Source organism: Paenibacillus sp. FSL M7-0802, from assembly GCF_038004945.1.
In the GTDB taxonomy this organism is placed as follows: Bacteria; Bacillota; Bacilli; order Paenibacillales; family Paenibacillaceae; genus Paenibacillus; species Paenibacillus polymyxa_B.
Genome location: NZ_JBBOSD010000001.1, coordinates 5,734,289 through 5,849,631, shown reverse-complemented (window position 1 = coordinate 5,849,631; position 115,343 = coordinate 5,734,289). Strand labels below are relative to the sequence as shown.

Below are 115,343 nucleotides of genomic sequence, written 5' to 3'. Positions count from 1 at the left end.
CCTGCTCTTAGTAAAGGAGCCTTGCCAAGGTCAAATGGCCTTATGAATTCATTTGCTGCTTCTGAGGCTTTTTCTTCGCCGGTTTCCATGTACATGATACTAAATTCCACCTCATCATGGACCTTCTGCACCGGTTCACCATCTACCATATGGAAGGAGGTCCGGAAAGCCTCATGCCTTTTTACCAGCTGATCTAAGGCTTTCTCAAAACGTTCTATATCAATACTGCCTTCTAACAACATAAACTCTGGCATATTGTATGCCACCCTTGCTCCTTCAAGCTGATTTAATATATACAGCCTTCTTTGGGAAGACGACATAGGATAGTATTCCATTTCTCCAGTGGGCTGGATAGATTGATAAATACTCTCTTGGGCTTCCTGGATGTACTTGGCAATTTCTGCAATTGTCGGCAGCTTGAATATCTCCTTAAGAGATATATTTACATTGAACTCTTTGTGAATTTTGGCTGCAAAGTTTATTGCTTTTAATGAGTGCCCCCCAAGCACAAAGAAATTATCATTTCTCCCTATTTTCTCAACCCCCAGGATATCCTGCCACAATTGTACAAGCTTCTCTTCCACTTCACCTGAAGGTGCTTCATACTCTACTCCAGTATTTAAATGAGCAGCAGGGTGGGGCAAGTTCTTCCGGTCTATCTTACCATTGGCTGTCAAAGGCATTTCATCCAGCTGCATGAAGTATGCCGGGATCATATACTCGGGCAATTCTTTTGAAAGGCATTCCCTTAGTTCAGTTATTGTCAGTTCATTTTCCCCAACGAAATATGCACACAGATCCTTGTTCTTCTGTTGGTCTTCCTTTACAATAACCACAGCTTCTTTTATTGAAGCATGTCTTAATAGCTGAGCCTCTATTTCTCCAAGTTCTATTCTAAATCCCCTTATCTTTACCTGGTGGTCCATCCTGCCTAAAAATTCTATATTCCCGTCAGGCAGCCATCTTGCCAAGTCCCCAGTACGATACATTCTTTCTCCCTTTATAAACGGGTTAGATACAAATCTTTCTGCAGTAAGCCCCGTCTTGTTTAAATAGCCTTTGGCAAGACCATCCCCAGATATATATAATTCCCCAGCGATACCTATAGGATTTACTTCTAATTTCTTACCAAGTATGCATGCTCTGGTGTTTGGCAAAGGACGGCCTATGGGGATATTATCCAATCTACTAAGCCCCGCCGCAGTAATCAAATATTCCGTAGAATCCACACAGCATTCGGTAGGACCATAAACATTTGTGATGCAAGGTTGCACATCCTCAAATCTGCTTAGGAAGTCTTTTACTGCATCAAATGGAAGAACATCTCCGCCTATAATAAAATGTCTCACTTTTAGGTTATTATCTATAGGAGGAGAATTTAACATCATATTTACGTGTATGGGCGTTCCATCCGAAATATCAATCCTATTTTCACTATAGAAGTCCAGCAGCTTTTTACCGTCTTTCCTTGCTTCCTCCGGTACAATGTACAATGCATGCCCCATTAGCAGTGCTGCGAAAATCTGCTGCACCGAAGCATCAAAAACATAAGGGGCAATGAGGCAAACATTCAACGGTGATTCATATTTGCTATATATTCTCTGGAACAGACCCTCTACCAGGTTTAATACACTCTTATTATCAATGCAAACACCTTTAGGGTTTCCCGTTGAGCCAGAGGTATAGATGATGTACGCTGTATCACCAGGCTTATTTATACATTTTATATTCACATCGTTTATAAAATTATAATCATAATCAGATAAATCAATAATCTCACCATCGAAATCATCACGATCCATAAGATGATTTTGGGTGAGTAAAATTTTGGCCTTGCTGTCCTCCATCATATACCTTTTTCTTTCCAATGGATAATTAGGATCTACAGGAAGGTACGCCCCCCCAGCCTTGATTACTGACATTATACCTATAACCATTTCAGGCGAGCGGTCCACCATTATGCCTACAATATCATCAGGCTTTACTCCCTTTTCTCTTAATGCCCTGGCCAATTGGTTTGCCTTTTGATTCAGTTCTCGGTAGGTTAATTGTTTACCTTCAAAAACCACTGCAATATGATCAGGAGTCTTTTTCACTTGCTCCTCAAACATTTGGTGTATGGTTTTATCCAGGGGATATTCGAGAGCAGTATCGTTAAAGCTGTATAATACTTGCTGTTTTTCTTCCTGTGATAACATTTCGATTTCATAAAGCCTTTTTTCGGGGTATGCTGCAATTTCTTCCAGCAAATTGATGTAATGAGCCCCAAGTCTTTCAACTGTTTCTTTCTTAAACAGTCTTGTACAGTATTCGAGTTCAAAGGCTATACCATCCTCAGTCTCAAATGCATTTAAGGTGATGTCAAATTTTGATATTCTGCCTTCTATCCCTTTGTTGTACGGCTTGAAGCTTAGATCAGACGTTATGAGCTCTGCTTTTCCAACATTGTATATGGCAAACATGGTATCAAAGAGGGGATTCCTGCTCATATCCCTCCTTATGTCCAGCTTATCCACTAATTCTTCAAACTGATAGTCCTGATTGTCGTATGCTTTCAAAGCATTTTCTTTAACTTCTTTCAAGAATTCAATAAAAGTCTTTTCTCCTTGCGGGTGGTTTCTCATGGCCAGAGTGTTTACAAACATACCTATGATGTCTTGAAGGTCAGCATGAGGCCTTCCAGCTATAGGACTTCCCACAATAATATCTTCCTGTCCAGTGTATCTAGATAACAGCACATTGTATGCAGCAAGAAGCGTCATATATAATGTAGCTCCATTGTCTGATCCAAGCTTGTTAAGTCTAACCGCAAGCTCGCTATCAGCTTCAAAGCTGATGTAGTCTCCTTCAAAGCTTTGTACTGCGGGTCTTGGGTAGTCGGTGGATAAATCCAGCACAGGGATCTCTCCCTGAAAGGTCTGGAGCCAGAATTCCTCCTGCTTACTTATGGCAGCTCCTGCAAACAATTCCCTCTGCCAAACTGAGTAGTCCTTGTACTGTATACGCAGTGGAGGAAGTATTTTCCCTTCATATAAGCTTATAAACTCTCTTACCAGTATGTCGTTGGACACTCCATCCGATATGATATGATGCATGTCAAACACCATAATATGTCTGGCTTCTCCAATCTTTACAAGTCCAACTCTTAATAGTGGAGCCTTTCCAAGGTCAAAGGGCCTTATGAATTTCTCCACTATTTCGGGAACCTTCTCTTCACTGGTTTCCAGGTACATGATACTTAGGTCCGCCTTGTCATGGACTTTCTGAGACAGCTCTTCCTCGATCATATGGAAGGAGGTTCGAAAGCTCTCATGCCTTTCTATCAGACTATGAAAAGCCTGCTCAAAACGTGCTTTATCAACAGTACCTTCCAGCAATATTATGCCAGGTATATTGTAGGCGATTCCAGCTCCTTCAAGCTGGTTTAATATATATAGTCTTTTCTGGGCGGATGACATGGGATAATATTCCATATCCCCAGCACGTTGAATGGACTGATATAGGCTCTCCTTTGAGTCTTCAATGTAGCTGGCAATTTCTAAGATGGTTGGTGTCTTGAATATTTCCTTAAGAGGTATGTCTACATTGAACTCTTTGTGAATTCTTGCTACAAGGCTTGTTGCCTTTAACGAGTGTCCTCCGAGCATAAAGAAGTTATCATTTCTTCCTACCTTCTCTATTCCAAGGATGTCCTGCCACAGCAGCGCAAGCCTTTCCTCCACTTCACCTGAAGGCGCTGCATACTCTGTTCCTGTATTTATTCTTCCATCAGGCAGCGGCAGCGCCTTTCTGTCCAATTTTCCATTTATGGTTAACGGTACTTTTGCTATCCTCATAAAATAGGATGGAATCATATAATCGGGCAGCTCTTTAGATATAAGCTCCCTTATTTCGGTCACTGTCACTTCTCGGTCAGACACTATATAAGCGCAAAGATACCTGCCTACACTTGAATCCTCCCGGTCAATGACCACCGCCTCATTTATATCAGCATGCTTCAAAAGGGCTGCTTCTATTTCCTCAAGCTCGATTCTATACCCTCTTATTTTAACCTGGTGGTCTTTTCTGCCGGCAAATGCAATATTCCCGTCAGGAAGCCACTTTGCAAGATCTCCTGTTTTATACATCAGTTCTCCAGGCATAAATGGGTTCGGTACAAACTTTTCCCTGGTAAGTTCCGGTTTTTTCAAGTATCCTCTCGCCAATCCTGCCCCGGAAACACAGAGTTCACCCTCAACACCTATGGGCTTAAGATTATTGTTTTCATCAACTATAAACACCCGGGTATTGGTAATAGGTTTACCAATAGGTACCGACTTATCGGCCGTCTCACAATCATCTGCTTTCCATACCGTTGCACATACGGTTGTCTCAGTAGGTCCATAAGCATTTATATATGAAATCCTGTTGCTCCATTTCTTTAAAAGTTCGGGAGTGGAAGCCGAACCTGCTGCAATTACCTTCTTTAAGGAAGTTACTTTTTCCGGGTCCAGATTTGCCAGATACGGAGGTGGTAAAGTAGCAATAGTTATCTCATTTTCATTTAGGTATTCTTCAAATCTTCGATAGTCATTGATAATATCGCTTGAAGATATATATAGTGTTGCTCCTGCCAATAGTCCCATAAATATTTCCCAAACTGCAGCGTCGAATGAAATTGATGCAAATTGAATAATCCTATCGCTTTCACTTACATTTAAGCGGGTCTTGAAAAACGCCTCCAGATTTGCTACCCCTTTATGTTCTACCATAACCCCTTTAGGTTTTCCTGTAGACCCAGATGTATAAATGATATATGCCAAATTTTGCGGTGAACATACCACTTCCAGGTTCATAGGGTTTCCGGCATAAAGGCTTTCATCTTCTATGTCTATATACTTCCCGTAAAACTCCACTTTCTCCAGGAATTGCTTTTGGGAAATCAGCACCCCTATCTCGCTGTCCTCGAGTAAATATTCGATTCTTGCCTTAGGGTAGTCAGGATCTATAGGCATATATGCCCCTCCGGCTTTAAGTATGCCAAATATACCTATGACCATCTCCAGTGAGCGTTCTACCATAATACCCACTATGCTGTCTGGTTTAACTCCCTTATCCCTCAACACTCTTGCAAGCTGATTTGACTTCTCATTGAGTTCCCTATAGGTTAGCTGCTTACCCTCAAACACCACTGCCGCATTGTCAGGTGTCTTCACCGCTTGTTCCTCAAATAGTTGGTGAATGGTCTTTTCCCTGTGGTATTCCTCCGTTGTATTATTGAAGCAGTGTACTATTTCTTTCTTTTCCACTTCGGTGAGTATATCAATATTCCTAATATGCATATCGGGATTATCGGTTACAATTTCTATTACCGACTGAAAATGTCCCTTGATTTTTTCTATGAAATTACCATCATATACCAGTGAGTTGTAACTGAATTTAATAGATAATTCCTTACCGCCATCAACGAGTATCCCAAAATCATAATTCGTCTGCTCGAATATTTCCATTCCAACTACATTTAAAATGCCATTACTGGATGAAGCATTAACCGCTTCATCCATAGGGTAATTTTCAAAAGCCATGACATGATGTATCAAGGCATCTTTCAAGCATGTTTTTGACTGCACATCCGCCAGAGGATAGAAACTGTACCGGTCAGATTCAAGCACCGATTGCTGCATCTCTTTGATCAGTTCGGTAAAAGTTTTATCCTCATCACAACTCACCCTTACTGCAACGGTATTTATAAATAAACCCACCATGCTCTCAATTCCCTGTATTTCATGAGGCCTTCCCGATACCACCTCACCAAACACCACATCATCGGTATTGTTATACCGCTGTAATAATATCCCCCATATGGTCTTTATAATGGTACTCATGGTTGTATTGTTTTTGGCTGCAAACTTCTCAAGATCGCTAGTTATTTGTTCAGATATTTTAAACTCCGTTTCTTCAATCCTGAAATCATCACTTGCAGACCTGCCGTTTTGGGGAAGGACTGTCTGATGCTCGTAACCTTTAAGATAGGTTTCCCAGTAATCTGCGGCCTCGTTCTGATTTCTGCCTTCCAACCATTTGATATAGCGGCTGTAAGGATATACCTTTCCTGACTCCGGCTCCCGGCTATTCATCAGGGCTTCATAGTTTTCCATAAATTCTCTAAATATATTTGCGAGACTCCACCCATCAATAATGATGTGATGAAAGCTCCATACCATGTTATAAGATTGGTAGCCTGTTTTAATTACACTTAATCTTGTTAAAATATCCCTTGATAAGTCAAAGCCCTTTTTTCTGTCTTTAACCCTGTATTCTTCTATATACCTATCCCTTAGTTCTTCGGCAAGGGAGGTAATATCCTCATAGCTGACAGACAGCTTTCTTTCCTTCATGACTACTTGTAAGGGCTTGGCTACATTTTCATACAAAAAAATTGTTCTCAAAGCGTCATACTTTTCAATAATGATATTAACGCTCTTTTCAACACAATCAATGTCCAGGATGCCTTTTATAGAAAGTGATATCTGCTCAAAGTAGGCGTCTGAATTTTTATCCATCATATAGTGGTACAATATCCCTTGCTGCATAGGAGTGAGCCGGTACATATCTTTTATGTTTTGTTTCTTCAAATCACTCATAAGTACTCCTCCTTAAATACAAACTCTTTTTATTCGAAGTTATTCAATACGTCTTCAAACTCATCCATATTCAGATCGTCTACTGTAAAATCACTGAGTGTAGCTTCTGAATAGTCCATTTCTGCACAATGGGTTATTATGTTTACTAAATGCTTTTTAAAACTCACCGCTACCCCTTCAATAGTACTCTTCTCATACTCGCCCTGGTTGTAGCTAAAGTTTAATTCCAGCTTCCCGCCTTCTACAGTTCCGCCGTTAATATCAATACAATACTCACTTTTATAGTTTGGTCCTGTAGACTCTCCGGCAGGAATATCAGACACTCCAAATAAATTGTCTACATTATCCTGGTTGAATTGACCGAGGTAATTGAAGCTTATTTCAGGGTTTAGATTAAAGTTTAAATCGGCTTTGTTTTCCGGCAAGGTAAGATATTTTAGTATGCCGTAACCTATCCCTTTGTTAGGTATCTGCCTGATGTTTTCTTTTACCGATTTGATCATGCGGGAAATATCGAGTTGTCCGCTGACATCTAACACCACGGGATACTGGGTGGTGAACCATCCCACGGTCCTGCTTATGTCAATGTCTTTAATGATTTCCTCCCTGCCGTGCCCCTCCAGACTGATCAGAACCTTATCATTTCCGGTCCATTCCCTCACTGCTAATCCCAAGGCGGTAAGCAATATGTCGTTTACTTCTGTGTTATAAGCATGGTTTACCCGCTTTAGCATCTTCTCAGTCTCTTCAATACTCAGCTCGATCTTGACGCTATTGTTATTCATATACCTTCTTTCTTCAATCTCTCGGTCTTTTGGAAGCGGTATTGTTTCAGTTTTTTCCAAATTGGTCCAGTAATTTATTTCTTTTAATAGTTCAGGGCTATTGGCATACTCATCAAGCCTCTGTGCCCAATCTTTGAAAGAGTCGGTCTTGTTGCTGAATTTTATTTCATCATTGTTTAGCGCCTGTCTGTATCCTATGTCCAAATCTTCCAGTATGATTCTCCACGATACCCCATCAACTACAAGGTGGTGAATAGCTATTAGCAGGTGGTCCCCTTCTTTAGTCTTAAACAGACCAACCTTAACTAAAGGACCGTTATACAAGTCCATGCTCCTCTGAATCCTCGACGCTTCCAGCTCTATTTTTTCCCGGTAATTATAGCTGTCCCTAAGGTCTACAATTTCCAATGAAAAATGTTCACCTTCAAGGTTTTTGTTGTATTGGAGTATATTTTGATCCTCTATTTTTACCACTGTTCTAAAAATATCGTGGTGCTCTACAAGCTTTGACAATACTTTTCGAATAATAGCTTCTTCAAATCCGTTACGCCCATATATCATTATTTCCTGATTAAAATGATGGATATCCTTGCTGTCTTGTTTATACAACCATCTTTGTATAGGTGTTATCGGTACTATGCCTTCTACCGGGCCTTGATGAATTCTTCGGCTTGTAGATTGTATATATTCGACGAGTTCCTCAATTACAGGATGTTTGAATAAGTCCCGCATTTCAAGCTTTAGCCCATGGACGTTAAGACGCGACATTACCTGTATGGCTTTTATTGAGTCTCCTCCAAGGCTGAAGAAATTATCTTTTACCCCGATGTTTTCAGTTTTTAGTACGTCTTCCCATACTTTGGCCAGTATTTCTTCTCTTTCGTTTCTAGGAACTACATGCTCTACTCCGGTATTAATATTCCCCTGTGGTTCAGGCAATGCTTTCCGATCAATTTTACCGTTGGCATTAAATGGCAGCTGTTCCAGCTGCATGAAATATGCTGGTACCATGTAGTCAGGTAGTTCGTTTAAGAGATGCTCCCTTAGCTCGGAAATGGTCAATTCATTTTCCCCTACAATATATGCACACAGGTACTTCTTCCCTTGCTGCTCTTCCTTTGCAATAACCACTGCTTCCTTAATAGCAGTGTGCTTCACCAGATGTGCTTCAATTTCTCCAAGCTCTATTCTAAAGCCTCTTATCTTTACCTGGTGGTCGATCCTGCCCATGAATTCGATGTTCCCATCAGGAAGCCGCCTTACTAAGTCCCCTGTGCGGTACACTTTTTCGCCGGGAATAAACGGGTTAGGTACAAATTTTTCTGCTGTCAGTTCAGGTCTATTCAAATAGCCCCTTGCAAGACCGCTTCCACCTATCACAAGTTCACCGGCCACTCCTACAGGAGTTAATTGGTTGTGCTTGTCCAGTATATAAAGGTATACATTCTGTAAAGCTTTCCCTATAGGTACTGTTATAAGTTCTTCTGCTATTTTCTTTGTTATACTGTAACCCGCTGCATATATCGTGGACTCTGTAGGCCCATAGATATTTTCCAGAGATGTGTTCTCTGAGACATCGAAAAGCTCATGGACAAGCTTTTTGGGCAGCGCTTCTCCAGCAGCAAAAATATACCTGAGAGTTGATGGCAGTTTTATACCATTATCTTTTAAAGTATGTACCATTATATTCAGCATTGATGGTACAAAGTTTACATGGGTTATCTTATGCTTGTTTATTACCTCTACTAACTCCATAGCTTCCTTTTCCACACCTTGGCGTGATATTACAAGCTTTCCTCCGTTGAGGAACCAGCCAAATATCTCAGCTACGGATACGTCAAAGGTATAAGTTGTTTTAAATAGAAAAGCGTCTTCCGCTTTAAGCGGATACATGGCCTGGAGGGCTGTAATTATGTTTACAACGCTAGTATGCTCAATCATTCCACCTTTGGGCTTCCCTGTCGAACCTGATGTATAAATGACGTACGCAAGGTCCGAGGGTTTGTTTACATTTTCAAGCTTTGAGTTCTCTTCATTTAAATATTCTTCCTCCAGATATATAATATCCGCATCAATCTGCTTATTTTCCATAAAGGTCCTGGAGGTCAAAAGGATCTGGGAACCACTATCGTCCAACAAATACTTTATCCTTGTATCAGGATAATTAGGATCTATCGGCAGATACGCCCCTCCAGCTTTCAATATGGCAAATATCCCCACAATCATCTCAAATGAACGTTCGGCCATAATTCCTACAATACGGTCAGGCTTTACCCCTTTGTTCCTCAATACTCTGGCCAAATGATTTGCCTTTCCGTTCAATTCCCTGTAAGTCAAGTGCTTGTCTTCATATACCACAGCTATGTTGTCAGGTGTCCTTTCCACCTGCTCAGCAAACAGCTCATGTATGGTTTTGTCCTGCGGATAGTCTTTCTTAGTATCATTAAAGTCTATCAGCAACTGCTTTCTTTCTTCATGACTTAATATAATAAGCTTGTCAACTGACCCTTTGGGGTTATGGATAAACATATTTAAAATATTAATAAAATAGTCTATACACTCTTCTGCCTGTTTTCTTTCCAATACTTTGTCCGAGTAGATCAAGCTTATATTAAGATCATCGAATGTATTACTTACTGTAAAGTCAAGACTTGTATTGGTTGCTTCATATTCATCAACTGAAATTCTATCTTTAACATCACCGATTTCTTTGTTTATTATCTCGTTATATATATGAAAATCCACATAATTGAATATGGTATCAAATAAAGGATTTTCCTCTTTGTTTTCTTTTCCGCCCAGGATATTTATGATCTCAAATAAAGGCAGTCTTCCATAAAGCTTTAAGTTTATTAATTTCTTTTCTGCAACTTTTATCAATTCCTCCCATATATCGATTTTATCAAAACACATTTTGACGGGAACCGTATTTAAGAAGCACCCCAGCATCTTATCTCCATCTTCGCATACAGGTCTGTTATTTTCTACCAAACCTACGACAAAGTCATCCTCGTATGAAAGCATATTGAGCATATAAGTGTATGCAGCAAAGCAAAGTGTCTTTAAGCTTACATCATATCTTCTGGCAGTACTTCTTAAATCACCTAAAAATTCCTGACTTAAATGGCGTGTTACATGGTCTACTTTATAAGATTTTTTTGTTTTTCCATGAATATTTGCAGGCATATTCAACCTTTTATATTCACTTAATTCCTCTCTCCAATAATTAATTACTTCCTGGTTGTCCTTAATTGTCATTTGGTCTGCTATATAATCTTTATAGCTGCATTTAAGCCGTGTTGGTATATAATCTTTTTCTTGCTTAAGCTTAGAGTATAGGTTTGAAACTTCCGTAATCAATGAAGCAACACTCCAGCCATCCAGGATAGCATGGTGGAATATCAGAACCAGACAAATATGGTTTGCGTCAAGTTTGAATATTCTTATCCTCCAAAGGGGCTTTGATATATCAAACGGATTCGCTCTGTCATTTTCCAAATATTTGTTTATATACTCAACCTGCCCTGTCCTGCTAAAATTCATGATATCTATCTGCTCAATATCAAGACTACTGCCCTTGTAAACAATTTGCACAGGAGTTTCAAAATCCTCTAAATTAAAAACCGTCCTTAAAATATCATGTTTTGACGTCATTAGAAGCATCGCTTCTTTAAATGCTGGGAAATCAAAGTCTTTGTCATTCAGATGAAATGCAAATTGGTCATGATAAACTGCATTTTCATAGTCTTTTTTGGAATGATAAATCATACCCAGCTCTATGTGACTCATCGGATATATATCTTCCATGTCCGAAGGTAACTTTTCTGAGAGAGTTTCATTCATCAATATTCGCTGTTTAAATAACTCCAGTTCTTCCCTTGCTTTACCCATCTTACTGTTAAAAGCTTCCGTATCTTTTACTTTTAAGAATGCAGACAATCTCTCAATATCAGGATTCATGTATATATCCCTGATTTGGATGTTTATATCCAACTTTTTGCATATTGTGCTGACTAATGATATTGCACGTATAGAATCTCCGCCTATTTTAAAGAAGTTGTCCCTTATTCCTACCTGTTTTGCTCCAAGCACTTCCTGCCATATTTCAACCAGTTTCTCTTCCACTTCATTCCGCGGCGCTACATATTCTGTTCCCGTACTCATACTTCCGTCAGGCTCGGGCAATGCTTTCCTGTCTATTTTTCCATTAGGGGTCAATGGCAGCTTTTCCATCTGCATAAAGTAAGAAGGGATCATGTAGTCCGGGAGCTCTTTTGACAAGTGTTCCCTCATCCCCTGTACGGTTATTTCTTGATCCGGTACGACGTACGCACAAAGATACTTATTTCCGTCAGCTCCTTCTTTGTCCAATACCACTGCTTCTTTTATTGTTTCATGCTTTAATAACCGGTTCTCTATTTCACCCAGTTCTATCCTGTAGCCTCTTATCTTTACCTGATGGTCGATCCTGCCCAGGTATTCTAGGTTGCCGTCAGGCAGCCACCTTGCCAGGTCACCTGTCCTGTACATCCTTTCACCCGGTGCGAATGGGTTTGCTGCGAATTTTTCTTCTGTAAGTTCCGGTCTGTTCAAGTACCCTCTTGCCAGTCCATCCCCTGCTATACATAGTTCTCCCGCTACTCCTATCGGCTGCAGGCCCTTTTCCTTACTCACAACATATAACTTAATGTTATCTATGGGCTTTCCTATTGGTACAAGCTCCAATTCTTCTTCCGTGGAGCAGCCAAAGTAGGATACATCTACTGTTGCTTCTGTTGGTCCGTACAGGTTATGCAGGCTTGTTCCTTTTTCTTTGTACAGCAGCTTGTTGAACTTTTCTACTTGCTTCAGGTTCAGTGCTTCTCCACTGGCAAATACCTGCTTTAAGCTTGCTATTTCCTCTATTATCCCCTTTTCCTCTACATACTCTAAAAATACACTCAACATGGATGGTACAAAGTGCATTGTGGTAACTTTATTTTTTTCGATTGCCTTCACGATTTCTTCCGGATTTTTTTCTCCTCCCGGTATCAGCAGGCAGACTTTGGCCCCAGTAAAGCTCCACCACAATAATTCCCATACCGATACGTCAAAGGTATAGGGAGTTTTCTGCAGGATCACATCACCTTCAGCTATCGGGTATTGCTTCTGCATCCAGTTGATCCGGTTGATTACGGAGTAGTTCTCTATCATTACCCCTTTGGGTTTGCCGGTAGAACCGGATGTATATATTACATAAGCCAAGTTTTCAGGTTTACTAATTAACTTTGGATTTGATACATCCCCAGTAAATAGTTCCTGATTTTCTATGCTAATAAATTCAGCATTTCTGTAACTACCTTTAGCATTTATAAATTTATCCTGTATCAGAATAATTTGGCTGCCACTGTCATCAAGCATAAACTGGATCCTGTCTTCAGGGTATTCAGGAGCTATGGGTAAATAAGCCCCCCCAGCTTTTAGGACAGCCATGATCCCTATGATCATTTCCGGGGAACGTTCTACCATAATTCCCACTACACTATCAGGTTTTATTCCCTTTTCTCTTAATTTTCTGGCCAGTTGGTTTGCCTTTTCGTTTAGCTCCCTATAAGTCAGCTGTTTATCTTCAAACACTACAGCAATATTATTGGGTGTCCGTTCCACCTGTTCCTCAAAAATCTGATGGATGGTCTTTTCCCGAGGGTATCCTGCTTTTGTATTATTAAATTCATATAATATTTGATGTTTTTCGTCTTGTGACAGCATATCAATTTCTAATAGCCTTTTTTCAGGAAAGGCTGCTGCCTCTTCCAATACATTAAGGTAATGGGCAATAAGCCTTATAACTGACTCTTTCTTAAACAACCTGGTAGCATACTCCAATTCAAATGCAATACCGTCCTCTGTTTCCTCAGCGTTTAAAGTCAAGTCAAACTTGGATATTCTTACTTCACTGTCATAGGGCATAAACCTTAGCCCATCCATCTTCACTTCTGATGCCTCGATATTTTGCAGTACAAACATAGTATCGAAAAGTGGATTTCTGCCCAGATCCCTTTCCAGGTTAAGCTTATCTACCAGTTCTTCAAATTGGTAATCTTGGTTTTCGTAAGCCCTTAAGGAGTTTTCTCTTACTTCATTAAGGAAGTCCACAAAAGTCTTTCCACCTTGAGGGTGATTCCTCATGGCTAGCGTGTTTACAAACATACCAATAACGTCCTGAAGATCAGTATGCGGCCTTCCTGCAACGGGACTTCCAACTATAATATCTTCCTGTCCGGTGTACTTGGATAAAAGGACATTGTATGAAGCTAAAAGTACCATGTAGAGCGTGGCACCATTATTCACTGCAAGTTTGTTCAGTTTAACAGCAAGCTCCTTGCCTGCTTTGAAACTGATCACATCTCCCTCAAAACTCTGTATAGCTGGCCTAGGGTAGTCTAGCGGCATATTAAGCAAAGGAATTTCTCCTTTGAATACTTGGAGCCAGTATTCTTCCTGCTTACTAATTGTCCCATCAGCAAACAGCCTGTTCTGCCATACGGAAAAATCCTTGTACTGAATCTTAAGTTCCGGAAGTTCCTTACCTTCATACAGGCTCATAAATTCTCTTACCAGTATGTCGTCAGACACCCCGTCAGATATAATATGGTGCTTATCAGACATCATAATATATCTGTCTTCTCCAACTTTTATAAGCCCAACCCTAAGTAAAGGAGCCTCATCAAGGTCAAAGGTCCTAATAAATTCACTGGCTATTTTCGCAGCTCTTTCCTCATCGGTTTCCATATACATAACACTAAAATCCACATTGCTATGGACCTTTTGTACCGGTTTACCATCTATCATATGGAATGAGGTACGGAAAGACTCATGTCTGTCAACAAGCTCCCTAAAAGCCTGTTCAAAGCGCAGTTTATCGAGTTTGCCTTCAATTAGCATAATACCAGGCATGTTGTATGCCATCCCAACTGCGTCAAGCTGGTTTAGAATATACAGCCTTTTCTGGGCGGATGAAATTGGATAGTACTCCATCTCCCCAGCCGGCCCAATAGAATGAAATACACTCTCCTTTGCAATCTTGATGCACTCGGCAACTTCAGACATATTTGGGCTCTTAAATATTTCTTTAAGCGGTATGTTTACATTGAACTCTTTGTGAATCCTGGCAATAAGATTTGCTGCCCTTAAGGAATGTCCCCCCAGCTCAAAGAAATTGTCGTTTCTTCCCACTTTCTCTATACTAAGGATATCCTGCCACAACCCCGCAAGTTTCTCCTCCACTTCACCCAAGGGTGCGACATACTCTATTCCAGCATCGATATTGCCGTCAGGTTCGGGCAATGCCTTCCTATCTATTTTGCCATTGGGAGTCAGCGGCAGCTTTTTTAACTGCATAAAATAGGATGGTATCATATAGTCTGGAAGGTCCTTTAAGAGATGTCCCCTTAGTTCTGCTATTGTTAATTCATTTTCCCCTGCCACATAGGCACACAGATACTTGTTTCCCTTCTGATCTTCCCTTGCAATAACCACTGCTTCCTTTATTGAAACGTGCTTTAGCAGTTGTGCTTCTATTTCCCCCAGCTCTATTCTAAATCCCCTTATCTTTACCTGATGATCTACTCTTCCTAAAAATTCCATATTCCCATCAGACAGCCATCTGGCCAGATCCCCTGTACGATACATCCTTTCCCCTGATATAAACGGGTTAGGTACAAATTTTTCAGCTGTCAGTTCGGGCCGGTTTAGATATCCCCTTGCAAGCCCTTCTCCCCCTATGCACAACTCACCCAAAACCCCTGTAGGCTGAGGTCTCAAGTGTTTGTCAACAACGTAGTATTTTATATTTTGCATTGGCTTTCCGATAGGTACACTCCCGGATTCCAAATAGCTTCCCAGTCTCTTTTCGTAATAACTGGAATCTATGGTGGACTCAGTAACCCCATAGCTATTAACAACCCGCAGTTTCTCTCCATACCAGGATTGTAATCTTTCATAATCTTCCACAGAGAGAGTATCTGATCCAAGTATAAGCAACTTGAGGCTATCAATAATCAAAGCATTATCATGGATATAATCCATAAGAGGAATAATCAGTGCCGGTGTGGATTCAAAGATGGTTATTTTATGGGTTTTAATAAGTGAATATAATCGTGCAGGATCGTATCTCTCCTCGGATGAACAAATAACCATTTGGCCTCCGTTGAGCAGCGTTCTCGAAACATCTCCCACAAATACATCAAAAGAAAAACTTGCGATTTGCAACAGCTTTACATCCATATCCGCAAGCCTATATTCCTTTTTCCATGCGTAAGATATGTTGACAAGACTTCTATGCTCTATCATGATCCCCTTTGGCTTTCCTGTGGTTCCTGATGTATAAATGACATATGCTAAATTACAAGATTTATTAATGACAGGAAGATTTTCTGTTCTCCCGTTGTAATTCACACAGTCATCAAAGCTTATAATATCAAGATCAAATTTAATTTTTTCTTTATGATGTTCTTGCGTAAGAATAATTCCAGCCAAGCTGTCATCGATCATATATCTGATTCGTTCTTCAGGATATTCGGTGTCTATGGGTAAATACGCGCCTCCTGCTTTAAATACAGCAATTACACCTATTATCATTTCTATGGACCGGTCTACCATTATAGCTACTACACTGTCAGGTTTTAATCCCTTGTCCCTTAAGATCCAAGCCAGTTGATTGGCCTTTTCATTAAGTTCTCCGTAAGTCAAGTATTTATCTTCAAATACTACTGCTATGTTATCAGGCGTCTTTTCCACTTGTTCTTCAAATAGCTCTTGTATGGTCTTATCCTTAGGATATTCTACTTTTGTATCATTGAAGCCATAGATTATTTGCTGTTTTTCCTCCTGGGACAACATATTTATTTCCGACAACCTTTTAAACGGATTTGCGGTTATCTCTTCCAACACGTTAAGGTAATGAGCCGCCAACCTTTTTATAGTCTCTTTTTTGAAAAGCCGAGTACAATATTCAAAGCTAAAAGCCATACCATCTTCACGCTCTATTGCATCAATGGATAGGTCAAATTTTGATATTCTATACTCTAGCCCGTTATTAAAAGGTCTGAAGCTTATACCAGGTACTGCAAATTCTACCTTAGAGGCATTTTGCATGGTAAACATAGTATCAAACAGTGGGTTTCTGCTCATGTCCCTCTTCAAGTTAAGCTTCTCAACCAGTTCTTCAAATTGGTAATCCTGATTGTCATAAGCCCTTAGAGCGTTTTCTCTTACTTCATTCAAGAATTCTACAAAGGTACTATCTCCCTTGGGGTAATTTCTCATAGCCAAGGTATTTACAAACATACCAAGGATATCCTGCAGGTCTGAATGTGGCCTTCCGGCTATAGGGCTTCCAACGATTATGTCTTCCTGTCCGGTGTGCTTAGACAGCAATATGTTGTATGCCGCGAGCAGTGTCATGTAAAGCGTAGCCCCATTATCCCTTGCAAGCTTGTTTAATTTATTCGTAAGCTCACTGCCTGCTTCAAAGCTAAAAAAATCCCCTTCAAAGCTTTGTATTACAGGCCTTGGATAGTCTAGCGGCATATTCAGTACAGGTATTTCTCCCTGGAATGCTTGGAGCCAGTATTCCTCCTGGCTGCTAATTCCGCCCTCATCAAACAGTTTATTCTGCCATACAGCGTAGTCCTTGTACTGTATCCGAAGTGCTGGAGGGTTGTTTCCTTCATAAAGATCCATAAACTCACGAATCAGTATGTCCATGGAGACACCATCGGATATAATGTGATGCATATCAAACATCATAAGATGCCTGTCTTCTCCCGTTTTTACAAGCTCTACCCTTAGCAGAGGAGCCTTGCCAAGATCAAAAGGTCTGGCAAATTCCCCAGCATACTCTGCGGCTTTTTCTTCGTTAGTTTCAAAGTACATCACGCTGAATTCCACATGGTCATGAACCTTCTGGACCGGGTTACCATCGATCATGTGGAACGATGTTCTAAGAGTCTCATGCCTTTTTACCAACTGCCTGAAGACTTCCTGGAAACGCGCTGTATCAATGCTTCCTTCCAGCAGCATAATACCAGGCATGTTGTATGCTGTCCCTGCCCCTTCAAGCTGGTTTAGTATATACAGCCTTCTTTGTGCAGATGACATAGGGTAGTATTCCATTTCTCCTGCCGGTTGGATTGACTGATATAGGCTCTCCTTTGAGTCTTTAATATATCTGGCAATTTCTAAGATGGTTGGTGTCTTGAATATTTCCTTAAGAGGTATGTCTATATTGAACTCTTTGTGAATTCTTGCTACAAGGCTTGTTGCCTTTAACGAGTGTCCCCCAAGCATAAAAAAGTTATCATTTCTTCCTACCTTCTCTATTCCAAGGATATCCCGCCACAACAGCGCAAGTTTCTCCTCTATTTCTCCCGAAGGTACTACGTATTCTACGCCGGTATTAACATTGCTATCGAGCACAGGCAATGCTTTCCTGTCTATTTTTCCATTAGGGGTCAATGGCAGCTTTTCCATCCGCACAAAGTAGGAAGGGATCATGTAGTCCGGGAGCTCTTTTGACAAGTGTTCCCTCATCCCCTGTACGGTTATTTCTTGATCCGGTACGACGTATCCACAAAGATACTTATTTCCGTCAGCTCCTTCTTTGTCCAATACCACCGCTTCTTTTATTGCTTCATGCTTTAATAACCGGTTCTCTATTTCACCCAGTTCTATCCTGTAGCCTCTTATCTTTACCTGATGGTCGATCCTGCCCAGATATTCTAGGTTGCCGTCAGGCAGCCACCTTGCCAGGTCACCTGTCCTGTACATCCTTTCACCCGGTGCGAATGGGTTTGCTGCGAATTTTTCTTCTGTAAGTTCCGGTCTGTTCAAGTACCCTCTTGCCAGTCCATCCCCTGCTATGCATAGTTCTCCCGCTACTCCTATCGGCTGCAGGCCCTTTTCCTTACTGACAACATACAACTTAATGTTATCTATGGGCTTTCCTATAGGTACAAGCTCCAATTCTTCTTCCGTAGAGCAGCCAAAGTAGGATACATCTACTGTTGCTTCTGTTGGTCCGTACAGGTTATGCAGGCTTGTTCCTTTTTCTTTGTACAGCAGCTTGTTGAACTTTTCTACTTGCTTCAGGTTCAGTGCTTCTCCACTGGCAAATACCTGCTTTAAGCTTGCTATTTCCTCTATTATCCCCTTTTCCTCTACATACTCTAAAAATACACTCAACATGGATGGTACAAAGTGCATTGTGGTAACTTTATTTTTTTCGATTGCCTTCACGATTTCTTCCGGATTTTTTTCTCCTCCCGGTATCAGCAGGCAGACTTTGGCCCCAGTAAAGCTCCACCACAATAATTCCCATACCGATACGTCAAAGGTATAGGGAGTTTTCTGCAGGATCACATCACCTTCAGCTATCGGGTATTGCTTCTGCATCCAGTTGATCCGGTTGATTACGGAGTAGTTCTCTATCATTACCCCTTTGGGTTTGCCGGTAGAACCGGATGTATATATTACATAAGCCAAGTTTTCAGGTTTACTAATTAACTTTGGATTTGATACATCCCCAGTAAATAGTTCCTGATTTTCTATGCTAATAAATTCAGCATTTCTGTAACTACCTTTAGCATTTATAAATTTATCCTGTATCAGAATAATTTGGCTGCCACTGTCATCAAGCATAAACTGGATCCTGTCTTCAGGGTATTCAGGAGCTATGGGTAAATAAGCCCCCCCAGCTTTTAGGACAGCCATGATCCCTATGATCATTTCCGGGGAACGTTCTACCATAATTCCCACTACACTATCAGGTTTTATTCCCTTTTCTCTTAATTTTCTGGCCAGTTGGTTTGCCTTTTCGTTTACTTCCTTATAAGTCAGCTGTTTATCTTCAAACACTACAGCAATATTATTGGGTGTCTTTTCTACCTGCTCTTCAAACAGTTGATGTATAGTCTTATCCTTAGGATACCGGACCTTTGTATCGTTAAAGTCATATAGTATTTTCTGCTTTTCTTCCTGTGAAAGCATATCAATTTCTGACAACCTTTTTCCAGGATAAACCGTTATCTCTTCCAGAACATTAAGGTAATGGGCTGCAAACCTTTCTACAGTCTCTTTCTTGAACAGCCTTGTGGCATATTCCAAATCAAATGCAATACCTTCCTGGGTTTCCCGAGCATTTAATGTCAAGTCAAATTTGGATATTCTAAATTCATTTGTATAGGGTATAAACTTAAGCCTATCTATCTTCAATTCTGATGAGCCGGTATTTTGCAATACAAACATAGTATCAAAAAGAGGATTCCTGCTCATATCCCTCTTTACATTAAGCTTTTCCACCAGTTCTTCAAACTGGTAGTCCTGATTTTCATAAGCCCTTATAGAGTTTTCCCTTACTTCCTTTAGAAACTCAGCAAAGGTCTTTTCTCCCTGGGGATAGTTCCTCATGGCTAAAGTATTTACAAACATACCTATTATGTCTTGTAAATCTGTATGAGGTCTTCCAGCTATAGGGCTTCCCACTATAATATCTTCCTGCCCCGTATACTTAGACAGCAGTATGTTGTATGAAGCAAGCAATGTCATGTAAAGAGTAGCCCCATTATCCCTTGCAAGCTTAATAAGTTTTCCCGTAAGCTCACTGCCTGCTTCAAAACGGATAAAACCTCCGTCAAAGCTTTGAACCGCAGGCCTTTGGTAATCTACTGGCATATTCAGCACAGGAATTTCTCCATTAAATTCCTGGAGCCAGTATTCCTCCTGCTTCTTTATTTTGTCCCCAGCAAATAGTTCCTTCTGCCAAACAGAATAGTCCTTGTACTGTATACGGAGGGAAGAAGGGTTATTTCCTCCATACATATCCATGAACTCATGTACCAGTATATCCATGGACGTACCGTCAGATATGATATGGTGCATGTCAAACATCATGACATGCTTGTCTTTTCCCGTTTTCACAAGGCCTACTCTTAGCAGCGGAGCAATTCCAAGATCAAACGGCTTTATAAATTCTTTTACGATTTCCCCCACTTTTTCTTCGTCAGATTCTAGATACACTACACTAAAACCCACAGGATCATTGATCTTCTGGACGGGTTCACCCTCTATGAAATGGAAAGATGTTCGAAGGGTCTCATGCCTATTTATAAGCTGTTGGAAGGTCTTCTGAAAAAGCTCCAGATCAATACTGCCTTCAACCAGCAAGCTGCCTGGCATATTGTATGCTGTCCCTGCTCCTTCAAACTGATTTAATATATACAGCCTTCTTTGGGCTGATGACATAGGGTAGTATTCCATCTCTTTAGCAGTTTGGATGGATTGATATATACTCTCCTTTGCTTCCTTCATATACCTTGCTATTTCCGCTATAATTGGAGCCTTAAATATTTCCTTAAGAGGCATGTCTATATTGAACTCTTTGTGAATTCTCGCTACAAGGCTTGTAGCCTTTAAAGAGTGTCCACCTAACATAAAGAAGTTGTCATTTCTTCCTATCTTCTTAATTCCAAGGATGTCTTGCCAAATCAGTGCAAGCTTCTCTTCAAATTCGCCTATAGGCGCTTCATACTCTATTCCCGTATTTATATTACCTTCGGGTTCAGGCAATGCCTTCCTGTCTATCTTGCCATTAGCTGTCAATGGCATTTTTTCAAGCTGCACAAAGTATGATGGTACCATGTATTCGGGCAGTTCTTTTAAGAGATGCTCCCTTAGTTCTGATATTGTCAGCTCATTTTCTCCCGCTATATATGCACACAGGTATTTACTGCCCTGATGGTCTTCCTTTGCAATCACCAAAGATTCCTCAATTGAAGGATGCTTTAGCAGTTGTGCTTCTATTTCACCAAGCTCTATCCTAAAGCCTCTTATCTTTACCTGGTGGTCTATTCTACCCAGGTATTCCATTTCTCCATCAGATAATAACCGGACCAGGTCTCCAGATCTATATAACCTCTCTTCCGGCTTGTACGGATTTTGAACGAACTTTTCCTTTGTAAGCTCCGGTCTTCCAAGATATCCTCTGCAAACTCCGTCTCCTCCTACACAAAGCTCTCCGGCTACTCCAATGGGAACAACTTTCATGTTCTTATCCATTACATATGTTGTAAGGGTTGGTATAGGACTTCCTATGCTGCTCACATTAGATCTAATTTCTTCCTCTTCTATCTCTTTATATGTGACATGCACTGTTGTCTCGGTTATTCCATACATATTGATGAGTCTAGTCTGCGGGTACTTCTTTCTCCATTCCTTCAACAATGCAGGCTTTAATGCTTCCCCTCCGAATATGACATATCTTATCTTAAGTTCTTTTTCTTCATATGATACTTCTTCATTGGCTATATTATAGAAGGCTGAAGGTGTCTGATTTAATACGGTCACCTTCTCATTCCTTAGAAGTCTCAGATACTCTACATTGCTGCGTGCTGTCATTTTAGGAACTACCACCAATCTGCCCCCATATAACAACGCCCCGTACATCTCCCATACGGAAAAATCGAAACTCATAGAATGAAACATAGTCCATACATCATTTTCGTTAAAATCAAACTGCATTTTACTGTTAAATAACAGCCTTACTATGTTTCTATGCTCTATCATTGCCCCTTTGGGTTTACCTGTAGAGCCTGAGGTATATATTAAGTAAGCTAGATCGGAAGGTTTATTTACCTCCGATAAGTTATATTGTTCATCTGAATATTCCTGCTCATCTTCTAAATTTATTACTGTACCTATTGATGTATATTTGTCTATAAAATGTGATTGGGTCAACAGGATCACTGCCCGGCTGTCTTCCAGCATATGACTTATTCTTTCCTCAGGATAATCTGGATCTATGGGAAGATATGCCCCTCCTGCTTTTAATACCCCTAGGATTGCTACTATCATCTCAAGTGAGCGTTCTGCCAGAATACCTACGATACTGTCCGGTTTGACTCCTTTAGCCCTTAATACATGGGCCAACCCATTTGATTTTTTATTGAGTTCACTAAATGTAAGCTTTTTACCCTCAAATACCACAGCTACATGATCAGGGTTCTTCTCTGCCTGCTCTTCAAAAAGCTGATGGATAGTCTTGTTTTTAGGATACTGTGCCTCTGTAGCGTTAAAGGTATATAGGATTTGCTGTTTTTCTTCCTGTAACAGTACATCAATTTCCCACAACCTTTTTTCAGGGCATGCCGTTATCTCTTCAAGAACGGTAATGTAATGGGTTCCAAACCTTTTTATTGTCTCCTTCTTAAACAGCCTGGTACAATATTCAAGGTTAAATGTTATACCTTCTTGACCCTCTACCACTTCAAGCATAAGGTCAAATTTTGCCTTTCTGCCTTCCAGCCAGTTGTTGTATTGTTTGAAGTTTATACCCGATGCTGCAAATTCTGTCTTGTTTGAAGTGCGCAGTGCAAACATAGTGTCAAAAAGAGGATTCCTGCTCATGTCCCTCATGAGATTAAGTTTTTCTACAAGTTCTTCAAACTGGTAGTTCTGATTTTCAAAAGCCAAAAACGCATTTTCCCTTACTTCCTGCAAGAATTGGACGAAGGTCTTTTCTCCCTCAGGATAGTTCCTTATGGCCAAGGTATTTATAAACATACCAATGATACCCTGCAGGTCAGCATGGGGCCTTCCGGCTACAGGACTTCCAACTATGATGTCTTCCTGTCCAGTGTATCTGGACAGGAGTACGTTATATGCAGCCATCAGTACCATGTATAAGGTAGCTCCATTATCTGTTGCAAGCTTATTTAGTTTGACTGAAAGTTCAGGGTTTATTTCAAAGCTTACAGCATCTCCTTCAAAACTTTGTACCGCCGGTCTTGGATAGTCAGTAGGCATATCCAGTACCGGTATATCACCCTTAAATGTCTGGAGCCAGTATTCTTCCTGCTTCTTTATTGAGTCTCCGGCAAACATCTCCTTCTGCCATACAGAAAAATCCTTGTACTGTATCCGTAGTGGCAAAAGGGTCTTCCCTTGGTACAAATCCAAAAACTCACTCATAAGTATATTGACTGATATACCATCTGATACTATGTGGTGCATGTCAAACATCATAACACGCCTGTCTTCGTTCGTTTTTACAAGTCCTACTCTCAGTAATGGAACTTGGCTAAGATCAAAGGGCGTTATGAATTCTTTGACTATTTCTGCTGCTTTTTCTTCATCCAGTTCCAGGTACGTAATACTGAAATCCACGTAATCATGAACCTTTTGTACTGGTTCACCCTCAACCATATGAAATGATGTGCGCAGAGCCTCATGTCTTTTTACTAGCTCCTTGAATGCCTGTTCGAAGCGTACTGCATCAATGTTTCCTTCCAGCAGTACGACGCCTGGCATGTTATATGCAGTACCTGCTCCTTCAAGCTCGTTTAGTATATACAGCCTTTTCTGGGCAGATGACATAGGGTAAAATTCCTGCTCTCTGGCAGAAGGTATTCCAGAAAAGGCATTTGGCGTATATTTTGAAACATCTTTTCCTTTTTCTTTTAGCATCGTCTCAAATAGCTTTCTTTTTTCTGGAGAAAGAGATTCTATTCTTTTCATCAAATTATCCATAACTTCGTCCCTCTTCTCTATTTCATCTCTTTTAATTCCTATTTATAGATTTTCAATCATGCTTAAAATTTCTTCGATTTCCACTGTATCGTTAAGTCTATTTTTAATACTTTTTGCTATTGCCGAAATTGTAGGACCCATAAACACTTCTTTTAATGCAAATTCTATGTCAAATTCTTTATGAACCCTTGATACAAGATTGGTTGCCTTTAATGAGTCTCCTCCTAATTCAAAGAAGTTATCATTTACTCCAATCTTCTGGACTCCAAGGATTTGGCTCCATATCAGTACAAGCTTCTCCTCAATTTCACCGAATGGTGCAGCATAGTCTACCCCTGTATTAATATTTCCATCAGGGGCAGGCAGGGCATTTCTATCTACCTTGCCATTCGCTGATAAAGGCAGTTTTTCCAACTGTACAAAATATGAAGGGATCATGTAGTCTGGCAGATCTTTGGAGAGATACTCCCTTAATTCCGGTATTGTCAATTCACTTTCTCCAACTATATATGCACAGATGTACTTGTTCCCTTGGGGGTCTTCCCTTGTTGCTGCCACAACTTCTTTTATTGAAGAATGTTTTAGAAGCTGAGCTTCTATTTCTCCAAGCTCTATTCGGTATCCGCGGATCTTAACCTGATGGTCTATTCTGCCCAGGAATTCGATATTCCCGTCAGGCAGCCATCTTCCCAGGTCTCCTGTTTTGTACAGCCTTATCCCCTTTTCTTCTCTGAAAGGATCTTCAAGGAATACATGGGCTGTTTTTTCAGGGTCATTTAAATAACCCCTTCCTACACCTGTTCCAGAGACGCAGATCTCTCCTTTTACTCCGATAGGGCACAGGTTCATGTTTTTATCTGTTATATATAGATTCATATTTTGTATAGGCTTGCCTACAGGAATGTTCTCTCCTTCATGAGCAGCTTCCATAGTATATAGAGTAATATCGTCCGCTGCCTCTGCAGGTCCGTAGGCATTAACTACTTTAGTATTTGGACATAGGTCAAACCATTTCCTTACTATGCCGGATTTTACGGTTTCTCCCGTTATCAGCAAGTAATGAAGTTTTTCCGGTTTATTCCCTGTATTTTCCACATACTCAAGCATTAAAGCAAGGTATGAAGGTACCACCTCAAGGACCGTTATGCCATCTTCTATGATCCGATTCGTAAACCTTGCAACATCCTTTACTATTTCATCTGGATAGATGATAATTTGAGCTCCTATGGTTAGGGCTGCAAAGAACTGCCATACAGATACATCAAAGTATTGAGGCGAGTTCTGGGATATTATGCTGTTGTTAGTTATACAAAGTTCCTTTATTTCCGCATGGATGTGGTTTATCATGCCAAGATGCTCTATCATAGCTCCCTTTGGTACACCAGTTGAACCAGATGTATATATAACATAGGCCAAACTATTTATGTCTATATCTAGATCTAGGTTTTCGCCACTTTCAGCCTCAATCTCTTTTTCACACTGGTCAAGGTATATAATTCGGCCTTTATAGTTCTCACTAAGCTGCTGGGTCACATAATCTGATAAGGTCAACACATAGGCAGCTTTAGATTCCTTAAATATATCAAGCACCCTTTGTGTAGGGTATTTTGGATTTACAGGTATGTAAGCCCCCCCTGCTTTCCATATACCAAGTACCGATTCTACAAATAAGGGTCCCCTCTCCAGCATGACAACTACGGCTTCTTCTCTACCAGTGCCAGCCTTTAGCATGTACCTTGCTATCCTGTTTGCCCTTTGGTTGATCTGGCCATATGTAAATCTACGGCCTTCATACGCTACTGCTATATTGTCTGGACGTACTTTCGTCTGCTGCTCAAACAGGTGGTGTACCGTCAGGTGATGTTCAAATTCAACCTTCGTATCGTTAAAGCCGTATATTATTCGCTCCTTTTCTTCTTGGGATAACATATTGATTTCTGATAGTTTTTTTTCAGGGTTTGAGGTTATCTCTTCAAGGATATTAAAGTAATGCTGAACAAGCCTTTCTACCGTCTCCTTCTTAAACAGACGTGTAGCATATTCCATCCATAATATTATATTATGACCATCTGGTATCAACTGGAATGTTAGGTCAAATTTTGATGTTTTACTTTCAACCGGATATTTGGAATACTTTAATTCACCACGATGTTCCATAATATGCTCATCAGAAGGAACAATATTAAACATAACAGTAAATAAAGGATTTCTGCTTGAATCTCTCTTTACGTTAAGTTTTGTCACAAACTGATCAAACCTGTATTCCTGATTTTCATATGCTTCTAAGGAGCTTTCTTTTACTTCTTCCAAGAACTCAGTAAAGGCCTTATTTCCCTCTGGGAAATTCCTTAATGCCAGGGTATTTATAAACATCCCCAGTATTCTTTCAGTATCAAAATGAGTTCTTGCCGCTATAGGAGTACCAATAATTATGTCTTCCTGTCCTGAGTATTTATACATTAGTGTATTTAATGCCGCAAGAAGTATCATATACACGGTGGCTCCTGTTTGGGAGGAAAGTACATTTAATTTATCCATCAAATGACTGTCTAAATCAAATAGCAACCTATTTCCTTCAAAGCTTTGAAGGACAGGCCTAGGATAATCTGTAGGCATATCAAGGATAGGAATTTCACCCTTGAACCTATTAAGCCAGTATTCTTCCTGCTTTTTGTAAACCTCAGTGCTAAACAAGCCATTCTGCCACTGGGCAAAATCCTTATATTGCACCTCCATTGCCGGAAGGCTTTCACCACTTAATATAGAAACTATTTCATCAAAAGTCCTGATTATTGAAGTTCCATCCGAGACTATATGATGTACATCAAGCAAAAGTATTTGCCTGCTAGCATGGATTTCTATAAGACCTACTCTTATTAAGGGTGCTTTGCTTAAATCGAACGGTCTTACAAATTCATCGATTATTTTCTCTACTCCGTCTTCCTCAGACTCAAAATATTCTATAGTAAAATCAACTTCATCTTGTATCCTTTGCACAAGCTCCCCATCAATCATCTCAAAGGATGTCCTAAATGCTTCATGCCTTTGTATCAATGTTTTTAATGCTTCCCCAAGGGCAACCCTTTCAATCCCACCTTCAAATAAAATTCCCACAGGTATGTTATACCCAATGTTGTTACCCTCAAGATTATTAATGATATACATCATCTTTTGTGCAGATGAGGTTTCATAGTACTCTTTTTCAGAAACTTTAGGTATTCTTCCAAGCTCAGCCTTACCCATATTTAGGGAATCCTGTTCTGAAATCTTTCCCGATTCGTATAGCTTTGATATCATTTGCTCGGAAAGATCGTATATGCTGGAACCCTTAAGAAGTTCTACTATGGAAACAGGTGTTTTAAAGGCAACCTCCATCCTGTTTTTTATTTCGGTGGCCATTAATGAATCCATCCCAAAAACAGTTAGTGGTTGTTTGGTACTTAGATCCTCAGGATTATAACGCAAAACCTTCGCTACTATTGTTTTAATATGCATTTCAACGATATTCTGCCTGCTCTGTATTGGAGATGAAATAATATCCTCCAGGATACCAACATCCACCTTTGATTTATTTATATTCTCTTGTTGTCCTGACTCATCTTGCAAAAGAGTTTTAAGCACATGTGGAGAACTCATGGGTGAGAACCATTTTTCCCCAAACGTTTGCCACGAGAGTATAGGTAGAACCACAGACTGTGCAACAGCTTCTCCAACAAGGTGCTCCATAGCCCTAATTCCCTTTTCTACCGTTACAGATTCTATGGATTTTTGTATATAATACTCCGGATCACGTTCCATAAACCTTGCAGCCATTCCAACCTCTGACCATGGTCCCCAATTGATACTCAGTGCAGGAAGTCCTCTCGATAAACGGTAATGTGCAAGTGAGTCCAAAAAGGCATTCCCAGTTGCATATGCTCCCTGGCCTGGTGAACCAAATACAGAAGCAACTGAAGAAAATAAAATAAAGAAGTCAATAGGCCGTCCCTCTGTCATACGGTGAAGGTTCCATGCACCATTTACCTTAGGCGAAAGGACCCTATAAAAAGTCTCATCTTTACTAACCTCAAGAAATTGATCATCCGTAATACCAGCAGAATGTACAACACCTCGAATAGGAGGCCTTTCTTCCTTATCAAAATCTTTAAAAAATCCAGCAAGCTTTTCCTCATCAGTTACATCCACTGATCCAATATATACTGTTGCCCCCTGGGACTCCAGCTTACGAACAAACTCAATCCTCTCTGCAAGGCTGCTGCCTGGCTCTACATTGTTCCATTCAGAACGTTTTGGAAATTCTCCGCGTCCAAGCAGTACCAGATGTCTTGCTCCCTTGGCAACCATCCACTGGGCTGTAATCATACCTATGCCACCAAAAGCACCTGTAATAACATAACTTCCATCGGGGCGAAGATGTACGGGTACTTGATGCTGCATATCAATCCGCAGTTTATCGATTCTTGCTGCAAGTCTATTCCCATTACGGAAAGCAATTTGGTTCTCTCCATTACCTAAGACTTCTTTTAACAGCATTTCCATTTCACCCGCATTGGCCTCTATGTCAAGGTCTACAAGGCCTCCCCAATTTGAAGGCAACTCATGGTAACCTATGACGGTGCCAAGGCCCCATACCAACGACTGTAAGAATGCAGAATTTGGAGTAGCCCTGTTGATCATTTGGGCTCCTCTTGTAATAACCCACAGCTTAAAATTTAATCCCAGATTTGTGGTTGCTTGTACCAGGTGTTTTAATACAAACAGGTTTTCAAAACAAGCTTTTTCTATAGCTGTATTACTAACTTCCTGGATCTCAAGGATATTGAGGCTCCACATATATACAATACCTGTTAGCTTCGTTTTAATTTTTGAGAATTCATCAAACAACGCTCTAAGATCCTCAATGCTTCGAGGGTTTATATATATCTCACGCTCTTCATACTGCCAACCAAAATTCTCACCAGGATATACCATAAAGCATTCTTCTCCCCTTTTTTCAAGGAGATTTGCCAGTTCTTTTCCTGCTGCTTTATGATCCACAAAAATAAGCCATGCTCCAGAGTTAGCAGCAGCTGTGCGGGTATCAACTTCTTCACTTTTTAGAAGCTCCCAGTTTATCTCATAAAGATAATCCTTAACTCTTCCAGCATCAGACCCTCCACTATTTCCAAGTTCCTTAGTTCTTATGCCCAGTATTTCGGCGATTAGATTTCCGTCCTCACTATATAGACGGATGTTGGCGTTCAAATTATTATCTTTCCTATCTACCATCTGCGTATGACAAAGCATGACAGGCTCCGGCCTTCCATAAAGCTGCACCCTGTCTATTCCTACAGGTAGGAATGATTGGCCTTCGTTATTTTCATCTTCATTAAGTGGTGCAACTGCCGCAATGGTAACCTGGAAACAGGCGTCCAATACCGCCGGGTGAAGACCGTAGATAGAGCTATCAATCTCCAGTATTTTAGGGATCTCGATCCTGCCAAGAGCTTCGTTATCACCTTTCCATATCTTGTCTATACCTTGGAAATAAGGACCATAATGGAAACCCATTTGATAGAAGGTTTTATAACATACTTCTTTTCCGTATTCTTTGGTACAATTGCCAAGTATTTGAATCAACTCATCTTTAGCAGTGATCTTTATGTTTTGCCGTTTTCTTATTGTGCCGGATGCATTGCATGTCCAAGTCTTATCTTGTCCCGGTATCCTGCTTGAAATCTCGAATTTTGCGGTTTTTGGATCCAAAACCACCTGCACCACAGGTGATACTCCTTGATTTAAAAATAAAGCATTTTCAAACTTTATATCTTCAACTGTATAAAAACCCTCTCCAAAATAGCTTCTGGCACAAGCCATTCCCAGCTCTACATACCCTGCTCCGGGGAAAACTTCTATACCTTGTATTTTATGATCAGAAAGATACGTCATATAGGTAGTATTAAGTTCAATCTCCCATATAGGGCTGGAAGTTTTCAAACGGCGTCCTAAAAACTTGTGCTTATTTTTTCCCTGCCTAAATTCACTTGATTCCTGCGTTTCCATCCAGTATTTATCCCATTGCCATGGATAAAGAGGGAGACTTACAAACTCACCTTGGTACCGGTAAATCTTGTTCCAATCTATAGGGTATCCCAGTGCATATAGATTCCCTAAGTTCTCCAGTATTGAAACCTGTTCGTTTTCATTTCTTTTTATAGAGAACAACTTCTTACCTTCAACGTTTTTAGCTGACAGACAATCAGAAATAGAAGCTGCTAAAACAGGGTGAGGGCCCACCTCAATAAATAAGTTATAATTCAACGAAATCATTTCATACATTGCTGCTTCAAAACGTACCGGCTCTCTTACATTTTTATACCAGTAATGTCCATCACACTCTGTACCCGTCAGCATTTTCCCTGTAACCGTGGAATATATCGGTATCCCGGCAGGCTGGGACTTTATTCCTTTTAATGCCTCCAATAGCTCCTGCTCATATGGTTCCATTTGGTAACTGTGATACGCTACATTGACCTTTAAAAGCCGCGCAAAAACCCCCTTATCCTGCAACTGTTTTTGGATCTGCTCAAGGGCATCAGGATCACCTGACAAAGTTACCGAATTTGGGCTATTGATTGCTGCCATTGAAACACCTTTTATGTTCTCATCCAGCAGGGCCACAACTTCTTTTTCTGGTAAACCTACCGCCAGCATTGTGCCCTTGTTTACTGCTTTTTGCTGTGCACGGCTTCTGTGAATACTTACCAACATGGCATCTTCAAGGCTGTAAATTCCTGCAACATATGTAGAAGCCACTTCTCCAACACTGTGTCCTACCACCGCACGGGGTATAATACCCAAGGATTTCCATACTTCAGTCAAACCCACCTGAACAGCAAAATTGGCAGGTTGAGCAAACTGGGGCTGGTCCAGACGTGAATTCTCCTCATCGGCGAGAAGTTCCTCCAGTAGAGACCATCCAGCATACTGACGTGTAAGTTTATCGCATTTTTCTATCATATTTCTAAACACAGGGTCTTTTTCAAGGAGCTGTCTGCCCATAGCCCACCATATGGGCCCCATACCTGTATATACAAAAACAGCTTTATTGTACTTTCCTGCCTCAACATTTCCCGCAGACATCCCCTGGCGTGCTTGTCCTTTAATATACGCTTCCAGGTTTCCTGCAAGTTCTTCCTTTGAAGATGCCGAAACCGCTAGTCTATAGTCATGATGGGTGCGCTTTTTGCTCATCATGCTTCCAATATCATATAAAGAAATACTTTCTCCACTTCCATTAATAAAATCAACATACTTTTGCGCATAGTTTTTTAGCGCCTTTTCTGAGCGCGCAGATATGGGAATCATATATGGCCATCCGGTATTTACATTAACTTCAGGAGTACCCTCTTTTTGGAGATCTGTAGCTTCCTCCAAGAGGATATGGGCATTTGTTCCTCCAAAACCGAATGAATTTATGCCAACCAATGCGGGTTGCGGCAAAGGCTCCAGGGTCTGAGGAATTCGTATACATAAATCGTCAAAGGGAATTTTAGGGTTTGGATTCTTAAAGTGCAGATGTGGAGGTATTTGCTTATGCTTTATGATTAGTGAAGCTTTTATCAGTGCGGCAACTCCTGCAGCGGCCTCAAGGTGGGCAATGTTTGTCTTAACAGATCCGACAATACACTTTTTATCTTTTGGCCTGTCTGTTGAAACCACTCGTGCTATTGCATTAGCCTCAATAGGGTCTCCAACCGGAGTGCCGGTGCCGTGAGCTTCAATATATGTTATATCTGAAGGTGATATTCCTGCCTTTTTGTATACCTCCTTCATTAAGTTTTCCTGAGCCTGCCCGTTTGGAACAGTAATCCCGTCTGTGTGGCCGTCCTGGTTTACACCCGATCCACTTATTACGGCATAAATCCTATCTCCGTCTTCGATAGCATCTGACAGGCGTTTTAAAACCACAACGCCGGCTCCTTCTCCTCTTGCATAACCGTTTGCACTGGAATCGAAAGTTTTGCACCGTCCATCGGGAGATAAAAAACCACCCTTACTTTCCGCTATGGTATACTCAGGTGTAGCTATAACACTTACTCCGCCTGCTATTGCGAGATTACATTCATTATTCAATAAACTCCCGCATGCAAGGTGTGTTGCAACCAAAGAGCCCGAACACGCTGTATCTACAGACAAACTTGGACCTCTGAAATCATATATATATGAAATCCTGTTGGACAACATTGTCATCATCATACCCGTTGCCGAATGTGTATCTAAACTTTCAACCGATTCGTTTTTAAATTGTATTGCTTGATAGTCAAGGGTGAAGCCCGCTACAAAGACACCGGTATTGGTTCCTGCTAGCTTGGCCGGATCCAAGCCTCCATCTTCCATTGCTTCCCATGATGTCTCCAGCATCAGTCTTTGCTGTGGATCAAGAAAGGCCGCTTCCCTTGGAGAAATACCAAAAAACAAAGGGTCAAACTCATCTATTTTATCTAAAAATCCACCATGACAGGTGTAATGCTTGCCTGGCTTTGATTTGTCAGGATCATAAAACTTTTCTAAATCCCAGCGGCCTTCGGGTAAATCGGAAGTCATATCTTTTCCCGCAGTCAATGCTTCCCAGAACTCCTCAGGCCCCCTTATTCCTCCTGGCAAACGGCATCCTATTCCTATAATGGCGATTTTATCCATAACTTTCGACCTCCAATACTTTATTTATATTCTCTTGAATAGCTTGTCTGATAATTGAACAACCCTGCTGCAAAAGTTCAAGCTCGATGGTTAACGGAGGCATAAGTTTTATAACACTGTCTTTTCTTCCTGCGCTTTCGATGATTAAACCGTTTTGGTAACATTCCTCTACTACTTTTTGCGTGATTCGCTCATCCTCCACATTGGAAAAATCAATACCCCAAATCAAACCTGCACCCCGAATGGTCAGGCCCTTATGTAATGACAAAATCTGCTTGGTTAAATATTCTCTTACAAATGCTTCCTTATATTTCACAGACTGTTCCAAATTATTCATTTCCCAATATTCCAACGCAGCTGTAGCTCCAATGAAAGCAAGCTGGTTTCCCCGGAACGTACCGTTATGCTCACCAGGCTTCCAGACATCAAGTTCCGGTTTCATCAGCAGAATAGACATGGGAAGGCCATACCCGCTGATTGACTTGGAAAGCAGTACAATATCAGGGATCATCCCGGCACGTTCAAATGAAAAGAACGGTCCGGTGCGTCCGCAGCCAACCTGAATGTCATCGCAAATCAGTAGAATACCGTGTCTGTCGCTAAGTTCCCTCAGCCTGAGCATCCATTCGGGTGAAGCTATATTTACGCCGCCTTCCGCCTGAATGGTTTCAAATATAATAGCCGCCGGTTTTTCGATTCCCGAGTGACCGTCGTTTAGAACGGCTTCCATGTATTCAATAGTATCGAATGAGTCAATTGGACTCTCGGAGTATGGGAAAAAGGTAACATCGGATAATGCTATGCCGGAGGAAGATCTTTTCTGAATGTTGCTGGTAACAGCCAGACTCCCCAGCGACATTCCGTGAAATCCTCCCATAAACGCAAATATACCAGTCCGTTTAGTGATCTTTCGGGCAAGCTTCAGCGATGCTTCTACAGCGTTTGTACCTGTAGGCCCGCAAAATTGAATTTTATAGTTTAACTTTCGGGGTTCCAATATGATCTGCGAGAATTTTTCGATAAATTCACGTTTCGCTTTTGTGTACATATCAAGCCCATGAGTAATACTGTCCGATTCAAGATAAGCGAGTATCTTTTGTTTGATGTATTCGTTGTTATGTCCATAATTTAAAGCTCCTGCTCCTGCAAAAAAATCAACAAATTTCTTTCCGGATTCTGAATAAATCAGTGCACCTTTAGCCCGGTCAAACACATCGTAGAAGTTTCTACAATATGCTCTTACGTTGGATTCATACTGCTCAAAAATTTCCATACTCATAATTCCTCCCTTAAACTGAAGTTAGTGTTTAAACACTAACTTCAGTTTATTTTTCCGGCCCAATCCACATCCATGTTCTCTCCCGGCTTGTGGTGGATGTGCATCGTTGCCTTTGTCCTCCCCCGCCCACTCCCGGTATTACTTACAAAACTGGGTGTACATGTACGGTAGGATTGTAAAACCTGCAAGGGTGGAAAATAAATAACATCTTAGTTCTTACCGCCATAGCCCTTATAAGTAGCGTAAACTGCATCTGCATATTGATTGGCCAGAATAGGACGGCCATAAGAGTCTGTAGCTCCCGGATACCAGTTATCTCCTCCGTTATAGTGTAATAAGCCATTATATATGTTGCCGAATCTAGTAATCTTTTCATTTAAAATCAGTCCGCCCAAGCATACCTGATCTTGTTCACTGCCGTGATTATAAGCACGGCCAAATTTTGAGCTGAATTGAGATAAATAAGCATTACGTGTGTTTGGTTCTACCTGCATCAATCCGTCGCCGGCTGATGGACTGCCTGGTAAGCCTGCTCCAAAGCTGCTTTCCTTTTTGATCACAGCACTCAGCAATAAAGCAAAATCTCCGCCTTTACCGAATTTATCGCCCGCATTCATTGTGTATGTCCATATGTGGCTTGGAACTTCGGAAGGCTTTGTTACTGAAGGACCTGTTGGTGGCGTTGTTGGCGGTGTTGTAGGTGGCGTAGTTCCGCTGCCGCCTTTCTTCCATAAAGCAGGAACATTGGATGGTTCCCAGCCTACAAGGGAAGTATGTGCCTGAAGACAGGTATAAGTACTTCCACTATATGTTACTGTATCATTTACCGCATATGCAGTATTTGGACGTTCATACAATATTTATACCATAACGAACATTGTTCGTAAAGAACAATGTTCGTTATGTGTTAGAACACCTACATGTTCTAACTTTAGAACTCTCATCTTTTTCGCGCCTCCAAAAGGCGGAATTTAGGAGAAGAGGATATCTTGTTGTCGTGTGAAAGTATATCGCAACGCTCCACTACCCGCCGGATATATATCGCTAGCTCCAGAAGTTTGGGCTTACCGGACGCGCTGGGGTTATGGCGGCAGCCGCAGGACCGATCGATGAGGATCGGACGGATTGACGCGGCATCAATGCGTCAAAGTCAAGAGGCCGCTGAAGAGCTTTCGTAAGCTTTTTTCTGTTGCGGACGGAACCACGAGGCAGCAAGAGCGAGTAGAGAAGTCCCTATTAGTGCGATGATGACCCAGCGGTAACCGTGAATGACGAAAGCAAAATCAACGGCAGAAATCACATTGTTCTTTCCGGAATACAGCACGTTCTTCAGGTGGGCTGGCAGCGCTGCGCCGACGATGGTTAAAGAAAGAGCCGTACTCAGCACTTGACCCAAGTTATATAGCATGGACCGCAGTCCATTCGCCACCCCGCGGCTTTGCTCCGGAACGCTTGACATGATCTCCGTCGTATTGGGGGTAAGGAATAAACCGGTCCCGACCCCGATTAACAACATGCCGCAAGCGGTGACCCCGTAAGAGAAATTTCCACCGACCACGAATAGGAGTAGTAGTAGTCCTGCTATAGAAATAAGAATTCCAAGTGAGGCCAGAACTCGAATGGCCGCCTTCTTAGTCAACATGCCAGCAATCGGAGAAATGACCAACATCCCTATCGTAATTGGAAGGATCCTTAGACCGGCATTAAGCGCGTTTTGGTGGAAGGCAAATTGGTAATAGAGAGCGAAGAGCAGAGCAACCGCCGTACGGGCAAAAGAATTAAAGAATGTAGCGATGTTCCCCATACTGAACGTCCAGCTTTCAAAAAGGCTTAAATCTAGTAGAGGTGATGCTGAACGATGCTCATGCCATAAAAATATAGTAGTAAATATGGCGAATATCGCAAAACCTCCGATCACCTGCTTGTCTCCCCAGCCCAGTTCTCCCCCCTTGGATAAAGCAATGATTAGACCCGCTAAAGCGACAAAGATCATGATGCCTCCATATCCGTCCACTTTTTTATGGAGCTGCGCTAGGGGCTTCACCCTTAGAATCCAGAGCCCCCAGATGAGAGCAATGATCCCGAAGGGAACATTAGACCAGAACACCCACCTCCAGCCTCAGGCGGTCGTGACCACGCCGCCGACGACCGGGCCAAGCACCTGCGCGACGGAAGCGGACAATAAATTCAGACCGAGACCGGTGCCCAGCTGCGATTGGGGAAACGCATCGGTAATCAGCGGTGTTGTGTTCGTCACTACGAGCGCTCCTCAGGCAGCCTGTACGATCCGAAGAAGGATTAGTACCTCTACATTAAAAGCATAACCGAGTAGTAAACTGGATACGGTAAAGATGGCCATTCCTATTAAATACATTCGGCTTCTTCCGAAAATATCCGAAATTTGTCCGAAGATTAAAATCAGGATAGTGTTTACCAGCATATAGGAAAGTAAAATCCAGCTGGAAGCTGCCGCATTCGCATGAAATTGCTGGCTTAATTCCGGCAATGCGACATTAAGCGTTCCGATATTGACCAGAACCAGGAACGCTCCGAGACTGGTTACAGATAAGACATACCAGGGGTACATCCTATCGGACTTGGGACTTCTCTTTTGGGTCATAGAGACCAACCTCCTGAAATAAAAAAACGACCCCTGGAACCTGATAAATCCAAGGGCACATCTCCTTTGGGTTCAAACTTCAGCAAAGGCAGAAATGATTTCCTGTGTTGTCCGAACACGCCCGATGCGTGGAAAAATAAAATTTTTCACGTGATCGTGCTCGGCTTGAGAAAACCCGGTCATGGCATCGATCGCCAAAATCAGCTGATACCCATTCATAAACGCTTCCCGCGCGGTCGTATCCACGCCAAGCCCGGTAGCGATGCCGCATAAGACGATGGTGTCGATTCCCCGGCGACGCAACTGCAGGTCGAGCTCCGTTCCGTAAAAAGCTCCCCATTGCTTTTTAGTAATGATGTGGTCTGTTTCGGCGACCCGCATTTCCGGGACGATTTGATCGCTTGCTGTAGCCGGGAACTGAGAATGTAGTCTGCAACTGGCTCTTCATCCCCCATTTAAATAAGCCGCCAAGATACCCAGACGTTACCTTGCTCTACACCAACCTGGTAACAACCTTGTTTCCTTGATCGGCCAGTTACGGATTTACTTGCATTTTTATGGTAAAAATAGAAGGCTCAATTTTGATTTTTGTCCCAGTCCAAGAAAACAACTAATAACAATAAATGAAAAAAGCCGCAAAAGTCGCGGCTATTGTGAAATACACTGTCAATACAAAGTATTACCACGAATCTTATAGAATTCGGCAACAACCAGTGGCTGAAATACAGTTTATAATAGTATAGCTTCTTGCTCTAAACGCTTGCCCGTACACAACATCTCTCGAATTAATCCGTGAAACTAGGAATTATCCGTGTTTTCCAGTAGCTGCTCCAATTTGACTTGATAATCTGCAGTGAAGGTTTCTGCCCAATCCAAATGCTGATGGAAAGTAGTCTTATCCATACGATAGGGTCGTAGTTGTGGAAACACTGATTTTTGCAAATGCCGGAATATTTGGAACCCTCCCCAATCGATGTCGCCCCAAAACTGAACTTCAATCTGAAGACCATTTTTATCAAATTTATCTTGGATTTGCCGAAGAAAAAATCGTTTATCCGGTCCTGGAAAACCTCCAAGATAAACAACAATGATCTTCTTCTCTAACAAATTACCAATTCTCGATAACGATTGGATATATTCATGAAATACAGTTTTATTTCCAATGATAAGAATGCGTTCAGCCCTCAAATCTATCACGCGGCCTGCTTTCATTAATTGCGAGTGAACCGTCACACCAAAGAATAGTCGCTCCGGGAGAGATTCACCCATTTGTAATTCAATTCCGTACAAGGCTTGAAGTAACAATTTAGTTTGGACATAATCTTTACTTCAACTGAGATAAATTTGTCAATACTGACTACTAGATCAAAGTTGGAGGAATAAGCACATGGTGACCTGAAGCGGATTATTGTCAAAACAAGAATTACGTCAATTCGTAAAAGAGCATAATTTTCAATCGGCAGAAGATATTCAATGGACATTAAAGGAATTATTTGCAGATGTACTTCAAGAAGCATTAGAAGCCGAACTGGATACGCATCCCGGTTATGAGAAACATGATGTAAAAACAAACAAACGAGAAACAGCCGCGACGGCTACAACAGTAAGAAAACCGTAACCTCCGAATACGGTGATGTAGAATTTGAACCTGTAGTCGTGAAGAAAAATCAAACGAATGTGACCGGCATTGAGGAGCACATATGTATGCGAAGGGTATCAGTACACGGGACATTCAGGATCATTAGAATAAGTCAATATCTCCGAAACGCTGGCTGATTAATTCTCGGTACTGTCCGTTCTCTATGCGTAATTCGTCCAAAGCATCTTTATACGTACTTATAAGCTGTGTTAAATGAGTAACCTTGGCTTGCAATTCCCGGTGCTCCTGGGCTACAATCTCAGGACTTGTAATCGTTGGTTCTCCTTCAGAGGCCGAGTCTAGGATTAATTGTATTTCCTCATTCAATTTGGTGAACCATTTTTCCAAATATTCCTTATAGGAACCCGTCCACAACATTCGCGAGCTTTTCAATCTGATTCGCGGGCGTTTTGCAATCATATCGTACACATCTGATTTTGAAAGACGCGATAATCGCCCCTTTTTGACATCATTTAAAAGCTTTCTTTTTACTTGTGCACATTCCCATGCCAAGTCGCTGCTACTGAAAGAAACCGGACGAGCCAATTTACTTTACCTCCCCACTTAAAATATAACAAAGCACTTCTGCATTAGTTGGATTAGGCTTCTCTTTAGACTGTTCACGAAAGTATGCCTTTGCTTTCTTAAAGAGCAATGAATGCAGTTTTTTCGCCTCATTTGGCGGCATTTTAAATTTATTTACCCAGAGACTTCTTTCTGTTTTGTTCAACCGTTCCTTTATATCCTCAGCCTTCTGAAAAACCATTTTTCGTTGTCCTGTGGACTTGAAATTTTTCTCTGCATCGAGACAATAGTAATAATGCAACATTTCACGAAATATGTCGGCCTTGTGCGCATCTTCTGTACCCTCATCAGGACTATAATCATCACATGCTCTACAATGCCCGGGTGTATGACCACAGTTTAGCAAGACATGTGCATTACAATTATGCGTATAACCACCTACGTTAACCTCGTGTAACTCATCTTCCAAATCAATAACTTTACCTTGGAAACGTGGTGATTCCTCTATAATTTTCTGGGTTAATTTATATGCTTCATCTAGCTTTTGAGGCGTGACCTCAAACTTAGATGAAATTTCGGTTATCTCATCAATGGCTACATATTCAGTAGACGAAATTCCAGCCCCTTCTGTCTTATCAGCATCCTCCCCTTCCGGTTTCTTTCTCCAAACGCCTTTTTGAAGTAGATGACCAAACTTTGCAACTTCTTCTGCAGGCATTGTTTCCGTATAAGGCTTTTTTGAGGAAGGATGACTATGTCCGGCCTGCCTCTCTAGTAGCTCATCATTGTCTCCTAAGATACGCCGATAAGTAAGATGGAGCGCTCTTAGATTATGGGGTGTGAAATATGGCTTCCTAAGTTCAGGCCATAACTTCGATTGAATGCGAGTTAAAAAATTATACAGTCCGCTAGTTCGTATAGGGCCATCATTATGTTTTGAAGCCAGTAAACGAAGTTCCGTAAGGCCATCCCCACCCCACTCTCTTGGAAAAAATATAGGTTCTGATGGGGCAAAATGAATCAATTCGTTAAACCATCTTGCAGCATCGCTCTTCACTAGAGCGTGATGAACCCATTCATAGCCGTTTCGATCGGGTTGATTGCGAATGGTCTTGGTTTTGTGAAAACGAATCCAGGAATTATCCTGCGAATCTATAAATAAAGCATTCTGAAGCAAATTAACTATTTCATGAGGCCTTGCTGCAGTTGATAACATCAACAGGCAAGCCCGCCTATGACGAAAGTCCATCAGAATGTTCTCGTTAATTAAAGGAGTTTGATCGTTCATTAAGGTCTGCACAAGAATATAAGCTTTGGACATACTAAATACTCGTCCATGATCTTTTGACATAACACGTCTAGGTCTTGGCATAATCCGTTCTATGTTGTATGAAGCATTTGTAGTTCTTATAAGCCACCTAAGCCAATGTCGAAGCGCCACTCGGAAAAACGTCTTATCTTCTTGTCCCTTCATCTGGCCAAAAATCTCTGTGTATACTTCTGATATTGAATTCTCGCTTATGTCAGTAAGACCTTTTGATCGACATTTGATTGCAAAATACCGGATGTACTTGACTATCGCTTTCCAATAATTTATGCTGATAGTTTTTTTACCGTATCTGAAAAGTAAATTTCCTTCATCGTCGTAATAATCATCAGTTATTGAATCATTCACACGTTGCCTCAAGTAAGAAAATGCAAAGGTATAGAGACTCTCCTCAAACGGCGTTTGGGTTGGATATATTCCCGCGGCTATCCAGAGACTTCTTTCCGCTTCATCGCAAGGTATGACCGGTTTATTTTCAATCAAGGAATCTGTTTCTTTAGCTAACATCTTACCTAGGAGGGTTAAACTACTTCTATGATATTTAGCGATCTTACTTGCTTTTGCTAATACAGAGGAAGTAATAATATGATTACCCTCTACCCCTTCCTTAAGGGCGTAACCTGCGAACCATAAGCAAACTACAGTTCGAAGCAAAGGAATCCTTTTCTTTGCCTTTTGTAGTTGTTTTTCGCTATCCATCGGATACAATACCGGATAGTATTTATCGTAAAGCGCATCAAAGTACTCAAAATTCGGTAACTCGGGAAAAGGAAATTTATTGAATTCGGTCTTGGTTGGAAATACGATCTCTAAAGGCAAACTGATCCGTTGTAAAAAGGCAAGCAGTAATACGTAATCTCTTTGGGTGCCGGGTAACTTGAAAAATATTGTGGGTTGTACCAAATCCGTTAAGGAGCTTGATAAAATAGGTTCAACCCGTCCCCAAGTCTCTGCCGATCTGTATTGTTCATACTCCGATCTTGTCAGATGCTCTCTACTCTCGAATTGTCCCTTTCGCCTTACAGTAATGGGTCCAAATCTCAGGGATTGCCAAGCTAATATTTGCGACACGATTTCACCTCTTTCCAATCTAAGCTCAGACTAGTCGACTGATAACCTCTATTTGAATCTGTTCGTCACTATAGCCGAAATGCCGAATCATGTCCCCAAGCAACGCTATTTGCGTAGCTAATCCGGCCGCCTTGGCGTTTTTGGTTGTAAAATCCCGACTGCCTCGCATCATGTTCCACATGTCCTTGGTTAATCTGGCCAAAGTATGAAATGCCTGTGCTGCTTCACTTTTTCGTATGGCGAAATGATGACAGGAAAAACACTTTGCCTCAAAAAGGCAAGCCCCCTGTATTAAACATCTTCCTACACCTGTAGGAGCTGGAAGCCCGAATTTTGCAAAGAATTCATCTAAAGATAGCTCTTCAGATCCCAAAGCTTTTATCAATTCGTCAGGCTCAGTTTGTTCGCTGGCAAGTGCTTCGAAGATTCGCCAAATAAACCGTCCCGCAATCTCACCATCCTGATATTTCTTAATAGTAGCAAATAACAATGCTTGACGGGAGAGATTACTTCGTAAGTATCGATTCAGCATGGTTTGATTTTCATGACCTGCAGCAAGTCGTGCTAACTCACTGTTCCCGGTTTCGATTGCAATGTGAGTTATGAGATAGTGTCTGTAACCATGAGCCTTCCCTTTTTTATCTCCATGTCCAATAAATTCTGCTATCTTGTCAAAAAACCTATATATTTGTCTTTCATTCAAAATCCAGGGATATTTCTCCAATTGAAAAAGATGCACATACGATGCATCCGCTCTTTCGTTCCGTATCGGTCGGAAGGCTTTATCGCTCGATCTTTTCTGTAAAAATTCGACCGCTCTAAGACCTGCAGAATCAATTATAGGAAATTGGCCGTTACGATGTTTAGCTTTCTCAATACCTGAATATGGGCTGTATAATCCTACCGCTGATGGAGCATTAGGCAATGGCAGCATACATTCTTCAGCCTGAAGATTGAGCAGATACGTTTTACGCACCGGTGATGAGGCAATAATTAACCAAAAAGCGCGACATAAAACTTCAACATCATCTTCGGGATGATAATTTTCAATTGCTTCCTTCATGAGCATCGGGAAGTTTGGGTCATCAAAAGCGAGGCCATCACCGGAATATGTTTCTTCTTGGGCCTCACGATGAATTCCAGAATATAAATCACTGGGCCAGTCAACGTATGTTGGAAAAAATGTATGAGAACCTTTCCCCCAATCAAAGAATAACTTTATGTGTAGAAGATTGTTCCCGGTATACTTAGCTGAAAACTCCTCTCCATCGTTATTCTTTGAAATGTAATCAAACAAATCGAGAAAATCTTCATACTCGAGAGATGAAGCATCCGACTCCCCGTGCTGGTCAAGCCATTTGAAAAATTTATGCAAAGCACTGCCCGCTTTACGAATATAATAGTCTAGCGAATTACTTCGTTTTAAATGCTCGCGAAACTCACGTGCGATATCCCCCCACTTTGGATGCTCACAGCAATCGTCAAACAGTATTCTTTGCCTACGTCTTCCTGGTTCATCCGAATATCCAAGCTCAAAAAGAATGTCCTTTAAACACTTGGCGTTATAACGTTTGTCGTTCGGACGCATTACATCCGCTAACGCTATATCTTCTTCCGTGAAATCGCCCAGCGGTTTCATAACACCTAGAAGGTGTATAGATAGTTTGTTGAACAAACCTATACGGTTTGAGTCTTTTTTGCGGATGTGTTCTGCTTCTGAATTTTTGAGGAGGCCCATTTTGACGGGGAAATCCGACAGATTAACACGACCTCTGGTTGACAGGTAACAAACCAAGTCGTTTCGACGATATTGTGCTACTACATCATTTCCCTTGCAAAAACCTGTATGCCAAGCCCAGAAAATGACATACCATAGGTCTCGACTGTCGCGATGCCGAAAGGTTGGTCTCTCTTCAGGCGGTACAGCTAACCAGTTATCCGGGGCCGGAAATGTAGTAAATAATTGAAGGACGGGATTTTTTATAGAAGAAAATACTTGATTCACATGATTCAAACGCAGCGTGTTTTTTGAAAATTTGCGAAATTCCGATAATGGAGTCCATTCTAGTGTCATTCCGAGTCCTCCTCATGCGCGTGGATTCCCTCTGAGATCTCCGCCTGTCGCATAAATACCCTCCCTAAATGATCTACTTTACCTTTTTCTGTGTCATTATTTGACTCAGGTATCCAATGAATATATGTATCGCGCGTAATCACGACAGAAGAATGCCCCAACCACTTGCTGATCTCTTCGATTGGTCTGCGATATCTTAGGAGAAGTGATGTCGCGAATAAGTGTCGGAAGGTGTGTGGATAGTAGGAACGTAGGTCTACGCTTCCCCCAGTTCGTTGAAATAAGTCATCAGCCAAATTATTATACTTACTGTAAACGCCTTTCTTACTTAATGGCTTCCCTTTTGAATTGTTTGACTCTGATACAAATAGATAGCCATGATCTTCACTTGTGTAATAAGACAAAAGTTCCCGCCGCTGAAGAAGTGCCCAATACAGAAGATCAGTGAACTCCTCTTGTGTTGGAAATCGGATATTTTTCCTGCTAAATGGATCAATTGTTTTGTGAGTTATCAACGCCACGTCCCTGCAGGAAGCCTTCGTTTTCCATCCCGTATCAATGACCCAATTCCCCCGCAACCCGCGTTCTTTTACAAACTGCAAGTTCCCGGAAAGAGACTCGGTTAATTCCTCTCTTGCTGTATGATACACGTTTAAGTTGGAAGGAATTGTTGACGGCTCAATTCGAATCTCAGCTGCTTCACCAGGGCGTAATCCAAAGTAACGCAATATCGCAAAGAGAAGAAGATCCAAAGCATTTTCATACGGATCGATCAATTCAAAGAACATGTCTGCTTCGGTCTCACTAAAGACCTTGTCGTGGTTAATGGGAGAGGCTTGCCTGCTCTTCCCTCCTCCAGGTCCTGCAGTACCGGAATCTCGAGCAATATTTTCCACATCAAACACTATCCGCACCCTACTACCCGCAGTACCCGCTATTAATGAATGATTATCTCTTATTTCTTTTCTCGGAACCTGCTCTAATGGCAGGTATTTAAATCTTGTTGTTCTATCACGCAAGAACTTCAGATATGCACATGCAGTATAGATGATCGGAGCAAGTGCACCAGACGGGTACTCACACCAGTTGGTTTTCTTTAAATCGTTATGACTGCTTCGAATTACGGTTGATAGCTTCCCTTCTGCCATTGCATGTTTGTTAAGGGGGATATTCTTTAACATAGACCAATGAATCCCGTGAGTCGCCACCTTTAAATCTTCAAATGGCTTGTAACCTTTTGGAATACATCGAAGGTAATCCGCAAATCCCAGTAATATTACTTCAATAGGATACGGTCCACCTGCTTTTACTTCGATATTATGGATATGTTCAAAATCTTCCTCTAGCCTCCAGAACATCATGTAATCCAAGAACTTTTTCAGATTCTGGGCATGCCCTGTAACCGTATTCATTTTTAGCTTTTCCGTTAATAATAGATTCATTAAAAATGTTGTAGCTTCATGATGAGTACTATGATTTGGTTTAACAATAGCGATCACTTGGGTACCTTCTACTTGATGTATGTAATGTAAACCATCAATGTTAAGGGATTTGTAGTATCGGGCATACCCAACCAATCGCATTGTTTCCCCCATTAGCTGTGCTATGCTCAGAAGCTCTTTATACACACACTCCCCCCCTCTCCCAAGCATTTTTATTCATTCCTCTGTATAAGTTGAGTATAGAGGGACCACCCCCACCTCAATTATGTTTCCATAATTTTCTTTAATTCTACACAATACGTTGCATTCTGACAACAATAATTCACCCCCTATCCATAGATAAGATAAGGGGTTTCGAGATTTACATTATTTACTTCCCATTTCTCCTTCCTCTTCTCCAAGATCATACCCTAATAAATAAAAATGATTTAAAAAAGAATAAAGTTCTTTGCCAGACATCTCTTGATTATTATTGGCTAGCTTCAAATGATACTTTATCACGTTCAACTTTTCTTCACTTTTAGAAGGACTGAAATTGGCTTGGGCTACCTGCCTCTCAAATTCCTCCACATCTTTCGTATGCCGTGCCTGATTCAATAGCCACTGTACATTATGAAAATCTGTTGCATTCAGTGGACCCGTGATTAGTGCAATAATGTCTTTTTCTTTATTAAAAATTTCAGGATTATTAAAATCACTCCACGCTGCTCGAATGACTTCCGAGAATATTTCATCTCCTTGAGTGATTTTAATCCTATGCTTGATCTGACCAAGTAACTTTCGCTTTCTCTTTGAAGCAGACTCTTCTATAAATACAATAAAGTCATCAGTATTAAACCCATCAACTCTTCCTTATAGTTTTATTTCAGTAATAGGCCAAGGAGGAAAACAAGGCGCAACTCCTCCTGTGAGCATTAAAATGACAAAGGAAGCTTGAACGTGGGCCACAAAATGTCCTCCCCCGCCTCCCGTAGAAATCGGATTACTGAGTTGTTTATCCTTCATATTAATTTATCCTCACAGAATACTTTGTTATATAACTTATCAATCTTAACGTAAGTATAAGTCGCAAAACAGTTTTCATCAAATTGCGATTGTTAATCTTAATATTCAATATTTTCTACAAATACCCTGCCATCTCCAAGGATTTCAACACACCTCGAAACCGTTTAATCAATTATTCAAAACGCTCATTCTGATTCTGTTCTCGTGATTGTTCCCATTCACGGACTCTGATAATTTCTTTCTTCAAAATCGGTTCTTTATTTTTAGCCCACTGTGAGACAACTGGATTTTCGTGAATCATAAGGCTTTCTAACAGTGGAAGGCGTTTTACCATTTTATCTGCTAGTGATCCTTCCCATTGATTTGGATGAAAGACATGCATAAATTCTTCTAAAATAACTGAAGGATCAGAATAATGATTGATCAGGAATATTGCTACAGGTGTCCATTGCAATTGATCGGCTACATGCATGTACGGTTCAATAACCGATGCTATTAAAGGATAATGTGCTTTTCCTTTGATGTTACACCATTCAATAAATGTTTCATTGGGGATGCTTCTCAATGGACTCACCATCAATTGTCCACTGAATATCTGTTCGATGTAGTAATCTAATTCGTTATGATCCCCTATAAATACATCCAAAAATACAAACGGGTGGGCCTCAACTAGAGATTTATAAATATAATCAAAGTTGGTGTGAAAAACACGATTATCTGCAATGGCAGTATAGAGTTTTACAGCTAGATGTTTTGCTTTATCAGCGGGCAGAAGGCCCCAACGCTTGAGCGCGACATCCAGGTTTGCGGCAAACGTAGTGTAATCGCCTTCGCCAGCCAAGGGAGCAATCTCATTGAAGACCAGGATCCTGTCGCCCAGCTTCGCTCCGGGCAGTTCTTCATCTGCCTTCGCGGCAAGACGCTCCAGCCGCCCTTCGCCGTTCGCGTGCCGCAGGGCGTCCCGATATGGAGACCAGGCGTAATATACGGCGCGTTTAGCCTGAGAAAGATCGCCATTTTTTACAAATCCGGCGGTAACAGCAACGTCTGCGTCACCGGTATAGGCATCCCCTTGATCCAAGAATACGTTGCGCAGGCTTGTAATGTAAGGGAGATAGGCGTTCGGCATACTGAAAGCTGGCGGCAGGGTCTTCAGATCGTTCTGCGTGAAGACCAGATCCACCCGGTGCTCCGCCGGACGCACGAGGTCCCCGAGAAACAATGCGGCCATAAAACCGAACTGACAGATCAGGGATGGATCGTTGTAAGCATCAAATATGTTGGTAATCTCATCGGCAGGCTGGTCGTTCCAGCTTTCAGACGTATGATAGCAATAAACGATGAGACCATCCCAGTCGTTCAGACAGGCATAGGCTGCCATCGAAATGAACGCCGTGGAGTGGAACGGGTTAACACCATACTCGTTCCACTCGCTCAAGATAAAGGGGTTGCCCGCCACCACTGCCGTGCTGGCCATCGGAAGCATGTTAGTGCGAAGAAACAAGCTGTCCTTATGAACGGTCAATGGATTGGAAGTTACATTACATATTCCCGCATATCTGCCACTTTCGGCTTAGCCTCGTCGAAGGGAGGTATCGGATGGTTGAAGTAGGTATTGTTCTCCATCAAGTCGTCGTCAGCATGGGAATAAACATCCGCAGCGCCGTTTAATAGGTTGCTAGTCACAATGGGTACTTTCGCCCCCAGAGAGCGAACATGGTCAATCATTGTGCCATAATACCGACGGTTAATATAAATGCCGAATTCTGTGAAATCGGCATAGCGTGCGGGGCTCTCTATACCTGTCCATTCACCCATAGGGTTATTCTGAACCTGATAGAAATCTCCCTCCGGGAAAAGCACGGTGCCCTCCTCCGGATCTTCCTCTGTGCCTAGAGCACAGACGCCATTAAATGTCCAGGCATCGGACAGATTCTTCCTTGTATCATATTTGGCAAGCAGGTACCGGTTAAAGCGGCGTTGCAACTCCTGTCGGTACGGTACGATGCCCTTCGTATCCTTTATATCTTCCGTGCCCTTAAAGACCGAATCCTCATTATTGATCTGAATGGTTATAACCGCCGGATCGTCGATTAGGGCTAAGCCAGTGTAAGGATTCACGTGGCAGAGGAGCTTCGTTGCATATTCCTTCTGAAGTTGAATCAATCACTCACATGAAAGATTCTCAAACCTCATGGTTCAATCCTGTCTTGGATATAGCTCTTCAATTTAAATCTTACATCTATATGAGACTAAATATATTTCTTCTTAGTTAAGATCCTCACTCAGATTTATCGAGCGGATCTCTTTGGCAGGATTCCCCCCTCCTGATGCGACGATTACTTTATGGCCAATCGACACAGCTCTTCCGCATACCCAAACATTGTTGCCAATAGAAACAGGTGCTCCATTTTCAGGGTCTCTAATTCGTTCATATGGATCTATGGGGTGTGGTGCCGTATAGACATGAACGCCAGGACCCAACAAACAGTTATCCCTTATCCGCACCTCGCATACATCTAGGATAACTTCAAGATGTATGCTCTTGTCCACAACCGTTCGCCCCTACTAATGATTCTTATACAAGAAAAAACGGATAAAGGTAGTCGATCAAGTTGATCGGCTACCTTCTCGTTTGATGAATGGTTAACGTTTCCCGTATGAGATCAATCAATGGATACCCCCACAATAGTTACATTAACGCGGTCAATGCTTACTCCAGTGAAATTTTCAACAGCTTCCTTAACATTCGATTGAAGTACCTTACAGACTTCTGGCACTTTTAATCGGTGTTGAATGGTTATGCATAAGTGAATATCGAGTCCCGTAGCGGTTTCCTTTAACTCAATGCCATTTTGACTACTGTTTCCGCCGAAGCGACTAGTAATATTTTCAATAATTCCATTTGATGTACACGTGATCCCGGTAATAGCATTTGCTGATTTGAGAGTAATTTTAGAAATAATTTGTTTGGATATATTGATTTTCCCCATCGCATTTTCAATGAACATACATCATCCCCGCCTTCAATACTTGATTAGAGAAGTTTACTTCCCTGTGAATGATATATAATGTATCTTTTGAAACTAAATTGTATCATTGTTAAGCACTGTGCACTTACAATTTATGCTCTTTAAAACCATGATAAAAAGTATTCACAACCAACTCAGCTGCGGAATTTCTGGCAATATTCCCTTCGACTACTTGCTGCCAAGTAAGAAATAGAAGTGAGTACAGTACATTGACAATCCAGTTCTTGTCAATATTTTCACGAAAATACCCTTTCTGTTGCAGAAACCCAATTGCATGCAGTATAGGTTCTCTTAACTTCTCATCTTCTTCCTCGATTTCTTTGTTAGCATTGACGCTAGCATCATGGTTCAGAAAATAAATTTTATCACCGAGTGGAATCAAGGCCTCAATGAGCTCAGGAATATAGGTTTCGTAATTCTCTTCATCCAACCTGATATCTTTCGTAGTCTCTGCAACAACTTCTATAGCACGAAACCCTAAATAAATCATCAATTGTTCCCGGCTCTCAACATAACGATGCAAGGTTGCAATGCCGATTCCTGCAGATTCGGCAATCTCATGCATGGAAGCACTCGGCTTCTCAATCAAGCACTTAGTCGCTTCATCTAAAATAGTATTCAATCGTATTTGCTTAATTGACGTAAGTTCTTGCTTCTTCATATCGCACCTCTTGGTGAGCAAATGTTTTTTGCATTCAATAGTGGTTCACTTGAAAGTATAACAGGAATCACACCTCAAATTTATTGGTTTTTTTAATTGCTAGGATACTAACTTTAATCCAACTATACTAAAGATAATTCCGCCAACGAATGCTAATTTTTTAACATTCTTAGGCTCTTTGAAAACATACATACCTAACAGTACACTTCCTGAGGCACCAATACCTGTCCAGATCCCGTAGCCAATACTGATTGGAATTTCTCTTAAAGACAAAGAAAGGAAAATAAAACTTAACCCGAGAAACAAAGCGAAAGTTAATGTATGCTTCAGTTTAGTGAAACCTTCTGAAAATTTCAAAAATATGACCCCACCAACTTCAAATAAACCTGCTAGAACTAAAAAGAACCAACTCATATTCTATACACCTGCTTCTTCTTTTGGTTGATTAGATACTAACTTTAGACCTATAATACAAAAAATCAGCGTACACACTAACATTATTTTAAGTGCACTTACTTTATCTCCTAAAAAAATCATTCCAACAAGAGCGGTACCAAAAGAACCAAGTCCCGTAAAAACTGCATAGGCTGTAGATACAGGTAGGATTTTTATGGATTTCGCAAAAAAATAGAAGCTTCCAACCATTAGAATGACAGTAGGGATTACAATTTCTATTTTTGTAAACCCATCTGAAAATGCCAAACCTAAGGCCCAACCTATCTCTAAAATTCCTCCAACAATAAGAAACAACCATGCCATGAAAATCTCTCCTTAACTGTCATTATTAGAATCATCCCAATCCTGCTGTCACATCATACATAAATAACTTATAATAAAGTATTTATCTTTAAACGGCCTAGTTCATCCCGAAAAACGTAGACCGCTTGATTTCGTCAACTAATGTGGTTCATAAGCTCGGGGATTAGGGGATTACCTTTCTTTTTTACACCTTCATCATTCCTCTCAAAGCTAAAAATGAAATAAAACTTTATTTATTGATAGAATATTGTATCATTTGTGTGTATTGTAAACCAAAAAAAATTCAATTGCAACTTTTATTATTTTGGGACTATGTTCTTATCCAGCCTGCATCGCTAAAGTGCCTCATGTCACCCATATCATTAAGAAATGAACTCTTTATGAAGAAATTCTTGAGGATTGCACGTGGATCTCCGTGTTATTCATGAAGAGTACATTGTAAAAATTATTGAGAGTAGACAAATTGACAAACGTTTTGTTCATGCTATCCTTTTTCCGATCAAACCAAATAACCTCCACAGCTATGGAGGTATTGGCCAATTATGAAAACTCGGGGATTAATTATTCCAATAAACCTTGTATTCTGGATCAATGCCGGTTCCACTAAACATACCAATATCAAAACCATTACTAAAATCAAACCCTTTATTTACATCAAAGGTTTTTACGGTATCCTGAATAGCCTTTATACGATCTTTACGATTCGTTTCGAAATACGTCGGTATAATGATGTTTCTGTAACATCTTCGCTAAGTATAGCGCGTCTTCCAAGGCCACTGAGCTTCCATATCCAGTATTCGGGTTTATTGTGTGTGCGCATCTCCTATGACAACAACCCTTCCTTTCGACCAACTCGGAATAGGGTCAACACAGTATATTTGCTTAGAGATAATATTAAAAGAATTTTTGATGATCTCAGACACGGATTTATTCGAAGATGTGATATTGCAATATGCTGGGATTGCTTATGTAGGGGTCATTGAATGGTGGATTCGAAATGGAATGCCCTATCACCGCAAGTCATGGCTACGCAAGTTGGGTCCTTGTTAGAAAGGGTAGTTCTCGTCATCCTTATATCTGCAGCCTTTTGAGCGCGAATAGCTGTTCTGTCAAGAAAGAGGCAGTTTCCCTTTTCCATAAAGGTTACAGTATACAACGAAACACTAAAACAACAGCAGACGATCGGCTGCCGTTGTTTTAGTGTTTTTTTCATTTTTTATTAGAGTTTATTATATACACTTCCTCGGTTACGGGCTCTAACCAGTCTGTTTGTCCAATACTTTGCTGAACTACCCAAGCATTCGTAATATCTCAATCCTTTTCTTTATCAATTCATTTGATTACTTGTATTGGTGTGCCCAGCCCATTTCTTACCGCTTTTCACTTTTCTGATCTTTATTACTTAGAGAGAATACTTCCATATTATCAATTGTTTGCAACTCAACATTAGCTGTAAATTTTACGTCCTTCGGAATAATATATGGCTTTTCATTATTATTAATTGCAGCTTCCTTGAATTGTGTAGGCTCATTCTTTAATCCGCTTAAAGACATAGATATTTCTATTACCTTGCTTTGAATACTGCGTTTTTCAACTTGTGTCACATAAACAATAAATAACAAAATAATAGATATGATTATACTTAAAATTATTAAAGTAACTTTAAAAAGATTTTTTCTCAAGCCTACTAAATCCCTTTCTTTTTTAGAGTAATTATTAACAGACATCCTCCGCTTAACTTTGTTCCGTAGCACCTCCATATTCGCTTGGGCAAGGCGGCCTGATACAGCCAGCGATAGATTCGACAAAAACGGCTGATTCAAATCTTTTTATGCTGAAATAGTTGGAACCACTTTCAAAAAAAGCTATATTAGGATATATATATTATCCTTAGCATGAGAAAAAAAGGAGGAATATCCTAAATGGATGTACGAAGCTGTTTGCAACAAGGATGGAAGGTAGGCTTATGTATGTTGTTGTTGTGGATATGGATGATGGGGGCTGTAACAGCGGGTGAAGCCGGAGCACAACCGGTGTTCCCGGGAGCCGTGGGATACGGGACTGACACTTCAGCAGGCCGGGGCGGAAAAATAATCAAAGTGACCAACCTGAACAATGACGGGCAAGGCTCATTTCGTGCGGCATTAGAAACCAAGGGACCGCGGATTATTGTATTTGAAGTCGGCGGTGTCATAAATCTAGAAAAGGAGCGTCTTGAGCTAAGAGAACCCTACGTGACCATCGCAGGTCAAACGGCTCCCTCCCCTGGCATTACATTCATCCAGGGAGGTATGCAGATCAGAACGCATGATGTGTTGATGCAGCACGTCCGGTTTCGGATGGGCAACGGTGACAGCACTCAAGGCGCAGGCTTTGAACCAGATGTATCCACTTACGGAGCCTCCGCTTATAACATTGTCATTGACCATTGCTCCTTTTCTTGGGGAGTGGATGAGAACATGTCCTTCTCAGGTCCTCGTACCAGCGGAACCAAGGCGACTACCCACCGTGTAACACTCAGTAATAGTATTATCGCCGAAGGCCTGTATAATTCCGTTCATGAGAAGGGCCCCCATTCCATGGGCACGCTCGTTCATGATTACGTCCAGGACGTGGCAGTCATCGGAAACCTTTATGCCCATAACATGGAACGTAATCCGTGGTTCAAAGCATTCTCGACGGGCGTAATTGTTAACAATGTCATTTATAATCCAGGAAAATGGGCAATTCGACTCGGATTCGTGGAGAATGAATGGACGGATACGGGGATCAAACCGGAAGGCCCTAGAGTCAGTATCGTCGGGAATTACATGCGGCATGGAGTAGATACGATTAAAGGGTTAGGAATTGTCGGAACGAACAGTAAAAGCGGCTGGGCTTATCTCAAAGATAATCTTGCTTATGACCGTAATGGCAAGTCAGTCCCGCTGACTTTTGGCGGAATCAAGGAACTTGACAATCCACCTGTTTGGGTTGAAGGACTTGAAGCACTAGCTGCCTCAGAAGTAGTAAAGGAGGTCACTGAGCATGCAGGAGCAAGGCCGCAGGACCGGGATGCAACAGATCAACGAATTATCTCCGATTTTCTGACTGGTCGAGGAAAGATAATTGATAGTCAGGAAGATGTAGGGGGATACCCGGATGTTCCAGCGACCTACCGTGCTTTAAATGTACCTGACCACAGCATTGACGAATGGTTGTATCAATTTTCAATTGAGTTGGAGTAGTCTTTAATGCTCTTTAACAAGATCTAGTACAGTCCAGCATTCTGACTTGGGTACCTCCTAAGATTATAGGTATCTGATGTCCAATGAAAAGATCTGCTCAAACGTTTTTCGATTGCCCTCATTCGTATAAATTGCAATCAAGCCTGATCCTTCTTCGTTGAAAAGTCAGCTTGTACTGTTCTTATCCACCACCGCACTTCCCGAGAAGCTCGCTCCGTCCTCTCCAGGCAGAATTGTCGGTGGGAGTTCTCCCCAATACATGCGACCAAAGTCAGGCCGCGTATCACGGGGCGTATGCTGGTAGAACAGGTGGTACTCTCCCTCATGGTAAACCAAGCCGTTAGGATCGTTCATCCAATTTTTCTCAGGAGAATAATGAAATTGAGGCCTGTATGTCTCCCTATAATAACTGTTTGAGATCCCACCTTTTTTTGTTTCAGCCTTTCTGGATGAGCACCATGTGGATACGTCCATGCTCCTTTTTGATCCGGCAACTCCGACTACACTTGCCTTTGTTTCCCTTACCGCTAACGGCGAACGGGATTTCGTGTTCAATCGCGGAGCTGACCGTCAGCTGTCTCTGCAGGACATTGATAGAAAATGGACCCGGCAGGCTGGAGGAATTTATCACAATATCCAGAAGAGGAATTAAACATCATTACAGGGCTAGCTGAGTCAGCCTAAGGCATTTACCTCCAACGCGAAGCAGCAGGAGGAATTTGTGACACTTGCCAATCAAGTCGGCGCCATCGTGTGTACTAAAGTTGGAGCGATTGCTGCCTTGCCGTCGTTGGAAGAAGTTAATCGTTTCGTAGCGCAAGGTTGAATCAAGGAATGAAGCGTAAAAACAGCAAAAGGTGTCCCACTATCTCTAAGGTCGCTGGACACCTTTTTATGTAGAGGTCCGTCATTCATTGGAAAGATGCTACTGATCAGGGCACCTTCCAATGAATGACGGAAAGCTTGGTGAAAATTCAAACTTATTATTTATGATGCGCATCCCTGTTGCTCTCGATTAATAAAATGAAGCGAGAGCATCGCGTCCTTATAATTGATAGGTCGATGAAAATGACTGACTGAAGGTAAGAATATATATACATTGAGACCAAAGTATCCTTCTTTATAAGTTTGATCTTTTGTGTCGATAACTAATTTATTGTTCAAATAAACCTTAGTGATATTGCCTTGCGCTTCTACTTTGAGATGATAATCTGTATTTGGCTGTAAATCCAGTTTTCCATCATTGTTATATGTCGCAATTTCATATCCGGTCCCATCAACCAATTTAATTAATTTTACAACATTATTTTATGTGTCTCTATTAAAGCAACTTCAAGAGTATTTCCTCGATCTCGGCAGGATTAGTTGCATTTTGAAAACGTTTAACGAATTTTTCTTCTTGAAACAAACTTGTTAAGTTCTTTAAAAATGAGATGTGCATCTTAGGATTTTTTACTACAAGTACCATCACAATTTCTGCGTTGACAGTTACATCAGATCCCCCCATATCCTCGAACTCTATGCTATTATCTAAAACTGCAACGGCAATAGCAGTTTCGTTAACGAATTCTTTATTTGTATGTGGAATTGCTATACCAATTGTCCCCATGTTGATTCCGGTCGGATATTCGATTTCACGTTGAAGCAAAGATTCTGTATATCCTTTTTTGGCATAATTTTTCTCTTCTATCTTTTTTCCAAAGCTTTTGATAAGCTCTTCCCTCGAATCGTAACGTGCGTGCAGTTGAATTAAATCCTGATCAAACACGAGTCCATTTATCGTTTTTGCGCTCATAATAATTACTCCCTTTTATAAAAATCGGAAAACATAGATATCTTTTTAATAATCCGTACCATATTTTTTGATGATACTATGGATATCCATTGCACTTTGGGCTTGAATGATAGCTTCACAATCATCTTTACTTTCAACAAGTTTCATTAACTGAACCAATGCCCTTAAGTGCTGTTGTTTATCGACAGCGGCTATGATAATAACGATGTTTATCGGCCTATTTCTTGCAAATTCAACGCCTTGCTCTAAACGGAGCAAGCTCATAGCTACTTCGTTTACCCCACTTTCAGGACTATCATGAGGAATTGCCACATTTGGGCTAATAATGATATACGGATCTTCCACATCGTAATGTTGGATCATAGCTTCTACATAAGAAGGTTGGATACTCCCTTGAAGCAGCAGCGGTAGCGCCCCTAATCGTATAGCCTCTTCCCAAGATGATACTGAAGGAAGCAATGTAATATTCTCCGGCGTTATCAGGTCATGCAAATTTGTCTTTTGTAATTCGGGTTGTGATTTGAAAGACAACGAGTGATGGCTTGTAAAGTAGTGTTGTAATTCCTTTGCAAGAAGTTGCCTGTTCTGAACGGTTGCATATTTCTCAACGATCTCCAGAATATTTTTCAAACTTAATTCAGATGGAGTGAATCCATGCAATAATTCCATCACTTGTTTTCGTAGAGAGATCTTTTCTTCCTTTTGTAATATTGGCTTGACTATAAATAGTCGTTTGTTCGTTTGCAGATATACGGAAGAAAAAACAATGTCATATTCCAAATCATACATCTTGAATTCTCTCACAGATAAGGAATCCAAAAAAATGAATTCAGGAAATAAATCATTCAAAGTAATTAGTAAAAGCTTAGAAACGGATACTCCGTTAGCGCAAACCACTACTGCTTTTGTTTTACTCAGAATGCTGTCTCCTTGCTTTGTTAACCAACCGCCTATCAGCATCGTTAAATAAGTGCATTCACTATCTGGAATATCACAGCCAATGTAATCAGCTAAAGGTTTTGCTGACTTTTTTACAAGGTGGTGCAGTTCTATGAATTCACTATTAATTGTTTCTTGTAGTGGATTAGTAATAGTAAGTTTGTATTTAATGCGATAATATGCAGGTTTTATATGCAGCATGATCATATGCAACAACTGCTTTTTGTCTTGTAAGAGGATGCAGGACATTTTCTCGAATCGCTCCAGCATCTTTTTCAATGCCTGATTTAAATCTGATACAATGTCTTCCCCAAGGAGCTCAGATGAGGAAACATTCGTCGTAAGAATTTGCAGTGTGATGAATAATCTTTCCTCGGTCGGGATATGCACCAAATCCGATAGTAGTTCTTGAACCGCTTGGTACTCCTTGGTATCCGATAATTCTTCATAGCTAATATGAGAGGAATTTATTGTTTTCCCAAGTTTGATTCTTCGCAGCAAGATCAGTAGGATATGCGGCAAAGTTTTCATCTTATCATCTGTAAATTTCAAGCTCAGATGGCTTTCAATCTTTTCAAGACGTTCATGAATCTGTTGCACTTCTTTTTCAGTGATCTCTGCTAACTGTTGAACCCATTTTTCCCCATTGTACATGTGATGAATTTTGTTAACGACATCAATCAATAACTTTCTTTTTTGAAATTCAACACCCTCAATTGAGTAACCAGATAACCGGGAATAACGGATACTAAGATCATAAGGTTCGACTAATTCTTGTGCTGCTTTTAGATCATTTAGTATGGTATTCTTGCTTACGTAAATGGAACTGGTAAAATGAAATAAAGATAATTCTTCACTACGACTCAGTAGGATCAGAATAATAAGTTCTACTCGCTCTGCTTCAGAAAAAATATATTTTTTTGTCGAAGGCTTGTTTACTTCATTAGGCACAGCAGAGAAGAGAGTAGCATCAACAATAAAAACACCCTGTTTATTCCGTTCAATTTTTGGTAGGCGTTGGCCCTCTAACCAGTCATTGATTTTTTCAAGGCTGTAACTGATTTGCCTGCGGCTTAAACCATACTTATGTTCCAAGTTCTTACTCTTCACACTTGGATTTGATAACAATTCTTGCAGCAAGCTGCTGCTTCTATCATCAAGCTGCATGGCTCTCTCTCCTCCTTCCTTGTTAATAATAATATTGACAGCTCCAGAGGATTATATAAGAGGCTTCAAGTTTAGGTCGTATTCAAATTACTCAATTTAATCTTTGCTCTTGGAGGCGCTCTGTGAAGAATCGAAATTTTGTTCTGCCTCAAATCAAACGTTTATTCCAAATTAGCATGTCTTAATTTCATGTCATCATAGGTTTCATTAAAATTAGCTACCCATTCCAAAACAATCGCATCATACAAGAGAAGACTTAATTGCTCAAATGCCGATCCCATTGGTTGAATAGAAGATTCCATTAAATCAGTATCCGTTTCTTTATTGTCAACATTAATTAAAAGCATGTAATCAGCTAGTTTCCCCAAAGTCGACTGCGAATTCGTTGTATTAAGAATTACCTTTGCTCCTGATTGCTTTGCTTTTTTTGCATTTACTATTAGACCAGCGGTTTCTCCTGAACCAGAACCAATAAATAAAATATCCTCTGCTTGAATGCTTGGAGTAGTAATATCACCAACAATATAAACCGTTTTACCTAAGTGCAACAGTCGATTAGCGAAAGCACGGATCGCTAAACCTGATCTCCCTGAACCAGCAAGGAAAATCCGCTTTGTATTATACAAGACTTGTAGAATTTGTTCACTTTCACCAACATTCATTAAGGAAATACTTCTTTCTAATTCTTTCATAATGACTTCCATTTGTTTAATTAATTTGTCCATAAGTTCACCTTCAGCTTTCTGGATACATGATTACCTTGCCGATAAGTTCTTTTCTTTCCATTAATCGTTCAAACATTTCTGAACCTTCTTCAAGCGGTATACGATGTGTAATCATTTTTTTAGTATTTAATCTGTTATTGTGCATAAAGTGAACAGTCGTTGCCCATTCCTTACCTGGGAATGGTGCGGATACACAACTCCATGATCCCCACACGGTTAACTCACTTCTTAGGATTTTTTCAAAATAAAATCTTTCCATCGCAACGTCTGCATAAGGGATACCTAGGAACACAACTCCGCCGCCTTTTTTGGCGTAACCAAACACAGTTGCTGCTGTATGGGGCGTTCCAGCTGCTTCAACTACAATATCTGCATTCATGCCATCCGTATATTCAGCGACCTTTGTCAGAACATCTTCATTCAGAGAATTTATCGTATAATCGGCGCCTAATTCCTTCGCAATTTGAAGTTTTTCATCATCAATATCAACCGCAATTACTTTTTTCGCGCCAAATATTTTTGCCCATTGAACAGCAAACAACCCAATGGTTCCCCCTGCTCCAACAATGACCACATCGTCGCCCACCGATAGATTGGTTCGATAATACCCATGTAAAACTACAGTAGAAGGTTCTACCATAGAAGCTGATTCGAAATCCAAATCATCAGGTACTTTAACTAAATTCTTCTCTGGGAGTTTAATGTATTCGGCGAATCCACCAGGTTCCTTAGCACCTATTGCATGCAATGAATTCGCTCTAGCTGGTTGACCTGCTCGATAATAATAATCATCTTCTTCAATTAGTGCTGGACATCCAGCAACATGGTCTCCAACTTTTAGATCTGTTACTTGATCGCCAACTTGTTCTACAACACCTGCAAATTCATGTCCCCATACCTGACCAGGTGTGACTGCACCCAATTTTTTATATCGAGAGATATCAGATCCACAAATGCCACATGCTTTTATTTTTACAATGACATCTTTTCCATCCAGTATTTGAGGTTTTTCCGCTCCTCCAAAACGTATGTCTCTGGCACCATACAGTTTTAATGATTTCATTTTCTCTCATCCTTTCTCTCTCCATGTTCTAGACTTTTCAAATTCTTCACATGTGCTTTGTTATTCGAAAATAAATATGATCCGATGACAACCAAAGATGCTCCAGCTTCGATACATTGACTAGCTATACTCTCATCGACTCCACCATCAACTTCGATCTGAATATCTCGTTGACCTATCATTACTTTCAGTTCTCTTATTCTATCAATCGTTTCTTCCATAAAAACTTGATTAGGTCTTCCTGGATTGATCGACATAACTAGAACATAGTCAATGATGTTTAGAAAAGGTTTCAATAAAAAGGTGTCCGTCCCAGGATTAATGACGATCCCTGCTTTCCTTCCATGTTGCTTAATCTGATCAATGACAAAACGAATATGAGGAGTTGATTCATAGTGAACTGATATCATTTCTGCTCCAGTGTCCAACACACTCGCTATATGCTGCTCTGGGGCTGATACCATCATGTGAACATCTAATTTCATATTCACTTGTTTTTTTATATTTTTAATTTGTTCTGGACCAAATGCGATATGAGGGACGAAATTTCCGTCCATCATATCTACATGAAGTACTTGAAATCCTTCTTCATATAAAACATCGCATTCACTTTTTAAGTTCATTAAATCTGCAGCAAATATTGAAGGTAAAATCAGATTCATTATTTTTCCTCTTCTCTAGTCTTTATTTAACTAAAGTGCTTACCCAATAAATTAATAAGTTCCATATCTCAGAAAAAGTAACATCTGTCCCTAAACCTTTTAACTCGACACCTGCGCTGTTAAGCATCTGTGTTGCACCTGGTGCAACAAATCCTGCCAAATAAAATGTGATAATACAAAATACTACTGTCGACACAATAGAACGGAATAGATTTCCTTTACTTGTTAACGTACACATTACAGAAATATAGGTAACAGACATTAACAGTCCTATTGGAAAGAACTGAACTCCAGGTAAAATGAGTGCCAATAACATAACAATTGGAATAGAAACGACTGTAGTTGTAATAGTAGTCGGATCGCCTAAGCCTAGCGCAATATCCATCCCCACATTTAGATTGGAGTTATTCCCCATGCGTTTAATCATAAAGTCTTTTGCCGATTTCCCAATTGGAGATAGCCCGTCCATCATCACTCCAACAACTTTAGGCATTAATACCATAACTCCAGCTATCCCTGTGGCCATAGTCACAATCTCTGTAACAGGTCTTTTAGTAATTGCCCCTAAAACTAATCCAACAATAAATCCAATAATAACTGGGTCCCCGAGAACGCCTATTTTTTTATTAATTTTACTCAGAGAAAACTCCAATTTATTTAAACCAGGAATGAAATCAATGATTCTATTTACCAGCCAGGCAATCGGATAACCCCAAGCTGAATAAATAATAGTTGTGCAGGTTGTACCTTCTAAACCAAAGTATTCTTGCCATTTTGAAGCAATTAAATCACCAACGAATAGAGCAATAACAGACATCACCAATGTTACTACCAACCCTAACCAGAAACTGTCAAAAAGAAAGTAAGCCAAAGCTCCTGGAATTAGAAAATGCATGTAATTCCATATATCCACATTTAACGTTTTTGTCCATCTAAGTCGAACTAATACTAGATTAATAATTAAACCAAGAGGAATTGCTAATGCTGCAAAAGGAGGCACCCAAGATGCCGCCCCTACAGCTGGCCATCCAATATCTGCAATTGTAAATCCAGAACCGATTTTTGCATAATAATCAACTGCCGGTTTTAGGGAGGAATTGAGCAAGCCAACAACTAATGTTAAACCTAAGAAGCCTACCCCAACTAAAAGGCCTGATTTGATAGCGTTTCCAATTTTCATTCGAAAAACTAGACCTAATACGGTGATTATTATTGGTAAAATAGCTGTTGCTCCCATATCAGTAATAGATTTAATAATATTATGCACAGTATCCATTATGATCTACCACCTTAACTATTTTTTAAATCCAGCAGTTTTTCAGCCAATTGATTTTTCAATTTTTCTTCATTAAGCCCTGTTACAAATCCCATGATGTTCATATATGGCTTTTCATCGGTTTTAAAATTATTAGTTGTCAGAACAATATCGACGTTGTCAATAATATTCGGTAATTCCGCCATACTCGTTTTAATGATATCGTAATGTTCAATTCCTGCTTCTTTTAATACCTCTTTCACTCCATCTGCTGCGATAGTAGAAGTTGCTACTCCGCTTCCACAAGCTACGGCGATTTTAATTTTTGAATTTGACATGTTAATTCCTCCTGGTATGTTAGTTTTCGAAGCTAGTTTTAAATCCATTTCCAATCCCAAAGGGTTGAAAAAATCCTCCTTGCAAATTGTTTTATATTTCCTTTTACTCAGCAGGATTAACTTCTTTCTTGCTGTGGATTCATAATAACATGATGAATTCAATTGTTGTATTCGTTTACATCCCACTTTATAGACAACAGGTTGTACAATATAGTGATGAAAAAAATGATTTTCCCTCGATATTTTTCAGGTTAAAATCCATCTATTCCAATGAATTCAATCGTATCAACGAGTTCCGGGTTGGGTACAACGGTAGACGAGGCTGAGCTGCAACATGTAGACGTGAGAGGTGATGAATTCTGGTACATGACGTCCTATGGAGAGGAACCCACATCTGCCACAACGGAGGAAATGACACTTAGCAGTGCAGATTTGGTATTGCCCGGGTTGATTCCATTTTGTCTCACTCGTATATATGACAGCTCCAGGTTTGCTGAACTACAGCTACATTTCTCCAATCCCCCCTCGAAACCAAGAATTTTATTAATTGTTAAGCCTATGTCAAATTACATCAATTCGATTGACGATCATTTTCGCAGGTTGTTAAAATGTGCTCGAAAAACCACTTGGAATCTGATGATGGTTGTTACTGTGGGTTAAAGACATCATTATTCAAAATCCACTCCTTGATCAATCTTATTCGATGTTTTTGATGCGAGGGTCAGTTAATATAGAGAATAGATATGAAGGTGCATTAAGATCACTAAGTGCTCCACGACCACTAACAGGCATTTTTCAGATCGACTTTAAGCATTCCTTTTTCTTAAACTAAATTACTTAAATTACTTTTACTTCAATCTGAAGTGGTCTGTTTCTTTCACTGCGGTTTTGTAGTAAAGCTTCTAGCGCTCCTGCAGATGGCAGTAGAAGAGCATTTGGGGCGGATCAGGGGCAATCGTCTCCCCACTGATGAAATTTAAAGTCTTACTCTGAAATTTCTGAGGTAAGCATAACGACATTTGCTATTTTACAAATGTATAGATAAATGTCTAATTGTTAATTGGATCATGTTTGTGTTCATTACGGCAATCGGGACAAGAACCTGTACCGATAAAACAAAAAAGCCGCTATAATAGTGACTTTCAATGGGACCATGTTCTTGTCTCCCGATTAGACTGGATGTTCTTATTCCGCGCGGCTTTTTGAATTGTCATACCGTCAGACTCCATAAAATAAGTTTTAGACTTACCCTAGAAATTGAAACAGCGACAGAAAATAAAGTCCTAGACTGTCGCTGTTTCATTGAACTAACGTTCCCAGTTAGTTCAAAAAACAATTTAACATGATAGCTCTTGTTATATATAAAGTAAATTCATCTTTCCGTTATCAGCTTACAGTTGGATAATAGCCTTAGATGGTGGATGACCAGTATTTTGATTTTCAGCCATAAGGAAAATTCCCTATCATCTTGTTTGGAAATGTTCAAGGCAACGCGGTCGGCCTAACCATAATTTCACTGATTAGGGTGTCATCAGGTTCATTAATGGCAAACGCGATGGCTCTAGCAATACTGTAAGGAGAAATCCCTATGCCGCTTATTTGATTGGCGATCGTCTGCACTTCCGGGCTGGTAATGCTGTCAAAAAGTTCGGTCTTCGTCAGACCAGGAGCAATCAAGGTAGATCTAATACGCGAAGTCGAAGACTCTTCCAAGCGCAGCCCTTCCGAGATGGCTCTAACTGCGAACTTGGTGGCCGCGTATACGGCATTTGTAGGGGACACATGATAACCGGCTGTAGAGGATAGGTTAATGATATGACCGGACTGCTGCTCCCGCATGGTAGGCAATACCGCTGCGATACCGTATAAAACGCCTTTGATGTTCACATCGATCATTTGATCCCACTCTTCTACTCTTAATTCATTCAGCCTGGAACTCGGCATGACCCCTGCATTGTTCACCAATACATCAATTCGGCCATACACACTTAAGGTAAACTTGGCCAAATTCTGCATATCTTCGGCAGAAACGACGTCTGCTTTTACAGAAACGGCCTCGCCGCCACCCTGTTTAATTTCATTAGCAATCGCATGCAGACGTTCCTCTCTTCTGGCTGCCAATACCACCTTTGCGCCATTTTGTGCCAACAACTTCGCTGTAGCTTTCCCTATTCCGCTGGAGGCTCCAGTTATAATCACCACTTTATCTCGTATATTTTCCATTGTTAAATGCTCCTTTACCCAAAATTTTTCTTGGTGACGTGTGTTGAATATTTAACGGTCGTTGATTAATATTATAGACAGAAGCCCCGATTACTCAATGGTTAATGGATGCGTATTTGTTTTATATACAACAACACCCTAAGAATTGTTGATTAACTGAAGGAGGTAACGAAAGGAATGGAAAACGCTGTTAAAACCGACCGACGCATTCTCCGAACCAAGCAGTCCATAACGAAGTCGTTTCTGGAGCTTTTTTCGGAAAAAGATTTTGAACAAATCACTATTAACGAGATAGCGGAGCTTGCCAATGTTAACCGCGGCACCGTTTATCTGCATTACAGTGACAAATACGACCTTTTGGATAAATGCATTGAAGATCACATCAACGAATTGATTTCGTTGTGCAAGAAACGGGAGGCCAATCCGCTTAGCCAAGGAATGGTACAAGAGCCCAAACCGGTTTTTGATTATTTGCGTGACAATTTCCAGTTTTTCTCTGCTATGTTTTCCAATCAAAGAGCCTTTCTATTCCGGGACCGATTGCTGAATTTCATCTCAGTCAATCTTATGAATAAAATGGAAAGTACTGACAATAAGCCCGTTATCGACAATGAGTTAAAAGCCCAATTCATGGCCTCTGCTTTTATTGGCATTGTGGAGTGGTGGGTACGTCATCAAATGCCGCATTCCACACAATTTATGGCCGATCAGGTTAGGAATTTATTTGAAAAGAATCAAGTTTATCCGAAGTAGCATTGAATGTATCTCAGAACTTTATCCTTTCGCTTTTACGCAAACGCTACCTAATGGGGTTCGGCAATTCTAGGCCACGGTTATGAAGTGTTCCCTTCTTTACATTAATTCCACTAACCTGCCCATAAGCGTAATGAAAAGATCAGCCGATCGTTTGGCCGGCTGCGCTAGCCTGGTTAGCTTAATAAAAATGGAGCAGCTGCCAACTGGCAAAACTGCTCCATACTGTTGTACAACTAACGTTTCGCGTTAGTTGTATGGACTAATTACTGAGTGAATTTCATACTATCTTGACTAGCAACAAATCCAAGTCGTTTATTGAATCTGTAGCATCTTTACGGTGTGTATGGTTGTCAGTTAGATTATTTCGTAACCCATTGTTTTAGCCTCATTAATAGTATAACAAAATGGGGACTCTCCAATTCCTTTGCCATAATAATCCTGTCTACACGAACACCCTCAATTTAACCTCATGTTGTACCTAATCTCGAAAACCTCGGAATAATTAATTGTAAGCTGAATACCACCAATAACTTCGTTGTTATTCGAAAGGAACGATTACAACATTAGCATCTGCTGTTCAATCTTTGCGAGCGCTTCAAGCTGGTATCTTTTTGTACTACCGTCCCGAGCAATCGAGCAAAACAAGAATTGAAATTAACGATGGTATCCCTCAAGTCTCTGCTGGCCGTTGATTATGCGGGCGCCAAGTCTTTTTCATTTTGTTATTCTCTAGGCATTTCGTTAAAGAAAGCTACATCATCAACTGCCAGCCTCACCGTCGGATGACCGGGCTTCGCCGCCTTGCCGATGGCGATCAGCATAATCGGAACGTAGCGTTCTGATATCCGGAACGCTTCCATGAACTTTTGTTTGTTGTAGCCGCCCATCGATACCGTGTCGTAGCCTTTAGCGCGGGCGACAAGCATGAGTTGCATCGATACTAGCCCGCCGTCGGTATAAACTTTTTCGCGGATGGCCTCGGGCGGCATGCTCGAATACATCCCGGTATAGCGTTCCACGAACGATTTAGCCGTCTCTGCAGGCATGTAACCCGCATCGACCGCCATTCCGTAGATTTTCTCGGCCGATTTATAACACTCCAAATCTCCGAGTAGCGCAATGACAGCCGAAGCCTCGACCACTTGCTGTTGAGTGAATGCGATCGGAAGCAGCTTCTGCTTCAGCTCCGGCGAGTCGATAACTAGAAAACGCCACGGCTGCAGGTTAGCGGCTGAAGGAGCGAGCGTGGCTTGCCGCAATATTTCGGTCAATTCCTCCCGCGAAATCTTGATCTCGGGATCATAGCTACGAACTGACCGGCGTTCTCCAATAACATCAAAAAAAAGTTGGTGCTCCATCGTTAGTGACGGTTGTGAAACCGACATGGTTCTCTCCTCCTTTTGGAAAAGCAGCATTCTGCATTTTGTTTCAATACAACATTAGTAGTTTGAACAACACTTGTTGTATTTATATGTTATAATACCAACCGAATGGTACGCAATCATCAATAACCATAAACCGTTGTATAGACAACACCATTTCTATAATGTCGTTTTATTAGGGGAGATCTTAACGATGACCATTAAAAAGAATGAAGCTGATCCTCGTGTGATACGTACACGGCGACTCCTTCAAGACGCTTTTGCTTCATTAATTCAAGAAAAAGACTTTGAATCGATAACCGTTAGGGATATTGCAGAGCGGGCTACTGTTAACAGAGCGACTTTTTATGCGCACTTTGTAGATAAATTCGAAATTCTTGAGGCCAAACTAATGGAATCATTTATGACAATCATAAATCGTAGAATAAACGGTCACGAAGTTCTAAATGAAGAAACAATTCAGAGTATTTTTCTGGGTGTGTGCGATTTTCACAAGGGTCTAAGCACGATGTGCAAAAGAAGGTATACATCGCTTGGACTTGTATTCGAAATTCAAATAAAGGAAAAAATTCAAACGATACTTCTTTCCTTTATAGACAAAGACAAGATGCCATCGAGTCCAAACGCGCACTTCTTAATAAATACAGCTTCTATCATGTTAAGTTGGGGGATGTATGGGGCTGCTTACGTTTGGAACAATGAGGGGTGCCCAATAAGTGCGGAATCATTTGTTAAACAGGCTATGCCCTTAATGATGAACGGAGCCAAAGAACTACTGGGATAGGTCTTGTCGCTATTGCTCTATCCTGCCCGTTCAGATGAAACCAAGCCTGTTGTGCCTGAAGAAAGCAAACGTTGGATTGTATAGTGGCTCATCTTGGAAGAAGGTTTCACCCGTATATTAATGGGCTTACTGAATTGAACATTTTCCTTTGGAACCCACCTGTATTCGCACGTCTCATCAGAAATAGCCAACTCTCCACCCAGTTTTACACACGAAAATCAAACATGACCTTCGAATGAACATCAGTTTGTGTGTTGTGGTGAATAGTGGACTGTAAGTTATCTGTTTAGATCATCATCAAATCGGCAATCGGAACATGTTCTTGTCCTTGGCTCGGGACAAGAACTTGTACCGATAACATAAAAAAGCCGCTAAAATAGAAATTGCGACAGAAGATAACAGGCACGTATCTTATTGTAAAAATGTATAAAGTCTTCAATTCGTCTATGTGCTTCTCAATACTTCCGATGATGATCCTAAGATTATAGATCTTCCACTTTCGGCTGTGAACGATCAAGCCCGTGACTCAAGGGGTGCTCCTATCGTGAAATGGTACAATAACCCGAATTGGTTTGTTGGAAATGGGATAATATTCTTGTCAAAATCGGTGATGAGATAAAGTTCTTGTCATTTGGTTTTGACAAGAACTTTATCTCACAAAATAAAAAAGCCGCGATTTCCGCAGCAATTAATGAGATAATGTTTTTATCATCCGACACGTGATATTTGTCCGTTGATGTTCAGTGACAACAAGTTTATCCCATTTCTTATATGACTTCTGTTGGAAAACGTGTTGCAAATGAATGTCTCAGAGAATGCATGGTTAAAGCTGGTTTTCCAAAAGCTGTAGCATATTTTTCGATCAGTTTCTCTATGGATCGCTGAGTTAAGCGTCTGCTTTTTCCTTTACGACCTATGGGAGCTGCAATAAACAAAAAAGGTTCGTTTTTTTCTGGGATATATCTAGATTCTCTGATCTGCAGATAATTTTCTAAATCCAGTAACGCTTGCTGAAATATACATATTGTTCTTTATTACCTTTGCGTATAACACGCACTAAAGCTTTATTTATATCCAGATCTTCAATGTTAATACCTGCTACCTCAGAGAGCCTAAGACCAGATCCTAAAATGAGGGAAACAATGGCTGTATCCCGTTCACGATTAAACTGATGGAAATTGAAAATACGTTTATTCTCTTTATTGATTTCTCCGAAATCATGAGATATAAACTGCCTAAATGACTCAAAATCGTCTTCCCTGAGAATTTTCCCATCCATACGATTGGCAATGGTTTCTTGGCTTTCTTTAACTACATTTAAATCCATTTTGGCCATAACATTGCGCTGGATATATGGCTTTAGGTCACTTGTCTCAGCTTTATTCTGTAAGTAATCAAATCTAGCGAAGAGATCTTGATTCGATAAACCACGGGTGTTCGTCGCCTGTGTGATTGATCAACAAATCCATGATTCCTTTCATACCTCGACTATGAAAGGAATCATCCTCTTTATATCACCAATGCCATCCCCATTGGAGTCCATAAAAAATTTGATAAGCCACAGCTTCTTTCCACCATGCCCTTTTCATATTGCTTGATCCTTTTTCCCTTATTCTAAATTCAATTCATAAATATTTTTCAACCAGTTAAGATTAGAAATTTATTGATCATACACTTTTGTACGATATTCATTTTCATTTATTGAGTGTATCGATAAGGTACATCCTCGCTTCATAAGGACGCATTTCTATATCAGACATGTTATTTGGATAATTGGATATTAGCAGCTGTTTAGTCTCTGCCAGCTCTTTCTGAAGTGGGAGATGGGTTGTGTATTTTTGAAAATTACATACTACAAGTAGTTTGGTTCCTTTCAGCGTTCGAGTGTATGCGAACAAATCTTTATTCTCGGGATACATCAGCTCATAATCCCCATATATGATCACTTCATGATCTTTCCTTAATCGGATTAGTTTCCGATAATAATGGAATATGGATTCAGGGTTATTTAAACTTTCTTGTGCATGGATATCCTTATAATTCGGGTTTACTTTAATCCAAGGGTTCCCTAATGTAAAACCAGCGTTGTCGGAAGCGTCCCACTGCATTGGTGTTCGAGCGTTATCACGCCCCTTTGCAAAGACTGACTCCATAACTTTATCTTCAGGGTATCCTTTCTCAATTCTATCTTTGTAGAAATTTAGTAACTCAATATCCCGATAGTCTTCAATTGGATATTGAACATTCGTCATTCCTAATTCTTCCCCCTGATAAATGTATGGTGTGCCTCGCATGCCATGAAGAAGGGTTGCCAACATTTTAGCCGATTCTATCCTGTATTCTCCGTCATTTCCCCAACGAGAAACGATTCGGGGTAAGTCGTGATTATTCCAAAACAAACTGTTCCAGGCATCCCCCTTCAGCTCTGTCTGCCATTTAGATAACACTTTTTTTAATTCTTGAAAATCTAGAGGCTTAAGATCCCACTTCCCTTTCCCCTCTTGTTCGTCCAAACTAATATGTTCAAATTGAAATACCATTGAAAACTCACTGCCGTCCGGGTTGCTATACAATTTGGCGATCTCTGGCGTAGCGCCCCATGTTTCTCCAACCGTCAGCAGGTCTCCTGCTTTTTGAAACGTCTCCTTGCTGAGTTCCCTGATATACTTATGCAGATTCGGCCCGTTGCTGGTAATTTTCAAATCTGGTTCTTTTCCGATTAAGTCAATTACGTCAAGCCGAAAACCGCCTACACCCTTGCCTATCCACCAATTGATCATTTCGTAAATTTCTTGTCGGACTTTTGGGTTTTCCCAGTTGAGATCCGGCTGTTTTACAGAAAAAAGATGTAAATAATATTGTCCTATCTCGGGTACCCATTCCCAAGCTGAACCACCAAAGATGGAACCCAAGTCGTTTGGTGGCATTCCTTCAACGCCATCTCTCCAGACATAATAGTCATGGTACGGATTTTCTTTACTTTTTTTTGCTTCTTGAAACCATGGATGCTCATCGGAAGTATGGTTCAACACTAAATCCATTATGATTCGAATGTCACGTTTCCCAGCTTCATGAATTAACATCCCCATATCATCCAAAGACCCGAACATCGGATCAATATCCCGATAGTCCGAAATATCATAACCGAAATCATCCTGAGGGGATTTACAAACTGGTGATAGCCAAATCGCACCGACACCGAGTTGCTGCAAATAGTCCAGACGGGAAACAATTCCTTTCAAATCGCCGATTCCATCACCATTACTATCTTGAAAGCTCCGTGGATATATCTGGTATACAACGATTTCTTTCCACCAATTTTTATTTTCCATTGTTCATTACAACCTTTCCAATAGACGCATAGTGTTTTTATCTTAATCAAGTCACATCATACAATTACTCTTTTACCGATCCTACAACAATTCCAGTCACAAAATATTTTTGAAGCAGCGGATAAATCAGCAGTAGCGGGATGACAGCGACTACGATTTTGGCCGCATTTAGATTTTTGTTTGAAATTTCAGTCAGGTTGCTGAGTTGTGCTGAGTTGGTGCCGGATTGAAGAAGTTCGGCAATATTCACGTTAAGGGACTGAATATAAGTCATTAGCGGATAATTGCTGACTTGGGTCATATAGATCAAACCGCTAAAGAAATCATTCCACGTTCCCACGATACTGAATAGTGCTACCGTCGCCAGCGCAGGGATGGACACGGGAACATATACTTTGAACAGAACCTGGAGCGGATTCGCCCCATCGATGAATGCTGCTTCTTCTAGCGCCTTAGGTACAGCAGAGAAGAAGTTCATGACAAGGATGACACTGAATATAGGGACAGCTCCCGGTAGAACAAGCGACCAAATTGTATTAAGCATATCGAGGTTTTTGATCAGTAGATAACTCGGGATCATCCCGCCGCTGAACAACATGGCAAAAATCATAACATTCATATAAATGTTTCTGCCCCTAAATTCCCTTTTCGACTTGGAGAGCGGGTATGCCATTAAAATAATAAGAATCATGTTGAGAATAAGTGTGAGCACAACACGTAGAACAGATATGCCAAAGGAACGCCAGAACTGAGCATCATCGATAATTTTCGTATACGCTGCTGTTGTAAAATTGACCGGTACGAGACCTACAGCATTAGCTGACACGGCCTCGCTGCTGCTGAATGAAATCGCAACGATATTCCATAACGGAAGAAGGCAGATCAATGCCAGCAATATGACGATGGCATTGATGACAAACCGGCCAATTCGATCTTTTAGGCTTACAGAATATGACATAGGCTTTGCCTCCTTAGAATATTTTTCGGTCGGTGTATTTCTTGGCCAAATGGTTGGCGGACAATAGCAAAACAATACCGATCACTGACTTGAACAGGCCAACAGCCGTACCGAAGCTATACTGTCGCCCAACGAGTCCAATCCGATATACATAAGTATCCAGAATATCTCCCGACTCATAGACAACTGGATTATACAGATTATAAATTTGATCGAAGCCAGCACTCAAAATATTGGTCAGACTCATCACTCCCATGAGCAGGATAATAGGCAACATACCTGGCAATGTAATATGCCATACTTTTCTCCACCAGCTGGCTCCATCCATTCCTGCCGCTTCATACAGACCCGGATCAATCGAAGTAATTGCAGCCAAATAGACGATGGAACTGTAACCGAACTCCTTCCACACGTCTGTCCCAATAATCAGCGGCTGGAACCAGGTGTTGCTGCCGAGAAAATTAATATTCTCCAGACCGAAAAAAGCCAAAATTTGATTCACAATTCCATCCAAACTGAACATGTTAACAACCACGGATGCTAGAACTACCCAGGATAGAAAGTGTGGCAGATAAACAATTGTCTGTACGGATTTTTTAACGAATTTGATGCGGATCTCATTTAACAAAATGGAAAAAATGATAGCCATCATTGTTCCCAATAGAATCTTGGCAATGGCAATCACCAACGTATTACTAAAAACCTGTGCGATGTCCGGCAGCTTAAACATATAAATAAAATGCTTCAGCCCTACAAATTTGGAGCCAAACATCCCCTTGGCTGGTATATAATCCTGAAACGCCGTAATGACACCGACCATCGGAACATAGCTGAATACCAGTAAAAATAAAATTCCCGGAAGCATCATCATATGATACATGGCACCCGTGCCCAACCGAACTTTTGCTCTATCATTTCCCTGTTTCATGGATGGACCCCTTTCCTGAAGAAAGGCTGCTTATCGCGGCCCTTCTAGCAGTTCATGATTGTTTATTTTTCGGATGCAGCCTCGTCTTCAATTTCCTGAATTACCTGGTCCCCACCTTGTTTCTTCCAATTGCTAACGAAAGTATCGAAGTAATCCAGAGATTCTGCACCAGTCACGATTTTGATGAAAGATTCCTGCTCCATCTTGGTCAGATTAGCCCATGTCTGTTTCATGCTTGGTGTAGTGCCAGAGAAAGCGGGTGTCATCCAGACGAATTTGTTTTCCCGTGTCAGTTTGTCGATGAGTCCCACTCCGTTGATACGCGAGTGATATTTCGCCCAGGCTGTTACGTTATCCGTATCCATATCGCTCAAGTAGGTTTGGATACTTTCAATATTGTTCTTTGATTCGGTTGTCCGGACCTGATCCAGACTAATCTCCCCTTTAATCCCGCGAACAACGTCAGAGTAATCATCCAGCAGCGAGGTAGCCGAGTTGACTTCAATATTAAAAGGTCTGGTAGAACCGTCTACGCCGTTCTCTTGATACTTGGCGGCTTCTGGCATAGATGTTTCCACATTTTTATCATTTGCCAGTTTATCGTAGAAAAGGTTTACTATTTTAACGGCAAGTTCCGGGTGTTCATATCCTTTTCTCACAACGATAAACTGATTGGCTGGATTGGCGTGTGCCACGTTTACCTTTCCGTCTGCATCCTCCAAAGTGTAAGCCGTGAATTTCGCATTCTTATCCATCTGCTTCACGCTGCTCAGACCCCAGTCGGGAATATGCCATGGTCCAAAAGCAATACCGCTTTGGCCGTTGGTGTACAGTGCCGTAATATCATCAAATGTGCGTGTTCCAAATTGCGGATCGATGATGCCTCTCTTGAACCAATCTGCCATGACGCCTAACATCTGCTTGGTTTCCTTTGTTGTCGAGCCATAAACAATGCTGCCATCCTTTCCCTTCATCCAGTATTGAGGGAATGCACCCTTGGTGGAGGCAACTCCCAGCATGGTATAGGCGGAACCATTATAGTCACTTGTATTAAGGGTGTTCACAAAGGGGATACCTACCGGTTTCCCGGATTGGCCAGGATCTCTTTTCAGGAATTCCTCGGCCGTTTTCTCCACATCATCCAGCTTGATGGCCCCGTCTCCGTCTGCGTCAAGTTGGATACCCAGTAAATCCAGCCAATCCTGACGAACCCAGACCATGGTTGGCGCGGAATCTAGGGAAGTAGCAGGAAGTCCCATTAAACGTCCATCTATCGTCGCATTATCTAATGCACGGCCCTCATAAGATTCGTAAATGTTCTTGATGTTATCTGTGGCATACTGCTTGTAAATTTCCGTCATATCTTCAATCAGATCATTATCAACCAGTTCTTTGAGCTCATCCTTGGAATCGACACGCATCATGTCAGGCAGTTCCCCAGAGGCGATGGCGAGAGAAACCTGACGGCTGTAATCTTCTCCGTTTGCTTCAAATTGGTCTTTAATCTGAGCGTTAAACGTTTCTTTGACCAGCCGAGTATACGCGTTGTTTTCATACGTATCTCCAGCCGGCAGTTTCGGGTTGGCTGTAGTCACACGACCCATCGTTACGGTTATTTCGTCTTTATAGGCACTGAATGGGTCTCCCGGTGTTACCTCATACTTGCCCGCTTCCTCCGCAGTGGGAGGGTTGGAGGAACCCCCACAGGCTGCAAGGGTTGAAATCATCAGGGCAGACATCGACAACACGGCCAGACGTCTCGTCAACATGTTTCTTTTTATGAACCATTTAGTTCTCATCACATTCGATTCCCCTTCGTTCTGAATATTTCCCTATCATTGTTGTTTGCGCTTTCATTATAAGACTCGGAGAAGACAAATCGAGATAGGGATTGTGCGTCTGTTTGGATAGAGAAATGTATGCGGTTTCATCTGGGATCATAAAGCCAGAGTTGGCCTGTAAGCATTTATCCTACCTACCGACATACATTTGTCTATCCTTACTTACTAATCAAAGTGAAGAACAAAAAAAACCGGCAGCTCCTGAAATAGGAATCGTCGGCTTGATTAATGGAATTTTAAGAGTGTCTTATAGAATTTATCGTATCACATTCATGATGGTCTTCAGCGATGATTATGGTGTGCAGTCACCTCCACAGTCACTTGATCACCCCCTTGTTCCTTCCATTCCTCGACAAATTGATCAAATGAATCGATCGGTTCAGCGCCTAAAATAATTTTTAAAAATGTATCATGTTCCAGTTTTGATAGTTCACCCCAAGCCTTCTCCATCGTTGGAGTTCGTATATAGGTAAGGCTTCGAACTTTATGGATGTTTGGATCGAAAAAATTTCTTCCGCCTACAAGAAGCGAATACCCCCGCATAAAGCTGTCGCTGTGTTCATTCCAATAGGAAATACCATATTGATCATAAGGCTTCAATTTGGTTTGTTTTATTGTCGAAACTAAGTTTTCCAGCAATTTGTATTCAGACTTGTCCTTGAAATCGGCGGGTGTTTTGGTTCCCATCAGAATATCCTGCGCTGCCTTCGATTCATATCGTGCTTCATCTGCCGGAGCAAAGAAATTGCGGCCCAGCATAAAACGCGTACCGTACTTGAACTCATCACGAAGGTACAGATTGTTAATTTTAATGATCGCTTCGGGATGAGCATATCCTTTTCGTACCACCAAGAATGAACTTGACGGATTATCCACCTTCACATGGTATGCTCCGTTTGCATCCAGCGGGAGTGCGTATGCTTGCCAGTTCGCCTCCGGCTCGTTCTGCCAAGCGCTCGGAAGGGGCCAGTACCCAGCATAAAAACCTTGAAAGAACATCCCCGCCTGACCGTTAATAACTGTTTCTTCCGCTTCTTTGCGGATACCCAGTTCTGGATCGAGAAGGCCTTTGGCGTACATTTCACGCAGTTTGACCAAGGCCTCCTTCGTTTCCGGTAGAACCGAACCGTATACAGGTTTTCCATCTTTGCTCAGCCAATATCCCGGGAAAGATCCATATGCTGCGAAGATTGGGGTTAGATCAAAAGAAAAAGCACTGTTGTTGAAATCGTTATACAGTCCAGTGCTTGAAGCAAGGCCAATCGTATCTCGCTTACTGTTTCCATCTGGGTCATTCTCTACAAAGGCCTTGGCGATAGCTTCCAGATCATCTACCGTTTTCGGCGGCTTCAGTCCAAGACGGTCCAGCCAATCCTGTCGAATCCAGAGCATGCTGAAGTCTTCCGCTGTCACAGAAGGAACAGCCATCATCTTGCCATCGAAGGTCACTTGTTCCATAGCCAATCCGTTTGTGCTATCAATAATTTTTTTTATTTCCGGTGATGCGCTACTATTGTATGCCTCGGTTAGGTCTTCAATTTCTCCAGCCTTGATCATCTCGTTCAGCTGCAGCTGATTTACAATCATGGCATCCGGCAGATCATTGCTGGCGATAGCCAGATCGATTTTCTGACTCAGATTTTCCTTCGACACCTGCCATAATACCTGGACATCAATGTTAAGGTTTTGTTTAATCATCGTTTTCCATATATTCTTCTCAAGTGTTTCTCCTCCAGAGAGATCTGCGCCTGTTGGATCTACCACATATCCCAGTCGGATGGAAACGGGATATTCATATTTCCCCAATGGATCGGCAGCGGCAGTGTCCGAGATTGTTTTCGTTGGTCCCATTGGCGATTCCCGGAAGTATGGGTTGCTGAAATATACTGTCACTGTAATTAAGCTGACGACAAGAACACATGCAGCCATCTTCTTAATCATCGCTTTCCCTTCTTTCGCCCGGATTATTGGTCATCTGGGAGAGTACGCTATTTATCCCCTCTGCCGAGCTGTCGATATTCGCTTGGCAGCAGACCTGTCAATTCGCGAAAAATTCGGCTGAAATATTTTTCATCCGTATAACCCACTCGCTCCGCAATCCAGAAAATCGTGTTGGTTGTATTCAATAAATACTCTTTAGACTTCTCTATTCGTATAAATCGGGAGTACTCATTAAAGGTTTTCCCCATCAAATCCTTGAAGCATTGACTGAAATAGCTTCGGCTGATGTTCAGTTGTTGGGACAGACCTGAAGCTGTAAAAGCTTGGTCCAAATTATTTTGCATGATCATAATCGCTTTTTTCACGGCGTCTACAATTTCTTGTGAATACGAAGTCTGTTCATCTGCCTTACGAATGCCCACAGAGGTCTGCTTGATCCAATCTTCTACCTCGTACCAGGATTGAAAAGAATGGATCATTGAGATTCTACCCAACGTAGTCTGAGCAAAAAGGTGATTCCATTCCATAACTATAGAGTATAGCAATCCCATCAGCTGGCCTTTATGCAGTCTTAGTGATTTGAACTGTTCAATCAGTTGGTTGTAATAACTGTCGTTGTGGGTCCATGGTGATAGGAACCAACTTTGCCTAATACGATCCATGTCTTCATCCTGCGGTTCTATTGGAAATGAGTCCTCCACATTCATCGAAACGGAAATGACAGGATCATAAGGATTGTATGCATAGAATAAGGACGTTTCTGTATAATTCATAATCCAGTTTTGGATTTGCGACCATGTTCGCTCTTGTACATCGGACATAACCAGCAAGGCGACTTGGGGAACTTGATCCAGGGATTCCTTCAGTTTATGGAACAGCTGATCCTCTACGTCCATGGGTGCCGTCCACATCCAGCTGTTCCGTTCAACCTCCCATCGGATCTCGTCTACATTGGATGTCAGTTCAATCGGCCAGCTCTGTCCTGACTTGCGATCCAGTGAAACAAGTGCATACACATGGCGATAATGGACATTGGTCTCACTTAGCAGAGGCAGCTTTCGTCTTGTATTCGCCAGCTCGTCAATCCGGGTATGTATTCGATGCAGCACGTGTTCGAATTGCTCCTTCTCGAGCTGAACTTTGGCTATATAGTCGATGGCTCCAAGTCTGAGCGCTTCCTGGATATAATCGAAATCTTGATGCAGTGTTAATACAACAATATGTAGTTCTGGATAGAGCTGCCTTGCAGCTCGCATCAGTTCAATACCTGACATCACCGGCATCGCGAGATCTGTCAGCATCAGATCGACCGGTTGGGCTTTCAGAAAATCCAGTGCTTTCAACCCGTTACTTGCTTCTCCTATAACCTCCATATTGAACTCGTTCCACGGCATCGCGGAGCTTATTCCTTTTCGTACTAATTTATCGTCATCCACTATCAATACCTTAATCATCCTCAGACATCTTCTCCTTTGATAGGAAGTATGAGCAGTATACTTGTCCCTGTACCCAATTCACTTTCGATCACCAGTTGTGCTTGATCTCCATACTGTGCCCTCAACATGCGGTGGACATAATTGAGTCCGATGCCCATCCCTACTTTTTTATGTTCAGCTATACGATTATTCAGAAGTCTTTGAATCGCTTCCTCGGTCATGCCTGCTCCATTATCCTGTATTAAAATATTCAGCGTTTTGGCAAGTGTAACTTCAATTTGAATAAAACCTTCGTCACTCAGTCCATGATAAAGTGAATTTTCAACCAACGGTTGCAGAATAAAACGAGGCACAGGTATTTGAAGAACTTGATCATCCGCTGAAATACGCACGTCAAATTCAAAGTCATATCGAATTTGCTGCAGGATTAGGTACTGTCTTAGCGCATCAATTTCCTCTTCCATCGTGGATACTTGCCCTAATTTACCCAAATTGTAATACAACAGCTTGTTTAAGGATTGCACCAACTTGTCAATCTCTCCTTGTCCGTTCATGACGGCCAGCCAGTGCACAGTATCCAGCGTATTCATTAGAAAGTGAGGATTGATCTGATATAACAATTTTTCCACTTCCAAATCTGCACGAATCTTCTCTTTCTGCTGCACTTCCTTGAACAGGTCGCCGATTTGATGCTGCATATTTGAGAATTCTCCCAACAGAAAATCAAACTCGGGAATTTGAGTGCGGGTCTGGCTTCCTGCCTTTTGTGGATTCTGAGACATTCCGTTAATTTCCGAATGGAACAGACCTAGTGGTTTGTAAACCATCTTCCACAGAAGCCAAGCCAGAAATACGGTAAAGCCGAGAAAAAATAAAGCGACCAGTAATATTTGAAGCAACCATTGGTTTTTCTCCTGTTGATACTTAGCCTGCGAAATTACCGATATGACGCTCCAATTCTGACTGGAGTCCTCCTTAAACCAATGGTAATCACGGGATATTCCATCTTTTGCAGTACCTTTCGATATGCTGGAGAAATTCTCTCCGACCTTCATCGCTTCTGGAATTTCACTGTAAACAATGTTGCCCTCACCATTCAGGATTAAATGCGATAAAGCTCCTTTGTATTGATTGTAACCCAGTATATCCTGTGTAAGACGAAAGCCGGATTCGACGTAAATATATACATCGTCCCTTTGAGGCAGCTGTACCTTTCGCATAGCAGATAAAACAAGCTGATCATCAAATCGGTTCATACTCATATGGGGACCATAGTACGCAATGCCATATGATTTGGAAAGCACAGGCAAAGACTCGGGAGAAAAACGATCTTTGATGGGAAAGTTAGCGAACTGTGTAGTGCCTTCTTTCTGGAAATAGTATAAGGTCAGACCTATATTCGGATTAGTAAACGTTACGACATTTAACTCATTCTTTAATTCATCTCTAGCCTCAATCAATTCAAATATATTGGAGGAAGGCTTCAAGACTTCATCCAGTTTTTTTCCTAATGTACCACTATATGATAATTGCTGAGTAACATGATTCAGGTTGGTAATTGAATTTTCCAGTGATGAAGTTACCTGCTGTAGATTGCTCCGAATTCCATCATTGATTTTATTCGCAAAAATGGAATCAATGGTATAGTAAGAAATTGCAAATATACTGATAAAGGGAATAAACGCGCTGAGAAAAAACAATAAAAAGATTCTTTTTTTAAGTGTCATTCCGACCCATTCTCCTTAGGTAAATGAAAGAGCAAGCCCCTGGTTATGAAGCTTGCTGTTTATGAACAACAGCTCTATCAATTATCGTATTCCTCATAGGCAGCGACCTATTTGAAAATTGGCGACATCTTAATCCGATTCAGATTGAAAAAATCAGGATACTTGCATCTCAGTGAGGTCCAATTCTGTTCATAATTATAGATTGATATTCAAATATGTCAAACGCTTTCATGGAATTTATAGAACTTATTCTCCCTTCCTCTTTGCATATATGACTTGCCGGTTTTAATTGCTTATTGTAGTTGAATTTTCTGCATGTAAAAAGGGCTCACTCCGTCTTCAACAAGTGGAATAAGCCTTCTAAGCTTTCAATAACATTTTCTACTCCTAATTCTTACAAATGGTGTTGTTGATCAGGATTGGATGCCAAAGCAACAAATAATTTTTCTTCTTCACTCAGCGCTTGTAGAAATTGTTCTCTGGCCAGATTGGGAGCAAACACCAGGTAACGCGGCCTGACGATTCATATTTTTCCTTCTTTCGGAGTTTAGCTATAAACCTCTTGTTCCAGCACCCGATTTACAGCCTTGATAAAGGCAAGATAACCACCATCGGTATCGTTCCGATGAGGAAGAGCCAAAAACATTGTCTCTTCAACCTGGTTATCGTCTAACTCATAGCTGTTTGTCAGGATTTCTCTGATCTCATCGACGGGTGTACCGAGAGCAAACTTCTGAGCTGCTTTATAGATATCATAGTTCTCATAGATATCCTTCCGTGTCACCTTCTGCAAATCGATAAAATCATATATTTTTTTAACGGAATACAGCACCGCCAGCACAATTGAGATCAGACCCGCACTTGTTAAAATTTCATTCATTCCCCATACCTCTTTCCCTTTCACTCAGTTGACAGCTTAGCCGATGAAACAGACGAACAAGGTAGTGCCCATCTCACATGCCGAACCTCCTTATCCTCTTTACTTCAGAGTTCAGCGTAACATTTTCACCATTAGTTTAGGATTAGGGTTTTCATATAGGTATAAAGATCATCTTAAGATTTAGTGGCAGATGAAAAATAAAGAGACCATGCTCCATAAGAGCATGATCTCTAATTACATAATGGTATTGTTACCTAGCCATCATCTCCAACCTGAAGCATACGGTAACCAACTCCGATATGTGTTTGAATAAACTTAGTTTGTGATGATGGTTTTTCTATTTTTTTTCTCAGCGTTGCCATAAACACACGCAGGGCAGGAATGTCATAGCTGTGGTTGCCCCAGATTTCATGCAGGATAAAATTATGGGTCAGTACTTTGCCTACATGTTTTGCCAGCAGGCAAAGCAGTTTATATTCGCTTGGGGTCAGGTGAATTTCTTCTTCACCAATCCATACGCATCCTGCTGCATAATCAATTTTCAAATTTCCATTAATAAAGATGGAAGCATCCTTCAGGAGCTTATCACTGTCATTTCGAATTCTTCGTAAACTGACTCGAAGTCTGGCCAGCAGTTCTTCTACACTGAAGGGCTTTGTTAGATAATCGTCCGCTCCGGCATCCAGCGCATCTATTTTATCCCGATCTTCGCTGCGTGCGCTGACCACAATAATAGGCATATTCGACCATGCACGAAACTTTTTTATGATATCTACACCATCCATATCCGGCAACCCCAAATCCAGAATCATTAGATCCGGCTGCTTGGATACTGCTTCTAAAATCGATGCTTCCCCTGTTTCAGCCGTATGATATTTATACCCCTGTGTCTCCAGCGTTGTCGTAATCAGCTTGCGGATGGGTTTATCGTCCTCCACAACAAGAATAAAAGGTTTATTCATGAACATTCACTTCCTCAGCTTGCAGGGTAAAATAAAAAACCGTCCCTTTAGGGATATTGTCCTTAACACCAATAGTACCTCCATGAGCATTCACAATTGATTTGCACAGAGAAAGCCCCAATCCTAATCCACGACGTCCGTCCCCATGAATGTTGTCTGCCGTATAAAACATCTCAAACAGTCTAACCTTGACTTCTTCTGAAGAAATACCGGGGCCATCATCTGAGATTTCTACAATGACTATATGTCTCTCGCGTCTTGCTGAAATTGTGATGTGAGAGCCATCTTGGGTATACTTGATTGCATTATCAATCATATTGATCAATACCTGAACAATAAGTCGGGAGTCCATTCGAGCCATCATCAATTCATCATCCAGTTCCGTCTGAATGACATGCTTCACACTGTTGCGATTCACATGAAGCAGAGCCTCCGAAATGACTTCCTCCATTAATTCTGCCTGAAAATTCAGATTTAGAGTACCACCTTCGATTCGACTAATAGACAGCAAATTTTCTACCAAATTGATTAACCACATGGAATCGTCATATATATCCGTATATAGACCTTTTTTCTGTTCCTCGTTTAGTACCTCTGGGTTTCCAAGAAGAATCCCCGCATTGCCTGAGATGCTGGTAAGTGGAGTGCGTAAATCATGAGAAATGGACCGAAGCAGACTGGCACGGAGTTGCTCCTGCTGGATTTGCATGGAAATCTCTTGTTGTCTTTCGTTCAGTTTTTCTTTCTCTAGCGCCAGCGCGCATTCTCCCAGCATGGCAAGCATTAGGCTATTTTCAAAAACTTCTAAAGGTTCTTCCTCATCCATTACAATAGCTGCCACCGCAAGAACCTGTTCTCCTCCACGCACCGCATGATATAGACACTTAGCGCCAAAAAAAGTATCCGTCGTTGCTCCTGCACGCTTGTTGTTTTTATATACCCACTCTGCAACTGCACGTTCGTTGCCTCCTGTGTAGACCCCTGGATCAACTGCAGATTCTTTCTTTGGAAAAAACTGCGGCGCCAACAGTACCCCTTGGTCAACTGAATAGAAAATGACCATTCTGTCCAACAACTTTACCATTTGATGTGCCATTTCATTAATAATAGCCGGAGAGTCTTTGGCCTGTTGCAATTTCCGGCTTGTTTCCAGAAGCACCTCGGTACGGTAAGCTTTTTGCGCGGATTGCCGAGCCTGCTCTCTTACTCGCATAGTTAGTGTACTCGTCATGAAAGAAGCAGCCAGCATGACCAGAAAGGTGACCGGATAGCCTGAATCATAAGCCTGTAAAGAATAATAAGGCTCGGTAAAAAAATAATTAAACACAAGTACACTCATAACCGAATAAATGGCGCTATACATTCTGCCCTTGGTCACAATTGCATTTAACAAAACTCCCAGAATGTACACGGTGATAATGTTAGCTTCTCGGAATTCCAAATACTTAAACCACAAGCCAATAATTGTGCACACAGCCAAGATAGCAATGGTCTTGATAGTATCTGCCAACGACAGCAATGGGTATTTTTCGTAAAAAGGCAATCTTTTATAGAAGGAAGACTGAGTATAGGGGATAATATAGATTTCAATATTAGGAAGTAAGGCCGTTAGTTTATCACTTACATTGGATTTTGCAAGCCCTCTCCTCTTGTAAGGGGAGCGTCCTAGGACAATTTTCGATACACAGCTTGTTTTGACATATTCGGCAATCTGTCCTGGAATATCGTCTCCATACATCGTTGCGATTTGTGCACCCATTTGCTCAGCCAGCCTAAGGTTCTCCCTTAACTCCGCTTTATTTTTTGATGTCAATTCTCTCGCTTCTGGTGTTTCCACAAACAACGCGGTGAAATGACCATGAAAAGCTGCCGCCATTCTTGCTGCTGTTCGGATCACTTTCTTATTGGAAGCAGCCGAAGACAGACAGACCAGAATATGTTCTTTCGTATCAAATTCATTTCTTTTCGCCTGCTCACTGATTTGCTCCGCGATTCGGTTTAACTGACTTGCTGTATTACGCAAAGCAATTTCACGTAGAGTCGTCAGCTTCTCTTTGGTAAATAAATGAGCCTGTGTATTCTCCTCCTCAGGGTAAATCTTTCCCCTATTCAAACGTCCTATTAAATCATCCGGTTCAATATCGACTAATTCCACCTGATCAGCACTATCAAATACACTGTCCGGTATGCGTTCGTCAACGGAAATGCCAGTAATGGAGTAGACAATATCCGTTAGACTTTCAATCTGTTGCACATTCATCGTCGTATATACATGAATTCCTGCGCGAAGAAGTTCCTCCACATCCTGATATCTTTTTTTATGTCGGCATCCTGCCGCGTTGGTATGGGCCAAATCGTCCAATAAAATAAGGTCAGGACTTCTCTGGAGCGCTTGGTCCAGATCAAATTCCTTAGTTGAGGATTCTTTATTTGAAATTTTGATGTAAGGAAGAAGTTCAAGTCCTTCCAACAACGCCGCAGTGTATGGCCGGGCATAATTTTTAATATATCCAACTACGATATCTATACCCTCTTTTTGCTCTTCGTGAGCGTCGCTAAGCATTGCACAGGTCTTCCCAACACCTGGTGCATATCCAACAAAAATTTTCAGTCTTCCTCTACTTTTTCTTACCGGCAAGTCAGTAATTCGATCAAGTATGGACCCGGCATCGTTCTGTTTTGCTGCCATCCTGTGCCCACCCTCTACTATATTCTCTCTCAATCCATAGTATATCATGAGCAAAATCAGTACCGTATTACGAATTTGCCTACAGCATTAAGATTGTATTAAGATCCGCTCTTATGTAATAACATCCTTAAAGAAGCCTCAAAATCCTGATTCTGTCCTAGCTTTCTCAGTGGAAGGATAGCAGCACAAAATAATATAAAAAGCTTTCACAAGCTGGTTCAGCCTTTTCTCATATTCACGGCATAGAAGATTGAAAAACAAGGATTCAATGCTTTGGCTTCATCTGTCATAGCACGTTTTGACATCTTCTCCTTCCATTTCAAATTTCATTGTTAGAATTTCCTATATGCTTGGTAATTGTAGAGCTGGCAGCAGACGCAGGCATTTCAGAAATGCAAATCGACACAAATGCTAGAACTAATAAAAACAAACTACATTTCTTCCACATCAATTCTTCCTCCTTAAGTCAGAGAAACCAATGAAAGTACCCTGCCAAGTAGACATAGTTTCTTCTTCATGTCTGACTGACAGGGTACAGTTCATTCTTTATAGATTTTGATTATTCTTATATTTTTCGGCTGATACACCTTATTATGGTATGCTCATGTTGTGCCACAAAGCTATTGTCGGGTACACATAAAGGCCATCCATCCGTTTGCTCAACGACATACCCTGCACCTGTAAATAAAAAGGGCTCGATTGTAATTACCAAGCCCTCTCCCTCTTCCAATACCGTGGCTACACAGATTCTTATTTACTAGGAAGAAGAAAAAGAACTTACAAAAAGTTTTATAAATGTGTCAGAAGGATCTAGCTAGAGATGTTGGAACCAGAGGTTACATTAGTCAAATTGAGAAAGGAAATGCGATGCCCTCTTTTGAGATCATTAGCAAGCTTACAGAGCGATTAAATTGCTTTATTAGACTGTGCCCCCAAGTTTCACCGCATTTATTTTTTCGAATAACCCCCTCTTCAGTTTTCCTTTTCACCCACATATCGATCAAGGCCTTGTCAGGTTTTCCAAAGTATGAACTGTACACTTTCCGGAAATATAATAAAATCTCTCATCTTTAGTTCGGGCAGTCGTTCCAAAATATAAAAAGCCGCTAAATAAGCGACTAATTAAATGGTCAATGTCCTTTTTTTCTTCGATAACTAGACGCAAAGCCAACGACATGAGCTTTTTATTGCGCATTGAATTATTCCAAGCTCTCTTTGCCCTGTAAGTTCATTCAAGAGTACTGGTTATTTTGTTGGATCATCTATGCTCCTTTGCCTTGAGATTAGTGAGTGATACTGACGGTTTCGATCAGTTTTATTCATATAACAATATCGAAGCTGTGTAGTATGGTTGAGGTTGTGAATATACTTGGCTGAATTATCATTAAGAGAAGTATGGATAAATGTATCTATTTAAGTGTATACACCCCGATATTTTTCTCATTTTATATGGACTAATATGTGAACCTACCGAAGCGGAATGAATCTCATATGTGATTTCGTAGAAGAATAATGGGTTGTGTTACCGCTTTGCATTTACATATTTTACAGTAACACAAAATTTGCCCCTTTTCACATGATCTTAGTAGTCAGGTCAACTCCAGTTTCACTGTGGTAATCTCTGAGACAAAGTTTGAGGGCCAACTTTGTGTCCATTCCCCTTTAAGGGGTAAATGTATGTCTGGTAAAAAATGTACTGGTTGTTCATAACCCTCTCAAGGATAGAGACGATCAGATGCTTAAGGAATGAAAAAAATGATATAGATGTTCGGCAAACAATTTAGGATTTTCCATAGCGGCAAAATGACCGCCTTTATTCGCTTTCTCCCAGTACGTAATATTATAGGCGCGTTCTACCCAGCTTCGGGGAGGCGTGGGCAGCTCCTTGGGAAATAAGGAGACCCCTGTTGGAACAGTAACACGCTGATCTTCGGTGAAATGCAGTGGCATTTTGGTACCTTCAGTATATATTCGCATGGAAGAAGCAATCGAATTGGTAAACCAGTAAATCGATATGTTAGTGAGGATATGATCAAGTGAGAAAGACCTTTCGATATCCCCGTCACAGTCACTCCAACCTTGAAATTTTTCTACCATCCAGCTGGCAAGACCGGTTGGGGAATCACTTAGTGCAAAAGCCAGTGTTTCCGGCTTCGTTCTATGAAGGGCGCTATAAGCACCTTCTCGGTCCAACCACTCAGCTACGATGTCTAAGTAAGCTTGCTCTTCTTCGCTAACAGATGGTGTATTCGGAGTGAGGGGTGGCTTGTAGCTTCCTGGAATATAATTGAGATGAAGTCCCATCACCCGTTCAGGGTACATGAATGCTAACCATGTTGAGACCCCTGCTCCAATATCCCCTCCCTGAACCAAATACCTTTCATAATCCAAACGATCCATAAGTTTTGCCCAAAGCGTAGCTACGTATTTGGACCCCACTCCCGGTCGTGTGGGTTTACTCGAAAATGCAAAGCCTGGCAATGAGGGAATAATCACGTCAAAAGCCTCTTCAGCATGTCCACCATATAGTGATGGGGTTGTTAGATAAGGGATTAGTTCTAACATCTCTACAAATGATCCTGGCCATCCATGAGTCAACAACAGTGGTCGTGCGGATGTGCCTTCACCCCGAACGTGTACAAAGTGTATATCGAAGCCATCCACATGTTCCATAAACTGCGGGAAACGGTTTAACCATGCTTCCTGTTCACGCCAGTTGTATTCCGTGCTCCAATAATCAACTAATCTCTTTAAAAAGGAACGGTCTGTCCCCAGAGCCCATGGTTCTACAGAGAAACTCGAAGGCCATCGAACCTGTTTTAGTCTGATAGACAGATCATGCAGTTGTTGCTCTGGAATTGAAATTTTGAACGGTTCCATTCATTGTTTCCTCCCTTGTAGATTATTTTACGATCAGAAGGATTCTAATGTATGATGGATCTGTTCATTAATAAAATTGAAATATTCAAAATCATTATCATTTTTATCGATAGAAATTAAACCTAAGGAGAACATCGATGGAAATTAGACACCTTATTACATTTCAGACGATTATCGAAATCGGAAGTTATACAGGGGCTGCATCGCAATTGGGATACACTCAGACCACGATCACTGCCCATATACAGTCGCTTGAAGAAGAGATTGGCGGGGAGCTTTTCACTTACGAAAGAAGGCACTTGAAACTTACTCAATTAGGGAGAGAATTAATACCTCTGGCAGAAGATCTACTGGCTACTCATGACCAGATTAGAAATATACGAAGCAACCAGGAGGTTAAAGGTGCTATAAAGGTGGCTGCACCAGAGTCTTTAACAATTTCTAGATTAAGCCCGATTATAAGGGAATTCTCTTTGAAATATCCTCATGTCAAATTCATCCTTATCAACGGTACATGTGAACAAAACCAGGTTGACTTAATCAGTGGACGTGTAGATGTGGCTTTCATGGTCTACCCGGAAATACATCCGGAAAAATGCATTCATTATTCTTTGGCCCAGGAGAACATTGTCCTGGTGTGCAGCAATGACGGTCCAGACCATTTCGATGAATATAAGCGAGAGAACACCAACCATTTTTTTATTACGAATGAAGAAAGCTGTAGTTATCGGACCATGTTTGAAAGATATCTTGTAAAGCATGATATTCACCCATTTCAAACCATGGAGTTATGGAGTATTGAGGCGATTAAACAAACCGTTATGAGTGGGCTTGGATTTTCTTTTTTGCCTTATATTACAGTTAAAGAAGACGTGAATAGAGGAAAACTTAAAATCGTAAGTCATTCCGAAAAGTTCGATCCGATATACTCCCATATGCTGATTAAAAAGAAAAAGTGGTTATCTCCAACAGTAAAAGCTTTCTCTGAATTTGTGATAAAGTCGATCCGTGAAACGGATAACGAACTCGAAAGTTCAAGATGACTACCATTTGTTGGATAATTGGTAATCGGGCCATGTTCTTGTCCCTCGACATTCCTTCCATGTCTCGTCAGCATATTGATCAAACAATTCGCCGGCTTCCACAAATTTGTCAGAGATTCAATCAGTTCTCGAACCAAATTAAATTCGCCGCGATATGAAATAATATCAGCAAGTCAGCGCTTGATACAAGAGACAAACGCAGTTTTGTCTTAAATGCATTGTTTGTGGATGGAGAAACCTACTGATTTTTCAACTCGATTCCCAGCTTTTCTTTTGTCCATTTGGTATGATTTCTCCTGGTTTGAACTTAACATCTGAACCCCATGGTCACAAATACGTAATTGTTACCGGTTGATCGTATTTACCGTTCTTATCTCCAGCCTGCACATGTAGTTTTTGTGTCACCCGGCTTGTGACCGCTCGCTATTGCTGCTACACCCGTTCAACACGGCCGACATGTCAACACACCTACCATCAGCAGACTGCCGATCCGTCTTCTTTTTACTTTCGTTCAACTTTGTCACCCCACTCTAGGTAATGTAGATTACAGCATTTATAATAATGAATGAATCAGGTAACTGCCCATACTAACTTTACAACATTTATTGCACTAATTTAGGATACTGGAAATTGGATATCAGTGTTGCATTAATGCAATCTCCCCTGGACAGGCAAAAGCATCCCTGCAGGGCTGCCTCTTCTGCTGCAATCATTCATACTAATTTATCCAGTCATGTTCAGCATACAACGTATGGACATAGTGTGTTTAACTAATGCCAACTTAAAGTTTCACCCGTCGATTGCGCTTGCTTGGGATAACAGGTCGGATATCTCGATTTTGCAAAAGGTCCAGCATGCCATTGGTATCGTAATTTACGTTCCTTTCGATTCGCTTTTTTTAGAAAATAGAATGATATTGTTATTTTTGATAGAACATGCTATGATTGCGCCAAATAAAACCATTATTTGCAATCAATTTACATATTAATATTTAATAACCCAATGTTTATGATTACTATACTTTCTCCAACACATAACTGGAGTTGTCAATAAATGAACAGAGACCAGTATATGGTGACTCTCCTCTCGTAGTTCACTTTTAAATTCAATAAATGTAAGCGATTTCATGTCTATTTCTCGTGCCCTCTTCACAGCAGTTCTCCTTACGGGTAGAGGTCTGAGTATATTCTTGAGTTTGATAAATTTACGAATAGCTCGGCTTTGGACCATATAAAAAAACGGAGGTTATTGTTATGATTAGAAAATGTCTAGCTTTATTTCTCTCCTTCACTTTATTGCTTGGTGTCTCTCTCGTGCTAAGTGTAGATGCTGCCAATCGACCACTGGCTAAACTCCCTGGAAATTCCAACCCTCTAGTGGATCATAAATTGGGAGCTGATCCCTATTCATTGGTATATGGTGGAAGGGTGTATGTCTACATGTCAAGTGATACGTATGTTTATAACAATGATGGATCGATTAAAGACAATGACTTCAGTGCACTGGATCGCATCCAGGTCATTTCCTCCGCGGACATGGTGAATTGGACGGATCACGGAACGATACCGGTCGCAGGTGCCAACAACAAGAACAACGGTAGAGGCATTGCCAAATGGGCCTCTAACTCCTGGGCTCCAGCAATTGCGCATAAAAAATTGAATGGCAAAGATAAATTCTTTCTTTATTTTGCCAATGGTGGGGCAGGAATTGGAGTCCTGACAGCAGACACGCCGATCGGACCTTGGACAGACCCCCTCGGTAAAGCGCTTGTGACACATAGTACGCCTGGAATGGCTGGCGTGACATGGCTTTTTGATCCGGCTGTGTTGGTGGATGATGATGGCACAGGATACCTGTATAGCGGTGGGGGAATTCCTAACGAATCCGATCCAGCTTCCATTGCTAATCCTAAAACAGCTAGAGTGATCAAGTTGGGGGCCGATATGATAAGTGTTGTTGGAAGCACAACCACCATTGATGCACCTTACTTATTTGAAGATTCTGGTATTCATAAGTACAATGGCAAATACTATTATTCCTACTGCATTAACTTTGCCGGGACACACCCGCCACAGTACCCTGCAGGTGAAATCGGCTATATGGTCGGCGATAACCCGATGGGCCCCTTCACTTATAAAGGCCATTTCCTGAAAAACCCCTATACATTCTTCGGCGTTGGCGGCAACAACCACCATGCTGTATTTAACTTTAAAAATGAGTGGTACGTCGTGTATCATGCCCAAACGGTCAGCAAGGCACAAATTGGAAATGGAAAAGGCTATCGCTCTCCTCACATTAATAAACTGGTGTACAATACCGATGGAAGCATCCAGGAGGTACAAGGGAATATGACTGGAATAGCTCAGCTATCCAATCTAAATCCATATACCAGAGTTGAAGCGGAAACCATGGCGTGGCAGGCGGGTATTACGTCCGAGCCCACTCAAGCCACTGGCGGTCCGGTCAGTAATCTGAATGTGACCAATATTCACAATGGGGACTGGGTCGCTGTCGGGAAGGCTGATTTTGGCTCTACCGGAGCAAAGACGTTCAAAGCCAATGTTGCCACAAATGTCGGTGGTAGTATTGAAGTACGTCTTGACAGTGAGACAGGCCCTTTAGTCGGCACCTTAAAAGTACCTTCAACTGGAGGTATGCAGACCTGGAGAGAAGTAGAGACCACGATCAATAATGCAACTGGGGTTCGCAACATTTATCTGGTGTTTACTGGGACAGGAAACGGCAATCTATTTAATTTGGATGCCTGGCAGTTTACCCCCAACACGGGGAACAATACGGGGACAAAGGTTGAAGCTGAGAACATGAACATTGGCGGCACTTATGCGGGCAAGATCAGTACACCTTTTGACGGGGCTGCTCTGTATGCCACTGCTGACTATGCATCATACTCACAGTATTTTGCCAACCCTACGCATAATATCTCAGTACGGGGGGCTTCAAGCAATGCTAGTACGGCCAAAGTGGACTTGGTTATTGGAGGAGTAACTGTGGGTTCCTTTTATTTCACGGGCAAAACGCCGACTGTCCAAACTTTATCCAACATTACTCACGCTACCGGAGATCAGGACGTCAAACTCACCTTGACGAGCGATGACGGAACCTGGGATGCCTACGTGGATTTCATTGAATTTTCATTATGATCGCTCGTATTTATCTTAGCCAAATGTTTACTATATTGAGAATGTCTAGGTGTTTCATCCTCAGTGACTTACAAGTGTAACCCATGGAAAACGCCCTCTGGTGCTCGGGATTTGCTAGGGAAGCTCCCTAGTGTAATCTCGGGCACCATTTTACCTTAAATGGCTCCCTTTATATCCGTATTACAAAAATTGACATTTCATATGAAAATAAGTAGTATAATTAGAAACATTTATGAATTTCTCGTTCCTCTCTATTCAAATTCCTGATCCTATCTAATTTAAGGAGTGAAAATGCTATGTGCGCACGAATGCTAAAAGCGAATGCAAGGAATGTAATCGGTAATTATTGCAAATGGATCGCGACTGGTATGATTTTAACTCTCACGGGATGCTCCCTTGCATCCGCCACCCCTTCGCCCTCTTCCTCAAATAAAACCAGTAGTGAACCCGTCTCCTCCCTAGTTACATTTCAATTGCAAGAGGCTACGATTGCTCAGATGCAGGACGCGATGAAGTCAGGAGCACTGTCGAGTGTCGAACTCACCGCCCTGTACCTTAACCGCGTATATGCCTATGATGCTAGTGGCATTCGGCTGAATTCCATCCCTGTTCTGAACCCCGACGTACTAAAAGAAGCCGCTCAGGCTGATCAACTAAGGGCACAGGGTATTAAGACCGGTCCACTGCAAGGCATCCCCTACACGGTTAAAGACAGCTACAAGGTTAAGGGACTCACTGTCGCTTCTGGATCTCCGGCTTTCAAAAATCTGATGGCAAAAGACGATGCCTTTACAGTAGAGAAGATACGCAAATCCGGTGGGGTGCTCATTGGTAAAACCAACATGCCACCAATGGCAGCAGGGGGAATGCAAAGAGGCGTTTATGGCCGTGCTGAAAGTCCGTACAATCCAAATTATTTGGCTGCAGCTTGGTACTCTGGCTCCTCTAACGGATCTGGCGTATCAACAGCCGCCAACCTTGCTGCCTTCGGTATGGGGGAAGAAACGGTATCCTCTGGAAGATCACCAGCATCTAACAATGGTTTAATTGCCTACACGCCATCGCGGGGCCTAATCTCCATTCGGGGGAATTGGCCGCTCTTCCCTATACGGGATGTCGTTGTCCCACATACGAGGACTGTCGAGGACATGCTCCGCTTGCTTGACGTGATCGTTGTAGAAGATAAGATCACCAAGGGGGATTTCTGGCGAGAACAGAAAGCCGTTCGACTCCCTTCTGTCAACAGTGTCCGTCCCAAATCCTATTTAGAGCTGCGAGACATTCAAGCTTTAAAAGGCAAGCGCATTGGCGTTCCGAAAATCTATATTGGTAAGGACCATGAAACTACAACTCCGATCAAATTCAGACCTTCGATACAGGCATTATGGGAAAAAGCTGTAAAGGATTTAACTGCTCTTGGAGCTGAGGTTGTGGAAGTTGACTTCCCCTTGCAGGCGAACAGCGAGAAAGACCGGGCAACAGCAAAAACACCTGAGGAACGTGGTTTGATGCCGGCAAAGTGGGTTGAAAAGGAATTCGGATTGCTTAATCCTTATGCTGCTGAGGAATTCCTTAAAAGTGTGGGCGATCCGAATTTCCCGTCATGGGCTAATATCGACCCTGCAACCGTCTTCCCGAATCCGCCCGGTTCGGTAGATGCCAAACGTGGTAGAGACCTTGGCCACTATGACGTATTCATTGAAACCATAAAGAAAGGCGTCACTCCTTACGAACAAATTCCTCAGTTTCAGGAAGGTCTGAGGGGGCTTGAAAATGTACGAAAGATTGATTTTGAAGATTGGATGAAGCAAAACAACCTTGATTTTATTGCATTCCCGGCAAATTCGAATATCGGCAAAGCTGACTCCGATGTGAATGAAACGTCCTATGAGGAGGCTTGGGAGAATGGCAACTATTTCTCCAATACGAATTTCATTCTACGCGAGTACGGGATCCCAAGTGTGTCTGTGAGTATGGGCGCTATGAAGGATACCGGTATGCCCGTTAATCTGACGATGGCAGGTGCCGCATACAGCGATAATGACCTGCTTCGTTACGCTTATTCCTATGAGCAGGCGACCAAAAACCGTCCTATTGCAGCACGCACGCCAGCGCTTGAGGATGAAACCTTTTCCTATAACCCGCAAACTGCTCTCCCACCCTCTAAACGCAAGGAAACAGGAACCCCTGAACTTAAGTTGAATGCTTCAATCACGGATGATGTTCTCACTTTGGAAGGTTCAGTCACAGATCAAAGCGATATTGCACAGCTTAAAGTTTATGTCAATGGCATTCGTGTCGATATTACAGAAGATAAAGCCAATTGGTCAGCAACGCTTCCAACTACTAAATACAAACAGGGTGGTTCCTCCCAAGCCGATACGCTGCATATTCTCGTACTTGCCAAGGATATTTACGGAAATACCTCTGCTCAAGTCAAGTCAGTCACTTTACCCCAATGACGAAGGACATCATAGAACTCACTATAATTGTGGGTTCCATGACCGTAAGGTTCTCATTAGGGAAGCCATCGCTGCAGCTGGCCTGAGCGACGGGATATTTAAGCTTGCGGGCTGGAGGTTGGTCAGATGAAACTGCAACTTCCAGCTCTTTAAATTCTAATGCAACTTGGCATGTTATAGCCTTGCTGTCTTGTTCATTGAACTATCGTTTCTCGATAGCTCAATCACTATTTGGATATTTGTTGAATAGAAACAATTGCTTAATCCTATCTAACCAAGTAAACGGATTAATTCATAGACTTTACTATCATCTAAAAGAAATAGAATTTAAGTTCAAGATCAAAAGTATTTAAATAATTTCGGTGTGTCTCCCTCTGCATCACGCATAGATTAAGATTAGATCATCATAAATAATCACACAGCAAGGCTGGATTAGATAATCCTACATATAGCGTTCGCGATTTGTATATTTGCATTTTGTGTAGTACTTGCTACAATCTATGTTGATAATGAGAATCATTATTAATTAATTCAGAGGTCTCATTATGATCACCGAGCGCTTGTTGCCATGGAGAGACGTCGGTGTTGGATGTTAACTCGGTTGGCTTCGCCTACTTAAGCATGCACTGATCGGAATATTTCCTAGGCGCAACATTATTTTTCTATAGAGAAAGGTTGATAGAGTTGACTACAAATAGACAATTATGCATTGGATTATCCTTATCTGCGACTTGGATGAAAGGGGACGGTTGGCGGCACCAGGACAGCGGTGTGGAAAAGATGGGGTCAATTGACTATTACATTGATTTGGCAGAAATGGCGGAGAAGGCAAAGCTCGATTTTATTTTCAAGGCGGATTATCTTTATGTTAGTCCGCAGATGCTGGGCGATTCCGCTAACTTTGGCAGTCCCGATCCTACAATGATTTTTGCGGCGATTGCTCGTGAAACCAAGCGGATTGGATTAGTGACAACGGTTTCCACCACTTTCAATCCACCGTATGTTTTCGCAAGGCAGCTTCAGTCGTTGCACTGGCTCAGTAACGGGCGCGCAGGCTGGAATATCGTAACTTCGATTGAAGGCGCAGAAAATTTCGGTGATTCGCCTATGCCTTCACCGCAAGAAAGATATGCGAAAGCAATGGAATTTACTGATGTCGTACGCAAACTATGGGAAAGTTTTCCTGATGAAGCGATTGTAATTGACCGCGAGTCAGGCATTTTTTCTGATAAGAATAAGGTTTCTTCAATTAATCATTCAGGCGATTTTTCCAGTGTCCAGGGACCGCTTACTTTACCTGCCCATACATCGGGATCTATTCCTTTATTTCAAGCAGGCACGTCAGATACAGGACGAAATTTTGCCTCTTCAATAGCGGATGCTATTTTTGCGGCCATGCCAGACCTTGAATCCGGAGTGGAGTTGCGAAATGATCTGAGAAAAAGAGCCAAAGAACATGGACGCCATCCGAACGCCATCAAAGTTTTGCCTGGATTATATTTTTTCTTGGCTGAAACTCGCGAGGAAGCGCATGAATTACATAAGTCAGCACATGCGCATCTAAGTATGGAGCGCAGACATGCACTGCTCAAGTCAGTGCTTGGCCTTGATTTAAGCAGCTTTGCTTTGGAACATCGCGTAACTGCCGATATGCTTCCCGATCCGAATCACCCAGTCCGTAGCCGGACACATGCTGAGCTTTTGCGCCGGTATATTATAAACCATCAGCCTACAGTGGAAGATGTGTTGGCAAGACCCGAGGTCGTCGGATCTGCTCATTGGGTTTCCGTTGGAACAGTTGAGGACGTATTGAACGATATTATTGAGCGGTTTGAGGCTGGGGCTATTGACGGATTTATAGCTCTTCCAGGCGGTTCAGAAGAATCTATGAAAATATTTTTTGGAAAACTAATGCCGCAGTTGGTTGAAAGAGGCTTGTTCAGAAGCGAATATGCAGGTTCGACTCTGAGGGCACATTTGGGTATTTAACACCCGATACTGTCGAGAACAAGACATTAAAAGCCGCTATTTTAGCGGATTTTTTGTTCTAACGGTACAAGTTCTTGTCTCAAGTCGAGGAAAAGTACTTGTACCTATTCCCGTAAAGGACAAGAGATTTAGATTATCGGGTCAGCTATGTATAAATCATTTTGTGTCATGGATAAAAGGACGAACAGGATAACCGCCCTTTTATCCATGACAGGTTGCATTTAATGCCGTCCATTATGACAGAGGCTATTACTTAGCGTATTCAGCCATTACAATATTTCGATATACCCTTCTGTTCCATGCACACGAATTCGTTGCCCATCTTTTATCAGCTTGGTAGCATTTTCCACTCCGACAATAGCGGGTAAGCCATATTCACGTGCGATAACGGCTCCATGAGTCATCAGTCCACCAACTTCGGTGACTAGGCCTTTTATGGATACAAACAATGGTGTCCAGCTGGGGTCAGTAAAGGCGGTGACTAATATATCTCCATCTTCCAGATCAGCATCTTCCATGTTTAAGATGACACGTGCTCGTCCCTCTATAACTCCGGTAGAAACAGGCAGACCTACAATCGCTTCAGCTGGGAGATTTTCTCGTTTGTACTCACCCGCAATGATTTCACCATCAGACGTGATTACACGCGGGGGAGTTAGTTTTTCATATAATTTGTAATCGTCTTTTCGTTTACTGATGATCTGATAATCCAGTTTATTTGTGCGTACGACTTCGTGAAGTTCTTCAAAAGTGAGATCGTATATATCTTCTTTTTCGTGAATAATGCCAGCTTGTACGAGTTGTTCGGCTTCTTTTAGTAAAGCCTGCTTATAAACGAAGTAGCGATTAACCATGCCGTATTTAGGATATTCACGATAACCGATAAAATTCCTGATCAGATCGATCATCCGTTTTGTTTCTTTGGCTTTTTGTTCACCATCCGGTAATTGCTTCAATCGATCTAATAACTCTTGTTCTTTTTTCAAAGCCTCCTGTCGCCCCTGCTCAAATTTCCAATTGCCAGCATTAGGCTCAAAGTTTTTGATATTACTGAGAATCATGGGGACAAGTATAATTGGTTTTTCACTCCAACGAGTTCTCGAAATATCGATTTCACCGGCACATCGCATTCCGTATTTGTTGAGATAAGCATAGATAGCGTCTTGAGTTTCCTGTCCACCATCCAACTTAACCATTTCATCCAAAAAATTATCATCTTTTACATGTTGTAAATAATCAATTACCTCCGGATAAGGACGAATCGCATCTGCGACATCCAATAGCGCCAGACCCATTTCCGAAGTAATGTTGTTTGGTACAGATTGAGAAAGCGTATCTGCTGCGTTTTTTTCACCTAACCACTCGTACATTTTCTCATTGATCCATGACGAAGCATTCATAGCAGTCATAAAAACCTTTGAACTTTGTGGGTCAAATAAGATCTTCTTTAATTCTTGGAGATCTTCCAGAATAAAATCAAATAAATCTGCTCCTGATTTCGTTTGGATGTTTTGTTTTAATTCTTCTATCGATGTTTGACTGTTCTTAATCAAACCAGAAACGATTGCCGGATCGTTTTCGATTTGTGCTTGAAAACCTGCAGACGACCTACCTTTACTGCTATTACCGGGACTCTGTTCTGTTCTATCATCTGGTAACGATTTTATAAAATCTCGCTCTATTAGGGTCATAAATGCGTCTTTTATGAGCGGATCAGATTGTCCCAGGGTATTTAAGAAAGTTTCTCTACTGACAGGTGAAGCCAGCATATGTGTAACATCAACAAACAACCTTCCACCGGCTATACGCATGGGTGCAGGAGTTATTAACAGGTAAAAAGACAATCCCAATGGTTTTATCGGGTCAGTCATCATTTGTTGATGACCGACAGATACATAAACGTGATTTTCCTGATCATTTGCTTCAGGGATCGGGTATAAAGTCGTGATTGGACGACTCTGGACAATATAAAAAGTATCATGGGCCAAACACCATTCGATATCTTGTGGATAGCCAAAATAAGCTTCGATCTGTCTTCCCATGCGTGCCAGTTGTAAAATTTGTTGTTCAGTAAGGGTTTGAGTCTTTTGCTGATCGGGATCGATCTGCCGGGTCTCTGTTCCGCCTTCTCTTCGTCCATAGATAGCCAATTTTTTGGTTGCTATCCTCTTATCGACGATTTCCCCTTCCTGTACTTTATAACAATCGGCAGAGACCAAGCCAGAGACCAGTGCTTCTCCAAGTCCAAAACTGGCATCGATGGATAGCAGTTTCCGGTTGGATGTAATCGGGTCAGCGGTAAATAAAATTCCTGAAGCCTGCGGGAAAACCATCCTTTGAACGATAACGGATAAATAAACTTGACTGTGGTCAAATCCATTTTGCATACGGTAGATAACCGCGCGATCCGTAAATAGGGAAGCCCAACATTTGCTGATATGCTGCAAGATTGCTTCTTTGCCAATGATATTTAAATAGGTGTCTTGTTGACCAGCAAAAGAGGCATGTGGTAAATCTTCAGCAGTCGCACTAGAACGCACTGCGTAAGCATGTTCCTCTCCAAACCGTGAGAGATAGTGAGTAACTGCTTCCACAACATCGGAAGGAACTTCTACTTCCATAATCATTTGTCGAATCTGCCTGCTGATTTCACCAATTTGAGCTCGTTCTTCTGCTTTTAGCCTTGTTAGTCGGTCCAACAATGCATAATACGTTTCTTTTTGTTCGATGGCTTTTTGATACCCCACTGTTGTAACACAAAAACCTTCTGGTACAGGTATTCCTTCAATTTTTGATAATTCCCCTAAATTTAACCCTTTTCCGCCAACCAGCAAAAACTGCGTTTTTTCCATTTCCTGAAAACCGAGAACCAAAGAACTCATTCAATATCTCTCCTAACTATTAAATTGAGAAAAAAACATTTGACAAGAGTTTAGCGGCATGGTAAAGTTAAATTGTAAGATGTAATAATTATGTCCCTAAAAATTTACGAAGTCGTAATCTGATTATATCATCGTGTCTGTTTTATATGCAATATAAAGGAACCTGATAAAACTATCCAGGTTCTTTTTTGATTTTCCGCTATCATTAGTCACATCAAAAACCATGGCTCGAGCCGAACTCAGTTACTGCATAGTTCCCTATCGCTCCTATGTAGCCTAAGGAAACCCTGAAGTTGCGTCGGGTTCTTATTGAGCTAACCTGCCCGTTAGTTCAGCGAACGAAGCGCGTATAGTGAACCTCTTATATTTTTTTTCGGGCATGTTCATCTTTGCACTTGGGAAAATGGGAAAGCATGAAAGTTTCTATAATTCACTTCATCTCAAATGTGATTCTATAGGCTCTTCTTTATGATAACTAAAAAGAAGATAATTTATTTCATTCTCTATTCCTGGCTTACACTTACTGTGAAACACTGTGATATGTATTAATATATCCAGGATATGTTTGTTCCAATTGCCAAATTTACTTTCACTTACGTTTGTTATAAGCCCGCGTCAACTAGCTCTGCAAAAGTCGGTACAGCAGCGCCTCTCTCTTATTCTCAAACGTTCGCTGTATCTCCAGAAATTCAGGTACCTCCGACAGCCGGGAGGGTCTGTACCCGGGGCCGCCGCAGCCGCAGGAGTGGTAAGCGTATCCTTGTTGATATAGTAGCTCCACCTTTTTCCACTGCTTAATATCCGTTTGCTTCGGGGCCTGAAACATGTATACAAGGCTGCAAACTCCTGTGAGGATTCCTCCAGTTTGACCACCGCCTGACGGTAAATAACAATGCTCACGAGCAAAAATGGAATGACACAGGCCGGCACGTTTCCGCCCATAAATTTGCTGCAGTCTCGCGTTTATTACTCGCTCTATCACCGACATATTCAACTTGTAGAACAGCCTCCATGAATTACCCACTACTTTAAAATTCATACATGTTAATTTGAGCTAGCTGCCTTATTTCTTGATATAATCAGCGAACTTCCGGAGAAAATCGAGCGAATGGATATCCTCTCTGAGATGATGATGAACCAGATCATCCATTTTGGTTGTTTCCTTATTCAGCATGTATTCAAGCATAGCTTGGTGCTCATGCCAGATGCCCATCAGCTTCCCTGTTTCCAGCATATGCAGCTTGCGATATCTGATATAGTGAACATTCGACTGCTGAATGAGCTGCCAAAGAAACCCCCGTCCCACCAATTGGAACATGGTTTGGTGAAACTGATCATCCAGACTGAGAAATTGATCCGTAGCATGATCTTCTTCAATCACAGCTCTCTGTCTGTCTAGAATATCACTCAACTTCTGTACATCGCTTAATGTAATTTGCGAAGAAAGCTCCTTCATAATCTCCTTTTCCAATGCGCTTCTTAAGTAAATAATTTGTTCAACGGACTCTAGATCAATATAGGACACAATGTTCCCCTTCTTGGGATAAATATCAATGTAGGACTCAAGCGCAAGCCACTTCAATACATCGCGTAGCGGAGTTCTGGACAGCTGGAAGCGTTCTGACAAGGTCGTCTCACTGAGAAGAGTACCCGGCTTTAAGGTCAGTGACAAAATATCTTTTTTCAACAGTTGCATGATTTCTTCTTTTGTAAACATATCATTCCTACCTTTACTTTATAAATCTAGTTATATTATAAAGCATTTTGAGCTGACGAACCCCTCTGAAATTATCATTGACAAGAACAAACCCTATAATTTATGATCAACTCAATCTTGTATACAAGACAAACGAAATACAATCAGGGAGGGTATCGTTATGAATATGACCTGGAGATGGTATGGTGAAAACAACGACAATATTACACTGGATCATATCCGGCAAATTCCGGGAGTTATGGGCATTGTCTGGTCTTTACATGATAAGGTAGCCGGTGAAGTATGGGAAATGGAGCGAATTCAGGAAGTAGCTGACCAGATTACGAGCAAGGGCTTTAGTACGGCGGTCGTAGAAAGTGTAAATGTCCACGATGATATCAAAATCGGCCTGCCTACCCGCGATCAATATATTGACATTTATATCGACACCATTCGAAAATTAGCCAAAGTGGGAGTCAAGGTGATTTGCTATAACTTTATGCCTGTCTTTGACTGGACAAGAACGGAACTGTATAAGGAACTACCTGACGGGTCCAACGCCCTCTTTTATGAAAAGGCTGCCATTACCGATGATCCCCGCCAAATGGTGGATCGGATTCTCGAGGGAGCCGGAAAGTTCACCATGCCTGGCTGGGAACCGGAGCGGTTGTCGAGACTGGATGAACTTTTTGCTGCTTACGCGGATGTCACAGAAGACAAGTTGTTTGACAACCTGAAGTATTTTCTTGAGCGCATCATCCCGGTCTGCGAGGAGGTTGACATCAAGATGGCCATTCATCCTGATGATCCGGCATGGCCCATCTTCGGATTGCCGAGAATTGTCCGTAGTCGTGAGACCATCCAGCGCATCCTAGATGCAGTGAACAGCCCATATAATGGTCTAACCTTCTGCACAGGCTCACTGGGGAGCAATCCTGAGAATGATTTGCCAGCCATGATTCGGGAGTTTCATGATCGTATTCATTTTGCTCATATTCGTAATGTCAAGGTGTTTGAGAATGGTGACTTTATTGAAGTGTCACACCGCGGGAAGGACGGAAGCGTCGATGTTCCGGAAGTAGTTAGAGCTTATCACGAGAACGGCTATCAGGGATATGTACGCCCGGATCACGGCAGACATCTATGGGGGGAAGAAAAGAATTGTCGTCCAGGCTACGGTTTGTATGACCGTGCACTGGGAGTTATGTACTTGCTGGGTGTCTGGGATAGTCTCGCTCAAGGCAAAGGAGTGAAATAAATGCTCCAACTTGACCGGAAAGGCCTTTCAGACAAGGCGGCCTGGAAAGAAGCAGACATCGAACTGCCAAAATATGATCTGGAGCTTGTAGCCAATAACACCCGAGTTAGACCACAATGGGTGCATTTCGGCGCAGGCAATATTTTTCGAGGGTTGATAGCCAACGCGCAGCAACAACTGCTGAATAAATTGAAAGCGGATACAGGTATTATTGCGGCCGAAGCCTTTGATTTTGAAATGATCGACAAAGTCTATAAGCCTTATGACAATCTAACCTTACTGGTGTTGATGAGTGCTGACGGAAGATTTCACAAGAGCGTGGTCGCAAGCATCGTTGAGGGACTCGCAGCAGAGCAAAATCGTCCAGACGACTACCTCCGTCTGATTGAAATATTTGAGAATCCGTCCCTGCAGATGGCCAGCTTTACTGTCACGGAAAAAGGATACGCCCTGACCGGGCCCGACGGCAAGTATCTGGCTGTTCTGGAGAGGGATTTGACGAATGGTCCTGAACAACCGATGCATGTGATGAGCATAGCTACTTCGCTTGCCTATCGGCGTTACCTGAAGGGGCGGCATCCAATGACCTTTGTGAGCATGGATAATTGCTCCCATAACGGCGATCTGTTAAAGGATAGTATGATTGCTATCGCCAAGGAGTGGACTCGCAGAGGCCTGGTAGAGGAAGGATTTGCAGACTATCTGCATAATGAGGAGAAAATAACCTTCCCCCTGACCATGATTGACAAAATCACCCCCCGCCCTTCCTTGCAAGTACAGTCTGCTCTTCGGGAGCTGGGGTTAGCCGACATGGAGATGATCGTTACCTCAAGGCATACGTATACGGCTCCCTTTGTCAATGCTGAGATTAGCGAGTATTTGGTCATTGAAGACAAGTTTACGAACGGGAGACCTGCACTGGAGGAAGCTGGCATCATCTTCACGAATCGGGATACGGTGGACAAAGTGGAGAAGATGAAAGTCACTACCTGTCTCAATCCGCTGCATACAGCGCTGGCCCTAGCTGGGTGTCTGCTTGGATATGAGCTTATTGCAGATGAAATGAGGGATCACACATTGCGTCGTCTGGTGGAAACCATTGGCTACAAGGAAGGTTTGCCTGTTGTAGTTGATCCCGTTATTATCCAACCGAAACCATTTATTGACGAGGTATTGCAGGAACGCTTCGCCAATCCCTATATTCCGGATACGCCTCAGCGGATTGCAACAGATACCTCTCAAAAGATGAGCATCCGTTTTGGTGAAACCATAAAGTCTTATGCTAGCACAGCAGGACTTGATCCTGCGAACTTGACTGCTATTCCCTTGACCATTGCGATCTGGTGTCGCTATTTGCTGGGAGTGGATGATCAAGGAGCACCCTTCATACTCAGTCCGGACCCGTTACTAGATACATTACAGGGATATTTGCAGAATACGAAGCTGGGCGATCAGACCTCCGAGGTTCGCTGCCTCCTCGAGGATGACAAACTGTTCGGTGTCCGATTATATGAGATTGGTCTGGGCGACAAGATTGAAGCCATGTTTCATGAGATGCTGGCAGGTCCTGGTGCAGTCCGAAGCACGATAGAGAAGTATGTGAACTAGAACTTACATTAACGCAATCCCCCTACCAGAAACTTTGGTCAGGGGATTGCGTTAATGAGAACCAATTTTTTAAATAATCAACATCCACATGACTAAGTATCTGTTCTTCTCCCCTTTTTTGGATTCACAAAGTAATATTAAATCCCGTGTCGCTTCACCTGTTGTTACGTTTCCAGCAATAATCGTTTATTTAGGTCATCTCGGAACGGCGTCTATAATATTAGATGTGCTTACTTCGGCCTACAGTATAATTTGTTTATTCTCAGAACACGCAAGCAACATCACATAAGTTGCTTATTATTTAGAAGGTCACAATCACTTTGCCTTGAGAGTGGCCCATCGACACTTTAATCAGCGCCTTGTTAATGTCCCCAAACGTATAAGTTGAATCTATAGAGGGCTTGATATTTTCTTTTTCAACAAGTTTAGTGATTTCTTGTAATTGACTTCCATTGGCTTGCACAAATAAAAAGCGATATTCATTTTGATTCTTACGTGCTAAAGAATCTAAGCGAGCACCCACTAGACCAAACAATGCTTTTTTCCACAACGGAAAATGATTGTCAACCGCAAAGCGATAATTAGGTCCGGCTTTCAATGATACCAATTTCCCTTGTGGTTTTAAAATGCCCAGTTCAGCTTTGATCTCTTTGGCACCCAAGGTGTCGATCACATAATCGATATCGGACAGTATGTTAGCATAATTCTCTGCCTTATAATTTATGAATTGATCAGCCCCGATCGACAGTGTACGTGATCTGCCTCTTTCACTTCCACTTGTAATAACATGTAATCCCATTGATTTGGCAATGGGAATTGCCATAGCGCCAAATCCTCCGGTTCCTCCAGGAATGAATAGCTTTCTATTCGGCTGGGCATGGAGTACATCGTGCAATGCTTGATAAGCAGTCAAGGCAGTAAGGGGTACCGCAGCAGCTTCAATAAAAGATAGATTTTCAGGTATGATGGATAAAGCATCTTCATTTACGGCCGCATACTCAGCAAAAGCACCGATTTTATTAAGCGGCAACCTCGTATAAACAGGGTCACCAACCTTAAAATTCAAAACATCATCACCAACGGCTTCAATAATGCCAGATAGTTCATTCCCTAAAGTTAATGGCAACTTATAGTCAGCAATCATCCGAACACTGCCATTCAGATTAAGAATGTCCAGTGGATTTACACCTGCAGCTTTTACTTTGACAAGAACCTCATGGCTATTGATCTGTGGTATGTTAACATCATTTAATTCCACTTGGATTTTTTTTGAATATTTCTGTATTTGTGCTGCTCTCATGATTCATCCTCTTCCTTTGCTAATTTTGGGGTAGCACACCATGAATGCAATCACTAGTTACGAGTGTAGGTGGATCAAAATAAATATTCAGTTCTTGGCTAATAAAATCAAGGTAGAGTAGATAAATCATGGCGTACAACTTTCAGTCGCACGCCATGATTTACCATATTCACTATTGTTACCCCTCTTGGGATTCTAATTCTTCCATCGTAGGATAATCCGTGTAACCTTTGCTTCCCAGACCAAAGAATGTTGTCGGATCTGCTTCGTTCAATGGCGCACCTTTTTGAAGTCGTTCCACTAAATCTGGATTGGCTAATGACCACACACCAACAGGCACCAGATCAGCAAGGCCACGATCTATATCCACGCTAAGATCTTCCAGAGCTCGTCCAGCACGATTGACTAACAATGGATTCGTCCAGATTGAGCGAATGTCTTGGAGCAGCTTTTCATTTCCAAGATGCATGACATGAAGGTAAGCTAAATCCAATTGAGCTAATTCCTTTACAAGGTAGCGATAAAGTTCAGGACCTTGTTCACCATCTTGGATCCCACCAAGAGGTGTCCCTGGCGAAATACGGAAGCCTGTTCTTTCTGCTCCAATTTCTTCGACGATGGCTTTCGTTACTTCGATCGCGAAGCGAGCACGATTTTCTACAGATCCCCCGTATCCATCTGTCCGTGTATTCGAGTTTTCTCCGATAAATTGATTAATCAGATAACCATTGGCTCCATGAATTTCAACGCCATCCGCACCTGCTTTAATAGCCGCTGCTGCTGCTTTCCGGAAATCAGCAATGGTCGTTTGAATGTCCTCTTCACTTAACTCACGAGGAACGGGAATGTCCTGCATACCTTTAGCAGTAAACATTTCTACACCGGGCGCGATTGCAGATGGCGCAACAGGTTGGCGATGATGTGGTGTATTATCAGGGTGCGACATGCGACCAGCATGCATTAATTGGATATACATATATCCACCTGCTTTATGCACTGCATCTGTAACCTTTTTCCATCCTTCAATATGTTTATCCGTATAGATCCCAGGTGTCCATAAGTAACCTTGTCCATCATCAGAAGGCTGTACACCCTCAGTAATAATGAGTCCCATTGACGCTCGTTGAGCATAATAAAGAGATGTTAGCTCTCCCGGTGTACCATCTTCTTGCGATCTACTACGTGTCATTGGTGCCATTGCTAAACGATGTGGCAACACCATTTTTCCAATTTTTAATTTACTCCATAACTTTTCCAATCTGGTAAACTCCTCTTCATATAAAGTTATGCGGATATATTAATTCGATTAAAATTCTGAAATGATTGGATATATTTCGCCTCTCAGATTGAAATCATAGTTCTGGTCTACAATCCCTACCACCTCGTTGCTATCATAAAGATCCAACATGAAGTCCGCCATTTGTTTGGCAGTGTGGTACTTAGGCGTGTTTGCTTTGTAATCAAATTCTTCAGTATCTAATGATTTCTTAACGAATTCCGTTTCTGTTATAGCTGGTGCTAAAACCTTAGCTTTTAGTTTTGCACCTTTCATTTCTAGTTCTTTTGCAAGCCCTTCTGTGAAGGCACTAACGTAATATTTAGATGCAGAATAAGCAACACTCCCAACAGCAATGGCATATCCGAGTGCGGATGAGACGTTAATTAACTGAGTTCCTTCTACATCAGCATAATCTCGCACATATAGTGTAGAAAGGATCGTCAAGGATTCGATGTTAACACGTAACATAGTTTCAACTTTATCTAAATTCTGTTCTGCTACAAAAGAAGCTTCACCGAGCCCCGCATTGTTAATCCAGGTCTCAATTTGGTATTCCTTTAAATTGTTATATAGTGTGTAGGCCTGATCTGTAACAGACAGATCACTTGTATGAACAATAACATTTACAGTAGGATCAATATCCTGAATTGCTGATTTAAGTTCTTCTAATTTATCCAATCTTCTAGCTACCAAGATTAAGTTTTTGCCACGTGCAGCAAACGCCAATGCCGTTTCATATCCAATCCCTGAGCTTGCTCCTGTAATAACTGTATACTTCATAATATTCTCTCCTTCATAACATGCAGATTAGTGTAAATGAGTTTTAAAGACGATTTTAGAACGATCATTCTTATTAGGGTGAAAAAACAGTTAGATCTAACTTGCTATTAGCATATCAATTTTAGAACGAACAGTAAAGAATTTTTTTATGACTAAGATTTTAATTTTGGAGCGGTATTCTTTGACTTGTGTGAGGCATGAGATACAAGTTCTTTCTTTCGTTAGAGGGACAAGAAAAAACTTGTATCAAGGAAACAAACAGTCCTCCATTTAGGTGACTCCTTTTGCCTGTCATGCTGTAATTCCACTTTTAATCCAAAGCGGTCAGTGTCATATCAATAATATTCTTTAATTTTTGCTGATCCGTTGTTGTCTTAACCAACGTACGTAGCCCCAACCACGCATTCATTAAATAATGAGAAATAACTACAGGATCCAAGTCATTCTTGAACTCACCCGATTGTTGACCCTTCAGAACAAGGTTAGTCAAGAGTTCCTCAGTTCGCGAATAACTCTCATCAACTAAGGATGCAACTTCTGGATCCAACACGCCGAGTTCCACGCCTGAATTCACGAGAAAACACCCTAGAGGTTCTCCTTCATTTCTTACTGTCGCCTCAAACAACTCCCGAATTAATTCTTTGATCGGTTTTTGTTTTTCAATCAGAAACCTCATTTTGCTGGTCTGCTTCGTTTCATATCGTTCGAGAGCTTTCATAAATAAGGCATGCTTATCCCCAAAGGTATCATAGATACTTCTTCGGTGAATGCCCATAAACTCAACCAAATCTTGCATTGAAGTTTTCTCATATCCTTGTGCCCAAAATAGGTGTATTGCTTTATCTAATACTTCATTAACTTCAAATTCTTTTGATCTTGCCATCGTCATCACCTCGAATAATCATTATACAATTTAGTGAAGGATCGGCAAACTAGATTTAAAATAAGTGAATACATTACAGGTATGAGGTCTGTCTTACATATTTAACCCAGGATTCTTCGTTTGTCTGCTTGTAACCAATCAGGCGTCCATCCTTTTTCCAGGGCATCCAGGGTTACTCCTGGCGGAACGATAGCATCTATCGCATCCAGGATATCAGTGCTTAATCGGATGTCGCTGCCTTTTAACGTTTCACGAAGTTGCTCAATTGTTCTTGCCCCCACTATAGCAGAAGTAATTGACGAATGAGCTTGTGTAAATGCCATGGCAAGATGAGGCAAAGTTAATCCTGCTTCACCTGCAAGGGTTTGGAGCTTAGCAACGGCTTCGAACTTGATGCGATTTTCTTCTCGATTCGGATCTACAACAGTTGAAAGTTTCCCTAGAGAACTTGCTGCTCTTGAATCTGGGGCAACAGCTTCTCCCGAGCGGTATTTTCCCGTTAGTAGACCACCCGAAAGTGGGCTCCAAACCATTACACCCATTCCGTATTTAGCGGTTGCAGCAAGCAAATCGAATTCGATACTTCGATTCAATATGGAATACGGGGCTTGCTCGGATACAAAGCGTGCGGTATTTTTGCGTTCGCTAGTCCATTGTGCTTCGGTCACTTGCCATGCCTGAAAATTGGATGTACCAATATAGCGAATCTTCCCTTCACGAACCAGGTCCGTAAGTGCGTCAAGACTCTCTTCAATGTCAGTATGGAGATCCGGCTGATGTAGTTGATACAAATCGATATAATCCGTTTGCAACCTTCTCAAGCTACCCTCTACTGCACGCTTAATCCAATATTTCGAGTTACCGGATTGATTAAGCCCACTGCCCATGGGCATTCCGCCTTTCGTGGCCAGAATAACATCCTGTCTGCGTCCTTTTAGGATTTGACCTAGAATTTCTTCGGATTGACCACTTGAATAGACATCCGCTGTATCGATCAGATTAATGCCTCCAGCCAAAGCCTCATCCAACATGACTGCAGCTTCTTTCTCCGTATTGTTCCCCCAAAAACCAAAAGTACCTGTACCTAATACAAAACTGCTTATTTTAAGGCCTGTATTTCCTAACACACGATATTCCATGTCAATCCATCCCTTCTCCATCTTTTAAAATAAGAATGATCATTCTTATATGCGTAGAAGAGCTCCACGGCAAGATCTCACACCACTCCTCATAACTCTTGGCTTCTTATCCGTGTATTCCTCCCACGCCAACAATATAACATATTTAGAACGATCGGTAAAGAATGATTTTATGACCGAAATTAAGATCAGGTCTTTTGGGAGCATAATCCGACCACGCCAGAGATGATCGATGAAGAATGCAAATTGAATGGCTGTCTGTATGACGGCGATCCGGAAAATGTAGCGGAGAAAATGTTCTTCGTTCGATCTAACTGTTCGCCACTAAGGCAGTCCCAATTGTGCGTAAAGAAAATCCGTTTCAGTTCATCATATTTTCGATTATTGACTCCTCGTCAGTTTAAAGCTAGGTTACCAAGTGAACCCTCTCATTACCGGTGAATGCACACGTGAGCTTTTCTTATCCGACGTACCTATGACGGTTACTTTGCTTTGTCTTTCCTCTTTTAGTCTTTGCTCTATAATCCTTTATGAAAGGACTTCCACAACTTCTCGCTCTGTCAAATTTCCCGAAAATTGAACTGAGAAGACTCCAAAGCCGCGGTCAAAACGGAGCTGGAGTCTTCTTTTCAATAGAAATGAACATTCAAAGCGGAATGTAAAAAAACAAAAACTGACTTTTGGGACATGCCCTCCAGTCTTGTAATTTTTGAATGCTGCCGACTAGCACTAGGCTGACCTTTGTTTACGTATCTAACGTGTACAAAGGCAGGTTTTCCGGTAAAGCCGCTGGACGCAGACATGTGCTTTGCATTGGATAGAAGGTCTGCTGATCGGAGGAATCGTGGAACGCCCACATCGCCTCCAGCACATGATAGGCCAATTCACCACTGGCGCGGTGAGGCCGTCCGCTGCGGATAGCGTAGGCCATATCGGCAACACCGATGCCCCTTGTGTTCTCCTGGTAGCCCGACAACAGCGGAACGTCTGTCCATTCTTGCCCGCCTAGCACCCTATAGCGAACTGGCCCTCCGAACGTGTTCGGGTCAGGCACCTGTAACGTGCCATGAGTGCCGTATACCTCGATCGGTGGCAGAGTGCTTCCACCAAAGATGTCAAAGCTGGTAATTAGCGTGCCGACAGCCCCCTGCTTGAAGCGCAGCAATCCGGCCACATGGGTCGGTATATCGACGGGGATGGTCTGGCCTCTCTTTTTCTCGCTCGTAATCATTCGTTGATCCATCGCCTTGCTTGTCATGCCTGAAATGGTAGCAATCGGACCAAGCAATTGCACCAGAGCCGTCAAATAATAGGGGCCCATATCAAACATTGGACCGCCGCCGACTGCATAATAAAATTCAGGATCAGGATGCCAATGTTCATGTCCACGGCTCATCATGAAAGCCGTAGCGGCTACCGGACTCCCAATGACTCCGTCTTCAATCAGCTTCAATGATGTCTGTATACCGGAACCGAAGAAGGTCTCCGGTGCGCAGCCGACAAGCAGTCCCTTTTGATGAGCAAGATCCAAGACAGCCTGCCCTTGCTCACGGGTGACGGCAAGTGGCTTCTCCACATAAACATGCTTGCCTGCCTCAAGAGCTCTGAGACAAACGTCAGCGTGAACGCCCGGAATGGTCAAATTAATAATGAGTTCGATCTCCGGATCAGCCAAAATCTCATCTACCGAATATACATTCGGAACGTTAAACGCTACTGCCTGCTCCTCTGCCCGACCTTGGTCCAGATCCGCTACTGCGTACAGCTCCAGAATGTCGAAACGATGGCAATTTTCCATGTAAATTCCGCTAATTTTACCACACCCGATAATGCCTACTTTCATTTTGTTCATGCCTGGACTCCCTTCTTCTTCAGAAAAAATGGATAATGGCATTCTTTTATTTCATCGGATACTATTAGAGACTGGCAATACGAATTCAATCAGGACATCATTGCATAAGGGCACACGCCTAACGGTATTACTGTCCGTGTTGTCTGTTCTCCTTCTGTGCTCTGTCCCTTTCTGACCATGGTGAGTTCAGGTGGTCAAACTCTTTGCCAGAGGTACTACCAATTCATCCGATCCACGCTAACGCTGCTGGTTGTCTGTCATGCCTGTATAAGCCTCTGCCAGCGAGCTGCCCTGGGTGGCCACCGCCTGTTTGCCTGCGGCTGCCCACAGAAACCCGCTGCGCATCATCTCGGTCACTTGAGGCATATCTATGATATCTGCGTGATGGCCCAGCGAATTGTAGAAGACGCGTCCGTTCCCCCAGCGCTTCGTCCATACAACAGGCATATCCACTGGCCCATTGGCTGAATGGGGACCTGGTACGACCGGGAAGCGTGTGGTTGCCAGCACTTCAACTGCCGGGTCTACGTGGAGGTAATACTGCTCGCTTTTGACCTGAAAATCCTCAATGTGCTCTAGAAGTGGGCTGGAGCCGCGCTTCATGTTCACCATGTACTCCACCCCGTCATTGCCGGGATGCGCAACCCATTGCCCGCCTGTCATGAACTGCCAATCCACGTTGTTCCGGAAGGCATCACACATGCCGCCATGGCAGCCTGTGAGACCTACGCCGCTTTGAACGGCTGCTGAGACATTATTGACTAGTTCCTGCTCAATCTGTCCCATGGTCCACATTGGAACGATTAAGTCCAGGTCAAGCAGTTTCTCTGCATCCTGGTAGGCTTCAAGGGTATTAGACACCTCCACCTCGAACTGCTCTTCCTTCAAAATGCGTTCAAAAATGGCCGCCACCTGCTCCGGCTCATGTCCGTTCCATCCACCCCATACAATCAGTGCCTTGCGCATCTGTAACCACTCACCTTTCGGAATGTATTGTTATACTACATTTCTTCAATGGATACCCAGCGGCGTTCCTCTATGGATCGTTCTACCGCTTCAAGCACAGCCTGACAAGCGACACCGTCGTGGAAGTTCGGCGAAGGTTGTCGTCCTTCGGAGATGGCCCTCAACATCTCAAGCATCTCGTGGGTGAAGGTATGCTCGAATCCAATTGTATGTCCTGCAGGCCACCAGGCTTCAGAGTACTTATGTGCCGGATCGGTGGCGAGTACGCGGCGAAAGCCCTGAACGTCCTCCTTATCCTGAGTGAAATACACTTCCAGTTCGTTCATTCGTTCAAAGTCAAACCGCACGCTGCCTAGGCTACCGTTGATCTCGAATGAATTTGTGCTCCGATGTCCGGCAGCAAAACGTGTGGCCTCGAAGCTGCCCAGCGCACCTCCGGCGAAGCGTGCCAGGAACAGCGTGGCATCATCGACTGTCACTTCTCCCATCGGAGCATTTGCTTCAGCGCTCCTTTTGGAGCTCAACCCGCTCATCTCCAAAGCCAACGGGCGCTGTTTGATGAATGTCTCGCTCATGCCGATCACTTCATGGAACTCGCCGACCAAGAAGCGAGCGAGATCAATCAGATGGGCGCCAAGATCACCATGAGAGCCAGAACCGGCCACTTCTTTTTGCAGCCGCCATACCAGCGGGAAGGACGGGTCCATGATCCAGTCTTGAAGGAAGAAAGCACGGAAATGATAAATTTTGCCTAGGCGACCGCTCTCGACTAGCTGCTTTGCCAGCTGGACAGCCGGAGAAAAGCGGTAGTTGAAGCCTACCATATGTCTGACCCCTGCTTCCTCTGCTACCTGCAGCATGTCACGGGAATCCGCCAGCGAGAGCGCAAGCGGCTTCTCACAGAACAGATGCTTGCCCTGGAGGGCAGCCTCAACGACAATTTCCTTATGGGCATTACTCGGGGCGTTAATATCAATGAGATCAATATCGTTACGTTTCACTAGGTCACGCCAATCCGTAACACTTTCGGTCCAGCCGAACTGGCGGGCAGCCGCCTGAACCCCCTGCGCGTTGCGTCCACAGATAACGGACATCTCTGGCTGCAGCGGGGCATCTGGGAAGAACATGGGTAGACTACGGTAAGCGTTGCTGTGAGCCTTGCCCATAAATTTGTAGCCAACCATTCCGATACGAAGACGATTAGACATGTCGTGATCCTCCTTATGGGTCTGAGTTTCAACGAGTTTTTGACGATTGGTGTTATGGACGAATGGATGACGCCCTGATAATCAGCTCTGTGGACAGGAGTTCTCTTATCGAGTCGGACCCGGTCAGTTCCAGGGCTGGAATAAGGTCCAGAGAATCGGGTATAAGCTTCGAGGCTGCAAGCTCTCCCATCTCATAAAAAGGAACGCGGACACTGCTTAGCGGCGGAACAGCCATCTCAGCCGCATCCGAATCGTCATAGCCTACAAACGCTGGGAACCGGTCAACTGGCAGTCCGCGCTCACGGAGACCCTGCATTACCCCGAGGGCCATCCGGTCGTTCGCCGCAAATACGGCATCAATATCATTCAATTTGTCTGCTATTGTGGCTGAGGCTTCGAGCCCGCTTCGACGGCTGTAGTTACCTTCCAGAAGCAGATCGTGGTCATATTCAATACCGGCCTCCTGAAGCGCGGTACGGTAACCCTTCATTCGCTCAGTACTATTGGAATAGATATCCGGGCCGTTGAGAAAGGCAATCCGTTTGTATCCCTGCTCGATGAGGTGACTTACAGCCGCTCGGCTGCCTTCTACATGGTCTGCATCCACTTCACAGAACGATTGCCCTTCAAAATGGTGATTCATGACGCAGAATGGACGCCCTTCTTCCTGAAGTCTCTTTAGAGCTTCCACCTCATCGTGGTCATCCCTGGCTCCTAGGATGATACAGGTATCGATCCTTTGCTGGCGGAAAAGACTACTGTAATCAATCCGTTCCCCCGGCTTCCGGAACAATAGAAGCAGATCGAGTCCGCTGTCTCTGGCCTTGTTTCCGATACCGCTCAGCATCTCAGAGAAAAAATAGGCTGAGAACAGGTGCGCCTTCGGGACATAAGGCATAACCACACCAAGATGGCCACTCTTGCTTCGGGCAAAGTTACGGGCCAGCGCACTAGGAACATATCCAAGCTGATTAGCTGCGTCCAGAACCCTTCTCCGCGTATCCTCTTTGATAGGACCTACTGCATTTAAGACCCGGGATACCGTCGCTTCAGACACGCCGGAAAGTTCTGCTACTTCCTTGCGCGAAACGATATTACCCACCTCCAAATCATTTTATGTACGCGCGTACATTTTCTCATGCAGCCATACCTCTGTCAATCCCAAAAAGTGTGCTTCAAAGATGAATAAGCTCATTTCTCTACTAAAAGGACATTGTCTCGCGATCCCTGCTTGCCAGCAGATTGAACGGAATATCCCAGCCCCAGCAGTCGGTGCCGCGAACAAATAAATGTTTATTAACTATTGCGCTAACGGATACGAAAGTTCAATAAAATAGCGGCAGTTCTAGGACTTTATTTCCTCGTCCATGACTGCCGCTATTTCGATTTTTGGGATGATTTTAATGCTATTTTACCAGCAGCGAGTTAATGAACATTGGACTTATACTCACCCCGCCTCACAAGGCGGGACAGAATTTTAATATTGCGGAGAAATACGATTTCTCATCTCAATTATTTACTTTAACAAAAGAGATTTCCACATGGTTGGGATATGACTTGAAGAATTAGATCAAAGACCCGTTCTTCTCTCCAGTTCCTCCGTATATCTGGCGCCCATCAAAGTGATCTGCGAGGCTGCGCTGTTAATATTGCGCACATCTTCGGATGTGAGCTTAATGTGGACTGCGCCTAGATTTTCTTCCAGACGGCTTAATTTCCGTGTGCCCGGGATCGGAACGATCCACGACTTCTGGGCTAGCAGCCAGGCGAGTGCGATTTGGGCTGGCGTTGCTTTTAACTGCTCAGCCATCTCTTTAAGCAGGTCGACCAGCACCTGATTGGCCTCCAGCGCTTCTGGAGTAAAACGTGGAAGAATACTGCGGAAATCGTCATGGTTGAATGTCGTGTTTGCGTTAAAACTTCCCGTCAGGTAGCCCTTGCCCAAAGGACTGAACGGAACGAAGCCAATACCGAGCTCTTCTAGGGCAGGGAGGAGTTCCTCTTCGGGACGTCTCCACCACAGGGAATATTCACTCTGAATTGCAGTGAGTGGATGAACCGCGTGTGCACGACGAATGGTCTTCACTCCTGCTTCAGACAATCCCCAGTGCTTTACCTTTCCTTCCCGGATCAGATCTTGCACGGCTCCCGCTACCTCTTCGATTGGCACATCTGGATCGACTCGGTGCTGATAGTACAGGTCGATGGCTTCAATCTTGAGCCGTCTAAGCGATTCTTCGGCAACTTTCTTGATATGCTCAGGGAGACTGTTCATCCCGGACTGCTTGCCATCCTGCATATTGAAGCCGAACTTCGTGGCAATCACGACTTGGTCTCGAACGGGAAGAAGAGCTTCGCCCAAGAGTTCTTCATTCGTGTAGGGTCCGTATACTTCAGCGGTATCAAAGAAAGTCACGCCGCGCTCGACCGCTTCCCGAATGACCGAGATCATATCCTTTGTGTCCGAAGCCGGACCATAACCGTAACTCATTCCCATGCATCCAAGTCCGATTGCGGAAACTTCCAGACCGCTATTTCCCAATTTACGCTTTTCCATCATACATCTTCCTTTCTTAATATGATTCTATCTTTATTTAGTTAGAGAGTTGGTCATTATAAATGTTATTATTTTTCATTAGTTGATTGGCTTACTATCCTATCAAGAGAACTATTATATAATTTTTTGAAACATTCATGCTCTTCAAACTCTATTAATGTGATAAGCCTTTGAACCAATAAGTTCCTAAACCAACGATTCAAATAATTCATCTCCTCCCTTTTTTAAACTTGTTCTTTGATAATGTCGTTATGCTTGCGGTAGTTTAGAGGCTTCTGTCACTTCATCCGCTTCAGCTGTTACATTGTTCTCCCCCTTGCTTGATTCTGTGAGCTTAGTCTTATTATGCCGAACAGAAAAAGCGAAGTGATATCTCATTCGTCTTAAATGATTGCCCAATCCTATTACGGCTACTGTTGCTACAGGCGGATAAGTCTTATAATGGGACCAGACAAACCTGCAAGGAGGATTTGAATGTCCGAGAACCTTATTCAACAGCAACAGGAGCTTACCGGATTAATCGAGCGTCACTCGCTTCAGAATAGCACCAAGGAAACGGCGGTCCCTTCCCTATTTTTCTATCAGCATTCCAGCATAACTGAGCCCGCTTATCGGGTTTACAAGCCTTCTTTTTGTGTTGTCGTTCAAGGTCTGAAAGAAATTTTGCTGGCACAGGAGAGATTTGAATATGGACCGTCCAATTATCTGATCGCTTCCATGAATCTGCCTGTGATCGGTCAAATTATAAAAGCGTCTGCTGACTCTCCTTACCTGAGTCTCAAGCTCGAATTTACACAGAACCAGATCCTTGAAGTGCTGAACGATTGTGATATTAAGGTCACGTCAAAAGATAATGCCAAGCGTGCCCTGTTCGTCGGCTGGATGGAATCGTCCATTCAGGACGCCGTGCTCAGGCTTGCCCGTCTGCTGGACACCCCGGGAGAAATCCCATTTCTCGCCCCGCTTTACACGAGGGAGATTCTGTACAGGTTGCTGCAGGGGCCCTATGGAGTCGAATTGGCTCAGATTGCAGTCGAAGGAAGCAGCACCTATCGGATCCGGGAAGCTATCGACCATATTGTCCGAAATTGGGACCAGTCTTTTCGGATCGAAGATCTTGCAGACACCGCCAGCATGAGTGTTTCTTCGTTCCATCGGCATTTTAAAGAGGTAACCGCCATGAGCCCAATTCAGTTCCAAAAACAGCTGAGACTTCAGGAAGCTCGCCGCATCTTATTGGCTGAATCGGCGGACGCCGCAGACGTCGCTTTCAGGGTCGGTTACGAGAGTTCCTCCCAATTCA

68 protein-coding genes and 8 pseudogenes (2 of these 76 running past the window's edge) are annotated in these 115,343 nt (G+C 42.0%); 15 read left to right on the top strand and 61 right to left on the bottom strand.

What is annotated here, in order from left to right:
- The 10 genes and pseudogenes from MHB54_RS26655 to MHB54_RS26605 form a co-directional block, all read right to left on the bottom strand.
- A protein-coding gene (locus MHB54_RS26655; RefSeq protein ID WP_049828387.1) for a non-ribosomal peptide synthetase crosses the window boundary here: on the bottom strand, positions 1-6,623 show its 5' portion. 3,487 nt of this gene lie to the left of the window's left edge; 6,623 of the gene's 10,110 nt are visible here — the first part of the coding sequence; its start codon is at positions 6,621-6,623; its stop codon lies off the left edge, out of view.
- A gap of 29 nt (positions 6,624-6,652) precedes the next feature.
- Positions 6,653-23,971, bottom strand: coding sequence for a non-ribosomal peptide synthase/polyketide synthase (locus MHB54_RS26650; protein WP_053325488.1), 17,319 nt, complete (start codon positions 23,969-23,971; stop codon positions 6,653-6,655).
- A gap of 42 nt (positions 23,972-24,013) precedes the next feature.
- Complete coding sequence (locus MHB54_RS26645; protein WP_264453747.1) at positions 24,014-32,653, bottom strand: non-ribosomal peptide synthetase/type I polyketide synthase; 8,640 nt, start codon at positions 32,651-32,653, stop codon at positions 24,014-24,016.
- The gene (gene ectB / locus MHB54_RS26640; RefSeq protein WP_025719505.1) at positions 32,646-33,926 is read right to left on the bottom strand and encodes a diaminobutyrate--2-oxoglutarate transaminase; all 1,281 of its coding nucleotides are present in this window, start codon (positions 33,924-33,926) and stop codon (positions 32,646-32,648) included. The genes MHB54_RS26645 and ectB overlap by 8 nt, the downstream gene beginning before the upstream one ends.
- A gap of 215 nt (positions 33,927-34,141) precedes the next feature.
- A complete protein-coding gene (locus tag MHB54_RS28805; RefSeq protein ID WP_023988776.1) occupies positions 34,142-34,789 on the bottom strand; it encodes a carbohydrate-binding protein in 648 nt (215 codons plus the stop codon).
- A gap of 293 nt (positions 34,790-35,082) precedes the next feature.
- Complete coding sequence (locus MHB54_RS26625) at positions 35,083-36,039, bottom strand: MFS transporter (RefSeq protein ID WP_091002023.1); 957 nt, start codon at positions 36,037-36,039, stop codon at positions 35,083-35,085.
- A 12-nt stretch (positions 36,040-36,051) separates the two neighbouring features.
- On the bottom strand, positions 36,052-36,189 hold the full coding sequence (locus MHB54_RS26620) for a hypothetical protein (RefSeq protein WP_340982057.1): 138 nt from the start codon (positions 36,187-36,189) through the stop codon (positions 36,052-36,054).
- Between the two features lie 12 nt (positions 36,190-36,201).
- Entirely contained in the window at positions 36,202-36,552 is a 351-nt protein-coding gene (locus MHB54_RS26615) for an MFS transporter (RefSeq protein ID WP_340982056.1), read from the bottom strand.
- Between the two features lie 72 nt (positions 36,553-36,624).
- A pseudogene (locus MHB54_RS26610) lies at positions 36,625-36,978 on the bottom strand (isochorismatase family protein); the annotation flags it as partial.
- A gap of 372 nt (positions 36,979-37,350) precedes the next feature.
- Entirely contained in the window at positions 37,351-37,821 is a 471-nt protein-coding gene (locus MHB54_RS26605; protein ID WP_023988778.1) for a Wadjet anti-phage system protein JetD domain-containing protein, read from the bottom strand.
- A gap of 139 nt (positions 37,822-37,960) precedes the next feature.
- Here MHB54_RS26605 and MHB54_RS26600 point away from each other — a divergent pair.
- Positions 37,961-38,294: pseudogene (locus MHB54_RS26600) on the top strand (transposase); the annotation flags it as partial.
- On the opposite strand, the gene MHB54_RS26595 reads toward MHB54_RS26600, so the two are convergent.
- The 13 genes and pseudogenes from MHB54_RS26595 to MHB54_RS26535 all read right to left on the bottom strand — a co-directional run bounded on the left by MHB54_RS26595 (position 38,294) and on the right by MHB54_RS26535 (position 50,087).
- Complete coding sequence (locus MHB54_RS26595; protein WP_023988780.1) at positions 38,294-38,737, bottom strand: hypothetical protein; 444 nt, start codon at positions 38,735-38,737, stop codon at positions 38,294-38,296. The pseudogene MHB54_RS26600 and the gene MHB54_RS26595 sit on opposite strands and share 1 nt — an antisense overlap.
- Before the next feature lies 1 nt (position 38,738).
- Positions 38,739-41,114, bottom strand: coding sequence for a site-specific integrase (locus MHB54_RS26590; protein ID WP_053325490.1), 2,376 nt, complete (start codon positions 41,112-41,114; stop codon positions 38,739-38,741).
- A gap of 25 nt (positions 41,115-41,139) precedes the next feature.
- On the bottom strand, positions 41,140-43,188 hold the full coding sequence (locus MHB54_RS26585) for a hypothetical protein (RefSeq protein WP_264453746.1): 2,049 nt from the start codon (positions 43,186-43,188) through the stop codon (positions 41,140-41,142).
- Positions 43,185-44,816 carry a tyrosine-type recombinase/integrase gene (locus tag MHB54_RS26580; protein WP_039274859.1) on the bottom strand — a complete coding sequence of 544 codons (1,632 nt, stop codon included), beginning with the start codon at positions 44,814-44,816 and terminating at the stop codon, positions 43,185-43,187. The genes MHB54_RS26585 and MHB54_RS26580 overlap by 4 nt, the downstream gene beginning before the upstream one ends.
- A 180-nt stretch (positions 44,817-44,996) precedes the next feature.
- Complete coding sequence (locus MHB54_RS26575) at positions 44,997-45,200, bottom strand: hypothetical protein (RefSeq protein WP_160790617.1); 204 nt, start codon at positions 45,198-45,200, stop codon at positions 44,997-44,999.
- A 282-nt stretch (positions 45,201-45,482) separates the two neighbouring features.
- The gene (locus tag MHB54_RS26570) at positions 45,483-45,635 is read right to left on the bottom strand and encodes a hypothetical protein (protein WP_155613677.1); all 153 of its coding nucleotides are present in this window, start codon (positions 45,633-45,635) and stop codon (positions 45,483-45,485) included.
- Between the two features lie 172 nt (positions 45,636-45,807).
- Positions 45,808-47,112 (bottom strand): hypothetical protein, encoded by a 1,305-nt coding sequence (locus MHB54_RS26565; RefSeq protein ID WP_155613678.1) that lies wholly within the window; start codon positions 47,110-47,112, stop codon positions 45,808-45,810.
- A 59-nt stretch (positions 47,113-47,171) separates the two neighbouring features.
- Complete coding sequence (locus MHB54_RS26560; RefSeq protein WP_053325494.1) at positions 47,172-47,756, bottom strand: hypothetical protein; 585 nt, start codon at positions 47,754-47,756, stop codon at positions 47,172-47,174.
- Positions 47,757-47,903: 147 nt separating this feature from the next.
- A pseudogene (locus MHB54_RS26555) lies at positions 47,904-48,161 on the bottom strand (acetyltransferase); the annotation flags it as partial.
- Between the two features lie 140 nt (positions 48,162-48,301).
- The gene (locus tag MHB54_RS26550) at positions 48,302-48,646 is read right to left on the bottom strand and encodes an Asp23/Gls24 family envelope stress response protein (RefSeq protein ID WP_053325496.1); all 345 of its coding nucleotides are present in this window, start codon (positions 48,644-48,646) and stop codon (positions 48,302-48,304) included.
- A 106-nt stretch (positions 48,647-48,752) separates the two neighbouring features.
- On the bottom strand, positions 48,753-49,328 hold the full coding sequence (locus tag MHB54_RS26545; protein ID WP_053325497.1) for a TetR/AcrR family transcriptional regulator: 576 nt from the start codon (positions 49,326-49,328) through the stop codon (positions 48,753-48,755).
- 99 nt (positions 49,329-49,427) lie between these two features.
- Complete coding sequence (locus MHB54_RS26540) at positions 49,428-49,742, bottom strand: DMT family transporter (RefSeq protein ID WP_053325498.1); 315 nt, start codon at positions 49,740-49,742, stop codon at positions 49,428-49,430.
- A 3-nt stretch (positions 49,743-49,745) separates the two neighbouring features.
- A complete protein-coding gene (locus tag MHB54_RS26535; RefSeq protein ID WP_264453744.1) occupies positions 49,746-50,087 on the bottom strand; it encodes a DMT family transporter in 342 nt (113 codons plus the stop codon).
- A 918-nt stretch (positions 50,088-51,005) separates the two neighbouring features.
- Here MHB54_RS26535 and MHB54_RS26530 point away from each other — a divergent pair.
- Positions 51,006-51,178 (top strand): annotated as a pseudogene (locus tag MHB54_RS26530) (TetR-like C-terminal domain-containing protein); the annotation flags it as partial.
- A gap of 279 nt (positions 51,179-51,457) precedes the next feature.
- Here MHB54_RS26530 and MHB54_RS26525 read toward each other — a convergent pair.
- A complete protein-coding gene (locus tag MHB54_RS26525) occupies positions 51,458-51,910 on the bottom strand; it encodes a hypothetical protein (protein WP_167348630.1) in 453 nt (150 codons plus the stop codon).
- Positions 51,911-52,009: 99 nt separating this feature from the next.
- Here MHB54_RS26525 and MHB54_RS26520 point away from each other — a divergent pair, with 99 nt between their 5' ends.
- Positions 52,010-53,314, top strand: a complete 1,305-nt coding sequence (locus MHB54_RS26520) for a pectate lyase family protein (RefSeq protein ID WP_071558271.1) — start codon at positions 52,010-52,012, stop codon at positions 53,312-53,314.
- 168 nt (positions 53,315-53,482) lie between these two features.
- Here MHB54_RS26520 and MHB54_RS26515 read toward each other — a convergent pair.
- A pseudogene (locus tag MHB54_RS26515) lies at positions 53,483-53,788 on the bottom strand (hypothetical protein); the annotation flags it as partial.
- Between MHB54_RS26515 and MHB54_RS26510 the strand changes: the two are divergent.
- A pseudogene (locus MHB54_RS26510) lies at positions 53,742-53,930 on the top strand (PfkB family carbohydrate kinase); the annotation flags it as partial. The pseudogenes MHB54_RS26515 and MHB54_RS26510 overlap by 47 nt on opposite strands.
- A 371-nt stretch (positions 53,931-54,301) precedes the next feature.
- Here MHB54_RS26510 and MHB54_RS26505 read toward each other — a convergent pair.
- From MHB54_RS26505 to MHB54_RS26470, 8 genes are all read right to left on the bottom strand, one after another.
- Positions 54,302-54,598: a DUF6250 domain-containing protein gene (locus tag MHB54_RS26505; RefSeq protein WP_053325502.1), complete on the bottom strand. Its 297-nt coding sequence runs from the start codon at positions 54,596-54,598 to the stop codon at positions 54,302-54,304.
- 37 nt (positions 54,599-54,635) lie between these two features.
- Positions 54,636-55,109 carry a PTS sugar transporter subunit IIA gene (locus MHB54_RS26500; protein WP_023988785.1) on the bottom strand — a complete coding sequence of 158 codons (474 nt, stop codon included), beginning with the start codon at positions 55,107-55,109 and terminating at the stop codon, positions 54,636-54,638.
- A 45-nt stretch (positions 55,110-55,154) separates the two neighbouring features.
- The gene (locus tag MHB54_RS26495; RefSeq protein WP_053325503.1) at positions 55,155-57,215 is read right to left on the bottom strand and encodes a BglG family transcription antiterminator; all 2,061 of its coding nucleotides are present in this window, start codon (positions 57,213-57,215) and stop codon (positions 55,155-55,157) included.
- Between the two features lie 161 nt (positions 57,216-57,376).
- Positions 57,377-57,940, bottom strand: coding sequence for a 6-phospho-3-hexuloisomerase (gene hxlB / locus MHB54_RS26490; protein ID WP_025722481.1), 564 nt, complete (start codon positions 57,938-57,940; stop codon positions 57,377-57,379).
- Positions 57,941-57,950: 10 nt separating this feature from the next.
- Positions 57,951-59,003 (bottom strand): galactitol-1-phosphate 5-dehydrogenase, encoded by a 1,053-nt coding sequence (locus MHB54_RS26485; RefSeq protein ID WP_023988788.1) that lies wholly within the window; start codon positions 59,001-59,003, stop codon positions 57,951-57,953.
- Entirely contained in the window at positions 59,000-59,665 is a 666-nt protein-coding gene (gene rpe / locus MHB54_RS26480) for a ribulose-phosphate 3-epimerase (RefSeq protein ID WP_053325504.1), read from the bottom strand. The genes MHB54_RS26485 and rpe overlap by 4 nt, the downstream gene beginning before the upstream one ends.
- A gap of 22 nt (positions 59,666-59,687) precedes the next feature.
- Complete coding sequence (locus MHB54_RS26475) at positions 59,688-60,941, bottom strand: PTS transporter subunit IIC (protein ID WP_023988790.1); 1,254 nt, start codon at positions 60,939-60,941, stop codon at positions 59,688-59,690.
- A 14-nt stretch (positions 60,942-60,955) separates the two neighbouring features.
- A complete protein-coding gene (locus tag MHB54_RS26470; RefSeq protein WP_049828419.1) occupies positions 60,956-61,258 on the bottom strand; it encodes a PTS sugar transporter subunit IIB in 303 nt (100 codons plus the stop codon).
- Between the two features lie 300 nt (positions 61,259-61,558).
- Between MHB54_RS26470 and MHB54_RS26465 the strand changes: the two genes are divergently transcribed.
- Entirely contained in the window at positions 61,559-61,918 is a 360-nt protein-coding gene (locus MHB54_RS26465; RefSeq protein WP_028541587.1) for a hypothetical protein, read from the top strand.
- Between the two features lie 822 nt (positions 61,919-62,740).
- Here MHB54_RS26465 and MHB54_RS26460 read toward each other — a convergent pair.
- Positions 62,741-63,481 carry an SDR family oxidoreductase gene (locus tag MHB54_RS26460; protein WP_023988792.1) on the bottom strand — a complete coding sequence of 247 codons (741 nt, stop codon included), beginning with the start codon at positions 63,479-63,481 and terminating at the stop codon, positions 62,741-62,743.
- A 177-nt stretch (positions 63,482-63,658) separates the two neighbouring features.
- Between MHB54_RS26460 and MHB54_RS26455 the strand changes: the two genes are divergently transcribed.
- Entirely contained in the window at positions 63,659-64,234 is a 576-nt protein-coding gene (locus MHB54_RS26455; protein WP_023988793.1) for a TetR/AcrR family transcriptional regulator, read from the top strand.
- A 725-nt stretch (positions 64,235-64,959) separates the two neighbouring features.
- On the opposite strand, the gene MHB54_RS26450 is transcribed toward MHB54_RS26455, so the two are convergent.
- Positions 64,960-65,622 carry a nitroreductase family protein gene (locus tag MHB54_RS26450; protein WP_023988794.1) on the bottom strand — a complete coding sequence of 221 codons (663 nt, stop codon included), beginning with the start codon at positions 65,620-65,622 and terminating at the stop codon, positions 64,960-64,962.
- Between the two features lie 190 nt (positions 65,623-65,812).
- Here MHB54_RS26450 and MHB54_RS26445 point away from each other — a divergent pair, with 190 nt between their 5' ends.
- On the top strand, positions 65,813-66,403 hold the full coding sequence (locus tag MHB54_RS26445; RefSeq protein ID WP_023988795.1) for a TetR/AcrR family transcriptional regulator: 591 nt from the start codon (positions 65,813-65,815) through the stop codon (positions 66,401-66,403).
- Positions 66,404-67,179: 776 nt separating this feature from the next.
- Here the strand turns inward: MHB54_RS26445 and MHB54_RS26440 are convergent.
- The 12 genes and pseudogenes from MHB54_RS26440 to MHB54_RS26385 all read right to left on the bottom strand — a co-directional run.
- Positions 67,180-67,805, bottom strand: a pseudogene (locus MHB54_RS26440) (tyrosine-type recombinase/integrase); the annotation flags it as partial.
- A 7-nt stretch (positions 67,806-67,812) separates the two neighbouring features.
- Positions 67,813-67,992 (bottom strand): annotated as a pseudogene (locus MHB54_RS26435) (alpha-amylase family glycosyl hydrolase); the annotation flags it as partial.
- Positions 67,993-68,097: 105 nt separating this feature from the next.
- Positions 68,098-69,735: a glycoside hydrolase family 13 protein gene (locus MHB54_RS26430; protein ID WP_068939618.1), complete on the bottom strand. Its 1,638-nt coding sequence runs from the start codon at positions 69,733-69,735 to the stop codon at positions 68,098-68,100.
- 64 nt (positions 69,736-69,799) lie between these two features.
- Positions 69,800-70,693, bottom strand: coding sequence for a carbohydrate ABC transporter permease (locus MHB54_RS26425; RefSeq protein WP_023988798.1), 894 nt, complete (start codon positions 70,691-70,693; stop codon positions 69,800-69,802).
- A 13-nt stretch (positions 70,694-70,706) separates the two neighbouring features.
- The gene (locus MHB54_RS26420; protein WP_023988799.1) at positions 70,707-71,621 is read right to left on the bottom strand and encodes an ABC transporter permease; all 915 of its coding nucleotides are present in this window, start codon (positions 71,619-71,621) and stop codon (positions 70,707-70,709) included.
- A 62-nt stretch (positions 71,622-71,683) separates the two neighbouring features.
- On the bottom strand, positions 71,684-73,420 hold the full coding sequence (locus MHB54_RS26415) for a sugar ABC transporter substrate-binding protein (RefSeq protein ID WP_264454833.1): 1,737 nt from the start codon (positions 73,418-73,420) through the stop codon (positions 71,684-71,686).
- A 324-nt stretch (positions 73,421-73,744) separates the two neighbouring features.
- Positions 73,745-75,403: an extracellular solute-binding protein gene (locus tag MHB54_RS26410; protein ID WP_264453743.1), complete on the bottom strand. Its 1,659-nt coding sequence runs from the start codon at positions 75,401-75,403 to the stop codon at positions 73,745-73,747.
- Between the two features lie 47 nt (positions 75,404-75,450).
- Positions 75,451-76,857: a response regulator transcription factor gene (locus MHB54_RS26405; protein ID WP_028541594.1), complete on the bottom strand. Its 1,407-nt coding sequence runs from the start codon at positions 76,855-76,857 to the stop codon at positions 75,451-75,453.
- A gap of 2 nt (positions 76,858-76,859) precedes the next feature.
- The gene (locus MHB54_RS26400; RefSeq protein WP_053325510.1) at positions 76,860-78,566 is read right to left on the bottom strand and encodes a sensor histidine kinase; all 1,707 of its coding nucleotides are present in this window, start codon (positions 78,564-78,566) and stop codon (positions 76,860-76,862) included.
- A 547-nt stretch (positions 78,567-79,113) separates the two neighbouring features.
- A complete protein-coding gene (locus MHB54_RS26395; RefSeq protein WP_068939613.1) occupies positions 79,114-79,446 on the bottom strand; it encodes a hypothetical protein in 333 nt (110 codons plus the stop codon).
- A gap of 254 nt (positions 79,447-79,700) precedes the next feature.
- Positions 79,701-80,408: a response regulator gene (locus MHB54_RS26390; protein WP_264453742.1), complete on the bottom strand. Its 708-nt coding sequence runs from the start codon at positions 80,406-80,408 to the stop codon at positions 79,701-79,703.
- On the bottom strand, positions 80,401-83,097 hold the full coding sequence (locus MHB54_RS26385) for a sensor histidine kinase (RefSeq protein WP_264453741.1): 2,697 nt from the start codon (positions 83,095-83,097) through the stop codon (positions 80,401-80,403). Before MHB54_RS26385 ends, MHB54_RS26390 begins: the two co-directional genes overlap by 8 nt.
- A 795-nt stretch (positions 83,098-83,892) precedes the next feature.
- On the opposite strand from MHB54_RS26385, the gene MHB54_RS28800 reads away from it, so the two are divergent.
- Positions 83,893-84,171 (top strand): helix-turn-helix domain-containing protein, encoded by a 279-nt coding sequence (locus tag MHB54_RS28800; RefSeq protein ID WP_076159626.1) that lies wholly within the window; start codon positions 83,893-83,895, stop codon positions 84,169-84,171.
- Between the two features lie 657 nt (positions 84,172-84,828).
- On the opposite strand, the gene MHB54_RS26380 is transcribed toward MHB54_RS28800, so the two are convergent.
- On the bottom strand, positions 84,829-85,977 hold the full coding sequence (locus MHB54_RS26380; protein ID WP_264453740.1) for an epoxide hydrolase family protein: 1,149 nt from the start codon (positions 85,975-85,977) through the stop codon (positions 84,829-84,831).
- Between the two features lie 137 nt (positions 85,978-86,114).
- Here MHB54_RS26380 and MHB54_RS26375 point away from each other — a divergent pair, with 137 nt between their 5' ends.
- The 4 genes from MHB54_RS26375 (at position 86,115) to MHB54_RS26360 (ending at position 94,632) form a co-directional block, all read left to right on the top strand.
- Positions 86,115-87,020, top strand: a complete 906-nt coding sequence (locus MHB54_RS26375) for a LysR family transcriptional regulator (protein WP_264453739.1) — start codon at positions 86,115-86,117, stop codon at positions 87,018-87,020.
- A gap of 1,253 nt (positions 87,021-88,273) precedes the next feature.
- Positions 88,274-90,181, top strand: a complete 1,908-nt coding sequence (locus MHB54_RS26370) for a carbohydrate-binding protein (RefSeq protein ID WP_023988810.1) — start codon at positions 88,274-88,276, stop codon at positions 90,179-90,181.
- Between the two features lie 296 nt (positions 90,182-90,477).
- Positions 90,478-92,643, top strand: coding sequence for an amidase (locus tag MHB54_RS26365; protein WP_023988811.1), 2,166 nt, complete (start codon positions 90,478-90,480; stop codon positions 92,641-92,643).
- Between the two features lie 684 nt (positions 92,644-93,327).
- Positions 93,328-94,632 carry an NtaA/DmoA family FMN-dependent monooxygenase gene (locus MHB54_RS26360; RefSeq protein ID WP_053325516.1) on the top strand — a complete coding sequence of 435 codons (1,305 nt, stop codon included), beginning with the start codon at positions 93,328-93,330 and terminating at the stop codon, positions 94,630-94,632.
- 269 nt (positions 94,633-94,901) lie between these two features.
- Here MHB54_RS26360 and ppsA read toward each other — a convergent pair whose 3' ends face one another.
- The 3 genes from ppsA to MHB54_RS26345 form a co-directional block, all read right to left on the bottom strand.
- On the bottom strand, positions 94,902-97,514 hold the full coding sequence (ppsA, locus tag MHB54_RS26355) for a phosphoenolpyruvate synthase (RefSeq protein WP_264453738.1): 2,613 nt from the start codon (positions 97,512-97,514) through the stop codon (positions 94,902-94,904).
- A gap of 619 nt (positions 97,515-98,133) precedes the next feature.
- A complete protein-coding gene (locus MHB54_RS26350; protein ID WP_226887811.1) occupies positions 98,134-98,508 on the bottom strand; it encodes a hypothetical protein in 375 nt (124 codons plus the stop codon).
- A gap of 69 nt (positions 98,509-98,577) precedes the next feature.
- On the bottom strand, positions 98,578-99,231 hold the full coding sequence (locus MHB54_RS26345; RefSeq protein ID WP_028541608.1) for a GntR family transcriptional regulator: 654 nt from the start codon (positions 99,229-99,231) through the stop codon (positions 98,578-98,580).
- 160 nt (positions 99,232-99,391) lie between these two features.
- Between MHB54_RS26345 and uxuA the strand changes: the two genes are divergently transcribed.
- Positions 99,392-100,468, top strand: a complete 1,077-nt coding sequence (gene uxuA, locus MHB54_RS26340) for a mannonate dehydratase (protein WP_023988816.1) — start codon at positions 99,392-99,394, stop codon at positions 100,466-100,468.
- A complete protein-coding gene (locus tag MHB54_RS26335) occupies positions 100,469-102,076 on the top strand; it encodes a mannitol dehydrogenase family protein (RefSeq protein ID WP_264453737.1) in 1,608 nt (535 codons plus the stop codon). It abuts the gene before it with no gap.
- Between the two features lie 301 nt (positions 102,077-102,377).
- Here the strand turns inward: MHB54_RS26335 and MHB54_RS26330 are convergent, their stop codons facing one another.
- The 10 genes from MHB54_RS26330 to MHB54_RS26285 all read right to left on the bottom strand — a co-directional run bounded on the left by MHB54_RS26330 (position 102,378) and on the right by MHB54_RS26285 (position 114,040).
- Complete coding sequence (locus tag MHB54_RS26330; protein WP_028541611.1) at positions 102,378-103,376, bottom strand: NADP-dependent oxidoreductase; 999 nt, start codon at positions 103,374-103,376, stop codon at positions 102,378-102,380.
- Between the two features lie 178 nt (positions 103,377-103,554).
- Complete coding sequence (locus tag MHB54_RS26325; RefSeq protein WP_264453736.1) at positions 103,555-104,634, bottom strand: alkene reductase; 1,080 nt, start codon at positions 104,632-104,634, stop codon at positions 103,555-103,557.
- A gap of 48 nt (positions 104,635-104,682) precedes the next feature.
- Complete coding sequence (locus MHB54_RS26320; RefSeq protein WP_264453735.1) at positions 104,683-105,435, bottom strand: SDR family NAD(P)-dependent oxidoreductase; 753 nt, start codon at positions 105,433-105,435, stop codon at positions 104,683-104,685.
- Between the two features lie 310 nt (positions 105,436-105,745).
- Complete coding sequence (locus tag MHB54_RS26315; RefSeq protein ID WP_023988821.1) at positions 105,746-106,318, bottom strand: TetR/AcrR family transcriptional regulator; 573 nt, start codon at positions 106,316-106,318, stop codon at positions 105,746-105,748.
- 101 nt (positions 106,319-106,419) lie between these two features.
- A complete protein-coding gene (locus MHB54_RS26310; protein ID WP_053325522.1) occupies positions 106,420-107,457 on the bottom strand; it encodes an aldo/keto reductase in 1,038 nt (345 codons plus the stop codon).
- Between the two features lie 745 nt (positions 107,458-108,202).
- The gene (locus tag MHB54_RS26305) at positions 108,203-109,309 is read right to left on the bottom strand and encodes a Gfo/Idh/MocA family protein (protein WP_053325523.1); all 1,107 of its coding nucleotides are present in this window, start codon (positions 109,307-109,309) and stop codon (positions 108,203-108,205) included.
- Positions 109,310-109,546: 237 nt separating this feature from the next.
- On the bottom strand, positions 109,547-110,275 hold the full coding sequence (locus tag MHB54_RS26300) for a ThuA domain-containing protein (protein ID WP_053325524.1): 729 nt from the start codon (positions 110,273-110,275) through the stop codon (positions 109,547-109,549).
- A 35-nt stretch (positions 110,276-110,310) separates the two neighbouring features.
- Positions 110,311-111,483 (bottom strand): Gfo/Idh/MocA family protein, encoded by a 1,173-nt coding sequence (locus tag MHB54_RS26295; RefSeq protein WP_028541615.1) that lies wholly within the window; start codon positions 111,481-111,483, stop codon positions 110,311-110,313.
- 52 nt (positions 111,484-111,535) lie between these two features.
- Positions 111,536-112,591: a LacI family DNA-binding transcriptional regulator gene (locus MHB54_RS26290; RefSeq protein ID WP_179085483.1), complete on the bottom strand. Its 1,056-nt coding sequence runs from the start codon at positions 112,589-112,591 to the stop codon at positions 111,536-111,538.
- Positions 112,592-113,053: 462 nt separating this feature from the next.
- A complete protein-coding gene (locus MHB54_RS26285; RefSeq protein WP_264453734.1) occupies positions 113,054-114,040 on the bottom strand; it encodes an aldo/keto reductase in 987 nt (328 codons plus the stop codon).
- A gap of 474 nt (positions 114,041-114,514) precedes the next feature.
- Between MHB54_RS26285 and MHB54_RS26280 the strand changes: the two genes are divergently transcribed.
- On the top strand, positions 114,515-115,343 hold the 5' portion of the coding sequence (locus tag MHB54_RS26280; protein WP_264453733.1) for an AraC family transcriptional regulator. Its footprint extends 89 nt past the window's final position; the window shows 829 of its 918 coding nt (coding positions 1-829); its start codon is at positions 114,515-114,517; the stop codon falls past the right edge of the window.

Coding starts and splice junctions, on each gene's coding strand:
- MHB54_RS26460 (WP_023988792.1), bottom strand. CDS start 63,481: ATGGAAAATATACGAGATAAAGTGGTGATTATAACTGGAGCCTCCAGC.
- MHB54_RS26300 (WP_053325524.1), bottom strand. CDS start 110,275: ATGCGCAAGGCACTGATTGTATGGGGTGGATGGAACGGACATGAGCCG.
- MHB54_RS26295 (WP_028541615.1), bottom strand. CDS start 111,483: ATGTCTAATCGTCTTCGTATCGGAATGGTTGGCTACAAATTTATGGGC.
- MHB54_RS26520 (WP_071558271.1), top strand. CDS start 52,010: ATGGATGTACGAAGCTGTTTGCAACAAGGATGGAAGGTAGGCTTATGT.
- MHB54_RS26395 (WP_068939613.1), bottom strand. CDS start 79,446: ATGAATGAAATTTTAACAAGTGCGGGTCTGATCTCAATTGTGCTGGCG.
- hxlB (WP_025722481.1), bottom strand. CDS start 57,940: ATGGACAAATTAATTAAACAAATGGAAGTCATTATGAAAGAATTAGAA.
- MHB54_RS26285 (WP_264453734.1), bottom strand. CDS start 114,040: ATGGAAAAGCGTAAATTGGGAAATAGCGGTCTGGAAGTTTCCGCAATC.
- MHB54_RS26605 (WP_023988778.1), bottom strand. CDS start 37,821: ATGGGTGAATCTCTCCCGGAGCGACTATTCTTTGGTGTGACGGTTCAC.
- MHB54_RS26485 (WP_023988788.1), bottom strand. CDS start 59,003: ATGAAATCATTAAAACTGTATGGTGCCAGAGACATACGTTTTGGAGGA.
- MHB54_RS26570 (WP_155613677.1), bottom strand. CDS start 45,635: ATGAAGGATAAACAACTCAGTAATCCGATTTCTACGGGAGGCGGGGGA.
- MHB54_RS28800 (WP_076159626.1), top strand. CDS start 83,893: ATGTGTCAGAAGGATCTAGCTAGAGATGTTGGAACCAGAGGTTACATT.
- MHB54_RS26385 (WP_264453741.1), bottom strand. CDS start 83,097: ATGGCAGCAAAACAGAACGATGCCGGGTCCATACTTGATCGAATTACT.
- MHB54_RS26535 (WP_264453744.1), bottom strand. CDS start 50,087: ATGGCATGGTTGTTTCTTATTGTTGGAGGAATTTTAGAGATAGGTTGG.
- MHB54_RS26445 (WP_023988795.1), top strand. CDS start 65,813: ATGACCATTAAAAAGAATGAAGCTGATCCTCGTGTGATACGTACACGG.
- MHB54_RS26380 (WP_264453740.1), bottom strand. CDS start 85,977: ATGGAACCGTTCAAAATTTCAATTCCAGAGCAACAACTGCATGATCTG.
- MHB54_RS26310 (WP_053325522.1), bottom strand. CDS start 107,457: ATGGAATATCGTGTGTTAGGAAATACAGGCCTTAAAATAAGCAGTTTT.
- MHB54_RS26645 (WP_264453747.1), bottom strand. CDS start 32,653: ATGGATAAAATCGCCATTATAGGAATAGGATGCCGTTTGCCAGGAGGA.
- uxuA (WP_023988816.1), top strand. CDS start 99,392: ATGAATATGACCTGGAGATGGTATGGTGAAAACAACGACAATATTACA.
- rpe (WP_053325504.1), bottom strand. CDS start 59,665: ATGAATCTGATTTTACCTTCAATATTTGCTGCAGATTTAATGAACTTA.
- MHB54_RS26430 (WP_068939618.1), bottom strand. CDS start 69,735: ATGGAAAATAAAAATTGGTGGAAAGAAATCGTTGTATACCAGATATAT.
- MHB54_RS26420 (WP_023988799.1), bottom strand. CDS start 71,621: ATGAAACAGGGAAATGATAGAGCAAAAGTTCGGTTGGGCACGGGTGCC.
- MHB54_RS26405 (WP_028541594.1), bottom strand. CDS start 76,857: ATGATTAAGGTATTGATAGTGGATGACGATAAATTAGTACGAAAAGGA.
- MHB54_RS26540 (WP_053325498.1), bottom strand. CDS start 49,742: ATGAGTTGGTTCTTTTTAGTTCTAGCAGGTTTATTTGAAGTTGGTGGG.
- MHB54_RS26315 (WP_023988821.1), bottom strand. CDS start 106,318: ATGGCAAGATCAAAAGAATTTGAAGTTAATGAAGTATTAGATAAAGCA.
- MHB54_RS26390 (WP_264453742.1), bottom strand. CDS start 80,408: ATGAATAAACCTTTTATTCTTGTTGTGGAGGACGATAAACCCATCCGC.
- MHB54_RS26455 (WP_023988793.1), top strand. CDS start 63,659: ATGGAAAACGCTGTTAAAACCGACCGACGCATTCTCCGAACCAAGCAG.
- MHB54_RS26305 (WP_053325523.1), bottom strand. CDS start 109,309: ATGAACAAAATGAAAGTAGGCATTATCGGGTGTGGTAAAATTAGCGGA.
- MHB54_RS26585 (WP_264453746.1), bottom strand. CDS start 43,188: ATGACACTAGAATGGACTCCATTATCGGAATTTCGCAAATTTTCAAAA.
- ectB (WP_025719505.1), bottom strand. CDS start 33,926: ATGGAAATTTTTGAGCAGTATGAATCCAACGTAAGAGCATATTGTAGA.
- MHB54_RS26495 (WP_053325503.1), bottom strand. CDS start 57,215: ATGCAGCTTGATGATAGAAGCAGCAGCTTGCTGCAAGAATTGTTATCA.
- MHB54_RS26320 (WP_264453735.1), bottom strand. CDS start 105,435: ATGAAGTATACAGTTATTACAGGAGCAAGCTCAGGGATTGGATATGAA.
- MHB54_RS26365 (WP_023988811.1), top strand. CDS start 90,478: ATGTGCGCACGAATGCTAAAAGCGAATGCAAGGAATGTAATCGGTAAT.
- ppsA (WP_264453738.1), bottom strand. CDS start 97,514: ATGAGTTCTTTGGTTCTCGGTTTTCAGGAAATGGAAAAAACGCAGTTT.
- MHB54_RS26410 (WP_264453743.1), bottom strand. CDS start 75,403: ATGATTAAGAAGATGGCTGCATGTGTTCTTGTCGTCAGCTTAATTACA.
- MHB54_RS26550 (WP_053325496.1), bottom strand. CDS start 48,646: ATGTTCATTGAAAATGCGATGGGGAAAATCAATATATCCAAACAAATT.
- MHB54_RS26475 (WP_023988790.1), bottom strand. CDS start 60,941: ATGGATACTGTGCATAATATTATTAAATCTATTACTGATATGGGAGCA.
- MHB54_RS26500 (WP_023988785.1), bottom strand. CDS start 55,109: ATGAGCGCAAAAACGATAAATGGACTCGTGTTTGATCAGGATTTAATT.
- MHB54_RS26545 (WP_053325497.1), bottom strand. CDS start 49,328: ATGAAGAAGCAAGAACTTACGTCAATTAAGCAAATACGATTGAATACT.
- MHB54_RS26335 (WP_264453737.1), top strand. CDS start 100,469: ATGCTCCAACTTGACCGGAAAGGCCTTTCAGACAAGGCGGCCTGGAAA.
- MHB54_RS26450 (WP_023988794.1), bottom strand. CDS start 65,622: ATGTCGGTTTCACAACCGTCACTAACGATGGAGCACCAACTTTTTTTT.
- MHB54_RS26470 (WP_049828419.1), bottom strand. CDS start 61,258: ATGTCAAATTCAAAAATTAAAATCGCCGTAGCTTGTGGAAGCGGAGTA.
- MHB54_RS26615 (WP_340982056.1), bottom strand. CDS start 36,552: ATGACCCAAAAGAGAAGTCCCAAGTCCGATAGGATGTACCCCTGGTAT.
- MHB54_RS26345 (WP_028541608.1), bottom strand. CDS start 99,231: ATGTTTACAAAAGAAGAAATCATGCAACTGTTGAAAAAAGATATTTTG.
- MHB54_RS26375 (WP_264453739.1), top strand. CDS start 86,115: ATGGAAATTAGACACCTTATTACATTTCAGACGATTATCGAAATCGGA.
- MHB54_RS26425 (WP_023988798.1), bottom strand. CDS start 70,693: ATGTCATATTCTGTAAGCCTAAAAGATCGAATTGGCCGGTTTGTCATC.
- MHB54_RS26330 (WP_028541611.1), bottom strand. CDS start 103,376: ATGAGAGCAGCACAAATACAGAAATATTCAAAAAAAATCCAAGTGGAA.
- MHB54_RS26400 (WP_053325510.1), bottom strand. CDS start 78,566: ATGACACTTAAAAAAAGAATCTTTTTATTGTTTTTTCTCAGCGCGTTT.
- MHB54_RS26650 (WP_053325488.1), bottom strand. CDS start 23,971: ATGGATAATTTGATGAAAAGAATAGAATCTCTTTCTCCAGAAAAAAGA.
- MHB54_RS26565 (WP_155613678.1), bottom strand. CDS start 47,112: ATGGCCAGCACGGCAGTGGTGGCGGGCAACCCCTTTATCTTGAGCGAG.
- MHB54_RS26370 (WP_023988810.1), top strand. CDS start 88,274: ATGATTAGAAAATGTCTAGCTTTATTTCTCTCCTTCACTTTATTGCTT.
- MHB54_RS26415 (WP_264454833.1), bottom strand. CDS start 73,420: ATGAGAACTAAATGGTTCATAAAAAGAAACATGTTGACGAGACGTCTG.